Annotated in this window: 100 protein-coding genes, 1 tRNA gene and 2 pseudogenes (1 of these 103 only partly in view); 56 read left to right on the top strand and 47 right to left on the bottom strand. The window is 72.7% G+C overall.

Annotated elements, in window-relative coordinates; all coding sequences use genetic code 11:
• A protein-coding gene (gene era, locus MTP10_RS16825) for a GTPase Era (RefSeq protein ID WP_310710378.1) crosses the window boundary here: on the top strand, positions 1-431 show its final stretch. The gene continues 478 nt to the left of window position 1, outside the view; the window shows 431 of its 909 coding nt (coding positions 479-909); its start codon lies beyond the left edge, outside the window; it ends in the stop codon at positions 429-431.
• 56 nt (positions 432-487) lie between these two features.
• Here the strand turns inward: era and MTP10_RS16820 are convergent, their stop codons facing one another.
• On the bottom strand, positions 488-958 hold the full coding sequence (locus MTP10_RS16820) for a hypothetical protein (protein WP_310710377.1): 471 nt from the start codon (positions 956-958) through the stop codon (positions 488-490).
• A gap of 9 nt (positions 959-967) precedes the next feature.
• Entirely contained in the window at positions 968-1,714 is a 747-nt protein-coding gene (locus MTP10_RS16815) for a Mut7-C RNAse domain-containing protein (RefSeq protein ID WP_397334470.1), read from the bottom strand.
• A 41-nt stretch (positions 1,715-1,755) separates the two neighbouring features.
• On the opposite strand from MTP10_RS16815, the gene MTP10_RS16810 reads away from it, so the two are divergent.
• On the top strand, positions 1,756-2,655 hold the full coding sequence (locus tag MTP10_RS16810; protein ID WP_310710542.1) for a TAXI family TRAP transporter solute-binding subunit: 900 nt from the start codon (positions 1,756-1,758) through the stop codon (positions 2,653-2,655).
• Positions 2,656-2,661: 6 nt separating this feature from the next.
• Here MTP10_RS16810 and MTP10_RS16805 read toward each other — a convergent pair whose 3' ends face one another.
• The 4 genes from MTP10_RS16805 to MTP10_RS16790 form a co-directional block, all read right to left on the bottom strand.
• Entirely contained in the window at positions 2,662-3,999 is a 1,338-nt protein-coding gene (locus MTP10_RS16805; protein ID WP_310710375.1) for a HAMP domain-containing sensor histidine kinase, read from the bottom strand.
• Positions 3,996-4,661 (bottom strand): response regulator transcription factor, encoded by a 666-nt coding sequence (locus tag MTP10_RS16800; protein WP_310710374.1) that lies wholly within the window; start codon positions 4,659-4,661, stop codon positions 3,996-3,998. Before MTP10_RS16800 ends, MTP10_RS16805 begins: the two co-directional genes overlap by 4 nt.
• A gap of 9 nt (positions 4,662-4,670) precedes the next feature.
• A complete protein-coding gene (locus MTP10_RS16795) occupies positions 4,671-5,996 on the bottom strand; it encodes an MFS transporter (RefSeq protein ID WP_310710373.1) in 1,326 nt (441 codons plus the stop codon).
• A 155-nt stretch (positions 5,997-6,151) separates the two neighbouring features.
• Entirely contained in the window at positions 6,152-6,397 is a 246-nt protein-coding gene (locus MTP10_RS16790; protein WP_310710372.1) for a DUF2630 family protein, read from the bottom strand.
• A gap of 38 nt (positions 6,398-6,435) precedes the next feature.
• On the opposite strand from MTP10_RS16790, the gene ddaH (MTP10_RS16785) reads away from it, so the two are divergent.
• Positions 6,436-7,179, top strand: coding sequence for a dimethylargininase (ddaH, locus tag MTP10_RS16785; protein ID WP_310710371.1), 744 nt, complete (start codon positions 6,436-6,438; stop codon positions 7,177-7,179).
• A gap of 202 nt (positions 7,180-7,381) precedes the next feature.
• Positions 7,382-9,088 carry a 2-isopropylmalate synthase gene (gene leuA, locus MTP10_RS16780; protein ID WP_397334469.1) on the top strand — a complete coding sequence of 569 codons (1,707 nt, stop codon included), beginning with the start codon at positions 7,382-7,384 and terminating at the stop codon, positions 9,086-9,088.
• 192 nt (positions 9,089-9,280) lie between these two features.
• Here leuA and MTP10_RS16775 read toward each other — a convergent pair whose 3' ends face one another.
• The 7 genes from MTP10_RS16775 to MTP10_RS16745 all read right to left on the bottom strand — a co-directional run bounded on the left by MTP10_RS16775 (position 9,281) and on the right by MTP10_RS16745 (position 15,504).
• Positions 9,281-10,264 carry a DUF664 domain-containing protein gene (locus MTP10_RS16775; RefSeq protein ID WP_310710370.1) on the bottom strand — a complete coding sequence of 328 codons (984 nt, stop codon included), beginning with the start codon at positions 10,262-10,264 and terminating at the stop codon, positions 9,281-9,283.
• A 166-nt stretch (positions 10,265-10,430) separates the two neighbouring features.
• The gene (locus tag MTP10_RS16770; protein ID WP_310710369.1) at positions 10,431-11,015 is read right to left on the bottom strand and encodes a hypothetical protein; all 585 of its coding nucleotides are present in this window, start codon (positions 11,013-11,015) and stop codon (positions 10,431-10,433) included.
• Complete coding sequence (locus MTP10_RS16765) at positions 11,012-13,114, bottom strand: hypothetical protein (protein ID WP_310710368.1); 2,103 nt, start codon at positions 13,112-13,114, stop codon at positions 11,012-11,014. The genes MTP10_RS16770 and MTP10_RS16765 overlap by 4 nt, the downstream gene beginning before the upstream one ends.
• On the bottom strand, positions 13,111-13,353 hold the full coding sequence (locus tag MTP10_RS16760; protein WP_310710367.1) for a hypothetical protein: 243 nt from the start codon (positions 13,351-13,353) through the stop codon (positions 13,111-13,113). The genes MTP10_RS16765 and MTP10_RS16760 overlap by 4 nt, the downstream gene beginning before the upstream one ends.
• A gap of 337 nt (positions 13,354-13,690) precedes the next feature.
• Complete coding sequence (locus MTP10_RS16755; protein WP_310710366.1) at positions 13,691-14,170, bottom strand: DUF3995 domain-containing protein; 480 nt, start codon at positions 14,168-14,170, stop codon at positions 13,691-13,693.
• Between the two features lie 55 nt (positions 14,171-14,225).
• The gene (locus MTP10_RS16750; RefSeq protein WP_310710365.1) at positions 14,226-14,678 is read right to left on the bottom strand and encodes a hypothetical protein; all 453 of its coding nucleotides are present in this window, start codon (positions 14,676-14,678) and stop codon (positions 14,226-14,228) included.
• Positions 14,679-14,799: 121 nt separating this feature from the next.
• A complete protein-coding gene (locus MTP10_RS16745; protein ID WP_310710364.1) occupies positions 14,800-15,504 on the bottom strand; it encodes a TetR/AcrR family transcriptional regulator in 705 nt (234 codons plus the stop codon).
• Between the two features lie 113 nt (positions 15,505-15,617).
• Between MTP10_RS16745 and MTP10_RS16740 the strand changes: the two genes are divergently transcribed.
• Both MTP10_RS16740 and MTP10_RS16735 read left to right on the top strand, forming a co-directional pair.
• On the top strand, positions 15,618-15,971 hold the full coding sequence (locus MTP10_RS16740; protein ID WP_310710363.1) for a YrdB family protein: 354 nt from the start codon (positions 15,618-15,620) through the stop codon (positions 15,969-15,971).
• A gap of 45 nt (positions 15,972-16,016) precedes the next feature.
• A complete protein-coding gene (locus MTP10_RS16735; RefSeq protein WP_310710362.1) occupies positions 16,017-16,955 on the top strand; it encodes a Gfo/Idh/MocA family oxidoreductase in 939 nt (312 codons plus the stop codon).
• Between the two features lie 948 nt (positions 16,956-17,903).
• Here MTP10_RS16735 and MTP10_RS16730 read toward each other — a convergent pair.
• Positions 17,904-19,208: a Glu/Leu/Phe/Val dehydrogenase gene (locus MTP10_RS16730; RefSeq protein WP_310710361.1), complete on the bottom strand. Its 1,305-nt coding sequence runs from the start codon at positions 19,206-19,208 to the stop codon at positions 17,904-17,906.
• A gap of 243 nt (positions 19,209-19,451) precedes the next feature.
• Between MTP10_RS16730 and MTP10_RS16725 the strand changes: the two genes are divergently transcribed.
• A complete protein-coding gene (locus MTP10_RS16725; RefSeq protein WP_310710360.1) occupies positions 19,452-21,005 on the top strand; it encodes an alkaline phosphatase D family protein in 1,554 nt (517 codons plus the stop codon).
• Positions 21,006-21,110: 105 nt separating this feature from the next.
• On the opposite strand, the gene rocD is transcribed toward MTP10_RS16725, so the two are convergent.
• The 3 genes from rocD to MTP10_RS16710 all read right to left on the bottom strand — a co-directional run bounded on the left by rocD (position 21,111) and on the right by MTP10_RS16710 (position 23,787).
• Positions 21,111-22,319, bottom strand: coding sequence for an ornithine--oxo-acid transaminase (rocD, locus tag MTP10_RS16720; RefSeq protein WP_310710359.1), 1,209 nt, complete (start codon positions 22,317-22,319; stop codon positions 21,111-21,113).
• A 1-nt stretch (position 22,320) separates the two neighbouring features.
• Positions 22,321-23,118, bottom strand: a complete 798-nt coding sequence (gene ddaH, locus MTP10_RS16715; protein WP_310710358.1) for a dimethylargininase — start codon at positions 23,116-23,118, stop codon at positions 22,321-22,323.
• 159 nt (positions 23,119-23,277) lie between these two features.
• Positions 23,278-23,787 (bottom strand): Lrp/AsnC family transcriptional regulator, encoded by a 510-nt coding sequence (locus tag MTP10_RS16710; protein ID WP_310710356.1) that lies wholly within the window; start codon positions 23,785-23,787, stop codon positions 23,278-23,280.
• A 142-nt stretch (positions 23,788-23,929) separates the two neighbouring features.
• On the opposite strand from MTP10_RS16710, the gene MTP10_RS16705 reads away from it, so the two are divergent.
• Positions 23,930-26,284 (top strand): GH1 family beta-glucosidase, encoded by a 2,355-nt coding sequence (locus tag MTP10_RS16705; RefSeq protein WP_310710354.1) that lies wholly within the window; start codon positions 23,930-23,932, stop codon positions 26,282-26,284.
• A gap of 21 nt (positions 26,285-26,305) precedes the next feature.
• Here MTP10_RS16705 and MTP10_RS16700 read toward each other — a convergent pair whose 3' ends face one another.
• The 3 genes from MTP10_RS16700 to MTP10_RS16690 all read right to left on the bottom strand — a co-directional run bounded on the left by MTP10_RS16700 (position 26,306) and on the right by MTP10_RS16690 (position 30,145).
• Entirely contained in the window at positions 26,306-27,715 is a 1,410-nt protein-coding gene (locus MTP10_RS16700) for a glycoside hydrolase family 16 protein (protein WP_310710352.1), read from the bottom strand.
• Between the two features lie 205 nt (positions 27,716-27,920).
• Positions 27,921-28,640, bottom strand: a complete 720-nt coding sequence (locus MTP10_RS16695) for a DUF5941 domain-containing protein (protein WP_310710350.1) — start codon at positions 28,638-28,640, stop codon at positions 27,921-27,923.
• Entirely contained in the window at positions 28,637-30,145 is a 1,509-nt protein-coding gene (locus tag MTP10_RS16690) for a CDP-alcohol phosphatidyltransferase family protein (protein WP_310710348.1), read from the bottom strand. Before MTP10_RS16690 ends, MTP10_RS16695 begins: the two co-directional genes overlap by 4 nt.
• Positions 30,146-30,287: 142 nt before the next feature.
• Here MTP10_RS16690 and recO point away from each other — a divergent pair, with 142 nt between their 5' ends.
• From recO to tsaA, 3 genes are all read left to right on the top strand, one after another.
• A complete protein-coding gene (gene recO, locus MTP10_RS16685; RefSeq protein WP_310710346.1) occupies positions 30,288-31,022 on the top strand; it encodes a DNA repair protein RecO in 735 nt (244 codons plus the stop codon).
• Positions 31,019-31,792: an isoprenyl transferase gene (locus MTP10_RS16680; protein ID WP_310710344.1), complete on the top strand. Its 774-nt coding sequence runs from the start codon at positions 31,019-31,021 to the stop codon at positions 31,790-31,792. Before recO ends, MTP10_RS16680 begins: the two co-directional genes overlap by 4 nt.
• Positions 31,793-31,853: 61 nt before the next feature.
• A complete protein-coding gene (tsaA, locus tag MTP10_RS16675) occupies positions 31,854-32,270 on the top strand; it encodes a tRNA (N6-threonylcarbamoyladenosine(37)-N6)-methyltransferase TrmO (RefSeq protein WP_310710341.1) in 417 nt (138 codons plus the stop codon).
• Positions 32,271-32,363: 93 nt separating this feature from the next.
• On the opposite strand, the gene MTP10_RS16670 is transcribed toward tsaA, so the two are convergent.
• Positions 32,364-32,912, bottom strand: a complete 549-nt coding sequence (locus MTP10_RS16670; protein WP_310710339.1) for a CGNR zinc finger domain-containing protein — start codon at positions 32,910-32,912, stop codon at positions 32,364-32,366.
• A gap of 72 nt (positions 32,913-32,984) precedes the next feature.
• Here MTP10_RS16670 and MTP10_RS16665 point away from each other — a divergent pair, with 72 nt between their 5' ends.
• A complete protein-coding gene (locus MTP10_RS16665; RefSeq protein WP_310710337.1) occupies positions 32,985-33,902 on the top strand; it encodes a DMT family transporter in 918 nt (305 codons plus the stop codon).
• On the opposite strand, the gene MTP10_RS16660 is transcribed toward MTP10_RS16665, so the two are convergent.
• The 4 genes from MTP10_RS16660 to MTP10_RS16645 are packed head-to-tail and all read right to left on the bottom strand — an operon-like array spanning position 33,842 to position 36,874.
• The gene (locus tag MTP10_RS16660; protein ID WP_310710335.1) at positions 33,842-34,231 is read right to left on the bottom strand and encodes a transcriptional repressor; all 390 of its coding nucleotides are present in this window, start codon (positions 34,229-34,231) and stop codon (positions 33,842-33,844) included. The genes MTP10_RS16665 and MTP10_RS16660 overlap by 61 nt on opposite strands.
• On the bottom strand, positions 34,228-35,097 hold the full coding sequence (locus MTP10_RS16655) for a metal ABC transporter permease (protein WP_310710333.1): 870 nt from the start codon (positions 35,095-35,097) through the stop codon (positions 34,228-34,230). Before MTP10_RS16655 ends, MTP10_RS16660 begins: the two co-directional genes overlap by 4 nt.
• Complete coding sequence (locus tag MTP10_RS16650) at positions 35,094-35,942, bottom strand: metal ABC transporter ATP-binding protein (RefSeq protein ID WP_397334468.1); 849 nt, start codon at positions 35,940-35,942, stop codon at positions 35,094-35,096. The genes MTP10_RS16655 and MTP10_RS16650 overlap by 4 nt, the downstream gene beginning before the upstream one ends.
• A 2-nt stretch (positions 35,943-35,944) precedes the next feature.
• Positions 35,945-36,874: a metal ABC transporter substrate-binding protein gene (locus tag MTP10_RS16645; RefSeq protein WP_310710331.1), complete on the bottom strand. Its 930-nt coding sequence runs from the start codon at positions 36,872-36,874 to the stop codon at positions 35,945-35,947.
• Between the two features lie 145 nt (positions 36,875-37,019).
• Here MTP10_RS16645 and MTP10_RS16640 point away from each other — a divergent pair.
• A pseudogene (locus MTP10_RS16640) lies at positions 37,020-37,200 on the top strand (aldehyde dehydrogenase); the annotation flags it as partial.
• Between the two features lie 46 nt (positions 37,201-37,246).
• Here the strand turns inward: MTP10_RS16640 and MTP10_RS16635 are convergent.
• A complete protein-coding gene (locus MTP10_RS16635; protein WP_310710328.1) occupies positions 37,247-37,651 on the bottom strand; it encodes a DUF6703 family protein in 405 nt (134 codons plus the stop codon).
• Between the two features lie 62 nt (positions 37,652-37,713).
• Between MTP10_RS16635 and MTP10_RS16630 the strand changes: the two genes are divergently transcribed.
• The 3 genes from MTP10_RS16630 (at position 37,714) to ppdK (ending at position 42,671) form a co-directional block, all read left to right on the top strand.
• A complete protein-coding gene (locus MTP10_RS16630; protein WP_310710326.1) occupies positions 37,714-38,001 on the top strand; it encodes an antibiotic biosynthesis monooxygenase in 288 nt (95 codons plus the stop codon).
• Between the two features lie 93 nt (positions 38,002-38,094).
• On the top strand, positions 38,095-39,480 hold the full coding sequence (locus tag MTP10_RS16625; RefSeq protein WP_310710324.1) for a glycine--tRNA ligase: 1,386 nt from the start codon (positions 38,095-38,097) through the stop codon (positions 39,478-39,480).
• Positions 39,481-40,013: 533 nt separating this feature from the next.
• Entirely contained in the window at positions 40,014-42,671 is a 2,658-nt protein-coding gene (gene ppdK / locus MTP10_RS16620; RefSeq protein WP_310710322.1) for a pyruvate, phosphate dikinase, read from the top strand.
• Positions 42,672-42,707: 36 nt separating this feature from the next.
• On the opposite strand, the gene MTP10_RS16615 is transcribed toward ppdK, so the two are convergent.
• Entirely contained in the window at positions 42,708-44,222 is a 1,515-nt protein-coding gene (locus tag MTP10_RS16615; RefSeq protein ID WP_310710321.1) for a M48 family metallopeptidase, read from the bottom strand.
• 81 nt (positions 44,223-44,303) lie between these two features.
• Here MTP10_RS16615 and MTP10_RS16610 point away from each other — a divergent pair, with 81 nt between their 5' ends.
• Entirely contained in the window at positions 44,304-45,524 is a 1,221-nt protein-coding gene (locus tag MTP10_RS16610) for a deoxyguanosinetriphosphate triphosphohydrolase (RefSeq protein ID WP_310710319.1), read from the top strand.
• A 47-nt stretch (positions 45,525-45,571) separates the two neighbouring features.
• Complete coding sequence (locus tag MTP10_RS16605) at positions 45,572-46,741, top strand: FAD-dependent oxidoreductase (RefSeq protein ID WP_310710317.1); 1,170 nt, start codon at positions 45,572-45,574, stop codon at positions 46,739-46,741.
• A gap of 54 nt (positions 46,742-46,795) precedes the next feature.
• Here the strand turns inward: MTP10_RS16605 and MTP10_RS16600 are convergent, their stop codons facing one another.
• Positions 46,796-47,659: a M23 family metallopeptidase gene (locus MTP10_RS16600; protein ID WP_310710539.1), complete on the bottom strand. Its 864-nt coding sequence runs from the start codon at positions 47,657-47,659 to the stop codon at positions 46,796-46,798.
• A gap of 197 nt (positions 47,660-47,856) precedes the next feature.
• Here MTP10_RS16600 and dnaG point away from each other — a divergent pair, with 197 nt between their 5' ends.
• Both dnaG and rpoD read left to right on the top strand, forming a co-directional pair.
• Complete coding sequence (gene dnaG, locus MTP10_RS16595; RefSeq protein WP_310710316.1) at positions 47,857-50,676, top strand: DNA primase; 2,820 nt, start codon at positions 47,857-47,859, stop codon at positions 50,674-50,676.
• A 359-nt stretch (positions 50,677-51,035) separates the two neighbouring features.
• A complete protein-coding gene (rpoD, locus tag MTP10_RS16590) occupies positions 51,036-52,139 on the top strand; it encodes an RNA polymerase sigma factor RpoD (RefSeq protein ID WP_397204616.1) in 1,104 nt (367 codons plus the stop codon).
• Between the two features lie 62 nt (positions 52,140-52,201).
• Here rpoD and MTP10_RS16585 read toward each other — a convergent pair whose 3' ends face one another.
• Genes MTP10_RS16585 through MTP10_RS16555 form a run of 7 tightly spaced genes read right to left on the bottom strand, consistent with a single transcriptional unit; the run spans position 52,202 to position 60,624 of the window.
• Positions 52,202-53,044, bottom strand: a complete 843-nt coding sequence (locus MTP10_RS16585) for a glutamate ABC transporter substrate-binding protein (RefSeq protein ID WP_310710314.1) — start codon at positions 53,042-53,044, stop codon at positions 52,202-52,204.
• Positions 53,041-54,474 carry a hypothetical protein gene (locus tag MTP10_RS16580; protein ID WP_310710312.1) on the bottom strand — a complete coding sequence of 478 codons (1,434 nt, stop codon included), beginning with the start codon at positions 54,472-54,474 and terminating at the stop codon, positions 53,041-53,043. Before MTP10_RS16580 ends, MTP10_RS16585 begins: the two co-directional genes overlap by 4 nt.
• A complete protein-coding gene (locus tag MTP10_RS16575) occupies positions 54,471-55,118 on the bottom strand; it encodes an FHA domain-containing protein (protein ID WP_310710310.1) in 648 nt (215 codons plus the stop codon). The genes MTP10_RS16580 and MTP10_RS16575 overlap by 4 nt, the downstream gene beginning before the upstream one ends.
• Entirely contained in the window at positions 55,118-56,410 is a 1,293-nt protein-coding gene (locus tag MTP10_RS16570) for a VWA domain-containing protein (RefSeq protein WP_310710309.1), read from the bottom strand. Before MTP10_RS16570 ends, MTP10_RS16575 begins: the two co-directional genes overlap by 1 nt.
• Positions 56,403-57,248: a protein phosphatase 2C domain-containing protein gene (locus tag MTP10_RS16565; RefSeq protein ID WP_310710307.1), complete on the bottom strand. Its 846-nt coding sequence runs from the start codon at positions 57,246-57,248 to the stop codon at positions 56,403-56,405. The genes MTP10_RS16570 and MTP10_RS16565 overlap by 8 nt, the downstream gene beginning before the upstream one ends.
• On the bottom strand, positions 57,239-59,422 hold the full coding sequence (locus MTP10_RS16560; RefSeq protein WP_310710305.1) for a tetratricopeptide repeat protein: 2,184 nt from the start codon (positions 59,420-59,422) through the stop codon (positions 57,239-57,241). The genes MTP10_RS16565 and MTP10_RS16560 overlap by 10 nt, the downstream gene beginning before the upstream one ends.
• Positions 59,419-60,624, bottom strand: coding sequence for a hypothetical protein (locus MTP10_RS16555; protein WP_310710303.1), 1,206 nt, complete (start codon positions 60,622-60,624; stop codon positions 59,419-59,421). The genes MTP10_RS16560 and MTP10_RS16555 overlap by 4 nt, the downstream gene beginning before the upstream one ends.
• 177 nt (positions 60,625-60,801) lie before the next feature.
• On the opposite strand from MTP10_RS16555, the gene MTP10_RS16550 reads away from it, so the two are divergent.
• From MTP10_RS16550 to MTP10_RS16540, 3 genes are read left to right on the top strand one after another with little or no spacing between them, the layout of a single operon-like run.
• On the top strand, positions 60,802-60,960 hold the full coding sequence (locus tag MTP10_RS16550; protein WP_310710302.1) for a hypothetical protein: 159 nt from the start codon (positions 60,802-60,804) through the stop codon (positions 60,958-60,960).
• A 32-nt stretch (positions 60,961-60,992) separates the two neighbouring features.
• Positions 60,993-62,267, top strand: a complete 1,275-nt coding sequence (locus MTP10_RS16545) for an MGH1-like glycoside hydrolase domain-containing protein (RefSeq protein WP_310710300.1) — start codon at positions 60,993-60,995, stop codon at positions 62,265-62,267.
• Entirely contained in the window at positions 62,264-62,737 is a 474-nt protein-coding gene (locus MTP10_RS16540; RefSeq protein ID WP_310710298.1) for a hypothetical protein, read from the top strand. Before MTP10_RS16545 ends, MTP10_RS16540 begins: the two co-directional genes overlap by 4 nt.
• Before the next feature lie 110 nt (positions 62,738-62,847).
• Here the strand turns inward: MTP10_RS16540 and MTP10_RS16535 are convergent, their stop codons facing one another.
• Complete coding sequence (locus MTP10_RS16535) at positions 62,848-63,150, bottom strand: YtxH domain-containing protein (RefSeq protein ID WP_397334467.1); 303 nt, start codon at positions 63,148-63,150, stop codon at positions 62,848-62,850.
• Between the two features lie 138 nt (positions 63,151-63,288).
• Here MTP10_RS16535 and MTP10_RS16530 point away from each other — a divergent pair.
• Positions 63,289-63,360: transfer RNA gene (locus MTP10_RS16530), tRNA-Asn, on the top strand.
• Between the two features lie 161 nt (positions 63,361-63,521).
• On the opposite strand, the gene MTP10_RS16525 is transcribed toward MTP10_RS16530, so the two are convergent.
• Positions 63,522-63,710 (bottom strand): hypothetical protein, encoded by a 189-nt coding sequence (locus MTP10_RS16525; RefSeq protein ID WP_310710295.1) that lies wholly within the window; start codon positions 63,708-63,710, stop codon positions 63,522-63,524.
• 84 nt (positions 63,711-63,794) lie between these two features.
• On the opposite strand from MTP10_RS16525, the gene MTP10_RS16520 reads away from it, so the two are divergent.
• From MTP10_RS16520 to MTP10_RS16505, 4 genes are all read left to right on the top strand, one after another.
• Positions 63,795-65,054: a sensor histidine kinase gene (locus MTP10_RS16520; protein ID WP_310710293.1), complete on the top strand. Its 1,260-nt coding sequence runs from the start codon at positions 63,795-63,797 to the stop codon at positions 65,052-65,054.
• Positions 65,039-65,734 (top strand): response regulator transcription factor, encoded by a 696-nt coding sequence (locus MTP10_RS16515; protein ID WP_310710292.1) that lies wholly within the window; start codon positions 65,039-65,041, stop codon positions 65,732-65,734. Before MTP10_RS16520 ends, MTP10_RS16515 begins: the two co-directional genes overlap by 16 nt.
• Positions 65,735-65,955: 221 nt before the next feature.
• Positions 65,956-67,089, top strand: a complete 1,134-nt coding sequence (locus MTP10_RS16510; protein ID WP_310710290.1) for a nitric oxide synthase oxygenase — start codon at positions 65,956-65,958, stop codon at positions 67,087-67,089.
• Between the two features lie 59 nt (positions 67,090-67,148).
• A complete protein-coding gene (locus MTP10_RS16505) occupies positions 67,149-67,922 on the top strand; it encodes an enoyl-CoA hydratase-related protein (protein WP_310710288.1) in 774 nt (257 codons plus the stop codon).
• 10 nt (positions 67,923-67,932) lie between these two features.
• On the opposite strand, the gene galK is transcribed toward MTP10_RS16505, so the two are convergent.
• Positions 67,933-69,057 (bottom strand): galactokinase, encoded by a 1,125-nt coding sequence (gene galK, locus MTP10_RS16500; protein ID WP_310710286.1) that lies wholly within the window; start codon positions 69,055-69,057, stop codon positions 67,933-67,935.
• Positions 69,058-69,101: 44 nt separating this feature from the next.
• Between galK and MTP10_RS16495 the strand changes: the two genes are divergently transcribed.
• Complete coding sequence (locus tag MTP10_RS16495; protein ID WP_310710284.1) at positions 69,102-69,908, top strand: pyridoxal-phosphate dependent enzyme; 807 nt, start codon at positions 69,102-69,104, stop codon at positions 69,906-69,908.
• 7 nt (positions 69,909-69,915) lie between these two features.
• Here MTP10_RS16495 and MTP10_RS16490 read toward each other — a convergent pair whose 3' ends face one another.
• The 3 genes from MTP10_RS16490 to MTP10_RS16480 form a co-directional block, all read right to left on the bottom strand.
• Positions 69,916-70,587 carry a DUF6766 family protein gene (locus MTP10_RS16490; protein WP_310710282.1) on the bottom strand — a complete coding sequence of 224 codons (672 nt, stop codon included), beginning with the start codon at positions 70,585-70,587 and terminating at the stop codon, positions 69,916-69,918.
• Between the two features lie 102 nt (positions 70,588-70,689).
• The gene (locus tag MTP10_RS16485) at positions 70,690-71,067 is read right to left on the bottom strand and encodes a hypothetical protein (protein ID WP_310710280.1); all 378 of its coding nucleotides are present in this window, start codon (positions 71,065-71,067) and stop codon (positions 70,690-70,692) included.
• A gap of 82 nt (positions 71,068-71,149) precedes the next feature.
• A complete protein-coding gene (locus MTP10_RS16480; protein WP_310710278.1) occupies positions 71,150-71,695 on the bottom strand; it encodes a hypothetical protein in 546 nt (181 codons plus the stop codon).
• Positions 71,696-71,874: 179 nt separating this feature from the next.
• Between MTP10_RS16480 and MTP10_RS16475 the strand changes: the two genes are divergently transcribed.
• The 7 genes from MTP10_RS16475 to MTP10_RS16445 all read left to right on the top strand — a co-directional run bounded on the left by MTP10_RS16475 (position 71,875) and on the right by MTP10_RS16445 (position 84,015).
• Positions 71,875-76,893 carry a tetratricopeptide repeat protein gene (locus tag MTP10_RS16475; protein ID WP_310710275.1) on the top strand — a complete coding sequence of 1,673 codons (5,019 nt, stop codon included), beginning with the start codon at positions 71,875-71,877 and terminating at the stop codon, positions 76,891-76,893.
• A 61-nt stretch (positions 76,894-76,954) separates the two neighbouring features.
• Complete coding sequence (locus tag MTP10_RS16470) at positions 76,955-77,821, top strand: helix-turn-helix domain-containing protein (RefSeq protein ID WP_310710272.1); 867 nt, start codon at positions 76,955-76,957, stop codon at positions 77,819-77,821.
• Positions 77,818-80,340 carry a PEP/pyruvate-binding domain-containing protein gene (locus MTP10_RS16465; RefSeq protein ID WP_310710270.1) on the top strand — a complete coding sequence of 841 codons (2,523 nt, stop codon included), beginning with the start codon at positions 77,818-77,820 and terminating at the stop codon, positions 80,338-80,340. The genes MTP10_RS16470 and MTP10_RS16465 overlap by 4 nt, the downstream gene beginning before the upstream one ends.
• A 78-nt stretch (positions 80,341-80,418) precedes the next feature.
• Positions 80,419-81,306, top strand: coding sequence for an N-acetylmuramoyl-L-alanine amidase (locus MTP10_RS16460; RefSeq protein ID WP_310710268.1), 888 nt, complete (start codon positions 80,419-80,421; stop codon positions 81,304-81,306).
• A gap of 215 nt (positions 81,307-81,521) precedes the next feature.
• Positions 81,522-81,728 carry a cold-shock protein gene (locus tag MTP10_RS16455; RefSeq protein WP_310710267.1) on the top strand — a complete coding sequence of 69 codons (207 nt, stop codon included), beginning with the start codon at positions 81,522-81,524 and terminating at the stop codon, positions 81,726-81,728.
• A 331-nt stretch (positions 81,729-82,059) separates the two neighbouring features.
• Entirely contained in the window at positions 82,060-83,487 is a 1,428-nt protein-coding gene (locus MTP10_RS16450; RefSeq protein WP_310710265.1) for a DEAD/DEAH box helicase, read from the top strand.
• Between the two features lie 57 nt (positions 83,488-83,544).
• Positions 83,545-84,015 (top strand): PPOX class F420-dependent oxidoreductase, encoded by a 471-nt coding sequence (locus tag MTP10_RS16445; RefSeq protein ID WP_310710264.1) that lies wholly within the window; start codon positions 83,545-83,547, stop codon positions 84,013-84,015.
• A gap of 86 nt (positions 84,016-84,101) precedes the next feature.
• Here the strand turns inward: MTP10_RS16445 and kstD are convergent, their stop codons facing one another.
• Positions 84,102-85,892: a 3-oxosteroid 1-dehydrogenase gene (gene kstD / locus MTP10_RS16440; RefSeq protein ID WP_310710262.1), complete on the bottom strand. Its 1,791-nt coding sequence runs from the start codon at positions 85,890-85,892 to the stop codon at positions 84,102-84,104.
• Between the two features lie 261 nt (positions 85,893-86,153).
• Here kstD and MTP10_RS16435 point away from each other — a divergent pair, with 261 nt between their 5' ends.
• On the top strand, positions 86,154-86,783 hold the full coding sequence (locus MTP10_RS16435) for a nucleoside monophosphate kinase (RefSeq protein WP_310710260.1): 630 nt from the start codon (positions 86,154-86,156) through the stop codon (positions 86,781-86,783).
• A 58-nt stretch (positions 86,784-86,841) separates the two neighbouring features.
• Here the strand turns inward: MTP10_RS16435 and MTP10_RS16430 are convergent, their stop codons facing one another.
• The gene (locus tag MTP10_RS16430; RefSeq protein ID WP_310710259.1) at positions 86,842-87,108 is read right to left on the bottom strand and encodes a DUF1876 domain-containing protein; all 267 of its coding nucleotides are present in this window, start codon (positions 87,106-87,108) and stop codon (positions 86,842-86,844) included.
• A 247-nt stretch (positions 87,109-87,355) separates the two neighbouring features.
• Here MTP10_RS16430 and MTP10_RS16425 point away from each other — a divergent pair, with 247 nt between their 5' ends.
• From MTP10_RS16425 to MTP10_RS16415, 3 genes are all read left to right on the top strand, one after another.
• Positions 87,356-88,198, top strand: a complete 843-nt coding sequence (locus MTP10_RS16425; RefSeq protein WP_310710257.1) for a universal stress protein — start codon at positions 87,356-87,358, stop codon at positions 88,196-88,198.
• Between the two features lie 110 nt (positions 88,199-88,308).
• Positions 88,309-88,548: a hypothetical protein gene (locus MTP10_RS16420; RefSeq protein WP_310710254.1), complete on the top strand. Its 240-nt coding sequence runs from the start codon at positions 88,309-88,311 to the stop codon at positions 88,546-88,548.
• 2 nt (positions 88,549-88,550) lie between these two features.
• The gene (locus MTP10_RS16415) at positions 88,551-89,054 is read left to right on the top strand and encodes a Clp protease N-terminal domain-containing protein (protein ID WP_310710252.1); all 504 of its coding nucleotides are present in this window, start codon (positions 88,551-88,553) and stop codon (positions 89,052-89,054) included.
• Positions 89,055-89,196: 142 nt separating this feature from the next.
• On the opposite strand, the gene MTP10_RS16410 is transcribed toward MTP10_RS16415, so the two are convergent.
• Positions 89,197-89,847 carry a TetR/AcrR family transcriptional regulator gene (locus MTP10_RS16410; RefSeq protein ID WP_310710250.1) on the bottom strand — a complete coding sequence of 217 codons (651 nt, stop codon included), beginning with the start codon at positions 89,845-89,847 and terminating at the stop codon, positions 89,197-89,199.
• Positions 89,848-89,940: 93 nt separating this feature from the next.
• Between MTP10_RS16410 and MTP10_RS16405 the strand changes: the two genes are divergently transcribed.
• From MTP10_RS16405 to MTP10_RS16395, 3 genes are all read left to right on the top strand, one after another.
• Positions 89,941-91,161 (top strand): alpha/beta fold hydrolase, encoded by a 1,221-nt coding sequence (locus MTP10_RS16405; protein WP_310710248.1) that lies wholly within the window; start codon positions 89,941-89,943, stop codon positions 91,159-91,161.
• 14 nt (positions 91,162-91,175) lie between these two features.
• On the top strand, positions 91,176-91,748 hold the full coding sequence (locus tag MTP10_RS16400; RefSeq protein WP_310710246.1) for a TIGR03086 family metal-binding protein: 573 nt from the start codon (positions 91,176-91,178) through the stop codon (positions 91,746-91,748).
• 248 nt (positions 91,749-91,996) lie between these two features.
• On the top strand, positions 91,997-92,725 hold the full coding sequence (locus MTP10_RS16395) for an SDR family oxidoreductase (protein WP_310710244.1): 729 nt from the start codon (positions 91,997-91,999) through the stop codon (positions 92,723-92,725).
• Positions 92,726-92,960: 235 nt separating this feature from the next.
• On the opposite strand, the gene MTP10_RS16390 is transcribed toward MTP10_RS16395, so the two are convergent.
• Positions 92,961-93,584 (bottom strand): CBS domain-containing protein, encoded by a 624-nt coding sequence (locus MTP10_RS16390; protein WP_310710242.1) that lies wholly within the window; start codon positions 93,582-93,584, stop codon positions 92,961-92,963.
• Between the two features lie 348 nt (positions 93,585-93,932).
• On the opposite strand from MTP10_RS16390, the gene MTP10_RS16385 reads away from it, so the two are divergent.
• From MTP10_RS16385 to MTP10_RS16375, 3 genes are all read left to right on the top strand, one after another.
• Entirely contained in the window at positions 93,933-94,460 is a 528-nt protein-coding gene (locus MTP10_RS16385) for a DoxX family membrane protein (protein ID WP_310710240.1), read from the top strand.
• Between the two features lie 180 nt (positions 94,461-94,640).
• Positions 94,641-95,858, top strand: coding sequence for an MFS transporter (locus MTP10_RS16380; RefSeq protein WP_310710237.1), 1,218 nt, complete (start codon positions 94,641-94,643; stop codon positions 95,856-95,858).
• A gap of 135 nt (positions 95,859-95,993) precedes the next feature.
• Positions 95,994-99,086: a CARDB domain-containing protein gene (locus MTP10_RS16375; protein ID WP_310710236.1), complete on the top strand. Its 3,093-nt coding sequence runs from the start codon at positions 95,994-95,996 to the stop codon at positions 99,084-99,086.
• Positions 99,087-99,159: 73 nt separating this feature from the next.
• Here the strand turns inward: MTP10_RS16375 and MTP10_RS16370 are convergent, their stop codons facing one another.
• Positions 99,160-100,434 carry a helix-turn-helix transcriptional regulator gene (locus MTP10_RS16370; RefSeq protein WP_310710234.1) on the bottom strand — a complete coding sequence of 425 codons (1,275 nt, stop codon included), beginning with the start codon at positions 100,432-100,434 and terminating at the stop codon, positions 99,160-99,162.
• Positions 100,435-100,639: 205 nt separating this feature from the next.
• Here MTP10_RS16370 and MTP10_RS41975 point away from each other — a divergent pair.
• The 4 genes and pseudogenes from MTP10_RS41975 to MTP10_RS16355 form a co-directional block, all read left to right on the top strand.
• Positions 100,640-101,869, top strand: a pseudogene (locus MTP10_RS41975) (aminotransferase class V-fold PLP-dependent enzyme); the annotation flags it as partial.
• Positions 101,846-102,688 (top strand): class I SAM-dependent methyltransferase, encoded by an 843-nt coding sequence (locus tag MTP10_RS41970; protein ID WP_397334471.1) that lies wholly within the window; start codon positions 101,846-101,848, stop codon positions 102,686-102,688. The pseudogene MTP10_RS41975 and the gene MTP10_RS41970, both read left to right, overlap by 24 nt.
• A 224-nt stretch (positions 102,689-102,912) precedes the next feature.
• A complete protein-coding gene (locus tag MTP10_RS16360) occupies positions 102,913-103,647 on the top strand; it encodes a GntR family transcriptional regulator (protein ID WP_310710230.1) in 735 nt (244 codons plus the stop codon).
• Between the two features lie 105 nt (positions 103,648-103,752).
• Positions 103,753-104,739, top strand: coding sequence for a halocarboxylic acid dehydrogenase DehI family protein (locus tag MTP10_RS16355; RefSeq protein WP_310710228.1), 987 nt, complete (start codon positions 103,753-103,755; stop codon positions 104,737-104,739).
• Between the two features lie 124 nt (positions 104,740-104,863).
• Here the strand turns inward: MTP10_RS16355 and MTP10_RS16350 are convergent, their stop codons facing one another.
• Positions 104,864-105,280: a peptidase inhibitor family I36 protein gene (locus MTP10_RS16350; protein WP_310710227.1), complete on the bottom strand. Its 417-nt coding sequence runs from the start codon at positions 105,278-105,280 to the stop codon at positions 104,864-104,866.
• 476 nt (positions 105,281-105,756) lie between these two features.
• Here MTP10_RS16350 and MTP10_RS16345 point away from each other — a divergent pair, with 476 nt between their 5' ends.
• The 6 genes from MTP10_RS16345 to MTP10_RS16320 all read left to right on the top strand — a co-directional run bounded on the left by MTP10_RS16345 (position 105,757) and on the right by MTP10_RS16320 (position 112,203).
• Complete coding sequence (locus MTP10_RS16345; RefSeq protein WP_310710224.1) at positions 105,757-106,779, top strand: LacI family DNA-binding transcriptional regulator; 1,023 nt, start codon at positions 105,757-105,759, stop codon at positions 106,777-106,779.
• A gap of 204 nt (positions 106,780-106,983) precedes the next feature.
• On the top strand, positions 106,984-107,979 hold the full coding sequence (locus MTP10_RS16340; RefSeq protein ID WP_310710222.1) for a sugar ABC transporter permease: 996 nt from the start codon (positions 106,984-106,986) through the stop codon (positions 107,977-107,979).
• A complete protein-coding gene (locus MTP10_RS16335) occupies positions 107,972-108,829 on the top strand; it encodes a carbohydrate ABC transporter permease (protein ID WP_310710220.1) in 858 nt (285 codons plus the stop codon). Before MTP10_RS16340 ends, MTP10_RS16335 begins: the two co-directional genes overlap by 8 nt.
• 19 nt (positions 108,830-108,848) lie before the next feature.
• Positions 108,849-110,159, top strand: coding sequence for an extracellular solute-binding protein (locus MTP10_RS16330; RefSeq protein ID WP_310710218.1), 1,311 nt, complete (start codon positions 108,849-108,851; stop codon positions 110,157-110,159).
• 26 nt (positions 110,160-110,185) lie between these two features.
• Entirely contained in the window at positions 110,186-111,286 is a 1,101-nt protein-coding gene (locus MTP10_RS16325; RefSeq protein WP_310710215.1) for a Gfo/Idh/MocA family oxidoreductase, read from the top strand.
• A complete protein-coding gene (locus MTP10_RS16320; protein WP_310710214.1) occupies positions 111,283-112,203 on the top strand; it encodes a PmoA family protein in 921 nt (306 codons plus the stop codon). Before MTP10_RS16325 ends, MTP10_RS16320 begins: the two co-directional genes overlap by 4 nt.
• Positions 112,204-112,335: the final 132 nt, after the last annotated feature.

Below are 112,335 nucleotides of genomic sequence, written 5' to 3'. Positions count from 1 at the left end.
GCGACCAGCTCGACGTGCTGGGCGACGTGCTGATCCAGCACCTGCCCGAGTCCCCGCCGTTGTACGAGGGCGGGCAGCTCACCGACGAGCCGGAGCAGGTGCTGGTGGGCGAGCTGATCAGGGAGGCGGCGCTGGAGGGCGTCCGTGACGAGCTGCCGCACTCGATCGCGGTGGTGGTCGACGAGATGCTGCCGCGCGAGGGGCGCGACGACCTGCTCGACATCTACGCGCACATGTTCGTCGAACGGCCGTCGCAGAAGGCCATCGTCATCGGGCACAAGGGCGAGCGGCTGCGCGACGTGGGCACGCGGGCCCGCAAGCAGATCGAGGCCCTGCTGGGCACCCGCGTCTACCTCGACCTGCGCATCAGCGTCGCCAAGGACTGGCAGCGCGACCCCAAGCAGCTGCGCCGCCTCGGCTTCTTCGACTGACCGCCTCCGCCGACCGGCCGCTCCCGCCGGCTGATCGCTTCCGCCGGCCGGCCGCTTCAGCGGCGGCGGAACACCGTCAGGACGGCGAACAGGATCAGCGCCAGTGAGCTGGCCAGCGCCGCGAACCAGCCGTACCTGATGACCGGGCTCACCGACAGCAGCCCGCCCAGGTCGAGCGAGACCCGGTCCGCGACGCCGCCCGGGTCGGCCACGAACATCACCAGCAGCACGGTCGCGAACGCCCCCGGCAGCGCGGCCAGCGCGGCCACCCACGGGCGGCGGCCCAGCAGCCCCGCCACCCCGAGCGCCAGCGCCGTCAGCCCGGCCAGCAGCGTGTAGACGCCCACGGCGGCGTCGATGCCGCGAACGTCGCTGGTGAGACCGCCGCCGATGACGTCGCTCCTGGCCTCGATGCCCGCCCACGGCAGGACGGCGCAGATGACGAGCAGCGCCGCGGCGACGCTGACGGCCAGCGCGTAACCGCGCCTCCCGCGCCCGGCGGGGCCTTGCTGAAGGTGGTCGGCCACACGGTCACCTTAGGACGGCCGCGCCGCCCCGGCCAGAGCACGCGCGCGGGACTCCTCGGCCGTGCGGACGATCTCCTCCAGGTGATCGCTGTGCGCGCCGTGCCAGTACACCTGGCCGCACACCCGGCACTGCCCGTCCGCGTCGTAGCTGCGCCGCGTCCCCGCCTCCAGCCGGGCGGCGACCGCGCCCTTGTCGGCGGCCGTGAGCTCGCCGTTGCAGGCGGTGCAGCGCGTCCACGGCCGCAGCGGCGGGGCGAAGCGCTCCATCAGGTCGCGGAGCTGATCCTGCGGCCGGGAGCCGTGCACGTACGCGCCGAGCCACAGGGCACGGCGGCGTAGCAGGCCGCGGTCCTGGGTGAGCAGGACCCGCCGCTCCTCGTTGGCCTGCACCACCAGCGCGGGGTCGTCCATGTCGTTGTGGTAGGCGGCGTCGATGCCGAGCAGCCGCAGCCGCCGTGCCAGCGTGCCGAGGTGGACGTCCAGCAGGAAGCGCGGCTCGCGGGGGAGCTGCTGGGGCCGGGGCACCGGGCCGACCTCGACGACGTCCCCGGCCGCGAGCTGGCGGGAGGGCCCGACCCCGTACCCGCCGATGGTCATGGGGCCGACCTCGGTCAGGGGGATGCCGGCCGATTCGACGTGGTGCCCGAGGGTGGAGGTGCCGTCGGGCGTCACCCGTTGCCACTCCTGGCGGCGGCTCACGGGCAGGAACATCCTCAGCTCCGGGGCGATCCGGAGAAGTGCGTCCCGTTGGGTCATATCTCTCATTCTGCGTGATTCGGTAGCGTGAGCTCGTGCCCATGTCCCGCCGCGTCTTCCTCGCGCTCACCGCGCTGGCGGCCACCGGCTGCTCGCCGGCCGAGGACGCGGAGCACGCGATCCGGCTGGCCACCGGGCTGGCGGGCGGGCCGTACGAGGTGCTGGGGGACAGGTTCGCCGCCGAGCTGCGGCGCGACGGCGTCGCGGTCCAGGTGATCAAGACCGCGGCCAGCGTGCAGAACCTGATGATGCTCACCGACGGCCGCGCCGACGTCGGCTTCTCGCTCGCCGACAGCGCCGACGACGCGGTACGGGTACGCCACCAGCCCGTCGCGGCGCTGGCCAGGATGTACATGAACTACGTCCACCTGGTCGTCCGCCGCGACTCCTCGATCCTCGAACCGAAGGACCTGGCCGGGCGGGTCGTGTCCATCGGCGCCGAGGGGTCCGGCACCGCGGTGACCGCCGCGCGGGTGCTGTCGGCCGCCGGCCTGCCGAGCGGCGGCGCGCTGCGGCTCGGCCTGGACGCCTCCATCCTGGCGTTGCGGGAGCGGGACGTCGACGCCTTCTTCTGGTCGGGCGGCGTGCCCACCCCGGCGCTCGCCGCGACGGAGGGCATCAGGCTCGTCCCGCTGGAGTCGCTGGTCCCGGTGCTGCGCCGCACGTACGGGCCGGTCTACGAGCCGGCGGACGTCCCGGCCGGCGTGTACGCGGGGACGGTGCCGGTGCCCACCGTCGGCACCCCGAGCTACCTGATGTGCCGGCGCGACCTCGGCGAGGACGCCGCCTTCACCGTCACGGAGACCCTCTTCCGCGCCCGCGACCGGCTCCAGGCCCCGTCGGCCCCCGGCGGCCGGCTCGACAAGAGGTACGCCATCGGGACCGGCATCGTCCCCCTCCACCCGGGCGCCGCCCGCTACTACCGCTCCGTGTACGGCTGAGGAGGCCTACGCCTTCGCGTACGGCTCGGGCAGGCGGATCTCGACCACCAGCCCGTGCGGGTCGGCGGGCAGCAGCGACAGCGTCGCCCCGCACATCTTGGCCAGCTCGGCGGCGATGGCCAGCCCGAGCCCGCTGCCCGGCACGTTGGCGTGGCCCCCCGACCGCCAGAAGCGGCCCAGCGCGTCGGCCCGCTCCTCCTCGGACAGCCCCGGCCCGTCGTCGGCGACCCGCAGCACCCCGTCCCGCAGCGTGACCGTCACCGTGCCGCCCGCCGGCACGAACTTCTGGGCGTTGTCCAGCGCGATGTCCGCGATCCGGGCCACCGCCTCCGGCACGACCGACATCTCCGGCACGTCCATGTCCAAGGTGAGGCCCTGCGCCGCGTACACCTCGCGCCACACCCCGAGCCGGGCCGGCAGCTCGGCCTCCCTGTCGTCGGGGACCGCCCCCGCCTCCACCCGGGCCAGCGCCAGCAGGTCCTCGACCAGCACGGCCAGCCGGTCGAGCTCGGCCATGGCCTCCTCGAACTCGGCCGATCCGTCGTCGGTCAGATGCGGCTCCAGGTTCTCCAGCCGCAGGCCCAGCACGGTGAGCGGGGTGCGCAGCTCGTGGGAGGCGTCGGCGACGAACGCCCGCTGCCGCTCCATCGCCCCCGACAGCGCGTCGGCCATGGCGTTGAACCGCTCCTCCAGCCGCCGCAGCTCCGTCGGGCCGCCGCCCGGGTGGGCGCGGGCGTCGAGGTGGCCCTCGGCGATGGCCCGCGTCGTTCGGTCCAGCTCGGTGACCGGCCGCAGGACCCAGCGGGCCAGCCGGCGCGCCGCCAGCACCCCGTAGCCGAGCGCGATCAGCGACCCGAGCGCCAGCGCGCCCCACACCAGCCCGACGTCCTGCCGGGCCTGGTCGGTGCGGGCCTGGAGCAGCACCGCGCCCGAGAGCTGGGCGTCGCGGCCCGCCGGCTCGGCCAGCAGCACGGTGGCCGGGCCGAACGGGCCGACCGTCGGCAGGTCCTCGGTGGTGCGGCCGGACAGCGCGAGGCGGGTGGGCTCGGTGTCGTCGGCCTCGAACCGGCCGGCCGTGACGAGGACGCGGCCGGCCCGGTCGCGCACCCGCACCGCCGCGCCGTACAGCTCGGCGTAGCGCACCACCTCGGAGGTCAGGCCCGTGTGGTCGCCGTCGCGGGCGGCCTGGTCGGCCAGCTCCGCGAAGCGGGTGGCGTCGGCGCGCCGGTCCAGCAGCAGGCGGTTGGTGCGGTGGGAGGCGTAGGAGAGGGCCAGGGGCACGGCCAGCGCCGTGATGAGGAAGGCGATCAGCGTGGTGAACGTGATCACCAGGCGGGAGTTCACGCCGGGGAGCCCAGGCGGTAGCCGGTGCCGCGCAGCGTCTCCACCAGGCCGGGCCGGCCCGTCTTCGAGCGCAGCCCCGCGACGTGGACGTCGAGCGAGCGCGACGCCGACAGCAGCGGGTCGCCCCACACCTCGTCGAGGATCTCCTCGCGGCTGCGCACCACGCCCGGCTCGCGGGCCAGCAACGCCAGCACGTCGAACTCGCGCCGCGTCAGCGTCACCGCCGCCCCCGCCACGGTGACCTGCCGGGCGACGAGGTCGATGCGGACGTCGCCGACGCTGACCACCTGCCCCCGGTCCGGCATCGGCCGCGTCCCGCGCCGCACCACGGCCTCCATCCTGGCCATCAGCTCCACCGTGCGGAACGGCTTGACCAGGTAGTCGTCGGCCCCCGAGCGCAGACCGCGCAGCACCTCGCGCTCCTCGGTCCGCGCGGTCACCACGATCACCGGCACCGCCGACACGCGGCGCAGGCGGCGCAGCACGTCGAGGCCGTCCATGTCGGGCAGGCCGAGGTCCAGCAGGACGAAGTCGACGCCCCCCGCCAGGCGGAGGGCGTCGACGGCCAGCCCCGCCCGCGCGACCTGGTGGCCGTGGCGGGCGAGGGCCGTGGTGAGGGCTGAGGCGAGCCGATCGTCGTCCTCGACCAGGAGAACTCGCATGTCGCCAGACTAGAGGCGAACGGGGAGCGATTCCGCTTCGCCCGGCTTCTGCTCGGCCCGGCTCAGGGCCGCGTCGCGGGTTTCGCGCATGGTCAGGTAGACGGCCAGGGACACCGCGGCGCAACCGGAGACGTACCAGTAGAAGCCGGACTCGATGCCCGCGTCCTTGAACCACAGCGCCACGTACTCGGCGGTGCCGCCGAACAGGGCGTTGGCGATCGCGTACGGCAGGGCCACGCCGAGCGCCCGGATGTTCGTCGGGAACAGCTCCGCCTTGACCACCGCGTTGATGGAGGTGTAGCCGGTGATGATGATCAGACCGATCAGCGACAGGACGAACCCGCCCAGGAAGCCGTCCACGCTGCCCAGCGCGGTCATCAGCGGCACGGTGCCGAGCAGCGAGCCGATGCCGAACGTGATCAGCAGCGGCCGGCGGCCGATCCGGTCCGACAGCGACCCGGCGAGCGGCTGCAGGAGCATGAAGACGAACAGCGCGCAGAAGCTGATCAGGGTGGCGGTCTGCTTGGGCAGGCCCGCGGTGTTGGCCAGGTACTTCGTCAGGTAGGTCGTGTAGGTGTAGTACGCGACCGTGCCGCCCATGGTGAGGGCGATGACGAGCAGGGCCTCCTTCTTGTGCGCCATCAGCGCCTTGATGGTGCCGCGCTGCTGGTCGCCGCCCGCGACCTCGCGCTCCTCCTCGTCGTACGCCTCGGTCTCCAGGAGGCTGCGCCGCAGGTAGAACACCACCGCCGCGCCGAGCGCGCCGACGACGAACGGGATGCGCCAGCCGTACGACTTCAGCACCTCCTCCGACATGGTGTTCTGCAGGATGATCTGCAGGCCCAGGCCGACGAGCTGACCGGCCGTCATCGAGACGTACTGGAAGCTGGAGGCCAGGCCGCGACGGCCGGGAGGGGTGGCCTCGGTGAGGTAGGTGGCGCTGGCGGCGTACTCGCCGCCGACCGACAGACCCTGCAGGAGGCGGGCCACCAGCAGGACGACGGCGCCGAAGTAGCCGACGGCCTCGTACGTCGGTGCGATGGCGATCAGCAGCGCGCTGGCCGACATCAGCGTGACCGTGAGCGTGAGCGCGGCCTTGCGGCCCTTCCGGTCGGCGTAGCGACCGAGCAGCCAGCCGCCGACCGGCCGCATGAAGAAGCCCACGGCGAAGATGCCGGCCGTGTTCAGCAGCTTGGCGGTCGTGTCCCCTTCGGGGAAGAAGGAGGCGGCGAAGTAGATCGCGAAGCTGCTGTAGACGAACCAGTCGTACCACTCGACCAGATTGCCTACGGAGCCGCCGACGACCGCCTTCCACGGCACTTTGGGTGTGCTCACTGACGTACCTCCTGGGGGAGAAGTTCCAGGCCAGAGCCTCTCCGCAGAAGGTTGTTCGGAACAAGGGGAGGGGGCTGATATCTAACGCGCGCTTAACATCGAGGCAACGCGCGGGTGGCACGCTGCCCCCTCACACCTGCTCCTGCGGGCGGTCCCTACTGGCGGTAGTTCTCGACCTCGGAGGCGGGGCGGGCGGCGGCGGAGTCCGGGTCCTCGCCGACGCCGCGGCGGGCACGGCGCTGCCTGAGCAGGTCCCAGCACCGGTCGAGGGCGACCTCCAGCTCCTTCACGCGCTCGTTCTCCTCCTCGGAGGTGACCTCGCCCGCCGACAATCTGCCGCGCAGCTCGTGCTCCTCGGTCACGAGGTCGTTGATCCGGCTCAGAATCTCGTTGTCACGCATGCCCGAGACTCTACTGATTACGTGATAGAAAGCGCCCTATGTCTGGTATCGCGCTGGTAAGAAAGCCCGGGCCGCGGATCGCCGACGGCCTCGTCACCCACATCGAGCGCGAACCCGTCGACCCCGAGCGCGCCCTCGTCCAGCACGAGGCGTACGTGGCCGCCCTGGCCGCGGCCGGCTGGCGCCCCGTCCACGTCGAGCCGGCCGACGACCTTCCCGACGCGCCGTTCGTCGAGGACGCCGTCGTGGTCTCGGGACGGCTAGCCGTACTGACGCGACCCGGCGCCTCCGAGCGACGGCCCGAGGTGCCGTCGGTGGAGAAGGCGGTGCGGGCGCTCGGCCTCAGCGCCGTGCGCGTCACCCGTCCCGGCACGCTGGACGGCGGCGACGTCCTCCAGGTGGGCGCCACCGTGTACGTCGGCAGGTCGGCCCGGACCAACGACGAGGGCATCGCCCAGCTGACCGCGCTGCTGCCCGAGCGCCGGATCGAGCCCGTGGGCCTCGACGGCGTGCTGCACCTCAAGTCGGCCGTCACCGCGCTGCCCGACGGCACCCTGATCGGCGACCCCGCCCGCGTCGACCTGCCCGGCCTGCTCGAACCCGAGGAGGAGTCCGGCGCGCACGTGGTGCTGCTCGGCGGCGACCGCGTCCTCATGGCCGCCTCCGCCCCCCGCACCGCCGCCAGGCTGGCCGGGCGCGGGCTCGACGTGACCACCGTGGACATCTCCGAGTTCGAGAAGCTGGAGGGCTGCGTCACCTGCCTGTCCGTCCTCGTCCCCTGACCGTTTCCGCTGGCAGTTCGTCTGATATCTCAGCATCCGAGATCCTGGACGGCGCACGGCGAGACGTCTGGTAGCGTGCAGGACATGCTGCGCGGACTCCTTCTTAGCCGCCGCGGCGGGGGCCTCTGAGGCCGGCTCCCTCGCCGCGGGGCGAGTCATGCGCGTCGGCCGTTCGCATCGACCGACGAGGAGACCCGACATCATGACAGCTCAGCAGCCCAGCCCCATGCCGTTCCATCGCTACCAGCCCTTCCAGCCGGTACGCCTGACCGACCGCACGTGGCCCGACCAGGTGATCACCAAGGCGCCCCGCTGGTGCGCGGTCGACCTGCGCGACGGCAACCAGGCGCTCATCGACCCGATGGACTCCCACCGCAAGCTGCAGATGTTCGACCTGCTGGTACGCCTGGGCTTCAAGGAGATCGAGGTCGGCTTCCCGGCCGCCAGCCAGACCGACTTCGACTTCGTCCGGCAGATCATCGACGAGGGCCGCGTCCCCGACGACGTCGTCATCCAGGTGCTGACCCAGGCCCGGCCGGAGCTCATCGAGCGCACCTTCGAGGCGATCGAGGGCGCGAAGCAGGCCATCGTCCACCTCTACAACTCCACCTCCACCCTGCAACGCCGGGTCGTCTTCGGCCAGGACAGGGACGGCATCACGGCCATCGCCGTCGAGGGCGCCAAGCTGGTCAAGAAGCTCGCCGACGCCACCGACGTGGACGTGTACTTCCAGTACTCTCCCGAGTCCTTCACCGGCACCGAGCTGGAGTACGCGGTCGAGGTGTGCGACGCCGTCAACGACGTGTGGCAGCCCACCCCCGACCGCAAGGTCATCGTCAACCTGCCCGCCACCGTCGAGATGGCCACCCCCAACATCTACGCCGACCAGATCGAGTGGATGCACCGCAACCTCAGGCACCGCGACTCGATCGTGCTGTCGCTGCACCCGCACAACGACCGGGGCAGCGCCGTGGCCGCCGCCGAGCTGGGCTACATGGCGGGCGCCGACCGCATCGAGGGCTGCCTGTTCGGCAACGGCGAGCGCACCGGCAACGTATGCCTGGTCACGCTGGGCATGAACCTGTTCTCCCAGGGCATCGACCCCGAGCTCGACTTCAGCGACATCGACGAGATCCGCCGCGTCACCGAGTACTGCAACCAGCTGCCCGTGCACCCGCGCCACCCGTGGGGCGGCGAGCTGGTCTACACCGCCTTCTCCGGCTCCCACCAGGACGCCATCAAGAAGGGCTTCGAGCACCTGGAGAAGGACGCCCAGAAGGCGGGAGTGCCCGTCGAGGAGTTCACCTGGGCCGTGCCGTACCTCCCGATCGACCCCAAGGACATCGGCCGCACCTACGAGGCCGTCATCCGGGTCAACAGCCAGTCCGGCAAGGGCGGCGTCGCCTACATCATGAAGGCCGACCACCAGCTCGACCTGCCGCGGCGGCTGCAGATCGAGTTCTCCAAGGTCGTGCAGGCGCGCACCGACAGCGAGGGCGGCGAGATCAGCCCGGCCGCCATGTACGAGATCTTCCAGGACGAGTACCTCCCCACCCCCGCCCACCGCTGGGGCCGGCTCGGCCTCATGGCCCACCGCCACGAGTCGGTGGCCGACGACGTGGACCGCATCAGCGCCGACGTACGGGTGGACGGGGAGATCCGCGAGGTCGCGGGCACCGGCAACGGCCCCATCTCGGCCTTCATCGACGCGATCGCCAAGGTCGGCGTCCAGGTGCGGGTCCTCGACTACGTGGAGCACGCGCTGAGCGCCGGCTCCGACGCCAAGGCCGCCTCGTACGTGGAGTGCGACGTCGACGGCCAGGTGCTGTGGGGCGTCGGCATCGACGCCAGCACCACGACGGCCTCCCTCAAGGCGGTCATCTCCGCGGTCAACCGCGCCACCCGCTGACCGCCGCTCCCCAGGCCCCGGATCCCGCACGACCTGCGGTGATCCGGTAACCGGCACACGCCCACAAGGCCGCGTACCGCCCCCACTCGACCGCGTTCCCCGACCAGGGGGAGACGCGGTCGAGTCGTGTCCGGCCCTGTGTCGTCCGGTGCCGTGTCGTCCGGTGCGGTGCCGTCCGGTGCGGTGCCGTCCTCACACGCCGATCGTGCCGTCGATCCGCTCACGGAGCAGGTCGGCATGGCCGTTGTGCCGGGCGTACTCCTCGATCAGGTGGATGAGCACCCAGCGCAGCGACACCCTCCCGCGCCACGCGTCATCGCCCTCGACGTCGAGATCGGGCGCGTCGGCGACGAACCCGTCGGCGAACGCCACCTCGGCGCGCCACGCCTCCCACGCCGCCGCGACGACCGCCGGATCGGGCACCGCCCCGTCGAAGTCCCCATCAGGATCCGCCGGCGACGAGAACAGCGGCTGCACGTCCTGGCCCCCCAGCACGCGCCGGAACCAGCGGCGCTCCACGTCGGCGAGGTGCCGGACCAGCCCCAGCAGCGAGAGCGTGGAAGGCTGCACCGACCGGAGGGACAGCTCCGCGTCCAGGCCCGAGCACTTCATCTCCAGCGTCGCGCGCTGAGCCCGCAGGACGTCCATGAGCATCCACCGCTCGTCACCTGTGGCGGGAGTGCTGAACCGGCGGTCATCGGCCGTCGGGAACAGCCCGCCCCTTCTCCGCCTGCCGCCCGCAGCCTCATGCCGCTCAGGGGCCGGCCCATGGAGGGGCAGCCGTTTGGTCAGTGCCGTGACACGGTTGCGCGGACCGAACACCGCGACGGCGACCTGGTCGATCTTGTCGCCTGGCGTCACGGCCAGCGCTGCGAGATAGTCGTCGTAGTCACGCGCCCGCCGGGCCACCTCATTGAAGCCCACGGTGACCAGGTCCTCGCCGGCGCGCGCCTTCGCGTACAGCTCACGCAACTGCTCCGGTGTGGCACTCAGCACGGGCACCGGATGAGGATTCAGCCCGGCGTGCAGGCCGCCCGAGGCATCCTTGGCATCGGCCGCCGGCGCGACGGGCAACCGCCCGCCCATGCTCAGCCCCAGCACAGCCGCGGCGTTCACCGCCGAGGCGGCAGGCAGATCGGCACGGACGACCAGAACCAGCTTCGTGGGCAGGGCCATGAGGACGCACTCCAACGCTCGTCAATGCGGACATCGGAGAAGGTAGCCATGGTCGCGCCCGTAGCGTGGCGCAGGCGAACGGTTGGCCGGAATGGAGGGCGTTCCGGGGCTCCGGCTGAACGCCGGCAGCACGATCGGCGAGGGTCTTCGATCAGTTGATCGGTGCCTAGCGGCCGGGGGTGCAGTGGTGAAGGACGCCGTAGCGTTTCTGGGCGATGCGCATGAGCTCCGTCATGTCCTTGATCGCGTCCCTTCCCTTGGCGACCTGGGGGAGAAGGATGTCGATTAGCCGATCTTCGCCGCCGCAGCGGAACTTCGCGCTCACCTGGTAAGGCGGGTCGCCGACTGGTGGATCAGGCAGGTATGCGGCCATGCCGTCGCCGAGCTCGGCGGGGAGCGCGACTCCACCATGACCGGTGTAGACCTTGCGTCTGTCCTCTATGAGCAGATCCAGGTGGTCGCGAGGCATCCCGCGGCCCTCCTGCATCCACCACACCTCCAGAGACCGGGGGACCGTGTCGGGAGCCCGGCAGTCACCGTTTCTCTCATTGCCGTCGGTCTTCTCGGCTAGGGAGCCGGTCACGCCACTGACGAGACGAAACGCCTGTTCGGGGATGAGAGCGCAGACATACGGCGCGGATTCCACCACCGGCTGGAGAGGCGAAGCCGGCGTGGAGGCGATGTCGCTTTTGGGGCTACAAGCTGCGACAAGCAACCCGAGAGCCCCTAGAGCCACAAGAAGACGTCTCATTCGTCACCTCCGGAGGAGGGGTCAAGACCGAGATAGGCATGGACGTCGTCGTTTGCGCCGAAGGTGGTTCTGAAGTCATTGAGCAACTCGCTGCTTCCGCTTGCTCTGCGGGCCCATTTGAGGAACTTGCTGTAGTCCTCAGGCGTCATTTCGGTGAAGGGCTTGAGCGTCGCCGGGCTTCCGGCGGCGAATGGCTGCCCTCCCAGGTCCAGTCGGTCGAGCATGCCTTTGTTCAGCATCGCTGTGGCCAGTAGCTGCTCCGCCAGCCGCTCTACCGCCTCCTGGTCATTCGCGAGCGTCTGATACGTCTCATCCAGACCCTTCCCATGCTCGGACATCCGCTGCGCCACCTGCTCGGCCAGTTGGTCGTACGCGGCCCCCGCCAGCTTGTCGTACCCCGAGCTGACCAGGTCGCCGAACGCCCCGGTCGCCAGCTCGCCCACCCGCCTTGCCCCCGGCACCGGGAGCAACCCGATCGCGTCGCCCACCATGGACTTGAGCGCCTCGTCGGCCTTCTTGTCGTCCAGCCCCTGGGCGATGAGCACCTGGCGGCGGATCTCCACAATGTGGCCGAAGGGGCGTGCCTCCTCCACAGTCCGGTCCGTGAGGAACTGCTTGATGTCCGTGCCGGGCGGGAGCGTGGCGCCGAGGGCCGCGCGCATGTGCTCGGTCTGGGCTCTCACCAGAGCCTCGAAGGCGTCGTCGTCGGAAGTTGCCAGGGCCAGCGCGTACGACATGTCCTTGGCCGCCACCTCGCCGAAGGTGGCGTGGTTCAGGAGGAGCCGCGACAGCTCATCGACGTTGGCCGCGAGTGCGAGGCCCAAGGGCCGGCGCAGGGGAGCGTAACGGTCGAACAGGTCCCTGTCCCTGATCTCCAGGTTGCCGCTGTCGTCCTTGCCGAAGGCGCCGCGGACCTCGTCGGAGAGGGTCTTGGTCATCTGGGCGGCCAGCATTTTGGAGGTCTCGTCCCGGCCGGTCGTCGCGGTCACCAGCATGTCGTTGAACGGCTGGTAGTCGCCCAGGTAGCGCGAAGCCTCCCATCTTGTCGTCAGCAGGTAGTGCAGCGCGGACTCCTTCGATCCGGCCGGCGTGTGGTTCAGCAGCGCCTGGGACGCTTCCCGGCTCGACTTCGCCGCGTGGAACAGGTCGTCCACCACCGATGACCGGCCCCCCGCGCCGGGAGCGCCGACTTGCGGTCCGGGTCTCAGCGCGGTGCCGAGGCCGAGTGCAGCCGCCAGGTCGATGATGGGCGTCTGGATGCCCCAGAGGGCTTGGCCCACCTTCCACTCGTCCTTGCGCCGCTCGTACTCGTACGCGATCACGTCCCGCCCGACGACCTCCATGAACTCCTTCGAGAACGGCGTCCGCCCGTCGTGGGCCGCCCAGACGAGCGCCAGGGCCTGGTATCCGGAATAGGCCGCGCCGTTGCCGACCCTATGGTCGGCCCGGCCCTCCTTCACCAGGTCCGTGAGGAAGGTTTCGCCCAGGTACGCGGGACTCTTGGGGTCGGTTCCCCTGGCCAGGGCCGTGGCGAGCATGCGCAGGACCTTCGCGCCCTCCGCCGAGAGCCGCGCCGCGCCCTCGGGATCATCGTGCACCTTGGCCTCGCGTACCCGGCCGGCGAGCGAGCCGGGCAGCCGCGTCGCGCCTGCTGCGCCGAGCGCGCCCAGGAATGCCTTGACGAACTCCGCGTCCCCGGTCCGGGAGGCGTACCTCTCCAGCCCGGGCAGCGCCGCCTCGTCCCCGTCGGCCGCCTTGAGCGCGGCGCGGGCCGCCAGCGTGCCGTCCAGCAGCCCCTGGGCGGCCTCCAGGGCGTCGGGCATCTCCAGGAAGCTCCCGGCCGGCGTGCTCCGGCCGAACGTGACCTTCTGCCGCTGCAGCTCGCGGACCAGTTGCTGCCGCCGCCGCAGGTCCGCGGCCTGCGCGGTGACCCGTTCGGCGAGCTGCCGCAGCCGCGCCGCCGGAGCTGTGTCGAGGCCCGCGCTCTGCAGCTCGCCGTGCAGGGCCGCCGCCAGCTCCTCCAGCCGTCCGGCCGCCTCGGTGTGCCTGCCCGCCATCGTGTCGAACTCCGGCTGCTTGACCCCGGTGAACTCGGTCATCGCCGGTCCGGAAGCGAGGCCAGCTTCTCGTCGGCGCTGTGCACGGCCTGGGTGAGCGCGGCCCGCAGCTCTCGCTGGTCGGCGTGGATCTGGGCGTCGAACCTGGCTCCCGTCGGCCCCACCCACGCGTCGTTCTCCATCAGGCGGCAGGACGGGTCGAGCGCCCACCAGTGCTCGTCCGACAACCGCTGGATCCGCTCCGCCACGGCCCGCATCGCCTCGCGATCGAGATCAGCCACGATGATCCCCTCGTACGGCTCGCTGCTCAAGAACCAGATCAGGAGGCGGCGTCCCCCGGTTTTCACACCGTAATCAACATCACGTCAACGGAACAAGCTCAACGTCGCTGAAAGGCATAGCTCGTTCGATTTTTGTTCGGGATTGGGTGGTTTTGCCCGACTGGGGTGGCTCCGTAGGCGCTCCTGCTGCAGGTCGGTCACCGACCGCGCGCAAGCCGTGCACCGCATGTCCCGCTTTATCGCCCGTGGCCTCGCCATCCTGGGCCGCACTGGCTCTTTTGCTCACGACGGGAAACTTCGACTCAGTTCTATTTTCGCGCGCGCGTTGGGGATTCTGCTATTTCCTGTGCTTCTTCGTGGTCTGGTCCTGGCGTGCCGGCGGCGAGTCTCGGCGGCTCAGCCGCCATCCGGTCGTCGCCCAGCACATCCCCCAGAGCAGGAAGAACGGCGACCACAGCAGCAGATCCCAGCGCGCCAAGGTGCGAGCCAGCGCGGCGTGCTCGACCGGCGGCGGGCGGACACCGGTCAGCAACAGTGCGTCGCCGACGAAGCCGAACCCCACCCCTCCGATCGACCGGGCGATCATGAAGATCCCCAGCGTCCAGGTGACCATGAGCAGGAGCCGGCGCGGGACTCTCGCACCCCAGGGCCGCACGGTGGCCAGCGCGACGATGACACCGACCACCGCGGCACCGGCCAACACCCAGTGGCTCGCCACGAACAGGGGATCACGTGCGAGCAGCCGTTCGCGCAGGTGTGGAGGCAGCGGGTCCTTGTCGGCCAGCGCATCGGCCCCCAGCGCCTGGGCGAGCTTCATCGATCCGTACGCCGCGGCGCACGCCGCAGCCCCGTACGCGCCCGCCCTCGCTTGGTCAGCCCGCGACACGTCTGGTCGCCACGGTGTACGACTTGGCCATCTCCAGGACCAGCCCGATCACGACGACCCCGAGGACTCCGTGGTACCACTGCCAGCCCACACCGATGCCCACGAACCCGTCCAGGATCATGATCCCCGCGCCGCCACCGACGGCCAGCAGCATCCCGGCCAGCACGAGCAGCATCAGTGGTCTCGGCACCCTGCGCCCCAGCGCCGTGACCGTGGCGATGGCGACGCACGCACCGAGCACCCCGGTCGCGGCCGCGAGCCACTGCCCGGCGGCCGCGTCCAGGAAGTAGCTCTCGGTCTCGGCGGCAGACACGGGCGGGCCGCCCGGGAACCCGAGCCGGGCCTGCAGGGCGAAGGCGGCCTTTCCCACGGCGTACCCGAGGAACAGCACCGCCATCGCGTACGCCGGCCAGCGTCGTGGATGATCAGAATGGGCCATGGCAACGACGGTAGAGGCCGCTGACCAGGGCGTCATTCCCCCTTGCGGGGGATGAGCCTCCCCCGCGAGGGGGGACGGCGCCTTCGCCAGCCGACAAGCTCGTCGGGTGGCCATGCCATGATCAACTCGGCTGAGTGAGCCCGATCATGGCACCCAGCACGCGGACCGAGTGGTCGAACACCGGCCCGTTGTCCTGGAAGGCGCCCTCCAGTTGGCCGAACACCTCGAAGTTCACCCAGCCGTACAGGGACGTCCACGCGGACAGGGCACGGAGCAGCACGTCGCCGGGAACATCAGGCATGAACTCGCCGAGGCTCGCCTCCGCCTCGCCCACCAGCGCCGGATCGGTCTCGAGGGGGGCGGCCGGCGCCAGCGCCCCGGCCCGCTGGGCGTCGGAGAGGATCCGGCCGAAGACCACCAGGTCGCGCACCCGGGGCCCGATCGTGTCCTGCGGCGCCTGGTAGCCCGGCACCGGCGAGCCGTACAGCAGCGCGTACTCGTGCGGGTGCGCGAGTGCCCAGTCGCGCACGGCGTGGCACACGGCCGCCCACCTGGCCGGGAAGCGGTCCGGCGGCGTGGCGGCGTCGGCGCGCTCGACGGCCTCGCCGAGCGCGTTGTAGCCGTCGATGATCAACGTGGTCAGCAGGTCGTCGCGGCTCGGGAAGTAGCGGTAGATGGCCGAGGACACCATGCCCATCTCCCGCGCCACGGCGCGCAGGGACAGGCCGCCGGCTCCCTCGGTGGCGAGCTGCCTGCGGGCGATGTCCACGATCTCCCGGGTCAGCTCGGCACGGACACGTTCTCTCGCGGTGCGGCTGGCGGTCATGCCCACGACGCTACCAGAGCGCCGGAAGGAAAGGAGAGCACCGCTCTTGACGATGGGTGCTCTTTTGAGAGAGCATTGCTCTCGTAAGCGAACGGCAGTCACTGGAGGTTCACATGCTCGCCATCGCCAAGGGCGCCAACCTGGCCCTGATGTTCGTCCTGGAGCTGGGCGTGCTGGCCTCCGCGGCCTACTGGGGGTTCACGGTGAGCCCGAACTGGGCGGTCAAGCTGCTCGCCGGTCTGGGGGCCCCGGCGCTGTTCATCGCCGCGTGGGCGATGTTCGGGGCGAACGGCGGGGCCAACGCCGTGGTGCCGCTCACCGGAGCCGCCCGTGCCCTCCAGGAGATCGTCTGGTTCGGCGGCGGCGCGCTCGCGCTCTACGCGGCCGGCCTGGCCACCCCGGCCGTCCTCTTCGCCGCTGCCTTCGTCGTCAACGCGGTCCTCCGCATCGTCTGGAAGCAGGTCTGACCATGGGTGCGCGTCACTCCAGGCACCGCGGGCTACGCTCTCCGGATGAAGACAGCAGTGATCGGCCTGGGTGACATCGCCGAGAAGGCGTACCTGCCCGTGCTCGCCGCCCAGCCCGGCCTCGACCTGCACCTGTGCACCCGCGACCGGCGGACCCTGGACCGGCTCGGCGACGCCCACCGCGTCGCGGCGAGGTTCACGTCCGTCGGGGAGGTGATCGAGGCGGGGGTCGAGGCCGCGTTCGTCCACGCCGCCACGGCCGCGCACCGCGAGCTGGTCGAGCCGCTGCTCAAGGCGGGGGTGCACGTCTTCGTGGACAAGCCGCTCGCCGACAACCTGCCCGACTGCGAGCACCTCGTACGCCTGGCCCACGCCGAGCGCCGCTCCCTCATGGTCGGCTTCAACCGCAGGTACGCCCCCGGCTACGTCGACCTCGCGGCGCTGCCCCGCGACCTCGTCCTCATGCAGAAGAACCGCGCCGACCGGCCGGAGGACCCCCGCCGGATGGTCTTCGACGACTTCATCCACGTCGTCGACACGCTCCGCTTCCTCGCGCCCGGCGAGGTCACCGGCACCAGGATCCGCACCCGCGTCACCGGCGGCCTGGCCGAGCACGTCGTGCTGGAGCTGACCGGCGACGGGTTCACCGCGATCGGCTCCATGTGCCGGGTGAGCGGCGCCGCCGAGGAGAGCTGCGAGGTCATGGGCGGCGGCGTCAAGCGGCGGGTGGTCAACCTCGGCGACGTGGTCGACTACGCGGCGGGGGAGACGCTCGTGCGCCGGCCCGACTGGGTGCCGGTCGCCCGGCAGCGCGGCATCGAGCAGGCCTGCCTGGAGTTCCTCGACGCCGTGCACGCCGGCCGCCTGCTCACGGCCGACGACGCGCTGGTCAGCCACGCGATCTGCGAGGACATCGTGCGGCAGGCCCAGACGGGGAACACGTCCGCGTCGAACGGAACAGGCTCGAAGGGCGCGACCGGCTGAGAGGTGCGCTCGGTCGGCCGGGCGTTCGCGGGCCGGCGCTCGCTCATCCACCGGTCGGACTCGCTCAGCATCCGCCCGAACTGCCGGCCGCCGAGCCGGGTCAGCACGGTGAAGCCGCTGCGGTCGCTCAGCGGGCTGGAGGACGAGACGACGCCCGCCACCGCCCCGTCGTACAGGGCGGGGCCGCCGCTGCCGCCGTCCGGGGCGTGGCAGTTGCGGGTGACCAGCACCCCCGGCCCCCGGGCGATGCCCTCGGAGGCGTCGCCCAGGCAGTGGTACAGCTCCATGCCCGGGTACCTCCTGCCCGCCGGGTAGCCGAGCAGCTCCAGGCCGCGCAGCGAGGTGCCGGGTCGCGTGCGCAGCGTCCGCAGCCCCGGCCCGGTGACGTCCTCCAGGGAGCGTCCGCGCCGGGCGACCCCGACCAGGCCCACGTCGTACGGGAGCTGGGCCTCGGTGTCCGGCCCGTCGCGCCACCGGTCCGGCACCCACGTCCGCACGGCCCGCCACACCCCGAGCGGCGGCCGGCCGTCCGCGAATCCCGGCAGGAACGACACCTCCCGCATCCTCCTGCCCCGGTCGTACAGGCAGTGGGCGGCGGTGAGCACCAGGCTCCGGCTGCGCGACCTGATCACCGCGCCCCCGCACAGCACGGTCCGGCCCGTGACCGGGTCACGGGCCAGCACCACGCCGGCCAGTCTCCGCTCCCCGGTGTAGGGCGCGGGGACGGGCGCGTACCCCAGCCGGTCGCCGCCCGGTGTCATGACGTCGTGGTGCGGCACGGACCGCGACGCGGACATCTGGGGCGCCGACGGATGGAGGAGGGCGAGGGGCAGGGTGAGGGACAGCACCGACCTGAGCACGTACCCCACCCTAGATCCCCGATGATCAGTGCCCTGACCTGCGACACCACGGTTTACCCAACCTAGGTGCGGCCCCGGGCGCGGTCGCTCAGGGGTACAGGCCGCGCATCCGGTGCGCCTCGGCGACCCGGCCGACGCCGATGACGTGCGCCGCCTGCCTCAGGGTCAGGCCGCGCTCGCCGGCCAGCGACCGGACCTCGCCGAACGCGCTCTCCATGAGGTCGCGCAGTTTCACGTCGACCTCCCCGGCGCTCCAGGAGTACGCCTGCATGTTCTGCACCCACTCCAGGTACGACACGATCACCCCGCCCGCGTTGGCCAGGATGTCGGGGACGACCGTGGTGCCGCCGGCGGCGAGGATCTCGTCGGCCTCGGGCGTGGTGGGGCCGTTGGCGCCCTCCACGACCAGGCGGGCGCGGATCCGGGGCGCGTTGGCGGCGGTGATGACGTTCTCCAGCGCGGCGGGCACGAGCACGTCGACGTCCAGCTCCAGCAGGTCGTCATGGCCGAGCGCGTCGGCGTGGGGGTAGCCGAGCACCCCGCCCGCCTCGGCGGCGTGGGCGCGCAGCGCGGCCACGTCGAGCCCGCCGGGCGCGTGGACGGCGCCCGAGGCGTCGGACACGGCGACGACCACGCAGCCCGCGTCGGCCAGGTACTGCGCCGCCAGGGCGCCCACCTTGCCGAAGCCCTGCACGGCGACGGTGACGCCGTCGGGCGAGCGGCCGAGCGCGGCCAGGGCCGCGATCTGCACGCCGCGCGAGGTGGCGCCGGCCCGGCCGAGCGAGCCGCCCAGCGTCGTCGGCTTGCCGGTGACGACCCCCGGCACCGAGTAGCCGGTGTTGACGCTGTAGGTGTCCATGATCCAGGCCATGGTCTGCTCGTCGGTGCCGACGTCGGGGGCCGGGATGTCCTTCTCCGGGCCGATCATCGGCAGGATCTCGTTGACGTAGCGGCGGGTCAGCCGCTCCAGCTCACGCGGCGTGAGGGCCTTGGGGTCCACGGAGACGCCGCCCTTGGCGCCGCCGTACGGGATGCCCACGAGGGCGCACTTCCACGTCATCCACATCGCCAGGGCGGTCACCTCGTGGATGTCGGTGGCCGGGTGGAAGCGGATGCCGCCCTTGGCGGGACCGCGCGAGATGTTGTGCTGCACCCGGAAGCCCTGGACGACGTCCATGCGGCCGTCCTCACGCCGCAGGGGGACGGAGACGGTCAGGGAGCGGCGGGGCGTGGCGAGCATCGTGCGCAGGCCGTGGTCGAGCCCGAGGTGCTCGGCCGCCTGGTGCAGCTGCTGGAGAGCGGAGTCGAGGGCCTGGCGGCCCGGGGTGGTGAGGTCGGCGCTGAGGGCCGGGTTCGTGAGCGCCGGCGTCATTGACGGCACCATGACGGTCATGGAAGGAGTGCCTCCTGGTGAGTACCCCCGAGTCTGAGGTAAGCGCCGTTGCCTGCCTCTTTGGGGGTAGGTGTCGCGATCATCCTAAGGCTGCGTGTTTCGTCACGACTGGGTTTTTTTGATAGTCGTGGAGAAACGGTGCTGCTTTCATCGATCCAACCCGTTGATCAACACGCCGGCCAGGTGCCACTCTGGCAGGCTTGGGTACGGGAGTGTGCCGAACTGTCGAATCGGGGGGTTGCGATGCCCGCACTGGTGATCGGGCCGATGCTGCGCTACGTCGATGCGTCGAGCGCCTCCATCTGGGTGGAGACCGGAGAGCCGTGCACGGTCGCCGTGATCGCGGCCGGCCGCTCGTACGAGTCGCGGACGTTCACGGTGCACGGCCACCATTACGCGATCGTGGACCTGACCGACTTAGCGGCGGACGTCGACGGGTACGCGGTGGAGCTGGACGGCGAGCGGGTGTGGCCCCTGGAGGGCCGGCCGCCGAGCCGCATCCGGCTGCTGCCGCCCCAGGGGCCGCGCCGGATGACGTTCGGCTCCTGCCGCACGAACGTGCCGCACGACACCGCCCACGTGCTGACCCACGGCGAGGACGTGCTGCGCGCCTACGGCGGCCGCCTCATGGAGGCGGGCGACGAGGAGTGGCCCGACCTGCTGCTGCTGATCGGCGACCAGGTCTACGCCGACAGCCCGTCGCCCGGCATGCTGGAGTTCATCCACGCCCGCAGGGACACCGAGCCCAAGAACGAGATCGCCGACTTCGAGGAGTACGCCGAGCTCTACCGCCGCGCGTGGACCGACCCCGAGATCGCCTGGCTGTTCTCCACCGTGCCGACCGCGATGATCTTCGACGACCACGACCTGCGCGACGACTGGAACACCTCGCAGCCCTGGCGCGAGCAGATGGCCGCGACGAGCTGGTGGCGGCGCCGGGTGATCTCCGGGCTCGGCGCCTACTGGATCTACCAGCACCTCGGCAACCTGTCGCCGGCCGAGCGCGAGGCCGATCCGCTGCTGCGCTCCCTGCGCGAGGGCGGCACGGACGGGGGCGGCCTGCTCGACGACTTCGCCGAGAAGGCGGACGCCGACCCGGCGAGCACCCGCTGGAGCTACGCCCGCGACCTCGGCCACACCCGCCTGATCATGATCGACACCAGGTGCGCCCGCCAGCTCACCCCCGGCGACCGCAGGATGCTCGACCCGGGGGAGTGGCAATGGCTGGTCGATGAGGTCTCCCAGCCCGCCCAGCGGCTGGTCATCGGCTCCTCGATCCCGTTCCTGCTGCCCGAGGGCGTCCACTCGGTGCAGAACTGGAACGAGGCCCTGTGCGACGGCGCGTGGGGCTCGTGGGTGCGGAAGTTGTCGGAGAAGTTCCGGCAGGCCGTGGACCTGGAGCACTGGGCCGCGTTCCGCCGCTCGTTCGACGACCTGGCCCGGCTGCTGGTCCGCGTGGGCAAGCCGGTGCTCATCCTGTCGGGCGACGTCCACTACTCCTACGTGGCCAAGGCGAGCGCCGGCGACATCCACCAGGTCGTCTGCTCGCCGATCCGCAACCCGCTCAGCCCGCTGCTGCGCTGGGCCAACGTGTTCACCCAGTTCGGCATCGCGACGCTGGTCGGCGGGCTGCTCGCCCGGTCGGCGCGCATCCCGCGCCCGCCGTTCCGCTGGCGGGTGACCGAGGGGCCGTGGTTCCAGAACGCGCTGGCCACCCTCACCTTCCCCGACCAGGCCACCTGGTACGAATCCTCCGGCAACACGATCAAGGAGATCGCCTCCGTGGACCTGAGGTGATCAGGCGTGGACGTGCGGCCCCGCCGCAGGCGAGGGTTCGCGGCGGCGCCGCACGTCCGGTCCCGATGCGCTCGGCGCACGGAGGCGCTCAGCGCAAGGACGCGCTCAGCGGAAGGAGGAGATGGCGTCGACGAGCTGGTCGACCGCCCAGAGGAGGTCCTCCTCCGAGATGACGATCGGCGGCGCGAGCCGGATCGTCGAGCCGTGCGTGTCCTTGGCCAGCACGCCGCGCGCCATCAGCGCCTCCGACACCTGCCGGCCGGTCGCCAGCGACGGGTCGATGTCGATGCCCGCCCACAGGCCGCGTCCGCGTACGGTCACCACGCCGTCGCCGACGAGCTCGCCCAGCCGCGCGTGCAGCACCTCGCCGAGCCGGGCGGCCCGGTCCTGGAACTCCCCGGTGCGCAGGATCTCGATCACGGCGCTGCCCACGGCGCAGGCCAGCGGGTTGCCGCCGAACGTGGACCCGTGCTGTCCCGGCTTGATGACGCCGAGCACGTCCTCGTTCGCGGCGATGGCCGACACCGGGACGACGCCGCCGCCGAGCGCCTTGCCCAGCACGTACATGTCCGGCACGACGCCCTCGTGGTCGCAGGCGAACGTGCGGCCGGTGCGCCCGAGCCCCGACTGGATCTCGTCGGCGATCATCAGGACGTTCTCGGCCGTGCACAGCTCGCGCAGCTGCGTCAGGTAGCCGTCCGGCGGCACCAGCACCCCGGCCTCGCCCTGGATCGGCTCGACCAGCACGGCGACCGTGTCGGCGTCGATCGCCTCACGGACGGCCTCGACCGAGCCGTACTTGACGATCTTGAAGCCGGGCGTGTACGGGCCGAAGCCGTCGCGCGCGTCGGGATCGGTGGAGAAGCTGACGATCGTGGTGGTGCGGCCGTGGAAGTTGTCCTCCATCACGATGATGGTGGCCCGGTCCGGCTGCACGCCCTTGACCTCGTAGCCCCACTTGCGGGCCACCTTGATCGCGGTCTCGACGGCCTCGGCGCCGGTGTTCATCGGCAGGATCATGTCCTTGCCGGTGAGATCGCCGAGCCCGGCGCAGAACTCCGCGAACTGGTCGTGGTAGAACGCCCGGCTGGTCAGCGTGAGGCGCGCGAGCTGCCGCTGCGCCGCCGCGACGATCTTCTCGTTGCCGTGGCCGAAGTTGAGCGACGAGTAGCCGGACAGGCAGTCGAGGTAGCGCCTGCCGTCGACGTCGGTGACCCAGGCCCCGTGGGCCTCGCGGATCACCACGGGCAGCGGGTGGTAGTTGTGCGCGCTCCGGCGCTCGATCACGCCGATCAGCTCTGAGCTGGTCGTCATCTCAGTTGTTCCCCCTGATCTCCAGTGTGCAGCACTTCGGGCCCCCGCCCGCCTTGCGCAGCTCCGACAGGTCGACGGGGATCGGCTCGTATCCCCGCCGCTTCAGCTCCAGCTGAAGGTCGGAAGCCTCGTAGTTGATCACCACGTGGGTGCCGTCGCTGACCGCGTTGAGCCCGAGCACCTCGGCGTCGGCCCCGTTCGCGAGCACCGCGTCCGGGAACAGCCGGGCCAGCACCCGCCTGCTGCCCTCGGAGAAGGCGTCCGGGTAGTAGCAGACGTTGTGGCCGTCGAGCGGGAACAGCGCCGTGTCGAGGTGGTAGAAGCGGGGGTCCACCAGCGTGAGCGACACCACCGGCCGGCCCAGGAACTCCTGCGCCTCCAGGTGCGCGGCGACGTTCGTGCGGAAGCCGGTGCCGGCCAGCACGACCTCGTCCAGGGTCAGGAAGTCGCCCTCACCCTCGTTGACGTGCTCCGGCTCCAGTACAGGATACCCGCGCTCGGCGAACCAGCGCAGGTACGCCGGTCCCTCCGGGCCGCGCTGGGGGAAGGCGAAGCGGGCGCCGTACGCCCGGCCGTCCACGACCAGCGCGCCGTTGGCCGCGAACACCATGTCCGGCAGGCCCTCGACCGGGTCGATGAGGCTGACCTGGTGCCCGAGGCTCTCGTACACGGACTTGAGTCCCTCCCACTGCCGGATCGCGACGTCGCGGTCGGCGCCGGCCTCGGGATGCATCCACGGGTTGATGGCGTACTCCACCGTGAAGTGCTCGGGGCGGCACATGAGGAAGTGCTTGGGCATGCAGGTCTCCGTAGAGGTCGGGCAAGGCTGCGGGATTCCGCGTGAGGGGGACGAAGACACTCTAAGAATGTATGTTTATGCAGGCCAAGCAATGTGAATGGCGTGTTCGCGCGGGTCTGTTGCGAGTATGGGCCGACGGCACGCGATCCGTTGCGCGGGCTAGCGGACGGCCGCTTCAGGGGGCGTCGGGAGCGCCGCCGCACCCCCCGGGACGTCGGGCAGTGCGGCCCCCGGAGGCACGTCCACCAGCCGCGACAGCACGATCGAGCTCTTGGTCCGCACCACGAACGCCTCCGCCGCGATGCGCTCGATCACCCGCTCCACATGACGCACGTCCGTGGCGCGGATGTGCAGCAGCGCGTCGGCCTCTCCGGTGATCGTCGCCGCCGCGACCACCTCGGGGAACTTCGCGACCGCGAGCGCGATGTCGGACGGCTTGGTCTTGCCCTGGCAGAACAGCTCGACGTACGCCTCGGTGGTCCAGCCGAGCGCGCGCGGCGCCACCCTGGCGCTGAACCCGGTGATCACGCCGGTCTCGCGCAGCCGGTCCACCCGGCGCTTGACGGCCGACGCGCTCAGCCCGACGAGGTGCCCGATCTCCGCGTAGGTCTGGCGGGCGTCCTCCACGAGGGCCGCGACGATGGCACGATCCAGCCGGTCCAGTTCCACGCGCCCTGTATACCGCCTCGCCCCGCCGCGGCGCGACGCGACCGTTCCCGGCGCGCCGCACGACATGACCGACATGCGGCAGACTAGGCGCCGCGCGCCGCCACGCGGCGGCGCCCGTACGTCGCCGGAGGGTCGTCCATCGATGAGCACAGCGCGCTTCCCCGAGGGGTTCGTGTGGGGAGTGTCCACGTCCGCCTACCAGATCGAGGGGGCGACCGGCGAGGACGGGCGCGGCCCGTCGATCTGGGACGTCTTCCCCGGCGGGCGCAACGGCGATCCGGCCTGCGACCACTACCGGCGCTACGCCGACGACGTACGGCTGATGAAGGACCTCGGCATGGCCGCCTACCGGTTCTCGGTGAGCTGGCCGCGGGTCATGCCCGACGGCAAGGGCCGCCTCAACGGACCCGGCCTGGACTTCTACGACCGGCTGGTGGACGAGCTGCTGGCCGCGGGCATCGCGCCGTACGCCACCCTCTACCACTGGGACCTGCCGCAGGCCCTGGAGGACGAGGGCGGCTGGACCTCCCGCGACACCGCCCACCGCTTCGCCGACTACACGCGGGCCGTCCACGACCGTCTCGGCGACCGGGTCGGCACCTGGTTCACGCTCAACGAGCCGTGGGTGGCGGCGTTCCTCGGCTACGGCTCGGGCGTCCACGCGCCCGGCAGGCGCTCGGCAGCCGAGGCGTTCGTCGGCGCGCACCACATGCTGCTCGCCCACGGACTGGCCCTGGAGGCGCTGCGCTCGGCGGGCGCGCAGCGGGCCGGCATCGTGCTCAACCTCTCGCCCGTGCTCACTCCCGGCCAGCTCGGCGACCTGTCGTCGCAGCCGTCCGAGGAGGACGCGGAGGCGGTGCAGCGGATCGACGCGCTGCACAACCGGCAGTTCCTGGACCCCGTGCTGCGCGGTAGCTACCCCGCCGACCTGCTGCCGGTCGTCGAGCGGACCGCCGGGCTCGGGCACATCCGCGACGGCGACCTCGACCTGATCGGCCGGCCGATCGACCTGCTGGGAGTCAACTACTACACGCCGACCGCCGTGCAGGCCCAGCCCGGCGCGGCCGGCGACGCCTCCTTCCCGGGCAGCGAGGGCGTCCTGTTCTGCAGCGTGCCCACCGCCGTGACCGCCATGGGCTGGCCCATCGTGCCGAGCGGGCTGACGCTGCTGCTGGGCCGCCTCTCGCGGGAGTACCCCGGGACCGAGCTGATGATCACCGAGAACGGCGCCGACTTCGTCGACGTGCTGACCCCCGAGGGCATCCACGACATCGAGCGGACGAGCTTCATCGAGGAGCACCTGCGCGCCCTGCGCGTCTCCCTGGACGAGGGGGCCAGGGTGAGCGGCTACCTCGTGTGGTCGCTGCTCGACTGCGTCGAGTGGGCCGACGGCTACCGGCGCAAGTTCGGCCTCGTCCACGTCGACCTGGAGACCCAGCGGCGGCGGCTGAAGGACAGCGCCCTGTGGTACCGCGACGTCATCGCCCGCAACGGCCTGCCGGACAGCCGGCCGCGGCGGCCCACGCTGGAGACCGTCGCCGCCCGCGCCGGCGTCTCCCGCGCCACGGTCTCGCGGGTGGTCAACGGCGAGGCGTCGGTCAGCGCCGAGGCGCGCGACGCGGTGCTGCGCGCCGTCCGCGAGCTCGGGTACGTCCCCAACGCCGCCGCGCGCAGTCTCGTGACCCGCAGGACCGACGCGGTGGCGCTGGTCCTGTCCGAGCCGCGGCAGGGCGGCGACGCGCTCATCGCCGCGATCGTCAGGTACGTCACGGGCATGCTCGAAGGGGCCGGCAAGCAGATCACGCTCATGCTGGCCGACACGGCCGAGAGCCGGCGCCGCGTGCTCCAGCACGTGGAGGCGCGGCAGGCCGACGGGGTCGTGCTGCTGCCGCCGGACGACCACGGCCCGCTGGCCGAGCAACTGGCCCGCACCGGCGTGCCGGTCGTGCTGCTCGGCAGGCCCGCCGTCGCCTCGCTCGTGCCGCACGTGGACGTGGACAACGCGGGCGGCGCCGGCGCGGCAACCGCCCACCTGCTGGAGCGGGGCCGCCGCCGCATCGGCATGATCTGCGGGCCGACGGATCTCGTGGCCGTGCAGGACCGGCTGGCCGGGCACCGCGACGTGCTGCACGAGGCGGGGCTGCGGCCCCTGCTCGCCCTGGCCGGGCCCGACCGCGAGTCCGGCGCGGAGTCGGCCCGGCGGCTCCTGGCCGACCACCCGGAGCTGGACGCCGTCCTCGCCACCTCCGACGACCTGGCGATCGGCGCGCTGCGGGCGGCCCGGGAGGCGGGCCGGCGGGTGCCGGACGACCTGGCGATCGTGGGCTTCGGCGACATCGACGCCGCCTCCTGCACGACCCCGGCCCTGACCACGGTCCGCGTGCCGGCCAGGGACCAGGCGCTGGCGCTGGCACGGCTCATGCTGTCCCGCCTGGACGGGCGGCACGCGGGGCCCGTGGTGCTGCCGGCCCGCCTGGTCGTGCGCGACTCGACCTGACGGGCCGTCGGGTCATGGCGGTCAGGAGGTCGAGAACGTCAGCCAGTTGAGGTTGACGAAGTCGGCCGGCTGGCCGCTGGCGAAGGTCAGGTAGACCGTGTGCCTGCCCGTCACCGGCGAGATGTTGGCCGGCACCGTGCGCCAGCTCTGCCAGCCCCCGGTGGAGGCCACCGCGAAGTCGCCCACCGGGGCGGCCGTCAGGCTGTCCAGGCGCACCTGCACGAGCCCGCTGACCCCCGCGGCCGCCCCCGAGGCGACGCGTACCCTGACCTGCCGGGCCGCCTCGGAGCCGAAGTCGACGTCGTCGAAGCGCAGCCAGTCGCCGTTGGAGACGCCGCCGACGTTCTCGCCGCCGCCGGTGTCGGTCGTGGACTCGACCATGGTGCCCGACTGGGCCTGGTAGCGCTCGGCCTGGATCGTGGAGCGGGCGTCCACGCCGCCGGGCGGCACGGTCGGGGTGCCCGTCGGCGTGGGGCCGGAGCCGCCGCTCTGCCACACGGCCACGTAGTCGACCAGCATGGACCGGCCGGGCACGGTCGCGGCGGTCGGCGTGGGGCCGGCCAGCGCGTCGGGGAAGGCGCCGCCCATGGCCACGTTGAGCAGCAGAAAGTAGCCGGCGTGCCCGGTCATCGAGCTCCAGGTGCCGGCGTCGAGCCGGGCCTGGCTCACGCTGTGGAACTGCTGCCCGTCCACGTACCAGCGGAGCTCGTTGGGGCTGGCGGAGCGGTCCCACTCGAAGCGGTAGGTGTGGAAGGCCGACTGGCAGGTCGAGCCGGGGCAGGCCCGGCTCGCGCCGAGGCCCGTCGTCTCGTTGCACGGCCCGCCCGGGTTGACGCCGCAGTGCAGGACGCCCCAGACGGAGTTGACGCCGTTGACGTTCTCCATGATGTCGAACTCGCCTGTGCCCGGCCAGTTCCAGTAGTTCCCCCGGTACGGCGAGCCGAGCGCCCAGAACGCCGGCCAGTAGCCGAGGGCGGCGTCGCCGGTGACGTTCGGCATCTGGATGCGGCCCTCGATGCGCAGCACGCGGCCGTCCGCGGGCTTGAAGTCGGCGCGCCTGGTCTCGATGCGGGCGGAGGTCCACTCGCCGGAGGAGCTGCGCTGCGGAGTGATCCGCAGATTGCCCGAGCCGTCGAGGCTCAGGTTGGCCGCGTTGCCGGTGTAGTTCTGGATCTCGCCGGTGCCCCAGTTGCCGGGGCCGCCCGGGTAGGCGTGGCCGGTGTCGACGATCCAGTTTGACGAGGACGGGGCCGACCCGGCGGCGCCGCCGAAGTCGTCCGACCAGACGAGCGACCAGCCGGAGGGGGTGGGCGGGACGGCGGCGGAGGCGACGGCGGCGTGGACGAGCAGGCCGGCGAGCGTGACGAGGGCCGCGGACGCGGCGGCCAGGCGACGCCGGTGGCGCCGGTCGGACAGGAGGCGCGTTGTCATGGTTGCTCCTGGGGATGCGGGGGGGCGCGGAGCGAGTACCGAACTGAGAGAGCGCTCTCTTAGGAGGAGAGAAACACGCCATGACTCTCGTGTCAACAATCCCTGGACAGACGGAGAGCGCTCTCGCCCCTGACGGGGCCCGGAACGCGAACGAGCCGGGGCGCGGCTTCCGCACGCGCCCCGGCTCGCCGGGAGTGGGTCGGGGCTAGGCCTTCTCGGCCTCGCCGGTGGCCGCCTCCAGGGCGTCCTCGGGCGATGCCTCCAGGTCCTGCTCGGCCTCGGCGCCCGCCTGGGCGGACGCCTTGTCCAGGCGCACCCAGCTCGTCACGCTCTCCACCGCGAACAGCACGAACAGGTAGGCCGTCAGGAGGGCCAGCACCAGCGTCGCCCAGCCGAGCGCCGCGCCGACGCCGATGAGGAGCAGCCGCACCTCCCAGCCGAGGCCCGCGTAGAACACCCAGGCGGGCGGCCAGATGCTCTGCCGCGTGCGGTAGACGGTGTCGTAGGTGTGGTAGCCGACCACGTACACCAGCACGAACAGCAGCCACTTGGGCGCGTCGGCCGCCAGGCCCACCGCGATGATGGTGAGGAACTCGGCGCCGCGCAGCAGCGGCGGCGTGAGCCAGTCGAGGCGGCCCAGGTGGTTGCGCGGCGCGGTCGGCAGCACGAGCACCACGACGACCAGCACGGGCAGCAGCAGGATCGGCCCGGACGTCAGCAGGCCGGTCGCGGCGATGACGGCGACCGCCACCAGCGCCGCCAGCGTGGCGGGGACCGGGGGCAGGCCCTTGCCGAGGCGGCCGGACAGGGCGTGGACGAGGGGCCCGTCGTCGCGGTAGGCGAGCAGGCGGGCGGTCTGGATGCGGCGGCGTTCCTCGTCGGGGTCCGGCGTGGGGGTGGCGGCGGCCTGCGGATAGGTGATCATGCGAGCGACCTCATGAGGCGTCCGGTGAGGGTGTAGACGGCGGCGACGGTGCCCCAGATCACCAGCGTGAGGAAGGTGATGCGGGCGTCGAAGAGGGCGGCGGTGATCGCGATGGCCGCGAACCGCTCGCCGATGGGGAAGACGATCATCTTACGCGCCCAGTGGACGGCGCGGTACCGCCCGGCCTTGGACCACATCTTCAACACGCCCCGGATGCCCGTGCTGCGCTCGATCCGGCGGCGCTCCAGCGCCTTGCGCAGGTCGCGGTCGTCGGGCGCGGTCAGCGGCAGCGTGGGCAGCTGGGCCGGCGGCTTGCGGCGGTTGGCGACGCCGTAGGAGAAGTCGAGCAGGTGGCGCACCGACTGCAGGCCGAGCGCCGCCAGGGCGAGGATCCAGATCTCCTCGCCGTTGCCCGACACGACCCAGCCGACCGCCAGGCCGGCGAAGACGACGTACTCCTTGAACCGGTCGAACGTCGCGTCGAGCCACGCGCCGAGCACGCCGAACTTGCGGGCGTAGCGGGCGACCTGCCCGTCGACGCAGTCGAAGACGAACGCGAAGTAGATGAGCACGCCGCCCAGCACCATCCACGGCCGGTCGCCGGTGGCGAAGCAGGCCGCCGCGAGCACGCCCAGCGTGATGGAGATGAGCGTCACCTGATTGGGCGTCAGCCCGCGCCGGGCCGCCCAGCGGGCGATGAAGCGGGAGTAGGTGGAGACGAAGTACGTGGTGAAGAAGCCGTCGGCACCCTTGACCGCGTTGTTCAGCCGGGCCCGGTCCTCGTCGAAGCCGGACATGTCGGCGACGGCCTCGGCCGCCTCCTCCTGGGTGGTCACGCGGCGGTAGAACAGGTCGCGCCGGCCGCGGACGCCGACCGACACGCCCTTGCGCACCAGGCCGAAGACCAGGAGCTGCACCAGGTCGTCGTCCTCGCCGAACAGGTGGGCCATGCCGGCCATCTCGCGGCACGCCTCGGCCAGGACGGGCGCGTTGCGGGTGCTCACGTGCAGCGGGCCGAGCATCACCGTGTTGGGCCGGGTCACCGCGTGGTGGGCGGTGCCGACGGAGACCACCCTCGACTTGCCGACGCGGGAGCGCACGGGCAGCCCCTCGAAGCGGCGCAGGCTGATCTCCGGCTCCGCCTCGTCGATCGGGACGGTCTCCTCCGCCGCCTCGTCGGTCGTCTCCGGCCGGGGCTCCTTGGCGATGAGGGCCAGCGCGCCGCGCTTGGTCTTGGTGATCTGGTAGATGAGCTCGTCGTGGATCAAAGAGTCGGCGGGGAGGATGAGGAGGCTCTCCGTCGCGGACTCCGCGACGTCGGCCAGCGCGCGCAGGGCGGCGGCGACGTCGCCGGACTCGATGGTCGCCGGCCGCGGATCCAGGGACAGGATCTGGCTGCGCAGTCGCTCTGCCACGGTCGGGGCGCCGGGCAGGGCCGCGAGCCTCAGGCCGGTAGGAGCGGTGTCGGGGCCGGGCGAAGAGCCCAGCAGGACCACGCGGGTCATGACTCCCTTTCGAGGCAAGTTGCGGGGGGATGAACGTGAGATATTGCGGGGGACAGGCGTCTGAGTCTAATGAGAGTCGCGCAGAGTCGCGTCATCGACGCGGTCCCGTAACAGATAGAGCGTGCGGCCATAAGATGGGCGAGTGACCCTCTACCGTGACGAAGGCGTGGTTCTGCGTACGCAGAAGCTCGGCGAGGCCGACCGCATCGTCACCATCCTGGCCAAGCGCACGGGCAAGGTGCGCGCCGTCGCCAAGGGCGTGCGGCGCACCACCTCGCGCTTCGGCGCCCGGCTGGAGCCGTTCACGCACGTCGACCTGCAGCTCCACACGGGCCGCACGCTCGACGTCGTCACGCAGGCCGAGACGATCAGGCCGTACGGCGAGCCGCTGGCCGCCGACTACCCGCGCTACACCGCGGGCACGGCGATGCTGGAGACCGCCGACCGGCTGACCCACGGCGAGAAGGAGCCGGCGTTGCGCCAGTTCCTGCTGCTGGTGGGCGGGCTGCGCACGCTGGCGGAGGGCGGCCACGAGCCGCGCCTCGTGCTCGACGCCTACTTCCTGCGCTCCCTGGCCGTCGCCGGCTACGCGCCCGCGCTGGACGCGTGCGCCAAGTGCCAGGCCACCGCGGTCAGGGCGTTCGCCATCGTGTCCGGCGGCGTGGTGTGCGGCGCCTGCCGGCCCGCGGGCGCGGCCGTCCCGGCGGGTGAGACGATCGGGCTCATGACGGCGCTGCTGCGCGGCGACTGGACGAAGGCGGACGCGTCGGAGCAGCGCCACCGCAGCGAGTGCAGCGGCCTGGTCGCCGCGTACCTGCAATGGCACCTCGAACACGGAATACGCTCTCTGCGACACGTCGAAAGGGAGCCAGTGTGAACGTCCGACCCCCGTCCCCGCACCCGTCCGGTGCCACGCCGCCACCCATCCCCCGCGACCTGGTGCCGAGACACGTGGCCATCGTCATGGACGGCAACGGACGCTGGGCCAAGGCGCGCGGGCTGCCCCGCACCGAGGGCCACAAGGCCGGGGAGGCGTCGCTGTTCGACGTCATCGAGGGGGCGCTGGAGCTGGGCGTGCCCTACCTGAGCGCGTACGCCTTCTCCACCGAGAACTGGAAGCGCTCGCCCGACGAGGTGCGCTTCCTCATGGGCTTCAACCGCGATGTGATCCGCCGCCGCCGCGACGAGCTGCACGCCATGGGCGTGCGGGTGCGCTGGGCGGGCCGGCCGGGGCGGCTGTGGAAGAGCGTGATCTCCGAGCTCCAGACGGCCGAGGAGATGACCGAGCGCAACAGGAAGCTGACGCTGCAGTTCTGCGTCAACTACGGCGGGCAGGCCGAGATCGTGCAGGCGGCCGTCAAGCTGGCCGGCGACATCGCGGCGGGCCGGGTCAAGCCGTCCAAGGTGGACGAGAAGGTCTTCGCCCGCTACCTCGACGAGCCGGAGATCCCGGCGGTGGACCTGTTCGTCCGCTCGTCGGGGGAGCAGCGCTTCTCCAACTTCCTGCTGTGGCAGTCGGCCTACGCCGAGATGGTGTTCCTCGACCGGCTCTGGCCCGACTTCGACCGACGCGACCTGTGGGAGGCGTGCGAGGTGTACGCCAAGCGCGACAGGCGCTACGGCGGGGCCGTCCCGAACCAGGTCTGAGCGAGCCAGGCGAGGGAAGGCGGCGGGAGTGAGCGACCGGGCCGCCTCACGGAGTGAGGCCATGAGCATGGACACGTACATGGTGGAGCCGATCGGCTGGGTCGAGTCGCCTCTGACCGACCGGGACCAGGCGCCGAAGCAGGGGGACGAGGGCTCACCCGAGGCGTGGCTGGTGTTCGAGGAGCGGGTGCGCGAGGGGCTGGGCGATCTGCGCCCGGGCGACGAGGTCATCGTGCTGACCTGGCTGGACCGGGCCCGCCGCGACGTCCTGTCCGTCCATCCGCGCGGTGACGCGGGCCGGCCGCGGCAGGGCGTCTTCAGCACCCGCTCGCCGGACCGGCCGAACCCCGTGGGGCTGCACCGGGTGGGCGTCCTCGCCGTCGAGGGGACGCGGCTGCGGGTGCGCGACCTGGAGGCGCTGGACGGCACGCCCGTCCTGGACGTCAAGCCGGTGCTCGACCGCGACACCGAGCGCTAGCCGCTCTGCCCACCCCGGCGCCGGATCGGTCAGAGGCCGGATCGGTCAGGCGCCGGATCGGTCAGGCGCCGGATCGGTCAGGCGCCGGATCGGTCAGGCGCGGCGGCGGGCGCGGTAGGCGGCGACGTGCATGCGGTTGCCGCAGGTGCGGCTGTCGCAGTAGACGCGCGAGCGGTTGCGCGACTCGTCGACGAAGACCCGGTCGCAGTCGGGCGCCGAGCAGGTGCGCAGCCGCTCCCACTCGCCCTCGACGAGCAGGTGGGCCAGCGCCACCCCGCAGTCGGCGGCCAGGTGCTCCGACAGCGTCGCGTCGGGCGCGAAGTAGTGGACGTGCAGCGCGTGGCCGTCGTGCTCGGTCAGCCGGGGCGTGATCCGCGTCTCGGACAGCAGCGCGTTGAGCTGGCGCACGGCGGAGGGCTGGTCGGGCGCCGTGAACACCCGGTGGAACGCCTCCCGCACCAGCCGCACCTGCCCGAGGTCGCGCGCCGTGAGCGTGGTGATGCCGCTGACCTGCCGTGCCTCGACGAACGCCTGGAGCGTGGGCAGGTCGGCAAGCCGGTCGTCGCCGCCGGTCGAGGGCGAGGTGTTGACCAGCTCGACGACCGTGGCCAGCGAGTAGACCATGTCATGGCCAAACGGCATGTTGACTCCTGTCTGGCGCCCATTCTAGCGTGGACGCAGCGTATCTCCAGTGAACGCGATCGGGGGCATCACGTGGGGTCACATCGCCGGATCGTGCTGGTCGCGATCGCCGGAGCGTTGATCATCTCCACCTCCGCCCCCCTCGTCCGGCTGGCCGACGTCGCCCCCGCCACCTCGGCGTTCTTCCGGTGCGCGTACGCCGTCCCGCCCATGGTGGTCCTGGCCTGGCTGGAACGCCGCAGGCTCGGCCCGCTCCCGCGCAGGGCGGTCGCCGTCGCGTGGGCCGCCGGCCTGCTGTTCGCCCTGGACCTGCTCTTCTGGCACCACGCCATCGCCTACGTGGGCGCCGGGCTGGCCACCGTGCTCGGCAACCTCCAGGCGTTCATCGTCGCGTTCGCCGCCTGGGCGCTCTTCCGCGAGCGGCCCTCGGGGCGGCTGATGGTCGCCTGCCCCGTGGTGTTCGCCGGGGTGGCGCTCATCTCGGGCGTCTTCGACAGCGCCGCCTACGGCTCCGACCCGGTGATGGGCGTGCTCGCCGGCGCGGCCACCTCGGTCTCGTACGCCGGGTTCCTGCTGCTGATGAAGGGCGCCTCCCAGCGGGCCGCCGGGCCGCTCGCGCACGCCACCGCCCTGGCCGCGGTCGTGATCGCGGCTCTGAGCCCCGTCTTCGGCGGCGCCGACCTCACCCCGTCCTGGCCCGCGCACGGCTGGCTGCTGGTGCTCGCGCTCGGGCCCCAGGTGCTCGGCTGGTCGCTCATCACGTACACGCTGCCGAAGCAGCCGGCCGCGCTCACGGCGCTGCTGCTGCTCGTGCAGCCCCTGACCACCGTGGCGCTGTCGGCGGCCACGCTCGGCGAGCGGCCGTCGCCCCTCCAGCTCGCCGGCTGCGCGGTGATCGTCCTCGGCGTCCTGTACGGCTCGCGCGGCGCTCAGCCGGCCCGGACGGAGGACGAGCAGGACGCGCAGGTGCCGAAGACCTCGACCGTGTGAGTGATCTCGGTGAAGCCGTGCTCGCTGCCGACCGTCTCGGCCCAGCGCTCCACGGCCGGGCCCGCGACCTCGACGGTGTGGCCGCACCGGCGGCAGACCAGGTGGTGATGATGGTCGCCGCTGGCGCACGCGCGGTAGACCGACTCGCCGTCGTCGGTGCGCAGCACGTCGACGTCGCCGCCGTCGGCCAGCGCCTGGAGGGCGCGGTAGACCGTGGTCAGACCGATCTTGGCGCCGTGCTGGCGCATCTCGGCGTAGACGTCCTGCGCGCTGCGGAACCCCTCGCTCCGGCGAAGGGTGTCGCGCACGGCATCGCGTCTCGTGCTCATACAGCCTCCCTGACAGGCGTGGGATCCTCTTGTACGCCCGGCTCCCGGACACGGCCCCGGCGTACGAATCTACCGACACCGAGGGCCAGGACGAAGCCGCCGAGCGCGACAAGGACGATCGCGGCGCCGGGCGGCACCCGGCTCGACAGTGAGGAGGCCAGCAGGCCGCCCACCGCGGCCACCACGCCGATCACCATGGCCAGCGCCATCGTCGAGCGGAAGCCCCTGGTGAGCTGCTGGCTGGTGGCCACCGGGATCACCATCAGCGCGCTGACGAGCAGCAGGCCCACCACGCGCATGGCGATGACCACCGTGAGCGCGGCCGTGACCGCGATCAGCAGGCTGAGGAAGCGCACCGGCAGGCCGTTCGCCCGGGCCATCTCCTCGTCCTGGCACAGCACAAACAGCTCCCTGCCGAAGATCGCCACCACCGCGATCACCGCCACGGCCAGCGCGCCGATGATCCAGATGTCCTGGGGCGTGACGCTGGCGATGGCGCCGAACAGGTAGGAGGTCAGCTTGGCGTTGCTGCCGCCCGGAGCGATGCCCATGAGCATGACGCCGCCCGCGATGCCGCCGTAGAACAGCAGCGCCAGCGCGACGTCGCCGCTCGTCCGGCCGCGCGCCCGGACCAGCTCGATCGCCACGGCGCCCGCGACGGACACGACGACGGCGGTCAGCACCGGCTCGGCGCCGGTCAGGAACCCGAGCGCCACGCCGGTCAGCGCCACGTGCCCGATGCCGTCGCCGAGCAGCGACAGGCGCCGCTGCACGATGAACGTGCCGACGGCGGGTGCGCACAGCCCCACCAGCAGCGCCGCGATCAGCGCCAGCCGGAAGAAGTCCGTCTGCAGCAGCTCGATCATGCCTCTCCCTGCCAGCTCGTCAGCGGCCCGGCGCACGCGCCGCGCCCGAGGACCTCGGCCGCGCCGCGCTCGTCCGGCGCGTGCGGATGCACGTGCTCGTGGCCGGGCCGGGCGCACTCGCCCTCCGGCCGGGGTGGCGCGCCGTCGTGGACGACGAGGCCGTCGCGCACCACGACGCCCCGGGTGATCAGCGGCTCCAGCGGGCCCAGCTCGTGCGCGACCAGCACGATCGTCCGGCCCTGCAGCGCCAGCGAGGCGAGCGTGTCGGCCAGCAGGCGCTGCGTCTCGGCGTCCACGCCGGCCGTGGGCTCGTCCATGACGTACGTGTCCGGTTCGCCGGCCAGCGCGCGGGCGATCAGCACCCGCTGCTGCTGGCCGCCGGACAGCTCCTGCACCGGGTCGCCGGCCCGCGACGACAGGCCCACGGCCTCCAGCGCGTCCGTCACCGCGGCCCGGTCCGCCGGGCTCGTACGGCGCAGCCGGCGCTGCCGCGCGATCCGGCCCGAGGCGACCACCTCGCGGACCGTGGCGGGCACGCCGCCGCCCACCTGGAGCCGCTGGGGCACGTAGCCGATGCGCCACCAGTCGCGGAACCGCGCGGGCTGCCGGCCGTACAGGAGGGTCTGGCCGCCGGAGAGCGGGATCAGGCCGAGTAGGGCCCGCACCAGCGTCGACTTGCCGGAGCCGTTGGTGCCCATGACCGCGACCACCTCGCCGGGGCGGACCGTGAGATCGACGCCGCGCAGGATGGGCCGCCGGTCGAGGGTGACCCGCCCGCCGGTCATCGAGAAGGCGGTCTCGTCCGCGGCGTCCGAGGTACGGGCGCTCTGCGTGATCTGGCTCATGGTCATGCTCCACATCCCAGTGCCGTGCGCAGGGTGGTGAGGTTGCCCCGCATCGCGGACAGGTAGTCGCCTGACGGCTTGCTCTCCAGCGGGTCGAGCACGGCGGTCCTCGCGCCCACCTCGTCGGCCAACACCTGCGCGACCTTGGGGTTGGCCAGCGACTCGGTGAAGATCGTGGTCACCTTCTCGTCCTTGGCCAGCTTGGCGACCTCGGCCAGGCGGGCGGGGGAGGGCTCGGCCTCGGGATCGAGCGTGATGCCGACCTGCTTGAGGTGGTAGCGGTCGGAGAGGTAGCCGAACGCCTCGTGGGCGGTCACCAGGCTACGGGTTCGGCAGGTCGTCAGGCCCTGGGCGAACTCCTTGTCCAGCGTTCCGAGCGAGGCGGCCGTCGCGGCGGCGCGGTCCTTGTAGCCCTGGGCGTGCGCAGGGTCGGCCGCCGCGAGCCGCTCGCCGAGCTTCACGGCGACCGTGGCCAGGCGCGAGGGGTCGAGCCAGAGGTGCGGGTCGTAGGAGACCTCGTGGTCGTGTCCCTCCTCGCCGGCCTCCGCGCCGTGGTCCCCGGCGGGGAGCGTGGTGACCGCGGTGGCCGCGTCGAAAGCGCGCTCCGGGTCCACGGCGTCGTCCACGGCGGGCTGCACACCCTTGATGTAGACGGTCAGCGTGGCCTCGCCCAGCTCCGCCATCTGGTGGGCGCCCAGCTCCAGGTCGTGCGGCTCGACGCCGGGGGCGGTCAGCACGCTCACGGCGGCGTCGGGGCCGCCCACCTGCTGGCTGAGCCACTGGAGGGGGTAGAAGGCCGCGACCACGGCCGGCTTGCCGCCGCCCGCCGCGGAGCCGGTCTCCGCCGAGCCGGCTCCGCACGCGGTGGCGGTGAGGAGGGCGGCTCCGGCCAGCAGACCGACAGCGTACGACCGGGACAATCCTGACATCATGCGAGCCAGTATGCGCCAAAATGAAAATGGTTGTCAAAATCCCCCCCCGCGAGGGAGCGCCGTCGCCTGGACTGAGGAGCGTAGGGAGCGGAGCGACTGGAGTGACGAGGGAAAGCGGCGGGTGTGAGCGACCGAGCCGCCTTCGCGGAGCGTCAAGGTGGGGCACAACCGGCCGCGCTCGCGGGGCGACCGGGAGGAGCCGTTCGGCGGGCTCGGGGCGGCATGGCGCGGTGCGTTCGTCGGCGGCGAGCTGCCGGTGCGGACCGCCACCATCGGACGGCGAACGCCTGCCGGGCAACTTCCCGCACTACACGCGGCTGCCGTAGAGACGCGACACCTGCCGCCGCCCTCGCAGCCGTTCCCGGGACCTCGTCAGAACGCGCCGAAGCGGGTCGCCGCCAGGAGCACGAGGAAGGTCAGCGTGGCGACCCGCAGCAGCTTCCCGCCCACCCCCAGCGACGGCCACGACAGGTACGCCAGCCAGCCGACGAAGGCGATCACCGGCACGACGGCCACGCCGCCCAGCGGATTGGCCACCGCGAACCCGGCCAGCAGCAGGATCACCAGCGCGGCGGGCGCCACCCATCGGGGGACCTGCGTGAACAGGTACGTCATCGGGACCGCGCTGCGCGCCTCGACCGCCTGGCGCAGACCGGTCGCGCCCGGCGTGAAGAACCGCTCGCCCGGCGGCAACGGCCGTCTCACCTTGCCCGTCATGCCGCCCGCCCCCTTGCCCGCGCCTGCGCCCTTGCCGTGCCCTCTGCCGTTGGTGGCCACGGGCCGAGCCTAGCGCCGCGGGAACGGCACGGGCCCGGGAGATCCTCTGACATCCTGGGTGCGTGCTCGCCGTCATCCGTTACACCGTTCCCGAGTCCCAGTCCCAGGACTTCATCAAGCAGGGCCACGCCATCCTCGACACCCTCGCCGGCCAGCCCGGCTACGTGCGGGGCAGGCTGGCCCGCTCCGTCGACGAGCCCAACCTGTGGGCCCTGGTCAGCGAGTGGGAGGGGGCCGGTTTCTACCGCCGTGCCCTGTCGGCCGCCAGAATGGTGATGTATCCACTGATGATCCTCATGGTTCACGAACCGAGCGCGTTCGAGGACGTTTACCTACAAGACCGGGCGTAGCAACTACTCCCGCGCGAGGGGCCCGCCACGTCCCCTAAGCTGGGAGCTCATCCATCCCCTCGCCGACCTCCAGCCGGAAAGAGACCCAACCACATGGCACGCCGTACAGACGTCATGGACACCATCGTCAGCCTCGCCAAGCGCCGCGGGCTCGTCTACCCGTCGAGCGAGATCTACGGCGGTCTGCGTGCGTCGTGGGACTACGGACCCCTGGGCGTCGAGCTCAAGAACAACGTCAAGCGCCAGTGGTGGCAGTCGATGGTCCAGGCGCGCGACGACGTGGTCGGCCTCGACTCCTGCGTCATCCTGGCCCGCGAGGTCTGGCAGGCCAGCGGTCACGTCGAGACCTTCACCGACCCGCTCACCGAGTGCCAGTCCTGCCACAAGCGCTTCCGCGCCGACCACCTCCTCGAGGCGTACGAGGAGAAGAACGGCCGCGCCCCCGAGCACGGCCTGGCCGACATCACCTGCCCCAACTGCGGCAACAAGGGCGCCTTCACCGACCCGCGGCAGTTCAGCGGTCTGCTGAAGACCTACCTCGGCCCGGTCGAGGACGAGTCCGGCCTGGCCTACCTGCGCCCCGAGACCGCGCAGGGCATCTTCATCAACTACCTCAACGTCCAGCAGTCGGCGCGCAGGAAGATCCCGTTCGGCATCGGCCAGATCGGCAAGTCGTTCCGCAACGAGATCACCCCGGGCAACTTCATCTTCCGCACCCGCGAGTTCGAGCAGATGGAGATGGAGTTCTTCGTCAAGCCCGGCACCGACGAGGAGTGGCACCAGTACTGGATCGACGAGCGCTTCCGCTGGTACTCCGACCTGGGCATCAACAAGGACAACCTCCGGCTCTTCGAGCACCCGAAGGAGAAGCTGTCCCACTACGCCAAGCGCACCGTCGACGTCGAGTACCGCTTCAACTTCGCCGGCTCGGAGTGGGGCGAGCTGGAGGGCATCGCCAACCGCACCGACTTCGACCTGACCGCCCACTCCAAGGCGTCCGGCGTCGACCTCAGCTTCTTCGAGCAGGACACCGGTGAGCGCTACGTCCCGTACGTGATCGAGCCGGCCGCCGGCGTCGACCGGGCGACCCTCACCTTCCTGCTCGACGCCTACACCGAGGACGAGGCGCCCAACGCCAAGGGCGTCATGGAGAAGCGCACGGTCATGCGCCTCGACCACCGGCTCGCCCCGGTCAAGGTCGCGGTGCTGCCGCTGTCGCGCAACGCCGACCTGTCGCCCAAGGCCCGTGACCTGGCCGCCCAGCTCCGCCGCCGGTGGAACGTCGAGTTCGACGACGCGGGCGCGATCGGCCGCCGCTACCGCCGCCAGGACGAGATCGGCACGCCGTTCTGCATCACCGTCGACTTCGACACCCTGGAGGACCAGGCGGTGACGATCCGGGAGCGCGACACGATGGCCCAGGAGCGCATCAGCCTCGACCAGGTCCAGTCCTACCTGCGCCAGCACCTCAACGACTGACGCGCACGGCAGCACGACGACACGACAGCACGACCGTACGACGACACACCGTACGACGACACGACACGACGGCCGGGCGGCTCCCCACGAGCCCCCGGCCGTTGCCGTCCCGAGCCACGGCAGGAGCCCGCGCCCGGCCCGCCGAAGGGCCCGCGCCCGGCCCGCCGAAGGGCCGATGTTCACTGACGGGCCCGTGACGTTCATCCGTGCGCTCGGCGGCCGCGGCGCCTCGACACGGTGAGCGCGCGCGCCGGCGCGTGGACCCTCCCGGCGGCCCGCTCGTGGAACAGCGTGAGGAGCGCGGCCATGAGCCTTCCCGCAGAGGATCACCTGATTCTGCACAGGCCCCCGGTCTTTCCCAAGAATTGGTGTAAACCACTGGTATAAACCAATTTCCCGATCAACGGAATATTAATTGGATTAGACCGGTGACACCCCTCCCATCAGGGGAAACGATGACTTAACCGATGAGTGCGGTTTCTTCATCATTCTCGCCGGTAGAGTCCCCGGCAGAGGCGTTGATTGGAGCTGTGGTGGCCAAGTACGTTTACGACTTCACCGAGGGCAACAGAAATCTCAAGGACCTTCTCGGCGGCAAGGGAGCGAACCTCGCCGAGATGACGAATCTGGGGCTGCCCGTGCCTCCCGGATTCACGATCACCACGGAGGCATGCCGGTACTACCTCGCCGAGGGCAAGGTGCCCGACGGCCTCGAGGAGGAGGTCGAGCGGCACCTGGACGAGCTGGAGCAGGCCATGGGCAGGAAGCTCGGCCAGACCGACGACCCGCTGCTCGTCAGCGTCCGCTCCGGCGCCAAGTTCTCCATGCCCGGCATGATGGAGACCGTCCTCAACATCGGCCTCAACGACGAGTCCGTCCACGGCCTGGCGAAGCAGGCCGGCGGCAACGAACGCTTCGCCTGGGACTCCTACCGGCGGCTCATCCAGATGTTCGGCAAGACCGTGCTCGGCATCGACGGCGCGCACTTCGAGGGGGCTCTCGACCGGCTCAAGGGCGACCGGGAGGACACCGACCTCGACGCGGGCGAGTTGCAGGGCCTCGTCGAGACGTTCAAGGGCATCGTCCACGAGCAGGCGGGCCGCGAGTTCCCCGCCGACCCCCGCGAGCAGATGCGCCTGGCCGTCATGGCCGTCTTCGACTCCTGGAACGCCCCCCGCGCCATCCTGTACCGCCGCCAGGAGCGCATCCCCGCCGACCTCGGCACCGCGGTCAACATCGTGGCCATGGTCTTCGGCAACTGCGGCAACGACTCCGGCACCGGCGTCGCCTTCACCCGCGACCCCGGCTCCGGCCAGCAGGGCGTCTACGGCGACTACCTGCAGAACGCGCAGGGCGAGGACGTCGTCGCCGGCATCCGCAACACGATCCCGCTGCAGGACCTGGAGCGCTTCGACAAGCGCTGTTACGACGAGCTGCTGGAGATCATGGCCACGCTCGAGAACCACTACCGGGACCTGTGCGACATCGAGTTCACCATCGAGCGCGGCAAGCTGTGGATGCTGCAGACCCGGGTCGGCAAGCGCACCGCCGCCGCCGCGTTCTGCATCGCCACCCAGCTCGTGGACCAGGGCCTGATCTCGATCGACGAGGCCGTCACCCGCGTCACCGGTGACCAGCTCGCCAAGCTCATGTTCCCGCGCTTCGACGCCGACGCCGCCAAGTCGCGCATCGCCAAGGGCATGAACGCCTCGCCCGGCGCGGCCGTCGGCAAGGCCGTCTTCTCCTCCGAGCGCGCCGTCGAGCTGGCCGGGCAGGGCGAGCACGTCATCCTCGTACGCCGCGAGACCAACCCCGACGACCTGTCCGGCATGATCGCCGCCCGGGGCATCCTCACCAGCCGCGGCGGCAAGACCTCGCACGCGGCCGTCGTCGCCCGCGGCATGGGCAAGACCTGCGTCTGCGGGGCCGAGGAGCTGGAGGTGTCGATCGAGGAGCGGCGGTTCGCCGCGCCCGGCGGCGTAACCGTCTCGGAGGGCGACGTCATCTCCATCGACGGCACGACCGGCGAGGTGTTCGCAGGGGAGGTGCCGGTGGTGGACTCACCGGTGGTCGAGTACTTCGAGGGCAAGGAGGCCGTACGCGAGGACGACTCGCTGGTGCGGGCCGTGGACCGGATCATGCGGCACGCCGACGAGAAGCGCCGACTCGGCGTGCGGGCCAACGCCGACACCCCCGAGGACGCGGCCAGGGCCCGCCGGTTCGGCGCCCAGGGCATCGGCCTGTGCCGCACCGAGCACATGTTCCTCGGCGAGCGGCGCCGGCTGGTCGAGGACCTCGTGCTCGCCTCCGGCGAGGAGGAGCGGCAGGCGGCGCTCGACGCGCTGGAGCCGTTGCAGCGCGCCGACTTCGCCGGGATCTTCCGGGCCATGGACGGCCTGCCGGTCACGATCCGCCTCATCGACCCGCCGCTGCACGAGTTCCTGCCCGACCTCACCGACCTGTCGGTCCGCGTGGCGCTCGCCGACGCGGGCGCGGGCGAGGCGTCGGACAAGGACCGCGCGCTGCTGACCGCGGTCAGGAGGCTGCACGAGCAGAACCCCATGCTGGGCCTGCGCGGCGTACGGCTCGGCCTGGTGATCCCCGGCCTGTTCGCCATGCAGGTACGGGCCATCGCCCAGGCCGCCAAGGAGGTGCCCGGAGCCCGGCCGGAGATCATGATCCCGCTCGTGGCCGCCGTGCAGGAGCTGGAGGCGGTCCGCGAGGAGGCGGCCGGCATCCTGGCCGAGGCCGGGGTGGACGCCCTCATCGGCACGATGATCGAGACGCCGCGGGCGGCGCTGACGGCCGGCCAGGTGGCCGAGGCCGCGCAGTTCTTCTCCTTCGGCACCAACGACCTGACGCAGATGACGTGGGGCTTCTCCCGCGACGACGTGGAGGCGGCGTTCTTCTCGCGCTACCTGGAGCTCGGCATGTTCGGCGTCTCCCCGTTCGAGACGCTCGACCGCGACGGGGTCGGCCGCCTGGTGCGGCTCGCCGCCGACGAGGGCCGCGCGGCCCGGCCGGGGCTCAAGCTCGGCATCTGCGGCGAGCACGGCGGCGACCCCGACTCGGTGCACTTCTGCCACGAGGCCGGGCTCGACTACGTGTCCTGCTCGCCGTTCCGCATCCCGGTCGCCCGCCTGGAGGCCGGGCGGGCCGCGCTCAGCCAGAACGACTCCGACACCCGCTGACGCGGGGCGGCCCGGGCAGAACCGCGCCCGGGCCGGTCAGGCGGGCAGGCCCGGCGCCGGCGCGGGCCGGTCCTCGTCGGGGACCGGCACGTAGTCGTGGCGCACCCCGTGGTCGCCCAGCCACTTGCGCAGCCCGGCCACGGCCGGCGGGTTGGCGGCCACCTGGGCCGCGTACTCGGCCAGCGCCACCTCCTCGCCGTCGTCGTACAGCAGCCGCGCCGGGCCCGACCAGGACAGCGTCCACCGGGCCTGGCCGTGCTCGATGAGCACGCCTTCCAGCGCCTGTCCGAGCACCCCGGCGAGCATCGTGGGGGAGGGGCTCCAGCCCAGCTCCGCCAGCCGCACCGCCAGCTCCTCCTGCCGGCCCCGGGCGATGGCCTCGAAGGCCGCGTCCAGGTACGGCCGGCCCGCCCCCACCACGCGCTGGCCCGCCACGGCCAGGTCGTGCAGCGCCTCGGCGTTGCGGGCGGCGAACATGCCGCGCTCCACGACCTCCTCCCACGAGGCCGGCCGCAGCGTCGTCAGCGCCTCCGGGGTCCACATCGACTGCTCCACGGCGTGCGCCGCCACGCCCGCGTCGCGCAGCAGCGTGAGCGCCGGCCGGGGGTCGGGCACGTGCGGCGGCTCGGGCAGCCGCTCGATCGCGGCCAGCCGATCCGCCAGGCTCGGGTGCGAGTCGTACGGCGAGGTCTCCTCCGGCCGCCCGGCGAGCCCGGCGACCTCCGCCTGCCGCGCCGGGTCGTTCATGAGCGCGTGGAAGCCGTTGAAGACGGACGCCGGGCGCAGGCCGCCCGCGCCCGTCAGCGACAGGTAGGTCTGCGCGTAGACGTCCCAGGCGGCGGCCGTGCCGTGGATCTTGCGCAGCGCCTCGGACATGGCCGGCCGGCCGCCGATCGCCACGGCCATCTCGTCGGCCTCCAGCTCCTGCCGCCGGGAGACGCCCTGCGAGATCCTCAGGTAGAGCTTCGCGTACGCGGTGAACAGCCGCTGGATCAGCGGGTGGCCGTTCAGCCCCTGCACGGTGGCGATGAGCGACACCCTGCCGCGGTAGATAGGCGCGCCGAGGCGGGTGTGGGCGCCGCTGTAGTGGCCCAGCTCGTGCCCGAGCACGGCCCGCATCTCGTCGACGGTCAGCGTCTGCAGCAGCGGCAGGCCGATGAACATGCGCCGCCTGACCGCCCTCAGGCCGAGGAAGCGGGTGTCCTCGGACACGGCCGCGTTCACCTCGGGCACCAGGCGGATCTCAGCGGGCGGGGCGGTGCGCACCCGCTGGGCCAGGTCCTCGACCGTCTGCCAGAGCACCGGCTCCTGCTCGCGGGTCACCGAGACGCCCGGCTCCTCGCCGCCCTTCAGCCGGCTGACCATGATGAGGGCGCGGACGAGCGCCCCGGCGGCCAGGGTCAGGACGATCGCCGCCTTCAACGTGTTGACGTGGAAGTCGACGATGAGCATCACGTCGAGGAGCACGGCAGCCCCGACGATCAGGCCGACCAGCACGTAGAACCCTGCGAGCAGGGTGAAGGCCAGCACGGCACGGAACGCAGTGGTCATGGGGGAGGGCTCCCGGGGAAGGGGGTTCTCGCGAAACTTGACACTAGCGGAGTCCGGAAAGTGGATAAAATCACTGCACTTATGACCCGCTACGACGACCACGACCAGGCACGCTGGGTGCCCGAGCCGCCCGGCAACCCCGAGCGTGGCTCGTTCGAGCGTGACCGGGCCAGGGTCCTGCACAGCTCCGCGCTGCGCCGCCTGGCCGCGAAGACCCAGGTGGTGGGGCCGTTCGAGGTCGTCGGCGCCGGTCAGCACATCCCGCGCACCCGCCTGACCCACTCGCTGGAGTGCGGGCAGGTCGGCAGGGAGATGGGCGCCGTCCTCGGCGTCGACCCCGACCTGGTGGAGACCGCCTGCCTGGCCCACGACCTCGGGCACCCGCCGTTCGGCCACAACGGCGAGGTCGCGCTCAACGAGCTGGCCGCCGGCTGCGGCGGCTTCGAGGGCAACGCACAGAGCCTGCGGCTGCTCACCCGTCTCGAAGCCAAGGTCCTCACCGAGGACGGCCGCAGCGCCGGTCTCAACCTCACCAGGGCCGCCCTGGACGCCGCCACCAAGTACCCGTGGCCCCGTGAGGTGTCGCCGAAGTTCGGCGTCTACGACGACGACATGCCCGTGTTCGAGTGGATCAGGGACGGCGCGCCGCCCGGCCGGGTCAGCTTCGAGGCGCAGATCATGGACTGGGCCGACGACGTCGCCTACTCCGTCCACGACCTGGAGGACGCGCTGCACTCCGGTCACGTCACCCCCGAGGCGCTGCGCTCGCCCGAGGAGCGCCGGCAGGTGTGCGAGCTGGCCCGCGCCTGGTACGCCCCCGACGCCGACTGCGCCGAGCTGGAGGAGGCGTTCGGCCGCCTGATCGCCGACCCGCTCTGGCCGCGCGGCTTCGCCGCCACCTTCGCCGACCTGGCCGGGCTCAAGGCCCTCACGAGCGGCCTCATCGGCAGGTTCTGCCGCTCCGCGCAGACCGCCACCAAGGAGGCGTACGGCATGCGCCACCGGGTGGACCTCATCGTGCCCCGCTCCACCCAACTGGAGTGCGCCGTGCTCAAGGGCGTCACCGCCCACTACGTGATGACCACCGAGGACCACCACGCCAACCAGGCCAGGCAGCGCGAGCTCATCGCCGAGCTGGCCGTGCTCATCACGCTCGGCGCGCCGAACACCCTGGAGCCCGCCTTCCGGGCCTCCTTCCTCGCCGCGTCCGGCGACGCGGCCCGCACCCGCGTGGTGATCGACCAGATCGCCTCGCTCACCGACACCGCCGCCGTCGCCTGGCACCGGCGCCTGTCCGGCTGACCGCGTTTCCCTTCCAGGATCACGGCCGGGGGGCGGATACTGCGGCCATGGCCACCTATCTGATCGTCGGCGCCGGCCTCGCGGGGGCGAAGGCCGCGCAGACGTTGCGCGAGGAGGGCTTCGACGGCGACATCGTCCTCGTCGGAGCCGAGAACGAGCGCCCCTACGAGCGCCCGCCCCTGTCCAAGGACTACCTGCAGGGCAAGAGCGAGCGAGAGAAGATCTACGTCCATCCCCAGGACTGGTACGCCGGCAACGGGGTCGAGCTCCTGCTCGGCACCCCGGTCACCCGGATCGAGCCCGCCGACCACGCCGTCACGCTCGCCGGCGGCTCCCGCAGGCCGTACGACAAGCTGCTGCTGGCGACCGGGGCGACGCCGAAGCGGCTGCCCGGCCCCGCGGTCTACCTGCGCACCGCCGGGGACAGCGACGCGCTCAAGCGGCGCCTCGCCGAGATCGGCGGCGGCTCCGGCCGGGTCGTCGTCGTGGGCGCCGGCTGGATCGGCCTGGAGACCGCCGCCGCGGCCCGCCTGGCCGGCTGCGAGGTCACCGTGGTGGAGCCGGAGCCCACGCCGCTGCACCGCGTGCTCGGGCCCGAGCTGGGCGAGGTGTTCGCCGGGCTGCACCGCCGCAACGGCGTCGACCTGCGCCTCGGCACGGGCGCCGCGGAGATCACCGAGGAGGGCGTGCGCCTCACCACCGGCGAGCGGCTGGCCGCCGATCTCGTGGTGGCGGGCATCGGCGTCGCCCCCGAGGTGGGGCTCGCCCGCGAGGCCGGGCTGGAGGTCGGCCGCGGCGTCCTCACCGACGCCTCGCTGCGCACCTCCCACCCCGACGTGTACGCCGCCGGGGACGTCGCGGAGCCGTTCAACCCCCTGTACGGCCGGCGCCTGCACGTGGAGCACTGGGCCAACGCGCTCAACGGCGGCCCCGCCGCCGCCCGCGCCATGCTCGGCCAGGAGGTCGTCTACGACCGCGTGCCGTACTTCTTCACCGACCAGTTCGACCTCGGCATGGAGTTCTCCGGCGACACCACGGGCTACGACGAGGTCGTCCACAGCGGGTCCGTGGACGACCTGGAGTTCGTCGCGTACTGGCTGCGCGAGGGGCGCGTGGTGGCCGGCATGAACGTCAACGTCTGGGACGTCGTGGGCGGCATCCAGGACCGCATCCGCTCCGGCGACGTCGTCGACCCCAAGGAGCTCACCTCGGGCTGACGGCCGCCGCCGGAGAACGGCCCGAGCCGGATGACGCTCGGGCCGGTGGACGGCTCAGGTCGGGTTGACCGTGATCGTGATCACCGGGTCCGGCGTCGCCCGCGGCTCCCGCTTCTTGCGCGGCTCCTTCTTGGAGGCGCACTGCACCTGGCACCGGGGCGTCTCGCCGAGCCGGGCCCGCGTGGCGAGCGTCTCCTCGCGCGGCGACAGCGTCCTGTTGCCGGACAGCCACGCGTCGAGGTACCGCCACGGGTTCACCATGCCCCGGCGCACCCACCAGGACGACGGGCCGGTCTTCCACGAGATCGCGAAGTACAGGTTCGGCCCGGTGGCGCGGGCGTTGCCCGTCGTGCCGACCCGGCCCAGCGCCTGCCCGGCCGCCACCCGCACCCCGGGCCGGATCCCGGCGGTGACCGAGTCCAGGTGGCCGCCCAGGTAGCGGACGCCGTCGTCGCCGACGACCGTGACGAACCTGCCCTCGCGGTCGGCGCCCCGGTCGGTGGCCGCGCTCCAGCGGTTCGCGGTGTTCACCTCGTCCACGACGCCGTTCACGGGGGAGACGAACGTGCAGCCCTTGCCCGTCCAGATCGTCGTCTTCGGCAGCACGAGGAGCTGCCGCTGGTAGCTGACCTGGCAGCCGGTCACCGGGAAGGCGTAGGTGTAGTCGGACAGCCGGGGCGGCGGCACCTTGGTGGGCGACTTGCCCGAGGGCGGCTCGACGGACGCCTGCCGCGAGGCGCCCGGGTCGGGGATGGTCGCGGTGACGAGGGGTGTCGCCCCGGTCGCCGCCGGCGGCGACACGGTCTCGGGCGACTGGGCGCTGACCCCTTCCACCCCGGTCGTCGTCTGGGCGCAGGCGCCGCTCAGCAGCAGGGCGGCCGCCACGGCCACCCATCGTCCCAGATGCCCCGATCGCATGATCTCCACCCGCGTCACCGTATCCAGCCCGAGCTTTACCTTTGTAGCCGACGTGGACAACAGGGTGGACACGTTTTCCGCTTTCCGGGCCCTGAAGTGACAACACCCTTCCCATCACCTCAAACCGGACACTCCAGCGGGTCCGTCCGCGGCCACCGGGTGGGGGTCTGTCCGCCGGCCGCAATAGACTCACCGGCGTGGCTGGCCGCATCCGTGACGTCGACATCGCGCTCGTACGCGAGCGATCCCCCATCGCCGACGTGATCGGCGAGCACATCCAGTTGCGCAACGCCGGCGGCGGCAACCTCAAGGGCCTCTGCCCCTTCCACGACGAGAAGTCCCCGTCCTTCAACGTCACCCCCGAGCGCGGCATGTACTTCTGCCTCGCCGCCGAGACGCGGGTCCTGACGTGGGACGGCGTGCGCCCCATCGCGGAGCTCGCCGGAGCTGTGCACCGCGTGCTCGCCGCCGACGGCACCTGGGTGGACGCCCCGTTCAGGTCCTTCGGCGTGCAACCGCTCATGCGGCTCGTGCTCAGCAGGAACGGCCAGAAGAAGGAGATCTTCGCCACTCCCGAGCACCGCTGGTTCGTCAGGTCGGGCCGCAGGCAGGACAAGCGTGCCGAGGTCGTCACCAAGGACCTGAGGTCCGGACAGCGTCTCGTCTCGGTCTTCCCCGCGACGCGCACCAAGCGCACGACACCGTCGCCGTTCGGCATCGCACACGGGATCACGTTCGGCGACGGCACACGGGCCGCCACCGGGAGCAGGGCCACCCTCGACAGCGTCAAGGACGCGCCGCTGCTGAGATGGTTCCCCCACAGCCTCGTGACCGAGGGCGGACCGGCGCGCCGGCCGCAGTTGCTCGTCCACCACCTGCCCCGGTTCTTCAAGGAGCCGCCCACGCTTGAGGAGTCGGTCTCCTACCTGTACGGCTGGCTCGCCGGTTACGTGGCGGCCGACGGTCACGTGGCCAAGGACGGCACCGTCATGCTCCACTGCGCGAGCCGTGAGACGCTGGAGTACGTTCGCGCGGTCTGCACCCGGCTCGGCATCGGCACCTACGGCGTGACCGAGCAGATCCGCACCGGCTTCCCGGGCAGGCGGCCCAGCTCGGTCTTCCGGATCCACTTCGTGAACGAGGACCTGACGGACGACTTCTTCCTGCTCGACGAGCACCGGGCGCGGTTCGCGGGCGCGTCCAAGGCGTTCGCGCGACGCGGCTGGGTGGTGGAGTCCGTCGAGGAGACCGGCCGTGTCGAGGAGGTCTTCTGCGCCACGGTCGAGCAGGGCCACGCGTTCGTCCTGGAGGACAACATCCTCACCGGCAACTGTTTCGGCTGCTCCGAGGGCGGGGACGTGATCACGTTCGTGGAGCGGATCGAGCACCTGTCGTTCGGGGAGGCGGTCGAGCGGCTGGCGCAGCGGGCCGGGATCCAGCTCCAGTACGAGCAGGGCGGGTACATGCCGCGGCGCGACCACGGCGAGCGGGCTCGGCTCATCGAGGCGCACCGCGCCGCCGCCGAGTTCTACGTCTCCAAGCTCATGAGCCCCGACGCGGCGCCCGGCCGGCGGTTCCTGTCGGAGCGCGGGTTCGAGCGGGCCGACGCCGAGCTGTTCGGGGTGGGCTACGCGCCCGCCGAGTGGGAGGCGCTGGCCCGCCACCTCATGGGGCGCGGGTTCACCGCCGAGGAGCTGGTCAAGGGCGGGCTGGCCAAGGAGGGCCGCCGGGGGCCGATCGACCGGTTCCGGGGGCGGCTGGTCTGGCCGATCCGCGACGCGACGGGTGACGTGATCGGGTTCGGCGCGCGCAAGCTGCTCGACTCCGACGACGGGCCGAAGTACCTCAACACGCCCGACTCGCCGCTGTACAAGAAGAGCCAGGTGCTCTACGGCATCGACCTGGCCAAGCGGGAGATCTCCAAGCGGTCCCAGGCGGTGATCGTCGAGGGCTACACCGACGTGATGGCCTGCCACCTGGCCGGGGTGCCGACGGCCGTGGCCACCTGCGGCACCTCGTTCGGCGAGGAGCACATCAAGATGCTGCGACGCTTCCTGCTCGACCAGGCCGAGTTCAGGGGCGAGGTCATCTTCACCTTCGACGGCGACGCCGCCGGCCAGAAGGCGGCCCTGCGGGCGTTCGCCGATGAGCAGAAGTTCGTCACGCAGACGTACGTGGCCGTGCAGGGCGACGGGCTCGACCCGTGTGACCTGCGCGTCAAGCAGGGCGACGCGGCCGTCCGCGACCTGATCGCCGGCCGTGAGCCGCTGTTCCAGTTCGCCATCCGCAGCACGATCAGCCGGTACGACCTGCGCAGCAACGAGGGCAAGATCGCGGCGCTCGACGCGGCGGCGCCCATCGTGGCCGGCATCAAGGACCCGGGCCTGCGCAAGCGCTACGCCATCGACCTCGACCGGTGGCTGGGGTTCATGGACGAGCGGTTCGTCATGCAGCGCATCGCCGAGGTGGGCAACGCCCAGTCGGGCCGGGGGCCCCATGGCGGTCGTGGTGGCGGCGGCCCGCGCGCGCCCCGGCCCGCGCCGGTGGACCCGCACACCCGGGGGGAGGCCGAGCTGCTCAAGCTGGCCGTGCAGCGGCCGGCGCTGCTCGGGCCGCGCTTCGACGCGCTCGACCCGCAGGCGTTCACCGTGGCCGACCACGTGACGCTGTGCCAGGTGATCGCGGCGGCGGGCGGCACGGCGGCGGCCGGTCACGGCGGGCGGGAGTGGGTGGACCGGCTGCTGGAGCACGCGCCGGACGAGGTGGCGCGGGTGCTGGTGACGCGGTTCGCGGTGGAGGCGATCCAGGCCGACTCGCACGTCGAGGAGCGCTACGGCGCGGCCATGCTGGCGGCCATCGAGGCCATCGCGGTCGACCGGGCCATCGCGCAGGTCAAGTCCCGCATCCAGCGGCTCAATCCGGTGGAGGAGCAGCAGGAGTACAACAGGCTGTTCGGTGAGCTGGTGGCATTGGAGCAGCAGCGGCGGGTGCTGAGGGAACGCGCGGCCGGAAGCTGAGTCCCCGCCCAAGAGGGACATTGCCGAGCTGTTGTACAGGAAAAATACTCGCGTCAGTCAGGTGGTCGTGCGCCGCGTCCGGCCGGGCCTCGCCTCCGGACCCGTCCGGGGACGTTCGGGCAGGCCGCGGCGGGAGCACCCACCCGATGGCCCGGCGGCCGCCCCGTTACCCGGTCGCGTAATTGACTTTTCTTTCCTGATCAAACTCCTGTCAAACCTTTAATAGATCTCGGTTTGGTAAGGGGAGACTCCTTACCTTCTGTGCCAAAAATGGGTCTGCCATTTTATGGAAGCAATACTGCAGACTGTCTCCCGTGGGTGCATCGGTGCTGCCAAGTGGGCCGCCATCGGTAGATCAGGTGGCGGATCTCGTCGCGAAAGGAAGAGAGCGCGGAAGCGTAACCGTCGATGACGTCGCAGCCGCGCTTGACCGATCCGAGTTGCCGTCCGACGCGCTGGAACGCGTCGTGCGGATGCTCGCCGAGAACGGTGTGGAGGTCCTTGAGCCCCAGGGTGACGAGGAGCCCTCCCGCCCCGATGAGGAAGACGTCGGCAAGCGCGCGCCGACCAGCGATCTGGTCCGCATCTATCTGCGGGAGATCGGCCGGGTGCCGCTGCTGACGGCTGAGGAGGAGGTGGAGCTCGCCAAGTCGATCGAGGCCGGTCTGTTCGCCGAGGACAAGCTCGGCAACGGGGCCTCACGCCTGGCCTTCCCGGAGTTCAGGGAGCTCGTGTGGCAGGGCACGAGGGCCAAGCAGCGCCTCATCGAGGCCAACCTCAGGCTCGTGGTGTCGATCGCCAAGCGGTACGTGGGGCGGGGGATGCTGTTCCTGGACCTGATCCAGGAGGGCAATCTCGGCCTGATCCGCGCGGTGGAGAAGTTCGACTACACCAAGGGCTACAAGTTCTCCACCTACGCCACGTGGTGGATCCGGCAGGCGATCACGAGGGCGATCGCCGACCAGGCACGCACGATCCGGATCCCCGTCCACATGGTGGAGACGATCAACAAGCTCGTCCGGGTGCAGCGCCAGCTCCACCAGGACCTCGGCCGCGAGCCCGTGCCCGAGGAGATCGCCAAGGAGATGGACCTCCCGGTGGACCGGGTGGTGGAGATCCAGCGCATCGCGCAGGAGCCGGTGTCGCTCCAGTCGCCGATCGGCGAGGAGGACTCCGACCTCGGCGACTTCATCGAGGACGCGGACGCGGTGGTGCCGATGGAGGCGGCCGCCTTCATCATGCTGCAGGACCAGCTCGACGACATCCTGGCGACGTTGTCGGACCGTGAGCAGCGCATCATCCAGCTCCGCTTCGGCCTGGCCGACGGGCATCCGCGCACGCTGGAGGAGGTGGGGAGGGAGTTCGGCGTCACCCGGGAGCGCATCCGGCAGATCGAGTCGAAGACCCTGGCCAAGCTCCGCCACCCGACACGGGCGCAGATGCTGCGGGACTACCTGGACTGACCGTTCCAGGCGTACGAGGGGCCCGGGGGTTCACCCCCGGGCCCCTCGTACGCGGGCCGGGTCTACGAGCAGCCCTCGAACTGGGGGACCGCCGGCGTGGACAGGTCGAGGCCGGCCCGCCCGAACCAGTCGTGCAGCAGCCGCGAGGCCGTCCCGTCCTGGTACATGGTGGTGATGGCCCGGTTGACCGCCTCGCAGCCCTCGACGTCGCTCTTGCGCATGCCCACGCCGGTCCGCTGCTCGTTGAACTGGGCGTTGGCCAGCCGCAGGCCGGAGCCGTCCTTGATGGCCAGACCGGCCAGGATGATGTCGTTGGTGGTGATGGCGTCCACGCGGTTCTGCTTGAGCGCCGCCAGGCACGCCGCGTAGTCGGGGAACGGCACGACCTGCGCCGCGACCTTGCGCTCCTCCACCACCCGCTGGGCGGCGTTCGAGCCCTTGACCTCGCAGATGCGCCGCCCCTTGAGGTCGCGGACGTTGCGGATGCCGCCGTCGTCGCCCCGGACCAGGATGTCCTGGTAGGAGATGTGGTACGGCCCGGCGAACAGCACCTTCTGCTTGCGGTCCATGCTGATCGTGTACGTGGCCAGCACGAGGTCGGCCTTGCCGGAGGTGATCGCCTTCTCGCGGTCGGCGGCGAGCACGGGCTCGAAGTCCACGCGCTTGCCGAGCTTGCCGGCGATGTAGCGGGCCACGTCGATGTCGAAGCCCTCGAACGTGCCGTCGGGCTTGCGGTAGCCGACGGAGGGCAGGTCGGGGCGCACCCCGATGACGATCGTGTCCGCGTCGAGGACCGACGTGTGCTCGGCCGCCGCGCAGCCGCCGGCGAGCAGGCCGGTCGCGGCCAGCAGGACGGCCGCCAGCCCGGCCCTGAGCACGGCCGGGCGCGGGAAGATCCGCTTCATCGGTACTCCTTCAGCCGGGGCCAGACGCCCGCCAGCACCAGCAGCGCGATGCCTCCGATCGCGAACGGGGCGAGCCTCCACAGGTCGTCCAGTGCCTGCTCGCCGTCGCCGATCTTCCGGTCGAAGGCCAGCTCGTGACCGCGTGACAGCGTCACCAGCGCGTCGTCGTAGGCGTCGAACGCCTGCCGGACCGGGCCGAGCCGGGCGGCGACGGCCGCGTCGGCCCGTCCTGAGGCGGCGAGGGACCGGAAGCCGGTGTCGGCCCGCTGGAACGCCTGGTAGGCGGCCAGCGCCCGCTCGCCGTCGGGGCCGTCGAGGCGGTTGCCCATGAGGCCGAGGTAGCCGCCGCCGGTGCCGGCCACCTTGGCGTGGTAGGCGTCGAGGTTGCCGGCCGGCAGGTAGAACACGGTCATGGCCTTGTCGAGGTAGGTGTGCTCGTAGGTGTCGGCCCGGACCTTGTCCAGCACGTAGCGGCTCTGGTCGCCCTGCATGCTGTTGCTGATCGCGCGGGCCCTGGCGACGTTGAGCACCGGGTCGAACCCCTGGCTCTTGGCGGCCCGCAGGTCCCGCTCGTCCTGGGCGAGCACGCTCGCCCCGGCCACCAGCGCGAGGGCCGTCACCAGGGTGGCGGCCAGCAGCGCGAGCCCGAACACCCGTCGGAAGCGCCGCGCCAGGTACACCTGGAGCCACACCAGGCAGGCCAGCGCCACCAGCCCGGTCACGATCACCACGCCGCGCAGCGCCGGCACGGTGACGCTCTTCTCGTCGTACGTGCGGCGCACGATCGTGCCGCTCTCCAGGGTCAGGTTGTACGCCTGGGGGAGCAGGACGAGCCGCATCAGGTCGGTGGCCTGCCGGTAGACCGCGACCACCTTGTCCGACGGGGCCCCGGCCGGGTGGCGGGCCTGGGAGTCGAGCAGCAGCGCCTGGCCGACCAGCCGCTCGTAGCGGCCGAGCCCGTCGAGCACCGACTGGACGGTCTTCCGCTCGGCCGGGTCGTCGCCGGACAGCTCGAACGCCTTCATCAGCGCGTCGTTGGCCTCGGAGCGGCGCTGGTCGTAGCGGGCGAGCGCCTGCTGACGCTCCTTGCCGTACTCCTGGCCCATGAGCAGCGCGTCGGCGATCTGCGCGTCCATGTCGCTGAGCCCGAAGTACAGGCCGGCGGTGGCGAGGACCTGGGGGCCGGCGTCGCGCCCGATGACGCGCAGCCCGTCGCGGGCGGCGGCGCTGCCGATCGCCAGCGACCCGAACATCAGCGCCAGGGCGGCGACGGTGACGCCGGTGATGACCCGGATCCGGCGGGGCACGCTGCGGCGCGTCGCCGGCCGGCCCGGCGACGGGACGGCCGGGACCTGGGCGGGGGTGACGGGGGCGGGCGGGGCGGACGGCGGCGGTAAGGGTGACGGTGGCGGCGCCTGGACGGTGGTCACGGCGTTCCCTCCCTGATGGTGATGACCGTCCACGCGCCCACGTGGATGCGGTCGCCCGCCCCCACGGGGACGGGCACGTTGACGGCGACGGGCTTGCCGTTGATCCGCGTGCCGTTGGCGGAGCCGGGGTCGACGAGCATCCACGACCCGTCCTGCTGCGCGAGCAGCACGGCGTGCAGGTGGGAGACCCCCGGGTCCTCGGGCGGCCCGGTCAGGTCGATCTCGGGCCTGGCGGGGCGGGTCCTGCTGCCGCGCCCGATGCGGACCTGGTCGCCGGCGAGCGGGAAGGAACGCTCCGGGCAGTACGGCGGGAAGGCGACGGCGTGGGCGTCCGGCCCGCCCTGGGCGACGACCTCCTCGTAGTAGGCGAGGTCGGCGCCCGTGACCGCCTCCCAGCGGGCCCCGACGACCTGGACGCGGGGCGGCGCGCTGCCGGAGTAGTCGTGGCCGCACACCTCGCAGTACTGGCCGGCGCGCGGCGTCCGGCACACCGGGCACTCCTCCACCGGTCCCTGCGCGGGCGCGGCCGGGTGGGCCGCGGGCGCGGGGATGCCGGCGGCGCCGGGGGAGACGGCCATCTGGGCCCCGCAGATGTCGCAGTAGTCGTCGGCGCCCGAAGCGTGACCCTGCGGGCAGGTGGCCATCAGGAGCCCTCCCCGCCCTGCCGCAGCCTGCTCGTGCGGACCGAGCCGGTGTCGAGCTCGATCTCGTCGGCCTTGTCCACGTTGCGGCGCAGCCGGGCGGTGCCGTCGTGCGGGTTCACCTCGACGACCTTGTCGAGCAGCCGCGCCGTGTCGGCGCGGCCCGACTCGGACGCGATCTGCCGGGCCTTGGCCAGGCGGGCCGTCGCGACGTCCACGTCGCCCGCGGCCCGCGCGCTCAGCCCCTCCTGGATCAGCTCGTGCAGCTCCGCCTGGCCGGTGTAGTGGGCGACCTTCCCGTTGATGCGGGTGGACTGGGCCAGGTCGTCGGTCCACTGGGCGAGCACGTTGCCGCTGGCCAGCACCTCCTGGGTGTCGGGGCGCAGCAGCTTGACCCAGCCCGCGCGGATCTCGGTGCCGATCTGGCCGGGCGGCACCTCGACGCACAGGTGGTACTCGCGCTCCTCCGCGCCCCAGGCGCCGGTGGGGTAGTCACCGGTCAGCGGGTTGACGTCGGTGCGCTTGCCGGTCAGGTCGAGCAGCGTGGGGGAGACCTGCTTGACGAACTTGAGCGTCGCGGTCTGCGGCACCCACACCCGGAACGCCAGCTCGGCCACGGTCTTGCTCATCGACTCCTGGGTGATCCGGCCGAAGAAGGCCGACAGGTCGCCCTGGTTCCTGACGAAGTCGAACGTGCCGAGCAGCGCGTCGGCCACCTTGCGCAGCTCGGCCGGCACCCAGTCGGAGCCCACGCCCAGGCTGTCGCACACGAACGCGCCCGAGCAGGCCGACAGGGCGCGGGCGAAGGCGTCGCTCGTCTCGTTGTTCTGCCCGTCGGTCATCAGCAGGGCGTGCCTGATCGCGTCGGGGTGCTGCATCAGCAGGTCGCGGGCCAGCAGCAGCCACTCGCCGATGGAGGTGCCGCCGTTGGCCGACAGCTTGCCGATGGCGGCCTGCGCCTCGGCCCGGGTGGCGCGCGTGGCCCGCACCAGCGTGCGGCCGCGCGGGTAGACCACGCGGGCCGAGTCGGTGCCGGCGACCACCGCGAAGTTCACGCCGTCGCGTAGCGACTGGACGGCGGTGGCGGCCGCCTGCCGCGCCTCGCGGATCTTGCCCCCGCTCATGGAGCCGGACGTGTCCACGATGATCACTTCCGCGGCCTCGGCCGGCACGGACGTCGTCGTCGTGACCGAGCCGGTGGAGGAGACGGTGAGGATGGCGTGGACCTCACGCCCGTCGAGCGGCAGGTACTTGTTCTGGTCGATCTGGAGCGTGAAGGCGGGCTGGTCACCCATGCTGTCCTCCTACGGGGATCAGGACGATGGTCACGTTGTCGTGGCCTCCGGAGCTCAGCGCGTGGCGCAGCAGCTCGCGGGCCAGGTCGAGGGGTGCGGCGGCGCCGGGGAAGGCGTAGCCGCCGAGGTAGCGCCACAGGCCGTCGCTGCAGATCAGCAGCAGCCCGGGGCCGGGCGGTTCGAGGACGCGGGTGCTCGCCTTCCAGTCACCGGCGTCGGCCCCGAGCCACGCGGTGATCTCGCCCGTGGAGATCGCGTGGTCGTCGGTCAGCCGTACTCCGGCCACCGGCCCGGCGGAGTCGTACGGGAGCCAGTAGGCGCGCGTGTCGCCCGCCCAGGCGAGCGTCGCCCGGCCGCCGGACACGACCGCGGAGACGTACGTGCAGGCCGGGGCGTCGTCGACGGAGGACGCCAGCTTGGCCACCGCCCGGCCCGCCAGCTCGAACGCCTCCGCCGAGCTCACCCCGCGCGCCAGGGCCGTGGCCGCCGTCTCCACCGCCAGCGCCGACGCCTCGTCGGCGCGCGGTGAGCTGCCCACGCCGTCGCACACCACCGCCACGGTGACGTCGCCGGCCTCCAGCAGCGCCATCGCGTCCTCGTTGCGCGCGCGGCGCAGCCCCTTGTGGGTCACCGCCGCCGCGCCGCCGGGGAGCGTGAGCTCCGCCTCGTCCCTGCCGGTCGGCTGGCGCAGCCCGCACCGCTCGCAGTAGCCCTCGGCGTCGACCGCCTGCGCCCCGCACGCGGCGCAGGCGGGGGCGTCGAGCGCGTGGCCGCACGCCTCGCAGAAGGAGTGGTCGGCCTGCACGGCGGCCTCGCAGACGGGGCACTTCACAGCCACGTCCGGGGGCGTACGGCGTTGGCGCGGTCGATGAGGTCGTGCCGTTCCTGCCGGGTGTCGGCCGCGACGGCCAGTCTGCGGAAGATGCCCTCCAGCCGTTGGCGCAGGCCCCGCTCGGTGAACGGCGCGCCCGCCACGGTGAGCTCGCCCGGACCGCCGCTCGCCCCCGCCCCTGTCGCGGCGGCCGGTGGCGCGCCCGAGGCGTGCAGCCACGCCAGGGCGGCCTGCAGCAGCTCGGCGGCCATCGACTCGCGGCGGCGCGGGTCGAGGTCGGTCAGGTCGTCCAGCCGGTCGGCCGCCGCCGCCAGCTCCTCGGGGCGCAGCGTCTCGGGCTGGTCGGCGCGGGCGACCGACGCCACCAGGGCGAGCTGTGCGGCCACCCGATGGGAGGAGGTGGCCGGCACCTCGTCCAGCACCCGCACCCGGCCGGCCCGGGCCAGCCCGAAGGCCGCGCTCACGTACGCGCGGTCGGTCCGCCACACGCTGTCGTACCAGGGGGCGGCGTCCTGGCCCGAGCACTCCACGGCGAAGGCGACGGCGAGCTTGGGCGCGCACTCGCCCGGCAGCGCCGAGAAGCACGCGTCGAAGAGTGGCACGGCCCGCTCGGCCCGCCCGAGCGCGAGCTCCAGCACCCCGCGGTACCAGGTGACCCGCCAGTCGCCGGGCAGCGCCCGCTCGGCGTCGTCGAGGGCCTGGGCGGCCCCCTCGGAGCCCTGCTCGGCGAGCAGCCGGGCCCGGGTGAGCCAGGTCTCCGGGGTCTGCTGCATCGCGGCGACCTGCGTCACGAGCTGGGCCGGGTCGCGCCCCACCAGGCCGGCCAGCGCGCCGGCCGCCGGGTCCTCGGGGTCGGCGAGCGGCACGGGCAGCGCCGTCGCCGCCGCGCGCGGGTCGAGCGGGTCGAACACCCGGGCGGCGTCCGCCGACAGCATCGCGCCGGCCGCCACCCGCTCAGGGCCGAACAGCGCGGAGGGCGCCGGGTACGGGCGGCCGTCCGCGATGGCGCTGACCTCGCGCAGCACGCCGACGAGCTGGGCCTCCATCTCCTCGGCGCTCTGGAACCGGGCGGCCGGGTCGGGGGCGGTGGCCCGGCGCAGCAGCCGGATGAACGACTCGGTGCCGAAGCTGCCGGGCAGCGGCGTCTCGACGCCGTTCCTGGCCGGGCTGAACGACGGGATGGCCATCACCGCCAGCGTCCGCCCCACCGTGTAGAGGTCGGAGGCCACCGACGCGGGCCGCGTGTCCAGCTCGGGCGCGTGGTAGCCGAGCGTGGCCCACGACGAGCCCGCCGGCGAGCCGGCGCGCTGGACCGCGCCCAGGTCGATGAGCCGGAGCCGCTTGCCGACCCGGATCACGTTGGCCGGCTTCAGGTCGCAGTAGACCAGGCCCTGCTCGTGCAGGTATGCGAACGCGCGCAGGATCTCCCGGCCGTACATGAGGGTCTCGCGCAGCGGCTGCGGGCCCTGGCGGCGCAGCTCGTGCAGCGACTGGCCGCCCACGTACTCCATCACGATGTAGCCGAGGCCGGCCGACCGCTGGAAGTTGAAGATCTTGACGATGTTGGGGTGGTCGACCGTGGTGAGGAAGCGCCGCTCGGCCTCGGCCGCCGCAAGCGCCTCGGCGTCGGCGGTGTTGAGCAGGCCCTTGAGCACCACCCAGCGGCCGTCGAGGTTCTCGTCGGCGGCCAGGTAGACCCAGCCGAGGCCGCCGTGGGCCAGGCAGCCCAGCACCCGGTACTGCCCGCCGACGAGGTCGCCCTTGCCCAGCTTCGGGGTGAACGAGAACTCGTGGCGGCAGTGCGGGCAGAACCCGGAGGTCAGTCCCGGCCGGCCGTCGCGGGAGCGGCCGATCGGCTTGCCGCAGCTCGGGTTGGAGCAGAAACGCTTGTCCTCCGGCACCTCCGGGTCGGCCATGACGGCCGCGGCCGGGTCCCGGTAGGGGACCGACGGGAGGTCGGCCAGCTCGGGCAGCGCGCCCCCGCGGGAGCGGCCGGTGCTGACCGGGCCCGTGAGCGGCCTGCTGGGAGCCGGTGCACCGAGGTCGGCCGGGCCGCCGGCGGGTGCGGAAGAACCCGCTAAGGGAGTGGCGGGCGCCCCGGTGGTTTCGGGGTGGCCGCACAGGTCGCAGTAACCGTCTTCGATCGTGCCCGTGCAACCGGGCTGCCGGCATCCGCTCATCGGCCACCTCCGTGGATAGCGCGCTGGTACAGGTCGACGGCCTCGGCCGCCCTCGTCAGGTCGCAGGGCGCGGTCCACAGCAGCAGCCGCGCCCGCTCGTGGAGCCGGGTCGCCTCCGGGTCCTCGGCCGTGCCCCGGCGCACCGCCATGGCCTGGCAGGCGCCGAGCCGGCCGCGCAGCTCGTCGCGCCGGCCGACCAGGCCGTACATCGCCGCCGCCGTGGCCCGAGCCTGCTCCGCGGCCTGCCGCGCCGCCTGCTCCAGGGCGGTGAGCCGGCGGGCCCGGACGAGCCAGTCGTCGGCGGAGGCGTCGAGCGCGGCCAGCTCGTCCCTCAGGGCGTCCACCCTGCTCGTCGGCGCGGCCCGCGGCGGCAGGGCGATCTTCACGACCACCGCGCCGTGGGCCAGCCTGGCCTCGCTCTCCGCGGCCCGGACCCGGTCGAGCGCGGCGGCCAGGTCTTCACGCCGCCGGCCGTACTCCCGTCTGGCCCGCAGCGCCTCCTCCAGGTCGGCCCGGTGGCCGGCGAGGAGGCGGTCGATCCGGTCGAGGTCGTGGGGGGCCGGCGGGGAGCCCAGGGGGTCCTCCAGGACGGCCGCCCGCATCCGCCCCAGCTCCTCCGCCACGCCCGCCGGTGCCGTGTCAGCCCGTGCCGTGTCCGCCTGGACGGCTCCCTCCGGCGCGTCCAGCTCGCGGCGGAGCGTGGTCACCTCGCGTAACAGCGCGCCGGCCGCGTCCAGCCGGGGCAGCGCCGCCGACCAGACGGCGTCGATGTCCGCCAGCGCGTCGGTGACCTCCTGGAAGGAGGCGTCCATGCGGGTGACAGCCTCGTCGAGGGTGAGCCGCTCGTCCACCTCGGGCAGCAGCGACCGCTGCTCGACGGGCTTGACCGCGGCCTTCAGCACCACCGAGCGGCCGGCCAGCAACTCCGTCAGCGCGGCGAGCTGGTCGGAGCCGAGCCGCCCGCGCGAGGCCCTGATCTGCTCCGCGTCGCGCAGCACGCCCCGGTAGGCGTCGTACAGCGTCCACAGCGCCGTCAGCGCGGCCTGGCCGGCCATCCAGCGGCGCTGGGTGAGGCCGCGCAGCGGGGCGCCCTTGAGCACCTGGTAGGTGGTGTGTGATTCGAGATCGAGCAGGTGCCCGGAGATGCGGTCGCGTTCGTCCGCCCGGGCGCGCAGCGCGTACTCGGCGCCTTCCCTGCTCATGGGTGGTCCCAGGCCCATCATGCTCCCCGTGAAGAGGGTCCCCGATGCCCCGCTTTTACCGGCTCAACGGCAGGCGCGGTGGGTTGGTTCCGGCGGGTGGGGGAGGTCCCTGACATGACCCTGATTGAACCCTGTCTCGCCTGCAATCCGCTTAAAGGATCTTTTATTGTCAAAGGCATGGGACGCATTCTTCTGATCGCCGCGGCCGTGCTCGCCGCGCTGGTGCTCATCGGCCCGCTGCTGGGCCTCGCCTTCACCCTGCTCAAGTGGGGCCTCATCATCGGCGTCGTCGCCTTCGGCGTAATGCTTGTATCAAAGTGGACGAAGAGGACATAGCTTCCGCGCGCCGCGCGGCGCATAGTGGGTGAATGGATGCGCGGCCAGCGGTCGACGACGCCGCGCTCGGGCGTGAGGCGCTGTCCGTGCTCGACGCGAACTGGACGGGGACCGCCACCGTGCCCGCGCCCGGCCTCTACCCCCACCAATGGAGCTGGGACTCCGCGTTCGTGGCGATCGGCCTGGCCCGCCACCGCCCCGAACGGTCCCGCGCCGAGCTCCTCAACCTCCTCGCCGGGCAGTGGGCCACCGGGATGGTGCCGCACATCGTCTTCCACACCCCGGAGGCGTACTTCCCCGGGCCGTCCGTCTGGCGCTCGCACGAGCACGAGTCGGCCCCCCGCGTGCTGACCTCCGGCCTCACCGCGCCGCCGGTGCACGCGCTGGCCGTGTGGTGCGTCTACCGGCACACCGGAGACGCCGGCTTCGTGCGGCGCGCCTACCCGTCGCTGGTCGCGCAGCACGCCTATCTGGCCGCCACCCGCGACCTCGGCGGCGCCGGGCTCGCCGCGATCGTCCACCCCTGGGAGTCCGGGATGGACGACAGCCCGGCCTGGGACCCGCCGCTCGCCGCCCTCCCCGAGATCCGGTACGGGTACCGCAACGTCGACCTCGACGAGCGGCACCCCGACAGCGACCACGACCGCTACGTCTGGCTCGCCCTGCGCTACCGCAACGCCGGCTACCGGCCCGAGTACCTGCGCGACGAGCACCCGTTCGCCATCGAGTGCCCGATGTTCAACGGCATCTGGCTCGCCTCGTGCCAGGCGCTGGCCGAGCTGGCCCCGCTGGCCCGAGCCGACCCCGCCCCGCACGCCGAGCAGGCCGAACGCATCCGGCGCGCCCTGCTCGACCGCCTCTGGGACGGCTGCTTCTACGCCCGCGACCTGCGTGCCGGCCGGCTCATCCCGATCTGCACGGTCGGCGGGTTCGGGCCGCTGCTCGACCCCGGGCTGCCCGGCGAGCACGTCGCCGCGCTCGTCGACGTGCTCCAGTCGGCCCGGTTCATGGGGGCGACCGGCTACCCGGTGCCGAGCTGCGAGATCCGCGCGTCCCAGTTCGACCGCACCCGCTACTGGCGCGGCCCCTCCTGGGTGAACACCAACTGGCTGCTGCGCCGCGCCGCCTCCCTGCACGGCCTCGGGCCGCTGCGCGACCAGCTCACCAGCGGCACGCTGCGCCTGGTCCGGCAGGCCGGCTTCCGGGAGTGCTTCGACCCGTTCGACGGCAGCGGGCGCGGCTGCCGCGACTTCTCGTGGAGCGCCGCGCTGACCCTCGACCTGCTCGCCGATAACGTGGAGCCATGAGCCTGCTGCACCGCCTGCCCTCCGACGTCCGCAAGTCCCTGGCGACCGTGCCGGGGGAGCGGGTGCTCACCTTCGCCGGATCCGACGGCGGCTACGTGGTCGCGACCGACCTCGCGCTGTTCCTGTCCGACGGGACGCGGGTGCCGTACGAGACGGTCGACAAGGCGGCGTGGAACGAGGAGGGGCTGCGCGTCCTCACCACCGACGGCCGGTGGCACCAGGAGCGCATCAGCGAGCCGCGGCTGCTGCCGGAGACCGTCCGGGAGCGGGTCAACTCCACGATCATCGTCAACAAGCACGTCTCGCTGCCGGGGCGGGGCGGCGTGCGGCTGGTCGCCCGGCGCAGGCCGGGGGGCGACATGCTCGGCTGGACGCTGGTCTTCGACGACGGCCTCGACCCCACCGACCCCGGGCTGCGGGCCCAGGCGGAGCAGGCCCTGGAGGGGGTACGACGGAGCATGGGCGTCTGAAGCCCAGGACCTGTCCTTGTGGAGGCGGGCGTGTGCGGGCGGCTTGGGAGATGCCGCCGCACACGCCCGCAGATCTTCCGGGGGCCGGCCTCGGGTGGCCGCCGGACCGGTCAGTAGGGGATGCCGGTCTCGTTGGGTTTCTTCTCGCCCATGCCGCTCTGGTCCGGCCAGCCGGTTCCCGTGTCGTGGTCGTGGCCGCCCAGGAACGGGATCTTGTCCTGGAGCGTGCCACCGACCCGCTCACGGGCCACACCGGCCACCTTCGACACCTGCGCGCCCACGACTCCCGCGGCCTCCTGGACCCTCGGGTCGTCGCTCAGGCGCTGGGCCATCTTCTTGATCTGCTCGTACCGTTCACGACCTGCCCGGCTGCCGAGCACGTACCCGACGGCCATACCGACGGCGAATGTCATTCGATATCGCATTTCGCACCTCCGCTGTCTCCGGGCCTACCCCGATGACGATGCGACACGCACTCCGGGAGTGCGCTAATGTAGTCCTGCGCCGAACGGAAGGGGTCAAAGAGCCCCCCGATCAGCGCCGAAGCACGATCCCGCGTAGCTCAACGGCAGAGCAGCCGGCTGTTAACCGGCAGGTTATAGGTTCGAGTCCTATCGCGGGAGCTTTTGAGAGACGCATAGCTCAGGCCCCTTCCTGGTTCCAGGAAGGGGCCTGAGTCGTTCCGGGACCGGCGCGCGGGCCGGCGTGGCCTGTGAGCGGTCATCTTCCGGGCACGGGTCCACGGCCGGGGCCGGCGTACGGCGGTGACGGGGAAGGGTGCGGGTCAGCGGGTTCTCGTGTCCCGGTCGGCGCCGACGACCCCGTACAAGGCCCAGCCGAGGCCCAGGAGGACCCCGCCGACCCCCGCGACCACCCCCACCTGCTCGGAGCCGAGCAGGGCGAGAACCGCGATCAGGGCGGCGAAGGCGAGCGACAGGCCGAGCATGACCCTGTTGTAGACGCGCTTGTTCATGCATCACACGATCACCGTTCCGGAGCCCGTGGGGTATCCACCGATCGGTGGACATGTCTCGTCAATCGGGGAAAACTGCGCTTCATGGGTGGCGGGGGGCGCGCGAGCGCGCGGGCGGAGGACGTCTGGCTGCGCTCGTACCCGTACTGGGACGCCTACTACGCGGTCGTGCTCGCGGTGACCGTCGTCGTGGTGGCCGCGCAGGCCGATGGCACGGCCAAGGGACCGGCCGGGCAGGCGGGGCCGTTCGTGGCGATCGGGCTGCTGCTCGTACTGGCGCTCGCGTACGCGCTCGCCGGGCGCAGGGCGGTGCGCGACCGGCGGCGGCACGTCCGCGAGGCCCGCTGGTACGCCGCCGCGATGCTGGTGCTGTTCACCGCGGCCGGCCTGGCCGAGTCCGCCTCCGCGATCGCCCTGTCGGCGCTGCTGCCCATGGCGTTCATGTCCCTGCCGACGGCGTGGGCCGTGGGGGTCGTGGTGGGGCTGTTCGCGGCCCCGGCGGCCTGGCTGCTGCCGAGCGCCGGGGCCGATCCGTGGGGGGCCGTCATGACGCTCGGGGTCGGGCTGCCCGCCGGCGCCCTGCTCGGCACGTCCATCGGCCGGCTGTCCGCGCAGAACCGCAAGCGTGCCCGGCTCATCGAGGAGCTGGACCGCACCCGGGACGAGCTGGCCAGAATGAGCCAGGAGGCCGGGGTGCTGGCCGAGCGTGAGCGGCTGGCCGGCGACATCCACGACACGCTGGCCCAGGGGTTCGCGGGGATCATCATGCTGCTCCAGGCAGCCGAGGCGGTCACGGGCCCCGATCGGCACCTGGAGCTGGCCGTGCGGACCGCCAAGGAGAGCCTGGCCGAGACGCGGGCGCTCATCGCGGCGCTCGCGCCGCCCGCGCTGAGCGGCGCGTCGGTGGAGGAGGCGCTGCGGCGGCTGGCCGCGGGCTTCGGGCTGCCGGTGGAGGTGGTCGTCGGCGGCGCGCCTGTGCCGATGTCCCCCGCGGCCGAGGTCGTCGTGTTACGCGTCGCCCAGGAGGCGTTGGCGAACGTCCGCAAGCACGCCCGCGCCCGTTCCGTCCGTCTCGCGCTGGAGTACGGAGAGGGCCGCGTACGGCTGACGGTGAGCGACGACGGGTGCGGCCTCGACCCGGCGCGCCCGACCGCCCGGCCCGGCCCCGAGAACGGACACGCGGAGGGACCCCAGGACGCGGGGAGGGCCGGGGTGCTGGGCGGGGGGTTCGGGGTGCCGGGGATGCGCCGCCGGGTGGCCGGGATCGGCGGCACGCTGACCGTGGACGGCGCGCCGGGGCAGGGCACCACGGTCACCATGGAGGTGCCGTGCTCACCGTCCTGATCGTCGACGATCATCCCGTCGTACGGGAGGGGTTGCGCGGCATGCTCGCCGCCGAGCCCGGCATCGAGGTGGCCGGGGAGGCCGGGTCCGGCGACGAGGCGGTGGCCGTGGCGCCCCGCCTGCGGCCGGACGTCGTCCTCATGGACCTGCGCATGCCGGCCGGCGACGGGGTGAGCGCCATCCGGCGGCTGGGCCCGGAGTTCCGGGTCATCGTGCTGACGACGTACGAGGGTGACGCCGACGTCGGGCGGGCGCTGGCCGCGGGCGCCGCCGGCTACCTGCTGAAGGACGTGTCGCGGGCGGAGCTGGCCGCCGCCGTGCGTGCCGTGGCCGGTGGCGGGACGGCCCTGGCACCCTCGGTCGCGGCCCGCCTGGCGGGCGCCCCGGCGGGCAACACCCCGGCGGGCGATCCGGCGGCGACCGGTCACTTCGCGGCGGGGGCTCCGGCGGTCTCCGAGGGCGCCGGGCTGTCCGCGCGCGAGCGGGAGGTGCTGGAACTGGTCGCGCGGGGCCTGACGAACGCCGAGATCGGCCGCCGCCTGTTCATCGGCGAGGCCACGGTCAAGACCTACCTGTTGCGGGTCTTCCGCAAGCTCGGCGTGGGCGACCGGACCTCGGCCGTCCTCGTGGCCATGGAGCTGGGCCTGGTCCGCGGCATCGGCCGTTCGACTCCCACCTGATGAAGGTTCACTGTTTGTAGCGTTAAGGTCACACCTTCTTGCATTTGCGGTGACAAGAAGGGAGTGAGCCGCCAGGATGGGGTGGCCGTGCCCCCGGTTCGCGGGACACGGCAGCCGCGGACAGGCCGTGTGGGCGGTGTGGAGAGGGCACCGCCGGCAGGAGTGTGCCGCCGACCCGGAATCGGTGGGGTGCTCCGTGAGCGAAAAGTGCTGGTTTCTGCGTGCGTACCTGGATCCGGTCTCTCCGTCCCTTCGACTCCATCGCCGTGCAGACGCTCATCGAGCGGACGATCGACGTCCGCGAGGCCGAGCGCTTCATCAAGATGTTCCACGCCGAGAACCCCGCCGCGGGATCTCCCCAGGCCCGCCTGCGTGAGGTGGCCGCGGACATCGCCCGTCACGGCACCTACGCCCACACCTTCGCGGAGCTGGAGTTCGGCGCCAGGGTGGCCTGGCGCAACAGCAACCGGTGCATCGGCCGCCTCTACTGGCGCTCCCTCAGGCTCCGCGACCGGCGGCAGGTCACCAGCGCCGAGGGGGTGGCGATCGAGTGCGTCGAGCACCTGCGCGAGGCGGCCAACGGCGGCCGCGTCCGGCCCACCATCACGGTCTTCGCCCCCGACGTCCCCGGCCGTCCCGGGCCCCGGGTGCTGAACGAGCAGCTCATCCGCTACGCGGGGTACCGCGACGCCGACGGGCGGGTGGTCGGCGACCCGCGTAACGCCGGCTTCACCGACATGGTGACGGCGTCGGGCTGGCGCGGGGCGGGCGGCCGGTTCGACGTGCTGCCCCTGGTGGTGCAGGCCGGGCGCGGCAAGCCGCTGGTGTGCAGCCTGCCGGGTGACGCGGTCCTGGAGGTGCCGATCGTCCACCCGCACTACCGGTGGTTCGAGGAGCTGGGGCTGCGCTGGCACGCCGTGCCGGCCATCTCCGACCTGTGCCTGGAGATCGGCGGCATCTGCTACCCGTGCGCCCCGTTCAACGGCTGGTACATGGGCGCGGAGATCGGCGCCCGCAACCTGGCCGACGCCGACCGTTACGACCAGCTCCCGGTGGTGGCCGGGCGGCTGGGGCTGGACACCTCCACCGAGCGGTCCCTGTGGCGCGACCACGCGCTGGTGGAGCTGAACGTGGCGGTGCTCCATTCGTTCGAGCGGGAGGGGGTGACGATGACCGACCACCACACCGAGTCGCGGCGCTTCCTCACGCACCTGGAGCGGGAGGAGAAGGCGGGGCGGGTCTGCCCGGCGGACTGGTCGTGGATCGTCCCGCCGATCTCGGGCGGGGCGACGCCGGTGTTCCACCGCTACTACGACAACTCGTCCCTCACCCCGGCGTTCGTACGGCATAAATGACGCGCCGCGAGTGAGCGGCGGCCTTGCTCGCGCCTGCTAGAACATGATTCGGTTGGCGCATGGACGAACTCGTGCTCTCCTCCGTCGACCAGGGCGTTCTGACCCTCACCTTCAACCGTCCCGACCGGCTCAACGCGTGGACGGCCGCGATGGGGAGGCGCTACTTCGACCTGCTGGAGGAGGCCGCGAAGGATCCGGCCGTGCGCGCCGTCGTGGTCACCGGCGCGGGCAAGGGGTTCTGCGCGGGCGCCGACTTCCGGGCGCTCGGCCAGATCCAGGACGGCAGCTACGACGAGAAGCCGGACCCGCGGCCCAACACCTTCCCGGTGACCATCGGCAAGCCGGTGGTCGCGGCGGTCAACGGGGCCTGCGCCGGGCTCGGGATGGTCCACGCGCTCGTCTGCGACCTCGTCTTCACCGCCGACGACGCCAAGTGGACCACCGCCTTCGCGCGCCGCGGCCTGATCGCGGAGTACGGCCTGGCGTGGGTGCTGCCCCGGCTCATGGGGCAGCAGCGGGCCATGGACGTCCTGCTCTCGGGGCGCGTCTTCACCGGCCGCGAGGCGTACGAGATGGGGCTGGTCAACCGATCGGTCCCGGCGGACAGGCTGCTCGCCGAGGCGCAGGAGTACGCCGGGGAGCTGGCGGCGCACTGCTCGCCGGCGTCGATGGCGGTGATCAAGCGGCAGGTCTGGCATGACTGGGAGGTCACACTGGCCGAGTCGGCCGAAGCGGCGACCGCCGAGATGGTCGCCTCGTTCGGCCGGCCCGACTTCGCGGAGGGCGTCGCGTCCTTCCTCGAACGCCGCCCTCCGAACTTCCCCTCCCTGTAGGAGGCGAGCGCTAGGCGCGGCGGCGGGCGCCCGGGCTCGGGACTGCGGGCAGGAAGCGCGGCGCCCGCCAGCCCCGCTCCGCGTACGCGGCCGAGACGCTCTCCCGCACGCCGTCGAGGCGCTCCTCCGCCACCAGGGCGATCGCCGAGCCGCCGAACCCGCCGCCGGTCATCCGCGCCCCGCGGGCCCCGCCCCGGAGGGCTGCCTCGACCGCGACGTCCAGCTCCGGCGACGACACCTCGTACTGGTCGCGCAGCGACAGGTGCGAGGCGTTGAGCAGCGCGCCGATCTCGGTGACGGCGCCCGCCCGCAGCAGGCCGACCAGGGCCTCGACCCGGTGGTTCTCCGTGACGACGTGCATGGTGCGCTGGCGCTCGGCGCCCTGCAACTGCTCCAGCGCGCCGGCGAGGTCGGTGACGTCCCGCAGTGCCTGGACGCCGAGCTTGCGGGCCGCGGACTCGCACTCGGCGCGGCGCTTGGCGTACTCGCCGCCCGCGTGCTCGTGGTGGACCTGCGTGTCGATGATGAGGATGCGCAGCCCGTGGGAGGCCAGGTCGAGCGGGATGGACCGGGAGCCGAGCGAGCGGCAGTCGAGGAACAGCGCCTGGCCCTCCTCGCACAGCGCCGAGGCGGCCTGGTCCATGATGCCGCACGGCATGCCGACGAAGTCGTTCTCGGCCCGCTGCGACAGCAGGGCCAGCTCCATGGGGGTCATGCCGAGGCCGTGCAGGTCGTTGAGCGCGGAGGCGACCGCCACCTCCAGGGCGGCGCTGGAGCTGAGCCCGGCCCCCTGCGGCACGTCGCCGTCGATCGCGATGTCGGCGCCCGGGACCGGCTCACCGAGCCGTTCGGACAGCATGGCGAGCACGCCGACGACGTAGCGGGTCCAGCCGCGCGCGTCCTCGTGCCGCTCGATCGTGACGGGCTCGCCGCCCGACTGGAGGGACAGCAGCCGGATCGTCCCGTCGCCGCGCGGTGTGACGGCGGCCGTGACGCCCCACGGCACGGCGAAGGGCAGCACGAAGCCGTCGTTGTAGTCGGTGTGCTCACCGATCAGGTTGACCCGGCCGGGCGCGTGCCAGACCGTCCGGGGCTCCGCGCCGAACGCCGCACTGAAAGCTTCAACAACGCGCATAATCGAACACTCCTCAACAAAGGCCCGGTCGTAGACTAGCGCGCGTGGAGGAGCTGCTGGATCCCGGCCTCGGCTCGGTCCGGGTCTGGCTGAAACGCGACGACAACAAGGCCCGCAAGCTGAGGTACAACCTCGGCCATCCGCGCGTGCTCACCTTCGGCGGCGCCTACTCCAACCACCTCAGGGCGGTGGCCGCGGCGGGCCTGCGGCACGGGTTCGAGACGATCGGCGTCGTCCGGGGCGAGGAGCGGCTGCCGCTCAACCCGTCGCTGGCGTACGCGGCCGACCGCGGCATGACGCTCACGTACCTGGACCGCGCCGCGTACCGGCTCAAGCACACCCCCGAGGTGGAGGCGGCGCTGCGTGAGCGGTGGGGCGAGGTGCTGATCCTGCCCGAGGGCGGCAGCAACGCGGCGGCCGTGCGCGGCTGCGCCGAGTTGCCGGCCGAGATCGAGGCCGAGACGCGCGGCGGCTACGACGTCGTCTGCTGCCCCGTCGGCACGGGTGGCACGCTGGCGGGCATCGCGGCGGGGCTGCCCACCGGCCGGCGGGCGCTCGGGTTCGCGGTGCTGAAGGGCGCCGGGTTCCTGGCGGGCGAGGTGGCCCGGCTCCAGCGCGAGGCGTACGGGCGGGTGTGGGAGAACTGGTCGATCGACCTCGACCACCACTTCGGCGGGTACGCGCGCACGACGCCCGAGCTGCGCGCCTTCGCCGCCCGGCACGGGGTCGAGGAGGTGTACGTGGCCAAGATGCTCCACGGCGTCGTGGACCTCGCCCGTCGGGGCGGACTCGCGCCCGGCACCCAGGTCGTGGCGGTCGTGACCGGCGAGCCCTTCCCGCCGCGCTCCTAGGACCGGGTCAGCCCTCCACACTCGTCGCCGTGTGCGCCGCGCCGACCGGCTTGGACTCGGGGGAGCCGCGCTGGCGCAGGTAGATGGAGAGCACCACCATCGACAGCACGGCCAGCAGCTCGGACTGCCAGTTCTGCAGCGACCGGTCCCAGAACTCGGAGGAGGTCACGTACCACCCCCAGTTGACCGGATCGCGCAGGTCGCCGATCCGCTCCGAGTTGTAGGCCGCCAGCCCCGCCACCGACTGCGCCAGCCACGACAGCACGAAGATGGTCCCCATCACCAGGCCGAGCGAGTTGCTGTACAGCCAGAGCCGCGCGCCCCCGGCCTTGGCCCAGGCCGGGGAGTCCTCCTTGGCGTGCGCGCCGACGAGCTGCTCCTCGTCCGACTCGGCGCCCTCCTCGCCCGGCTTCTTGGACTCCGGCGAGCCCTTCTGCACCAGCCAGACGGTCAGCACGATGAACAGCAGGAACTGCAGGTACTCCGACTGCCAGTTCTCCGCCACGTCCACCGCGAACGACGACGACGTCGTGTATGCCCAGACCGACACGGGCTGCAGGCCGTTGACCAGCTGCTGCTCGTTGAAGTGCGTCGCCCCGGCCCAGGCCTGCCCCACCAGCGTCAGCAGGAACAGCACCAGGAACGTCACCGACAGCGTGCTGTCCTTGATCCGCCTCATGCGTCCCCCCTCGGCGCGCTCACAGCCGCGCCAGTCCCAGCGCGAAGAAATAGATCAGCCCGGCCGCGATCAGGATGAGCGTCAGCGTGAACATGACCCGCATCAGTCCTCCACCTCGCAGTCGTAGGGGAGGTCGTGCCGCGGCTCGCACCCGGCCGCCGTGACCCGCCAGCCGTCGGTGAACTGGTGCAGGAACACCGTGTCGCCCTGCAGTCGCACGAGGGCGTCGGCGCCCCACACCTCGACCCCGGTGACCCGGCCGCCCGGGCCGAGCTTCAGCGCGGCCAGCGCCTGGGCGCAGGTCTCGTCCGGGTCGGGCAGCTTCTCGGCGGTCGTGCGGGTGAGCATGGCGCAGGCCGCCTCGTCCTGCTTGGCCGCCACGGCGGCGTGAAAACGCTCCGCCGCGCGCGCGGGCGACGTCGTGTCGACGGCACAGCCCGCGGCGAGCGCCAGCGCGAGCACCGCGAACGCAAGTCTCATGCGCCTCTGTTACCCCGGCATGAACCGGTCATGCCACGGCCATGTCCCGCTGTGACCGAGTGACTCCGCTGAGCCCGGGACCTCAGGGGAGCTGGTCCATGATGGGGGTGATCAGCGCGTTCAGCTCCCGTACGAGCACCACCAGGGCCCGCTCGGCGGCCCGTTCGACCTGGTCGTGCGGCCCTTCCGGCTCGGGCGGCAGATCGCCGAGCGGCACCGGCGTCTCCACCAGCAGCGTGGTCCGCAGGAACGGGTGGTGGGCCAGGTCCTTCTCGGTCGGGTCGAGGTACTGGCCGAACGTCTCCTGCCAGCCCGCCCAGCCGCGGTCGCGCCACCAGGTGCGCGAGCGGGTCAGCTCCGCGGGGAGCGGCGAGACCAGCGTCACCCGCGCGTTGAGGCTGCCGTCCCAGGTGTTGCGGCGGCAGTCCGCCGACAGGACGCGCCGGTCCCACCGCACGTAGCCCGGGTTGAGGGCCGGCGGCGTGGCCAGCCGCCACGCCGCGCAGGCGAACCTGACCGGCGCGATGTCGCCCCACTCGAACTGCTCCAGGTTCTTGCGCACGTGTACGGCATAGCGCCCGTCACGGTCTCTGTCGTAATCCTGGTCGATCCAGAACGCTCTGCCCATGGGCCCTACGCTACGGCGATCCGGCCCCGGCCGTCCGGCGGCGCGAACGCCGGGTGGAAGAGTATCCCCCGCCGCGCGCCCGTCTTTGAACCGCCGGAGGGCGGGCAGGGCCAAAACGCCTGTGACGTACGTGACACCTGGGTAGTTTTTTCACATTATTGGGTGACTCAGGAGTCGATATGACGTCAGAACAGCACGCCGCGGCCATGAAGCGCTGGGAAGAGGGGGATCTCGGCGGCGCCGCCGTTCTGTTCAGGGAGATAGCGGCCACCGGCGATCCCGAGGCGTCCCACCTGCTGGCGTGCCTGCTGGAGGAGCAGGGCGACCTCGACGGCGCCGAGGCCGCCCACCGCTCGGTCATCCTGTCGGGTGACCCCGTGTTTGGGCAGCGCTCGGCCATCTCCATGGGGATGATGCTGGTCGCCGCCCGCGAGTGGCCGGCGGCGTACCGGGTGCTGACCATCGCCGCCGACGGCGCCGACTTCGAGGTCGCCGCGCTCGCCGACACGGCCCTCGTGCTCGTGCTCACCGAGCTGGGCGACGTCTCGGGCGCGGAGGAGGCGCTGGAGCGGGCCCGCCGCTGCGACAGCCCCGCGGTGGCGGAGCTCGCCGCCCGGCTGGAGCTGCCCGTGTTCGAGTGGGCCGACCCCCGGACGGCCTGGGAGCTGTACGAGGAGGCGGAGGGCGAGGAGGACTACCGCGAGCTGCTGACCTGCGGCGATCCCGAGGTGGTGTCGCTGTCGGCGTTCCGGCTGTACCGGATCCACGCCGAGGAGGGCGACTTCGCGGCGGCCCGGGAGGCGTGCGAGCACGCCATCGCCGTGGGGCACCCCGGCCACCTCACCATGGCGTACAAGCTGCTCGGGGCGGTCCTGGTCGACCTCGGGGAGTACGCCGAGTCGGTGGAGGCGTACGCCAGGGCGGCCGAGGACCCCCGGCCCGAGGTGCGGCTGCCCGCCCTCATCGAGCAGGCCAAGGTCTTCGCGCAGCTCGGCGACATGGCCGCCACGCGGGCGATCTTCGAGCGGGTGATCGCCAGCGGGCAGCGGGAGCACGCCCTGGAGGCGCGGGCCTGCCTGGCGCAGCTCCACACCGAGGCGGGCGAGGTGGAGGAGGCGCTGGCGGCGCTGCGGGCGGTGTTCGCCGCCGGGGAGTCGCCGTGGGCGTCGGTCAGCGCCACGCTGCTCGGCATGCTGCTGGAGCAGCACCCGGAGCGCCGGGAGGCCATCGTCGAGCTGGCCGGGGAGATCGCCGGGCATCCGGACCCGGACGCCGCGTTCAAGGCGGGGCTGCTCCTCGACCACGACGCCCGGCAGCGGCCGCTCGCCGACCCCGTCGAGGAGCGGGCGTTGCGCGACGTGGACGACGCCCTGCTGCTCCTCCAGGACGGCCGTCTGGCGGAGGCCCGCCGGATGCTGCGCCGCGCCGCCGACTCGGGGGCGCGCACCCAGGCCGTGCGCGCCATGGTGGCCCTCGCCCAGCTGGAGCTGGCCGAGGGCGACCGGGACCAGGCCGACGAGCTGCTGTCGTACGTGGCCGAGGGCGAGGACGTGGTGGGCGGGTTCACCGCCGCGTTCATGCTGCACCTGCTGTGCTCGTCGGGGAACGCGCTCCACCCGGTGCTGCGGGCCGTCCTCGACCACCAGCGGCTCGGGCGGGAGGAGGGGCTCATCGGCTACCGGGCGGCCATGGAGGACGCCGACCCGGCGGTGGCGGCGATCGCCACCGCGGTGTTCGCGCAGGTGCTCGTCACCACCGGGTACGACGTGTCCGAGGCGGGCACGCTGTTCCGCTCCGCCGCCGGCTCCGGCGACCCGCTGGCGCTGTCGTACGCGGCGCTGGTCTTCCGGGAGGTCCTGGAGAGCCGGGGCGAGGCCGCGGAGGCGATCGAGCTGCTGCGGCGAGCCCGCGCGGAGGGGCATCCGGCGCTCGCCCCCTGGGTGGGGTACGCGCTGGGAGGGCTGCTCGACGGCCACGAACGCCACCTGGGCGAGGCGCGGGCGGCGTACGGGGCGGCGATGGAGACCAGGCACCGGGGGCTGCGGGCGGAGGCGGCGGGGGCGTTGCTGGGCGTGTACGAGGTGCAGGGGGACCTGCTGGCGGCGGGACGGCTGCACGAGCGCATGATCGCGGAGAGCCGACCGGGACAGGCGGCGCGGCACGCGCTGCTGCTGGGGCTCACGCGGGTCCGGCTCGACGACCTGACCGGCGCGCGAGCCGCCTTCGACCTGGTGGAGGGGGACGAGCAGGCGGTGCTCGGGCGCTACGCGCGGTGCCTGCTGGACGGCGACCTCGACGCCGCCGGGGAAGCGCTCGCCGCCCTCGCCGGCGGCTCCGGGGACGGCGGATGGCCGCTGGCCACCCTGCTCGGGCTGGAGTGCGCCCACGCCTGGCGCCGTGCCGGTGCGGTGTCCCGCGCCGACGCGGTCCTCTCGCTCCTGGTGGAGGGGGGTCATCGGGAGTACCGGTGGCAGGCGGCCTGCCACCTGGGCGCGCTCCGGGACGACGCCGGTGACCATCGCGGCGCCCTGGCCGCCTGGGAACGCGCGCTCGCCGACGGCCAGGGGTCGCCGGTCGTCGCGCTGACCGGCATGGGACACGCCCTGCACCGGCTCGGCGACCTGGAGGCGGCGGCCGGGGTCCTGTCACGGGCGCTGGAGGGGGCGGGCACGGGTGGCGCCGGCCGTGACGTCGATGGCGAGGGCGCCGTTCCCGCCGGGGAGGCGGCGATGCGGCTGGCGCAGGTGCTGGCGGCGCTCGGGCGCGCCGGCGAGGCCCGTGAGCTGCTGGAGGAGCTGGACCGGGAGGCGGCGCCGCTCTACCTGGCCGGGTTCCTGCGCGACGGGGGAGACGTCGCGGCGGCCCTCGCCGTGGCGGAGGAGGCGGCGGGCGTCGTGCCCGGGGAGCTGGCCGGGCAGGCGGCACGGGTGCTGGGCTCCGCGCGGGCGGCGGCGGGCGACGCCGAGGGAGCACGGGCGGCGTTCGACCGGGCCGTGGAGCTCGAACCGGACCTGCTGGGGGAGATCCTGCTGGAGCGGGGTCACGCGCTGGCCGGGGCGGGCGACGAGGCGGGCGCCCGCGCCGCCTACCGGCGCGCGGAGGAGCAGGGCGCGGGCCCGCTCCCGCTCGTGGCCCGTCTGCGGCTCGGCACGGCCACCCCTGAGGAACGACCCGCGGCCCTGGCGGCCGACGGCGACGTGGAAGGGGCACTGGCGGCCCTGGCGAGGCTCCGCGCGGACACGGCGTCCGACCCGGTGCTCGCAAGGGCGGATGACCTGGTGCTGGAGGTGGCGCGCGGGCTGGGTGGCGAGGCCGGGGAGGCGCTCTGCCGGTACGTCGCCGAGCACGGCGACCCGGTGCGGGCCGCCCGGGCCCGGATCGGACTGGGCGCGATCCTCTCCGGCGAGGGTCACCACTGCCGCGCCGAGCTGTGCCTGCTGCCCGTCACGGGGTCCGGCGACCCGGAGCTCGCCGAGACGGCCTGGCGCGGGATCGCCGCCGCCCGGCGCGGGCGCGGCGACCTGCCCGGCGCCGCCGACGCGCTGCGGCACGCGATGCCCGCCACCGCGACCACGCTCGCCGGCGTGCTGGAGGACCTCGGCGACGCGGAGGGGACCCGCCGGGCGCTGGCCGCCGGGGCCAGGGCGGGCGACCTCGAATCGCTGCGCCGGTTGGTGGTCCACCTGTTCTGGCAGGAGGACTACGAGGCCGCCGTGGCCGAGGCCGAGCGGGCGGTGGGCACGGGCGACCCCGAGACCGTCGCGCTGGGCTACTGGGTATGGGGCGACTCCTGCCAGGCCGTGGGCGACCTGCGGGGCGCGGAGATCAGGTACCGCCAGGGAATCGACACCGGGTTCGCGGGCCTGACGGACAGCATCCGGACCGACCTCGCCGCCGTGCTGCACGCGATGGGCGACCCGGCCGCCGCCGTGCGCGAGGCCCGGCTGGCCGTCGCGTCGGGGGACCCGGACGCGATGGCGCGGGGCGGCCTGCGGCTCGGTGCCTGGCTGCGCGAGGAGGGCGATCTGTCCGGCGCCGCCGAGGCGTTCGCCGCCGCGGCGGGTACGCCGACCGCGCTGGCGCGTACCGCGCTGGACGAGCTGGAGGCGATGGCCCGCCGGGCGCACGGGGCCGGGGACCACGCGCAGGCCGTACGGGTGCTGGCGCTGATGGGGGAGGGCGGGGCGGCGCCCGCGCGTGAGCTGGGCGCGAGCTGCGAGGACGCCGAAGCGGTCCGCTCCTACTACGAGCTGACCGGCTCCGGCCCGCTCGCCGAGCTGGACGTCGCCGAGCGGCTCGCCGGGCTGGGGCGGACCGCCGAGGCACGGGCGGTGTTCGAGCGGCTGAACGAGCACGAGGACCCCGACGTGCGGTTCGTGGCCGGAGGCAGGCTGCTCACGCTGCTCGACGCCGAGGGCGACTCCGACGCCTTCTACAGCCTGGCCGAACGCCAGGCGGGCGACGCCGAGAGTCCCGTGCCGGGCGTGTTCGGCAGCCTGCTCGGCATGCTCCAGGAGCGCCAGGGCGACACGGAGGCGGCCCTGCGCACGCTGCGCGCGGCGGCCGGGACCGGCGAGGCCACGGCCCTCAGCGTGCTGGGCCAGGCCCTGGTCGCCGCGGGCGAGGTGGACGAGGGGCGCGAGGTCTACCGGCGCGTCCTGGACGCGGGCGACCCCGGCCTGGCGGCCCGCGCGATGATCGCCATCGGACGGACGTACCACGACGAGGACGAGGCCGAGGCCCGCGCGTGGTACCTCAGGGCCCTCGACGCCGAGAACGGCCTCACGGGCGGTCCCGCGGGGGGCTTTACGGACGGGCATGCCGACGGGCGCACGGCGGCGTTGGCGGCCATGTACCTGGGGGCGCTGGCCAAGCGGGCGCGTGACTTCCCCGAGGCGCTGGGCTGGTACCAGAGGGTGATCGACGCCGGTGACACGGAGTCCGGCATGGCGGCGGCCCACCTGGGCGAGCTGTGCTACTGGCTGGGCGACCGCGACGGCGCGCTGCGCTACTACGAGCTGACCCTGACCCTCACGGACCGGCCCGACCTGGTCGCGGAGGCGGCATTCCGGCTGGGCGAGATCCAGCACGCCCACGGGGACGTCGGCATGGCCCGCCGCATGCTGGAGCTGGCCGTGGCGACCGAGGACCCCGCCTTCGCGCGGCAGGCGGCCGAACTCCTGGCGAAGATCGGGTGATCTTGCGATGAATTGATTGACCGGATAGTCTCATTCAGTCATGAAACTGAGGTGAGGCGAGATGGCCAGGACGGGAAGGCCGCCACAGGACCCGGCGAGCCGGTTGGAGCGGGCGCACCGGATTCTCGACGCCGCCGCTGAGCTGGTCCTGCGGTGGGGCTACGACAAGACGACGATCGACGACGTGGCCCGGCACGCGGGTGTCGCCAAGGGCACGATCTACCTGCACTGGAAGACCCGCGAGGCGCTCTTCTCCGCGTTGCTGCGCAGGGACCGCGTCGCCATGCTGGAGGAGGTGACCGCCGCCGCGCCCGCGACGCTGCGCGGGCTGCTGCGCGAGATCGCCGCCGGCCTGCTGCGCCGGCCGCTGATGACGGCGTTGCTGACGCACGACTCCGAGGTGCTCGGCAAGCTCGTCCGGCAGAAGCGGCTCGGCGCGGTGGACGGGGTGGGCGCGTCCGGGACCGGCGGTGGCGCGGGCCGGGTGATGCTGGGGCAGATGGCCGCGTTCGAGGACTATCTGGCGGTGCTCGACCGGCACGGCGCCCTGCGGCCCGGGCGCACGCCGCAGGAGCAGGTCGCCGTGCTGAGCGCCGTCCTCCACGGGTTCCTCCTGACGCGGGACATGCTGCCGCCGGAGTCCGCGCCCGCGGGCGAGCGGCTCCCGGACCTGATCGCGGAGACGGTGGACCTGGCCCTGGGCTCCGGGATGCCGCAGGGGGAGGAGGGGGCGCGCGCCATCCGGCAGGCCACCCTCCGCTACCTCGGCAGCATGCGCGAGATCGCGCTGAGCAAGCTGGCGGCGTCCCTGGGCGTCGCCGCCGAAGCCCTGACGGCTCCGGCGGGAGCCACGGGAGCTCATGCGGGAGTCACGGCGGGAGCCACGGGAGCGGACGCTCTGGTGGGCGGAGAGGAGACCCGGGCATGAAGCTCGTGCTGCCGTTCGACGACGAGGGCGCCGACCTGGAGACCGTGGGCGGCAAGGGCGCCTCCCTGGCCCGGCTGAGCCGCGCGGGGCTGCCCGTGCCCGGCGGGTTCCACATCACCACGGCGGCCTACCGGGAGTTCACGGCCGGGTTCCGCGACCTGATCGCCGAGGCCGCCGCCCGGCACGACGCCGCCCGCATCGCCGAGCTGTTCGCCGGGCGGGAGCTGCCGGCCGGCCTGGCCGCGGAGATCCGTGCCGCCTACGACGCGCTGGGCACGGACTCCTCCGGGACAGGCGCGCGGGGCGGCGGGAAGGTCGTCGCCGTGCGGTCGTCCGCCACCGCCGAGGATCTGCCGGACATGTCGTTCGCCGGCCAGCAGGACACCTACCTCGGCGTCGAGCGCGACGGGCTGCTGGACGCGGTCAGGCGCTGCTGGGCCTCGCTGTGGAACGAGCGGGCCATCGCCTACCGGGAGCACAACGGCGTGCCGCACGACGACGTGGCGCTGGCCGTGGTCGTGCAGGAGCTGGTCGACGCCGACGCGGCGGGCGTCATGTTCACCGCCGACCCTGTCACCGGGGCCCGGGGCACGACCGTCGTCAACGCCTCCTGGGGGCTCGGCGAGGCCGTCGTGGGCGGCCAGGTCACCCCGGACACGATCGCGGTGTCGGACGGCGCCGTGACCGGGACCCGGATCGGGGACAAGGCCGTGATGACCGTGCGCGCCCCCGGCGGCACCCGGGAGGAGCCCGTCCCGGCCGAGCTGCGCCGCCGTCCGGTGCTGGACGACGGGCAGGCCGTACGGCTGGCGGAGCTGGGCGCCCGCATCCAGGACCTGTACGGCACGCCGATGGACGTGGAGTGGGCCCGCAGCGGCGGGGCGTTCCTCATCCTCCAGGCGCGCCCCGTCACCGGCCTCGCCCCCGAGGTCGAGGAGTGGAACGACAGCCTCAAGGCCGACCACCTGTGGACCGCCGGCAACCTCGGCGAGGCCATCCCCGACGTGATGACGCCCGCCACCTGGTCGTTCGTGCGCCTGTTCATCCACGAGGCGATGCACGCCTCGACGCTGCCCGGCTTCGACCTGGTCGGCAACATCGGCGGCCGCTTCTACATGAATCTCAGCGTGACCTTCTCCATCGCCCGCGCCCTCGGCATGCAGGGCCGGCTCGGCGCCGTCGAGCAGGTCTTCGGCAAGCTGCCGCCCGGCCTCGACGTGCCGCTGCTGACGGCCTCGCGCTGGGAGATCGTCAAGGGCACGTTGCCCATGGCGCTGACCCTGCGCCGCCGCGTGCGCGAGAACCTCAAGGGCATGCGCCCGTTCCTCGCCACCTCCCAGCGGCGCTGCGAGGAGCTGCGCGCCCGGATCGCCGCCACCGCGACCGGCCCCGGGCTGGCCGCGCTCTGGGACGACGAGATCGGGCCGCACCTCGTCACCGCCTGCCGCATGCTGGAGGCGGCCGGCCGCCAGGGCGGGGCCACACTCGTCTGGACCCGCGACCGGCTGCGCAAGCTGGTCGGCGAGGCCGACGCCGACGCCCTGCTGACCGGCGCGGGCGCCGACGGCGAGCTGGCCAGCCTCGGCCCCGTGACCGGCCTGGCCCGGCTCGCCGCCGGCGAGATCGACCGCGACACCTACGCCCGGACGTACGGGCATCGCGGGCCGCACGAGTTCGAGGTGTCGATGCCGCGGCCCGGCGAGGACCCGGCCTGGATCGACACGGCGCTCGCCGGTCTGCGCGACGTCACCGCCGGCACGGAGGCGCTGCTGGAGCGCCAGCGGGAGGCCCGCGACGCCGCCTGGGAGCGCTTCGCCCGCCGCTACCCGCGCCGGGTGGCGGGCATGCGGAAGCGGGTACGCCGCTGGAACGCGGTGGTGCGCGACCGCGAGGCCACCCGCTCCGAGGTCGTGCGGGCGTTCTGGGTGCTGCGCGCGTTCGTGGTGCGCGCCGGCGAGCTGACCGGGCGCGGCGACGACCTGTTCTTCCTCTACCTGGAGGAGATCCTGGCCGTGCTGCGCGGCTCGGACGCGCCGCTCGCCCGTGTCCCGGTACGGCGGGCGACCTACGAGCGGTACGCCGCGCTGCCGCCGTACCCGGCGCTGATCGTCGGCCGGTTCGACCCGGTGCGCTGGGCGGCGGACCCGGACCGGCGAGCCGACCTCTACGACGCGCGTGGCCCGGCCGCACCCGCCGGCGACACCGTGACCGGCTTCCCGGGCGCGCCGGGCGTGGTGGAGGGCGTGGTGCGGGTGCTGTCCGGCCCCGAGGAGGGCGAGCGGCTCCAGCGGGGGGAGATCCTCGTGACGACGCTGACGAACGTGGGGTGGACGCCCATGTTCCCGCGCGCGGCGGCCGTCGTGACCGACATGGGGGCGCCGCTGTCGCACGCCTCGATCGTGGCCAGGGAGCTGGGCATCCCGGCCGTGGTGGGCACCGGCAACGCCACCATGAGGCTGCGCGACGGCGACCGCGTCCGGGTGGACGGGGAGCGGGGCACGGTCGAATTGCTGCCGTGAGCGGGCGCGACGGGGATCTTCCGAATCCGGGGGGAAACCAGACCGGCGCGGGCGGCCCCGGCCGGTACGGTACGAGGCATGCGCGCCGTCGGCAAGGCACCGGCGATCGCCGCCGCGCTGCTCGCACTGGCCACGGCGTGCGGCGGCGGCGCCGTCCCGCCCGTCCGCGAGGCCACCAGGGCCACCACTGGCACCACAGGCACCACCGCCCCCACGCCCCCGGTCGGCCCGTCCTCGTCACCGCTCCCTTCGCGGACCGGCACGTCCGGCGCCTCCGCCCAGGCGCAGGGCGGGCGGAGCGGCAAGCCGCTGGCCGGGAAGGTCGTCGTGATCGACCCCGGCCACAACGGCGGCAACGCCGCGCATCCCACCCAGATCAACCGGCAGGTCGACGTCATCACCGGGCGCAAGCCGTGCAACACCACCGGCACCAGCACCGACGCCGGGTACCCCGAGCACGCCTTCACCTGGGACGTGGCCCGCAGGCTCCGCCCGCTGCTCCAGGCCGAGGGCGCCACGGTCGTGCTCACCCGGCCGGACGACAGGGGCGTCGGCCCGTGCGTCACCCGGCGGGCCGTCATAGGCAACGAGGCCCGGGCCGACGCCGTCCTGTCCATCCACGGCGACGGGGCGGCGCCGTCCGGCCACGGCTTCCACGTGATCCTGCCCGGCCTGGTCGCCGGCCACAACGACGCCGTGATCCGGCCGTCGCGGCGCCTGGGGCTCGACGTCCGCGACGACTTCCACCGCGGCACCGGCCTGCCGTTCGCCACGTACACCGCCAGGAACGGCTTGTCGGTCCGCACCGACCTCGGCGGCCTCAACCTGTCGACCAGGCCCGCCGTGTTCATCGAGTGCGGCAACATGCGCAACCGCGGCGACGCCGCCAAGATGTCGGCCCCGGCCTTCCGGCAGCGCATGGCCACCGCCCTCGCCGCCGGCATCACGCGTTATCTCCACGGATGACGGACGCGTCCCGGGGCGTGCACAGCACGGCCGGCTGTGTGCTAGGTTAGATCCAGTTGCAGTTGTGGTACCCATAAGAACTTGTGTGCACCTGACGGTATGTAACCTCAGGTGCATTTTTGTTTTCCGGTCTTCTCCGGGTGTGGTCCTATCGCGGCGACGCGGAATCCGCGCGATGCGGGTTTCGGCTTTGCACCTATCAAGAGGAGATCAACATGGCTAACGGAACCGTGAAGTGGTTCAACTCCGAAAAGGGCTTCGGCTTCATCGAGCAGGACGGCGGCGGCGCTGACGTCTTCGCCCACTACTCCAACATCGTCTCCCAGGGCGGCTACCGCGAGTTGCACGAGGGCCAGAAGGTGGCCTTCGACGTCACGCAGGGCCAGAAGGGCCCGCAGGCGGAGAACATCGTTCCCGCCTGACACTGAGGCACCACGCAGCTGGGGCCCGCGCCGTAGGGTGTGGGCCCCAGCTCGTTGCTCTTGTGGTACCCGATGCGTCGTGACGGCCTCATGGACCGCACACCGGATGGACCACTGATGGCTCCGGGCCGGGCACAAGCCCGCTCCAGCCCCTTTTGACCGGCATCTCAGCCGCCGTTCTTGTCGGCGAATGCCGACCGTTTCGACGTCCGGGTCCAGGCTGTTCTCCGCCGGCTCGGCTCGTCTTTTCTTCGGCTCGTGCTCGCCATTCTCTGTGCCGCTCGTCGCGCTGGGAATCACTTGACACGTGCCGTATCGAGGAAGGTTCTGCATGAACCATGCAACTCGCACGCACGACAGTTACTCCCCCTCCCGCACGGGCGGCTCTGCCAACCGGCGCGGCCGATTCGGCTCGTCGGCTTCGGGCCGTTCAGGCGCCTCCGGCCGTTCCGGTGGTTACGGGCGGCGTCCCGCCGCGCTGAAGGGGGAATTCGCGCTGCCGGTCACCGTCACCCCGGCCCTGCCCGCAGCCGCGACATTCGCTGAACTGAACATGCCGTCCGCGCTGATGAAGACGCTCACCGGCCTGGGCATGAACGAGCCGTTCCCGATCCAGGCGGCCACGTTGCCGAACTCCCTGGCCGGCCGGGATGTCCTGGGGCGGGGGCGCACCGGGTCGGGCAAGACACTCGCCTTCGGCCTGGCCCTGCTCGTCCGCACCGCCGGACAGCGTGCCCAGTCGCGGCAGCCGCTGGCCATGATCCTCGTTCCCACGCGGGAGCTGGCCCAGCAGGTCACCGACGCGCTCACCCCGTACGCCCGGTCACTGAACCTGCGGCTGGCCACCGTCGTCGGCGGCATGTCGATCGGCCGGCAGGCCAGTGCGCTGCGCAGCGGCGCCGAGGTCGTCGTCGCGACGCCGGGACGGCTCAGGGATCTCATCGAGCGCGGCGACTGCCGCCTGGACCAGGTCGGCATCACCGTGCTGGACGAGGCCGACCAGATGGCCGACATGGGCTTCATGCCGCAGATCACCCACCTGCTCGACCAGGTGCGCCCAGGTGGCCAGCGGATGCTGTTCTCCGCCACTCTGGACCGCAACGTCGACCTGCTGGTCCGCCGCTACCTGAGCGACCCGGTGGTCCATTCGGTCGACCCCTCGGCGGGCGCGGTCACCACGATGGAGCACCACGTCCTGCACATCCAGGGCGCCGACAAGCATGCCACCACTGTGGAGATCGCTGCGCGCGACGGCAGGGTGATCATGTTCCTGGACACCAAGCACGCCGTGGATCGGCTCACCGACAGCCTGCTGAGCAGCGGCGTACGCGCCGCCGCGCTGCACGGGGGCAAGTCCCAGCCCCAGCGCACCCGCACCCTCGAGCAGTTCAAGACCGGCCACGTCACGGTGCTGGTGGCGACCAACGTCGCGGCCCGCGGCATCCACGTCGACAACCTCGACCTCGTCGTCAACGTCGACCCGCCGAGCGACCACAAGGACTACCTGCACCGCGGCGGCCGCACCGCCCGCGCGGGCGAGTCCGGCAGCGTCGTCACCCTCGTCCTGCCCAACCAGCGCCGTGACATGACCCGCCTGATGGCCGACGCCGGTATCGTCCCGCAGACCAGCCAGGTCCATTCGGGCGAGGCCGAACTGAGGCGTATCACGGGCGCCCAGACCCCCTCGGGGATCCCTGTGACCATCGCCGCACCGGTCGCCAATCGCCGGCCGGGACGGAACACCCGACGGTTCAGGTAAGGGTCGCGCCGATAGCCTGGGCCTCGCCCCGGACACGTGACTAGGGAGAGGCACCGGATGGCTCCGAACATCGCGACCGCGCGCCGCGTCGACCTGCCCGAACTGCTGGAGTTCCTGCGCCCCAGGCACCACGGGCTGCTGGCGACCACCCGCGCCGACGGGCGGCCCCAGCTCTCGCCGGTGACGTGCGGCGTGGACGGCGAGGGCAGGATCGTCGTCTCGACCTACCCCGACCGGGCCAAGGCCCGCAACGCCCGCCGCGACGAGCGGACGTCGATCTGCGTGCTGTCCGACGACTGGAACGGCCCGTACGTCCAGGTGGACGGGCGGGCCGAGGTGCTCGACCTGCCGGAGTCCCTGGAGGCGCTGGTCGAGTACTACCGGTGCATCGCGGGCGAGCACCCCGACTGGGACGAGTACCGGACGGCGATGGAGCGGCAGGGCAAGTCGCTCATCCGGCTGCACATCGACCGCTGGGGGCCCATCGCCACGGGCGGGTTCCCGGCGCGCCTGGCCGCCGGCGACTGACCAGCCCCGGAGCCGGCCGCCACCCGCTGGAGGGGGCGGGCGGCGGCCGGGGCTTTGCGGGGATGCGCCCGGGGGAGGCGGCTCGCTCAGGCGGAGGCGATGTCGTTCGCCGCCACGTAGCCGAAGGTCATGGCCGGGCCCAGCGTCGAGCCGGCCCCGGCGTAGCTGTGACCCATGACGGCGCCGCTGGCGTTGCCCGCCGCGTACAGGCCGGCGATGACGGACCCGTCGGCCCGCAGCACGCGCGCCCGCGCGTCCGTGCGCATGCCGCCCTTGGTGCCCAGGTCGCCAGGGACGATCTTGAACGCGTAGAACGGCGGCAGCCACAGCGCCGCGAGGCAGGGGTTCGGCTTGACGTACGGGTCGGCGTAGTAGCGGTCGTAGACGCTGTCGCCGCGGTGGAAGTCGGTGTCCTTGCCCGTGGCCGCGAACCCGTTGAACCGGGTGACGGTCGCGCGCAGCGCCGCCTGCGGGACGCCGATCTTCTGGGCGAGCTGCTCGACCGTCGCCGCCCTGAACACGGCCCCGCTGTCGTACCAGGAGTCGGGGAACGGCAGTAGCGGCGCGATGTCCTTGAACAGGTACTTGTTGCGGTAGTTCTGGTCCACGATCAGCCAGGCCGGGATGTGCGGCGCCGACGGGGTGTCGCGGTCGTACATGATGTGCACGACGTCGCTGTACGGCGCTCCCTCGTTGACGAAGCGCTCGCCCTTGCCGTTGACCAGGATGCAGCCGGGCAGGGTCCGCTCGGCCAGGCAGAAGTACGGCTCGCCGGGCAGCGGGATGGCCGGGCCCCACCAGGCGTCCTCCATGAGGTCCAGGGCGGCGCCGGCACGCTCGCCGGCCTCGATGCCGTCGCCGGTGTTCTCCCGGGCGCCGACCGTCCAGGAGGTGCCGATGGGCTGCCGCTGGTACTCCGCGCGCATGGCGGCGCTGTGCTCGAACCCGCCGGAGCCGACGATCACGCCGCGGCGCGCCTTGACCAGCGTCTGGGTGCCCTCGCGGTCGACGAGCACGCCGGTGGCGCGGCCGTTCTCGATGCGCAGGTCCGTGAGCGGGGTGTTGAGCCAGACCGGAACGCCGGCCGCGAGCAGACCGGCGCGCAGCCCGCCGGCCAGGGCCTGGCCCATGGTGAGGGGCTTCTCGCCGCGCAGCGCGGCCGCGGTGCCGCGGGCCAGGCAGGCGGCGCTGACCTCCAGGCCCTTGGGGTTGACGGCGGCCAGCGTCAGCCACTTGTAGTCGGCGCTGAAGACGACCAGGCCGGCCGGGGTCGGGATGTAGGAGGGGTTGAGGCGGGCCAGCTCGGCGCCGAGGATGCGGCCGTCGAGCTGGTCGGGCTCGATGGATCGGCCGTTCGGCATGCCGCCGGGGTACTCGGGATAGTAGTCGGAGTAGCCCTCCATGAAGCGGAAACGCAGCGGGCTGTTGCGCATGACGAACGAGATCATGGCCGGGCCGTTGGCGAGATACGCCTGCTGCCGGGCCGCGGGCACCGTGTCGCCCACGACGCGGGCGAGGTAGGCGGCGGCCTTGGCCGGGGTGTCGGGCACGCCGGCGGCCAGGATCACCTCGTTGTTGGGGATCCAGATGCCGGCGCCGGAGCGGGCGGCGGATCCGCCGAAGGTCGGCGCCTTCTCCACGACGACCACGCTCAGGCCGCGCTTGGCGGCGGTCAGCGCGGCGGTCATGCCGGACGCGCCGGATCCCACGACCACGACGTCGTACTCCGCCTGCGCGTAGGCGGGGGAGGGGCGGCCGAGGGTGGCGCCGGCGACGAGGGCGCCGCCGGTCAGGGCGGCGCCACGCAGCAGGGCGCGCCGGGTGGGCCCGGAGGGCGGGGCCGTGGGGACAGTCTCGGACGTGCTGAGCTCAGGCATGCAGGATCCGATCCCTTCGACGTGCGTGCGCCGCGACGGCCGAGCTCGCCGGCGGCGGCCGGAGGAACAACCGCGATGGCACCTCGCGCCGGTGCGAACGCGACGAACGGGCTGGGGATGTGGCCCCCGTCACAGCATGAAGCATGCGCTTGGTTGGTTCGCCTGTCAACGTTCCTCTGTCCACACGACGCGCCGTCCGCCCCCTGCGACCCGCCCGTGGCCCGCGGCGACCGACAATGGGACATGCGCAAATATGTGATCATGGGCGTTCAGGGGAGTGGCAAGGGCACCCAGAGCAAGCTCCTCGCGGACGACCTCGACCTCACCCATATCAACGTCGGCGAGATCTTCCGGTGGCACGTCAAGCAGCACACCAAGATCGGCGCCCAGGTCCGCCGTATCGTCGCCGCGGGCGAGCTGGTCGGCGACGACCTGGTCGAGGACGTCGTCCGCGAACGCCTTCAGCAGCACGACTGGAACTACGGGTTCGTCGTGGACGGTTTCCCGCGCAACCGGCGGCAGGCCGAGTTCTTCCTGGAGAGCTACGACATCGACGGCGTGATCCACCTCGACCTGCCCGACGAGGAGGTGCGGCGGCGCGTGCTGGCCCGGCGCCTCTGCTCACGCTGCGGCATGGACTACAACCTCATCGCCCACCGCCCCGAGACCGAGGACCGGTGCGACGTGTGCGGCGGCGAGCTGGTCGCCCGCGAGGACGACACGCCGGAGGCACTGGCCCGGCGGCTGCGCGACTACCACGACAAGACGGACCCGGTGCTGGAGCTGTTCCGCGGCAAGGAGTACGTCACGAGCGTGGACGCCCGCAGCGACAAGGCCACCATCCAGCGCACCATCCGCGAGCGCCTCGGCCTGCCGTCCTACCAGCCGTGACGGGCCGGTCATGGCGGGCCGGTCATGATGGGCAGGCCGTGACGGGACGGGCCGGTGCTCACCGGACCTGGGCCGGGCCTCCCAGGTCGGCGACGTCCCGGGCGGCGTCTCCCAGGAGCTTGTCGGCCAGGTCCATCAGGGCGCGGCCGGCGGCCAGCTCGTCGCCGATCTCCGGGACCGGACGGTCGGCCGGGTTGCGCCGGGCGACGCCCACGCTCTCGTGCCACCTCGTGCCGCGCGCCGACAGGACGGCCCGCGCGAGCGTCTGCTCGTCGCCCTCGTCCTCGCTGATGTAGATCTGCACGGTCCACTGCTTGGCGTTCATCGCCGTCTCCTCGCCTCGCCTCGCGCTCCGTGCCCGTCACGTCGCGCTCTCGTCGCGCCGGGCACCCCTCCCTGGGAGGCGTGCCCCGCGCGACGCCGCCGAATCGCCCCAGCTCGACGGGGCGCCCCCGGTGGGGCGAGCTCGGCGGGGCGGCCTCCGGCTGCCGTTCGGCCTCACCGGTCGGGACCAACGGCCCTGCCGTCCGGCGGCCCATTCGGGTGCGATGGAAGTGGACAGGGAGGCAACCATGATCATCGTAGGTGTCGACGGCTCGCCGCACGCGCGCGCGGCCGTCGAGTGGGCGGTGGACGACGCCCTGCGCATGCACCAGCCGCTGCGCGTCGTGCACGCCGTGGACCGCTCGCCGTACCAGATCGCGAAGTTCCCCGCCGCCCAGTGGCCCGACGCGCTCGTCCGGGGCGGGGAGCAGGCGCTGGCCGAGGCGCTCGCGGTGGCGCGCGAGCGCCAGCCGTCCGTCGAGACGAGCACGCGGCTCATCGAAGGGCCGCCCGCGATCGTGCTGCGCGACGAGGCGGCCGACGCCGCCGAGGTCGTCGTCGGCAACAGGGGGCTCGGCGGGTTCGCGGGCGCGCTGCTGGGATCGGTCAGCGTCCACGTCGCCGGCCAGGTCCGCTGCCCCGTCGTCGTCGTACGCGGCGAGACCGACCGGCGGCACGACCGGATCGCGGTCGGCGTGGACGACTCGCCCGAGTGCGAGCCCGCCCTGGCGTACGCGTTCGAGCAGGCCAGGCTGCGCGGCTGCGCCATCCGCGCCGTCTACGCCTGGTACATGCCCGTCTACGCGTTCGCGCCGTGCCCGAACGACATGGACGCGATCCGCGAGGCCGCGAACCAGATCATCACCGACCGTCTCGAACGGTTCAAGAAGGAGTACCCGCAGGTCACGGTCGAGGAGGACGTCCAGGCGGCGCACCCGGTGGACGCGCTGCGCCAGGCGTCGACCGAGAGCGACCTGCTTGTGGTCGGCTCGCACGGGCACGGCGCGCTGGCCTCCACGCTCGTCGGCTCTGTCAGCCGCGGCGTCCTGCACCACGCGGACTGCCCCGTGGCTGTCGTGCGCGCCCGCTGAGGGGCCGTGGCAGTCGGCGGCGTCAGCCACGGCCGGGCCCGTCTCCTTGTGGACATCCTCTTAGCAACCGCAGTTGACTAATTCGGATCTAGTCAACTACGGTTGCTTGCATGGCCGCACCCGAGCTCCCCGACATCTCCGCCCCGCAGGATCCCGCCGACGCGCTGGCGGCCGTGGCCGCGTTGCGGCGGCTGGCCGACCAGATCGAGGACGCCGCCGTCGAGCAGGCCATGCGGGCGGGCTGGGGCTGGCCGCGGGTCGCCGAAGCCCTCGGCGTGACGCGGCAGGCGGTCCACAAGAAGCACGCCAAGCGGCTCATCGCCGCGGGCGTCCGGCTGAGGAGACGCTGACGATGGCCCCCATCGACCACTACATCAACACGATCATCGAGCGCGGAGCCGACGAGGCCCGCGAGGACGGATCGGCGGTTATCGAGGCCCGGCACCTGCTGCTGGGCATGGCGACCTTGCGCGACGCCGACACCCGCGACGCCGTCGTGCACGAGGCGCTGGCCTCCGCGGGGCTCGACCACCGGGCGATCCGGGAGGCGCTGGACAAGGAGTACGAGCACAGCCTGGGCGCGGCCGGCGTGTCACCGGCCACCTTCGGCCACCTGCCCGAGCCCTCCCGCTCTCCCGAGCGCCCGTCGCAGCTCGGGGCGTCGGCGAAGCTGGCGCTGGAGCGCGGTTTCTCGTGCGTCGCACGCAAGAAGGACCTGCGCCCCGGGCACCTGCTGCTGGGCGTCCTGCGGGCCGAGGCCGGCACGGTTCCACGGGCCCTGACCCTGGCGGGCATCGACCGCGAGGGCCTGATGGAGCGCCTTCAGCGGGCGCTCGCCCAGGAGACGCCCGCGTGAGCCCCGTCCCCGGCGCGGGCCCCGTCCCCGGCGCGGGCCCCGTCCCCGGCGCGGGCCCCGTTCCCGATGTGGGCCCCGTTCCCGGCGTGGCGCTCCGGGCCGACGGCCTGCGCATGCGGTACGGCGACGCCGAGGTCTTGGTCTACCCCTCCACCACCGTCCACGACTGGCGCGGCTCGTCTGGAACGGCATGGGGCGCTGTGCGTCGTCCGGCGGGACTGCGCAGCGCGAGCAGGCGCTCGACCAGCGTGTCGACGTAGTCGGGGGTGAGCGGCCCCGCCCCGAACAGGGTGCGGATGTACATCGGGGCCAGGATGTGGTCGAGGATGTCCAGGCCCTCCGGCGGGTCTTCCCCCCGTTCGCGGGCGCGATCGAGCATGCCCTGGATCTGGCGTGCGCGCTCGGCCAGGAACGCGTCCCGCGCCCGCGTGCCGTCCTCTCCGGCCGTGGACAGGGTGATGACCAGGCGCAGCACCGCCAGCCCGTCGGGGCCGGTGATGTCGCGGGTCACACCGGCGGCGTAGGCCCGCAGATCCTGCTCCAGGCTGCCGGTGTCGGGGATGGGCGAGGTGGTGGTGAGCCAGGTGATCGCCACATCCATGAGCAGGTTCTCCAGGGTGCCCCAGCGGCGGTAGACGCTGGTGTCGGCCACGCCCGCACGTTCGGCGACGTCACCGACGGTGAAGGCGCCGTGGCCGCGCTCGGCGATGAGGCCTGTGACCGCCTGGTGCACCGCCGCGCGTACGCGGGCGCTGCGCCCTCCGGGCCGCCGGGCTCGCTGCTGTTCCGCCATGCGCCCATCTTAACGCAGACGCCACTTGCGTTTGCTCTGAATCGTGCCCTACAGTCCTCCTGTCGCAGCTGGCACCTGCTTTAAGGAGCGATCATGAAGCCGCTGTTCTTCCCCGACAACCCCAGCTTCTGGTACGAGACCCTGCGTATCTTGGGGCATATCACCTACGGCGGCGCCGACTTCGGCGAGGTCGCCGTCACCAGCCAGCGGATCACTTCTGGCGACTACGACAGCTGGCACGACGAGTGGCTGGCCACCGCCGACCGGGTGGCCGACGAGGGCAAGGCGGCCCTGAAGGGCGGCCATCGCATCAGCGCCCGGGACGCCTTCCTGCGCGCGTCGAACTACTACCGCGCGGCCGAGTTCTTCCTGCACGGAGACGCCGCCGACCCGCGCATCCGGCACGCCTACGACCTCTCGGTGGCCTCCTTTCGCCAGGCCGCCACGCTGTTCACTCCGGCCGTCGAGCCGGTGGAGATCCCCTACGAAGACACGGTCCTGCCCGGTTACCTGTACCGGGCCGACGATTCCGGCGCCGCTCGGCCGACCGTGGTGATGCACAACGGGTTCGACGGCACGGTGGAGGAGATGCACTTCTTCGGGGCCGCCGCGGCCGTCGAGCGCGGCTACACGGTGCTGGCCTTCGACGGGCCCGGGCAGCCGGGCACCCGCCACAGCCAGGGCTTGATGTTCCGCCCCGACTGGGAGAACGTGGTCGGCCCTGTCATCGACTACGCGCTGACCCGTCCCGAGGTGGATCCGTCCGGCATCGCGCTGCTCGGCGTGAGCATGGGTGGCCAGCTCGCACCCCGCGCGGCCGCCTTCGACCAGCGCGTCGCCGCCCTCATCTGCCTGGACGGGGTCTATGACCTGGGCGAGATAGCCACCTCCGGCGTTCCGCTGCCGCGGCCCGAGGCCGAGCGACGGCTGCGCGCCGAGCATGACCCGGAGCTGGACGCCATGATGGAGGCGGCGATGGCCGCCGGCCCGATGCTGCGCTGGGCCATCGAGCACGGCATGTTCGCCATGGGCGTCGGCACTCCCCGCGCGTTCGGCGCCGCCTACCTGGACTACCATCTGCGCGGCGGCATCGCCGAGAAGATCAGCTGCCCCACCCTGGTCTGCGCCGGAGCCGACGACGGGTTCTTCAAGGGTCAGCCCGACCTGCTGCACGAACACCTGACCTGCCCCAAGACGCTGCTCACCTTCACCGCCGAGCAGGGCGCCGACGCGCACTGCCAGTCCGGTGCCCAGCGGCTGGCTTTCGCCCGCGTCTACGACTGGCTGGACGACGTCCTCGCCAAGAACGCATGACCTCTATGGAGACCATGATGACCCCTGTGATCGACCAGATCGGCCGAGCCCTCGACATGACTGCCGCCATCGTCAAGGGCATCGCGCACGACCGGCTCGACGACCCCACCCTCTGCCCCGGCTGGGACGTACGCGCCGAGCTCAACCACCTGGTCGGCGGCATGCGCATCTTCGCCGCCGAACTCACCGGCACCGACGCCGGCGCCGCCCACGAGGACGACTGGCTCGGCGCCGACCCGCAGGCCGCCTACACCCTCGCGGCCGACCTCGACCGCGTGGCCTGGCATCGACCGGGCGCGCTGGACGGCACCGTGCGGCTGGGGTTCGGCGCTGTCCCCGGTTCGATGGCCGCGCTCATCCACCTCACCGAGGTTCTCGTGCACGGCGCCGACCTGGCACTCGCCACCGGTCAGGAACACCTCATCGACGAAGAGTCCTGCGACGAACTGCTCACGATCATGCGGGGCATGGACTTCGACGCCTTCCGCCGGCCCGGCATGTTCGGACCCGCCCTGCCGGCAGCGGACGAGGCCCCCGCCCACCGGCGGCTTCTGGCCTTTCTCGGTCGCGACGTCGCACACCGCTGACCCACGTGCGACCTCGCGCAAGGCAGGACGCTGGAGGAATCACCCACCGCATGAACCACCCGCTGGGCGGCTCATGCGGGACAGCGATGCCTGAGTTACCGTCATCCAGCGTGGGATGGGGTGGCTGTGAGGTCCGCGCGGAGCTTCGCCCTGGGGGAGAACGAGATCCTCGCTGAGGTGGACGGTGTGCCGGAGACGCTCAGAACAGCGCCATCCCTGACAAGGATCATTTGAGTGAGGAGATCGACATGACGCTTGATGGCCGGCGAGTTCTGGTGATGGGGGGCAGTTCGGGCATTGGCGAGGCGAGCGCCGCGCTGTTCGCCCAGCAGGGAGCCGAGGTCGTGATCACCGGCCGTGGCGAGGGACGCCTGGCCGAGGCCGCCGCGCGGATCGGCGGCAAGGTCGCCTTCCAGCGGGTGGACGGCACCAACGAGGAGGCGGTCAGGGGCTTCTTCGCCCAGGAGGCCACCTATGACCACCTGGTGCTGGCGTTGAGCGGCGGTTCGGGCGCGGGCCCGTTCGCCACCCTGGATCTGGAGCAGTTGCGGGGCGGATTCGAGGGCAAGTTCTGGGTCCACGTACGAATCCTGCAGGCGGCCCTGCCCCGGCTGCGCGAGAACGGCTCGATCACCTTGATCACTGCCAGCTCCGCGCGGGCGGCCGTGCCCGGCACGGCGGGCCTGGCCGCGATCAACGGGGCGCTGGAGGCGATGATCCGCCCGCTGGCCACCGAGCTGGCCCCGATGCGCGTCAACGCCGTCTCCCCGGGCATCATCGACACCCCCTGGTGGGACAAGCTGCCCGCCGAGCAGCGGGAGGCCACGTTCGCCGAGCACGCCGCCGCGCTCCCGGTCGGCCGGGTGGGCCAGGCCGCGGACGTGGCCCAGGCGGTGCTGCTGGCCGCCACCAACGCGTTCATGACCGGCCAGGTGATCGAGGTCAACGGCGGCCTCACCCTTCCTTCCGGTCGCTGACCCGACAGCGGAGGAGGAGCCCGCCGCGGTCAGGACGCGTGAGCGGGCCCACCACCAGGCCCACGAAGCCGCTGCCCGCACCCGCCTGCTGGCTGGAGATCAGCCGGCATCTCACCGGCGTGCCCTTCCCCACCATGCCACTCCAGGCCGCCTGACCCTCAACCACCCGCCGGGCGGCTGAAGTCGGCGCCGCTCCTCGAAACCGCAGGGCAAGTCGGCGGAAGCCGCTTGCCGATCACCTCAGCCACCGGACCCGGACGACGCCGGGCACGGCGCGGGCCAGCATGTCGGTGACGTGCGCGGCGAGCGCGTCGTCCGATCCGGGGTCGGGCACGTCACCGGCCGCCGGGCGCAGCTCGGCGACGCCGTCGCGCACGGTCACCGCCCAGAAGGGGCCGTGCGGGTAGTGGTCACGCAGGGCGGCCACCACCTCCTCGCACAGCTCCTCGTCGGGGCGGGCGAGTACGCCCATGAGGTCGCGGCAGCCGACCATGCCCACCACCTCCTGGCCGGCGAGCACGGGCAGGCTCTTGATCTGCTTGCCCACCAGGAGGTCGATGGCCGTGGTCACGTCCGTCGTCTCCGTCACGGTGATCACCGCGTGCGTCATGACCTGCCACACCTCGCCGGGCGGCGGCGCGGAGGCGGCCGGGGAGGGGTCGGCGGTCGTTCCCGGGCCGGGCTGGAACTCACCGCGCAGCAGGTCCAGCTCGGACACGAGGCCGACCAGCCGGCCCGCGTCGTCGAGGACGGGGGCGGCGGCGATGTCGTGGCCGTGCAGCAGCCGGATGGCCCGGCGGATCGAGGCGGTGCGCCGGACCGTCACGGCGGGGCTCGACATGATGTCCCGCACCAGCATGGATACCCGTCCCTCCCCGCCCGATGCTCTTGGGCCTGGCCGGACGCGGCGGACCTTCGTCGGCGCGGTCCGGGCGGCGGCGGTGGGCGTCACCTCCGGCCGCAGGCTTGATGCCCGTTCCGACCTGGGAAGATTCCCCTTCGTGCGGCACGATTCCGGCCATGGTGCCGACGGGCGCGGCGGCACGGGGCGCTGCGGGCGAGGCGCCGCAGGGCCGAAAGTCCCATCGGGCAGGGCTGGAAGGTCCCGGTGAACGGGTCCTTCCGGCTCTGCTCGCCGGGCGGCGGACGCGGTGTTCTTGAACTGCGCAACCGATCCCCCCGACCCGGTAACGAAAAGGAGGCCGTCATGGCCGCCACCCTCCCCCGCAACGCCGCTGACGCCCCCACAGCCGGGACGGCGCGCCGCCCGGTCGACTACGTCTGGGCCGCCGCCCGGATCTCGATCGGCTGGGTGTTCCTGTGGGCGTTCCTGGACAAGACCTTCGGCTGGGGCTTCGCCACTCCCGCCGCCAAGGCGTGGACCGCGGGCGGCAGCCCGACCACCGGCTTCCTCAAGGGCACCGGCGAGAACGCGCTCGGCGGGCTGTTCTCCGCGCTGGCCGGTCAGGCGTGGGTGGACTGGCTGTTCATGGCCGGGCTGCTCGGCATCGGCCTGGCCCTGGTCCTGGGCGTCGGCACCCGGATCGCGGCCGTCGCCGGCGGCCTGATGCTGGCCCTGATGTGGGCCGCGGAGCTGCCCCTCACCACCAACCCCTTCATGGACGAGCACATCGTGTACGCCATCGTGCTGGCCGGCCTGGCCCTGACCGGCGCCGGCGCCACCCTGGGCCTGGGGGCCCTGCCCATCGTCCGGCGCCACCCCATCCTCAAGTAGCTCCCCGGCAGGCCCGCGTGGACGCCCACCCCGATCCCCGGGGTGGGCGTTCGCGCGTCACCAGGGACGGGGAGGCGGGATTGTGAACCGGGCCAAGATCATGATCGAATATCGTTGATCCCGAGCGCACCTCATCTTCACCGTGTCATGCCCTCCGTCCCCAGCAGGGAAGCCGGTTCGATGTCCATGCCCTTGCTCACCCCGACGCGCCGCGTGGGGCCCGGTTGGATCGTCGCCTACGTCGTCGCCGGGTTCGGCGCGCAGATCGCCTCCCAGTCGCCGAGCACGTTCCTGATGCCGCAGCAGATCGCCGGCATCGACCCCACCGGCAAGATCGGCGGGTTCGCGTGGGTCAGCGCGATGGGAGCCGTGGCGGGCATCATCGCCGGGCCGCTGTTCGGCGCGCTGTCCGACCGCACCCGGGGCCGGCTCGGCCGTCGCCGGCCGTGGATCGTGGGCGGGGCGCTGGCCTGCGCCGCCGCCTTCGTGTTCCTGGCCGCCCAGGACACCGTCACCGGTGTGGCCGTGGGCGCCCTGCTGCTGTCCGTCGGGATGTCCGCCGTGGGCGCCGGCTACAACACGACGGTCCCCGACCAGGTGCCGGTCACCCAGCGCGGCCTGGTCCTGGGCTGGGGCGCGGTGCCGCAGGCCGCCGCGATGGTGTGCGGCGGGCTGATCCTGGCGGCCACCACCGCTCCCGCCTCCGGCTACCTGGTCCTGGCCGGCGTCCTGGTCCTGGTGGTGCCGTTCGTCGTGGTCACCCGCGACCCGCGGCCACCCGCCGGGGAGCGCCGGCCGTTCACGTGGAAGGGCTTCCTCGACGGCTACCGGATCGACCCGCGACGCCGTCCCGACTACGCCTGGGCGCTGGCCACCCGCTTCCTCATGACCCTCGGGTACGGCATCGGCACCCTCTACATCCCGTACTTCCTGGAGGACGTCGTCGGCCGCCCCGACGACCTGCTGACCGTCGTCGCGGTCAACGGCGCGTCGGTCGTCGCGCTCTCGGTGGTCAGCGGCTGGCTGTCCGACCGGCTCGGCCGCCGCCGGATCCTCGTCTTCGCCGGCTCGGGCGTCATGGCGGCGGCGGGCGTCATGCTGGCCCTGTCGCCCACCTGGACCATGACGCTGGTCTGCGCGGTCGTGCTCGGCGTCGGGTACGGGATCTACATCGGCGTGGACGGCGCCCTGATCACGCAGGTGCTGCCGGCGGCCGGCGACCACGGCCGGGACCTGGCCGTGGCGCAGCTCATGGGCAGCCTGCCGTACGTGATCGTGCCGGCCGCCGCATCCGTGATCCTCACCTACCTCGGCGGCTACTCCGGCCTCTACCTGGTCTCGGCGCTCGTCTCCGCGCTGGGAGCGGTCCTCATCTGGCGGGTCAAGTCGGTGCTCTGACCGGTACGGTGCGGGATATCCCGGCACCGCCCTAATTCCCGGCAAAGCCTCATCCGAGGGGAGGGCTACTCAGGCGCCGGAACTCCCCCTTCTGAATCCTTGCCACAGTCACATCAGATGGCAGGGGGAATTGTCATGCATCCTCACTCCGGCGGGACGGTCCGGGCCAGAGCGCTCGCGATCCTCGCCGCGTTGCTGCTGGTCACGGCCGCGCTGGCCGCCGTGGCCGCGCCGGCCAAGGCCGCGACCGACGTCCGGCTGAAGCTCTCCATCACCTGGATCCAGCAGGGAGAGAACCCCGACGACGACGGCGGCGACGGCGACTACTTCCCCGAGATCCGCATCGGCGACGGTCCCCTGCTGCGGAAGCCGTACGTCCAGGACGACGTGTTCGACCCGAGCAACTTCCCCGACCCGTGGGTCTTCACCCAGGACGTGCAGGTGCCCGACGACAGGACCACCGTGCCGGTCCTGGTGCGGCTGTGGGACTACGACGACGGCACCAACTTCGGCGACGACCACATGGACATCAGCCCCCAGAACCAGGACGACGACCTCGACCTGCAGTACGACATCGGCACCGACACCTGGACCGCCCCCGGCGACCTCATCACTCCCGGCCAGGAGCGCATCACCGGTGACGGCGACCCGAACTTCCCCGACACCAACGACGGCGTCGCCCTCACCGTCGGCGTGAAGATCGAGCGGCTGACCCCCCTGCCCGACATCGACGGCGACGGCATCTACGACGTCATCGAGCGGTTCGGCGTGCGCGACAAGGACGGCTCGATGCGGTACGACCTCAAGGCCATGGGCGCGAACCCCTGCCGCAAGACGGTCGTCGTGCAGATCGACTACATGACCGGCGCCGCCGACGGGCACAGCCACGAGCCGAAGGACGCGGCGATCGAGGAGGTCGAGCGGGCCTTCGAGGACGGGCCGGTCGATCCCGTGTCGCCCTGCCCGTACCCCGGCTTCACCACCGCGCAGGGCGTCGACTTCGTGCACGTGGCGGGCAAGCCGATCCCCGAGCAGACCGTCATGGGCCTGGACGCGGCCTACCGAGCCGCCCGCAACGCGAACTTCAGCCCGCTGCTCGCCCCGTACGCCCACTACGCGATCTTCGGCCACCAGCTCACGTCCGGCGGGCTGAGCTCCGGCCGGTGCTGCGAGACGGACCGCGGAGGCAAGGACTTCATCGTCACCCTCGGCGGCTGGCGCACGGTCTGCGTCGCCCCCGGCGACAACGGGACGCTCGACACGACGCCCGCCTCCACCGACGTGAAGATGGGCGAGGACGTGCTCGTCGGCACCGACCGCGCCTGCGACACCGAGGTCAAGCCGGGCACCGACGACCGGCAGATCCTGAAGAAGGGCACCGGGGCCGCCGACGCGGACGTGGGGACCGTACGCGACCAGTCCGGCAGCATCATGCACGAGCTCGGCCACGCCCTCGGCCTCCCGCACGGCGGCACGGACCGCACCAACTTCAAGCCCAACTACCTCAGCGTCATGAACTACGCCTTCGACCCCATCGGCATCCCCACGGGCCCCGAGCCGCTGCCGCGGCGCCTCGACTACTCGCGCCAGTCGCTGGCCGCGCTCGACAGGACCGCGCTCGTGGAGGCGGACGGCATCGCCGACGGCGAGGACTTCACCCGCTGGCGGCTCCCCGGCGGAAACCAGCTGTTCGGTCCCGGAGCCGGCGCGCTGAACTGGAACGACAACGTCGTGGCCGGCACTCCGGTGATCGACCCCGCTCCCGTCGCGGCCGACATCAACTCCGACGACGACGTCTGCGTCCTCGCCGGCACGGACGGCGTCCTCACCACGATGCCCTCCGGCAACGACGAGAACGTCGGCGACGCCATCCTCAACGGCGGCGACGCCTGCAACACGGCCCCCGGGCCCGGCGACACCGGTCGCGCCACCACCCTGACCGGCCACGACGACTGGGGGACCCTCAAGTACCGCGCGGTGGGCTCCAAGGACGCGGGCGCGGCGGCGTCCTCGCCGTCGGGCACCGAGATCGCGTTCCCGGCCGTGCTCGGGGCCGAGCTGGCCCTGCGTGACTTCTACGACCCGGACGTCACCGCGGCCAAGACCGTGGACAAGGCCGAGGCGCTGCCCGGCGACACCCTCACCTACACCGTGCGGGTGCACAACGAGGGCCGGGGGACCGCGGCGGCCGTACGGGTGACCGACACCTTCCCGGACGGCACCACGGCGGAGCGGCGGCGGACGACCCTCGCCCCCGGCGCGGACCACACCGAGACGTTCGCCTACCTCGTGCCCTGCACGGCCGACGACGGCTCGTCCCTGACCAACAGCGCCACCGTCCAGGCCCAGAACCTCGCCGGCGGGCCCGAGACCGACACGTCCGACAACACGAGCACGGCGCGCAGCACCGTCAGGGCGCCCCACCTCACCCTGGCCGCGACCGCGACCCCCACCGCCGGTGCCGGGGAGGCCGCGACCACCACCCTGACCGTTCGCAACACCGGCGGCGCCGCCGCCACCGGCGTCACGCTCACCTACGCCCTGCCCGACGAGGTGTACTACAGCACCGCCCTCGACCAGGGGAGCGGGCCCCGGCCGACGGAGGTCTCCGGGGGCACGCTGACCTGGCGGCTCGGGCCGGTGGAGCCGGGGGCGACGGCGGCCGTGCGGTTCACCACCCGCTCCAGCCTGCTCGTCACCGGCGGCACGGCGCAGACCGGACAGGCCAAGGTCGTGTACGTCAACGCGAACGGCTGCTCGTACGCCCCGGTGACCGCCTCGGCCACCTCGACGGTCACCGAGGTGACGCCGAGCCGCGACCCGCGGCCGTCCACGGTGTGGGCGGTGCTGGCCTCGCTGCGGACGCCCGAGCTGCTGGCCCGAGTGCAGGCCACCGACACCCGCTTCGACGGGGCCGACGGCTCCGTGCCGGACGGGCGGCTCTCGCAGCAGGAGGTGTCGGCCGCGCTGATGCCGCCGCTGCCGCAGCCGCGCGCGCTGCGGGCCGAGCTGCTGGGCACGTACCTCAACCTGGGCAGCCGGCGCGTCAACGCGGCCACGGCGGTGCGCAGCTTCGTCCTGGACCGGCTCGGGCTGCGCACGGTCGGCGCCGCCGCCCGTCACTCCCGGACCGTGCTGACCGGGCCGCCCGGGGCCGACATCACGGCGTACCAGAACGCCACGCTGGGGCTCATCGAGATCAACTCGGGAGCCGCCGAACGCTACTGAGGTCCTGAGGAGGGGCGCCGCGGCTCGCGGCGCCCCTCGCGCTCGCGGGTCTTCGCGGGTCTTCGCAGGCCGGTCAGGCGGTGAGGCGGGTGAGCTCGCGGAGCTCGCCCTGGGTGGTGGCGCAGTCGAGGAGTCGCAGCTCCGCGAGCAGCCGCACCGCCCGCGCGCCGTGCTTCAGCTCCTCCGGGCAGGTCTCCGCGACCTTGCGGAGCAGGGCGGCGGCGGCGCGCGGGTCGCGCTCCCCGGCGTGGGCGGTCGCCAGCGTGAGGAGCTGCCGGACCCGGCGGTCCCGCGTGGACAGGCGGGCCGGGTCGATGCCCTCCGCCAGCCGCAGGGCCTGGCGGTGGCGGCCCACGCGGACCGCGGCCGAAGCGGCGCGCAGGTCCAGCTCCACCAGGAAGTCGTCGCGGTCCTCGCCGAGCCGGCCGGCGAGCCTGCGGGCGCGGTTCAGCAGCTCCTCGGCGCCCAGCAGGTCGTTCTCCGCCGCCGCGGCGAGCGCCGCCGCGAGCAGGCACGCCCCCACGGCCGACCGGCGCTCCGATCCGTCCTCCGTACGGGTCCCGCCCACGCCTGGCGGTCCCGGCGCCTCGGCGGCGAGGTCGGCGGCCGTCAGGGCGACGCGGCGGGCGTCGGCCGGGCGGCCCAGCCGCACCAGGACCTCGGCCGTCTCCGCCCGCGCCAGCGCCGCGGCCGAGGGGTCGCCCGGCGCGGCCGACACCGCCCGGTCCGCCGCCAGCAGGGCCAGCGCGTGCTCCCCGCACCCCCGCAGCACGGTCGCGAACAGCCGGTACACCCGCCCCAGCTCCACCCCCGCCTGGGCCCGGTCCGTCTCAGGTTCGCGGCGGGCCGTGGCGTCCGCCATGACCAGCAGGCCGGGCAGGTCGCGGCGCAGCTCCGTGTAGCGGCGCGGCGACCGCCGCCACACCTCCCAGGCCGCCGTCACGTGCCGGCGCACCCGGTGGACGCCCGCGGCCGCCTCGCCCTCCGCGGGACGGCGGGGGAACAGCAGCGCGAGCCCCATCTCGTCCGCCCCGCCGGAGCCCCCGCCCGCGTGCCCGCCGGGCCCCGCCATGGCGGACCCAGAAACGGCGGACCCCGACCCGGCGGGCCCTGTCACGGCGGGCAGCGCGATGGGACCGCCGACCAGCTCCGACATGTCCACGACCCGCAGGACACCGGCGATGCGCATGAGGGTGGACAGCCGGTCCAGCGGCCGCACCCCCTTCTCGACGAGCCGCAGCCACTCCTCGCTGCACCCCACGAGGTCGGCCAGGACCCGCCGGGACAGACCGCGCGCACGGCGCATGGCCATGATCCGCGCTCCGTCGACCAAGTAATCGCCGGCCATGCGGCCAGGTTAGGCGCCAGATCACGAACGGCCGACGGCCAGAAACGGCGGCCGTTTCCTGCCGCCCGCCGGCACCGCGCCCGCGGCCGGAGCCCGGCTATCGTACGGAGGACATCGTGGGCTCCAGGTGGCGCAACTCCAGTTGGATCCGCGCCCGCCGGCCCGGGCGACACTGCCGCTACACCGCACGGCAGAGGAGGCCACGATGGCGATCGACGTCGAGTCGATTCGGAAGGCATTCCCGTTCTTCGAGACACCGGCTGACGGCTCCCGCCCACTCGTCTACCTCGACAGCGCCGCCACCACGCAGAAACCCGCCGCGGTGCTCGACGCCCTGGCCCACTACTACACGCGCGCCAACGCCAACGTCCACCGCGGCGTCTACCGCCTGGCCGTCGAGGCGACCGAGCTGTACGAGGGGGCCCGCCGCACCGTGGCCGCCTTCGTCGGCGCGTCCCGCCCCGAGGAGATCGTCTTCACCAAGAACGCCACCGAGGCCGTCAACCTCCTGGCGAACTCCCTCATGTGGGCCGGCGAGGGACTTCGCGTCGGCCCCGGCGACGAGATCGTGCTGACCGAGATGGAGCACCACTCCAACCTCATCCCGTGGCGGCTGCTCGCCGAGCGGGCCGGCGCGACCGTGCGCTACCTGGGCATCACCGACGACGGCCGCCTCGACCTGTCCCGCCTGGCCGACGTGGTGACCGAGCGGACGAGGGTGATGGCGGTCGTGCACGCCTCCAACATCCTCGGCACCGTCAACCCGATCGCGCCCATCGCCGCCCGCGCCGCCGAGGTCGGCGCCCTGCTGGTGGTGGACGCGGCGCAGTCGGTGCCGCACCTCCCGGTGGACGTGACCGCGCTGGGCGCGGACTTCGTGGCGTTCTCCGGGCACAAGATGTGCGGGCCGACCGGGATCGGCGTGCTGTGGGGCAGGCACGAGCTGCTGGAGGCGCTGCCGCCGTTCCTCGGCGGCGGTGAGATGATCGAGACGGTCAGCGTCGACGCCATGCGGTACGCCGCGCCGCCGCTCAAGTTCGAGGCGGGCACGCCGCCGGTCGCGCAGGCCGTCGGGCTGGGCGCGGCCTGCGACTTCCTGACCGAGATCGGCATGGACGCGATCGCCGCGCACGACCAGGCCCTGGTCGAGTACGCGCTGGACCGGCTCGGGCGGGTGCCCGGCATCCGGTTCATCGGGCCGGCGGACGGTGTGGACCGGCTGCCGCTGCTGTCGTTCGTGGTGGACGGCGTCCCGCTCCAGCGGTTGCGGACCGACCTGGATGAGGCGGGCATCGCGGTGCGTTCCGGCCACCACTGCGCCCAGCTCGCGTGCAGCCGCTTCGGCATCCCTGCGGCCATCCGGTCGTCGTTCTACCTGTACAACACGTCCGACGAGGTGGACCACCTGGCCGTGACGCTGGAGCGGGCGACCAGGTCGGGCAGGGGCGCGGGGCCGGGGCCGGCGTTCGAGGCGGGCGGTGTGGAGCGGGTCCGGCCGTACCAGGAGGTGCTGGTGCCGGGGATCTTCGGCCCGTGGGCGGAACGGCTGGTCGCCGCGCTGGCGCCCGAGCCCGGGGCGCGGGCGCTCGACGTCGGCACCGGGCCGGGGACGGTGGCGCGCGTGCTCGCGGCGGCCGTGGGTCCAGGGGGCGCGGTCGTCGGCACCGACCCCAGCCCGGCCATGCTCACACTCGCCCGAGAGGACCCCGCGCCGGTCCAGTCAGCCTCGGTCCAGTACGTCGAGTGCGGGGCCGCGCCGCTGCACGTGTCCGACGAGGCGTTCGACGTCGTCACCGCGCAGCAGGTGCTGCAGTTCGTGCCGGACCGGCGGGCGGCCCTGGCGGAAATGCGCAGGGCCGCCCGGCCGGGCGCGCGGATCGCCGTCGTCACCTGGCTGCCTCTGGCGCGCAACCCGCTGTTCCGCGCGCTGCGTGACGCGGTGGCCGCCGTGCTCGGCCCGGAGCAGGCGGAGCTGTTCGAGGAGCCGTGGTCGCTGGCGGGGGAGGAGGTCGCCGCCCTGGTGGAGGAGGTCGGGTTCACCGAGGTCGAGCGGCACGAGTGGACGGTGCCGGTCACCCTGCCGGGCGGGCCGGACGCGCTGTGCTGCCTGTTCGGGTTCTCGGCCGTGGCACCGTACGTCGCCGCCCACCGCGAGGCGTTGCACCGGGCCGTACGCGAGGGCCTGGCGGGGCACACGGACGGCCGCGGCCTGCACGGGGACACCGCGGCGAGCGTCGTCATGGCCCGCGCCTGAGCGGCCCCCCTCCCTGAGCGGCCCCCCTCCCCGAGTGGCCCGGTTGCCTGAGCGGCCCGCCCGTCTCACCGGCCCGCGCGCCGGCGCGCCTGTACGACCGCCGCGCCGGCGCGCTCCGCCGACGGGCCGGCCGGTCACGGGCGCGTTGGCGCGGGTTCCGGCTTCGGCATACAGTCTGTGAGAATCTTCGTGAAGGGCCCGCGGGGCGACGGACCGGAGGACTGATGGCCGAGCGACCTGGGAAGGCACGCGTGGAGGAGCCCGCGGCGCGACGGAGAAGACCGCGCGCCGGCAGCGGCGAGTCCCTCGGCGACCAGGCGTACGAGCACATCCGCGCCGCGATCCTCGAAGGCGTCTACCGCCCCAACCAGCGCCTGCCCGAGGACGAGGTCGCCGCCCGCCTCAACAGCAGCCGCACGCCCGTCCGCGTCGCGCTGATGCGCCTGGCCGACCAGGGGCTCGTGGTCCGCGAACGCCAGGGCTGGGTCGTGCGCGAGCACACGCCCGACGAGATCCGCGAGATCTACGAGGTGCGCTGCGCCCTGGAGTCCATGGCGACCGGCCTGACCGCCGTGCGCGCCTCCGAGGAGCAGCTCGCCCGCATCGCCGCGTTCTACGACGCCCCGGTCGAGGAGTACGAGCGCCGTCCCCGCGCCGAGCTGGGCCGCATGAACCGCGACTTCCACCACGCCATCGTCCAGGCGTCGGGCAACGGGCGGCTGCTCGGCGAGTGGCTGCGCAACCGCGACTTCGGCGTCACGTACAACATGGCCGCCGTCTTCACCGGCGACGAGATCGTCACCTGCGTGGAGGGTCACAAACGCATCATCGCGGCCCTGCTGCGCCGCGATCGCGCGGGCGCCGAGCGCGAGGCGCGCACGCACGTCGAGGACGTCCAGGCGGCGGCGAGCCGCCGCCTCGACGCGCTGCGCATGCCCGCGGGCTTCTACCTGTCCTGAGAGAGCGCCGTCCAAGGGGCGGGCGGCTCACCCGGTCGCCGTGGGGGTGGTCCGTGCTGCGACAGCCTCTTGATGCGTTGGATCCTAATTTGTACTCTACGTTGTATGCAGCCTGGCAGCGACTCCTCCCGCGACCCCCGCACCTTCCCCTCCGTCGGTCCGCGGACGGGGGAGGAGCGGCGCCGGTTCGCCGGCGCCACCCCCGCCAAGGAGCCGGTCATCACGACCGAGCGGGCCGACGCCGCCCGCGGCGCCGCGCTGCTGCCGTCACTGTCCGCCGGGCCGGAGCTGAGCCCCGAGGCCGCCAGGGTGATCGGGGAGGTGCCCGGATACCTCGGCGTCCCGTTCGTCAGCCCCATCTTCCAGGCGCTGGCCAACTACCCCGGCTATCTCGTCCCGGCCTGGGACCGGTTCAAGCCGGTCATCGGCTCGCCGGAGTTCAGGCGGGCGGCGGCCGGGCTCGGCGTGCCGGGCGGGCTGCTCCCCGGCCCCGACCCGGCGCTGCTCACCGCGGACGCCGACCTCGACCGGGTCCGGCGCTACACGGTCACCTTCCACCGGCTGCTGCCCGAGCTGCTGCTGCTCGCCTCCTGCTGGTACCGCGGGGTCACCGTGGGGGCGCCCGCGTCCCTCGCCCTCGACGGCCGGACGCCGGTGGAGGGTCCAGGACCGCGCGGCGTGCCGCCCGAGGCGGTCACCATCGCGCCGGACCCGTCGGAGCCGGAAGAGGACCTCGCCCGCGTCTACCAGGAGATCCGCGCCCTGCACGACCATCCCCGGGTGCTGAGCTACTACCGCGCGCTCGGCACCTGGCCCGGCCTCATGCTCGGTGTGTGGGAGCGGCTCGGGCCGCTCGCCCGTGGCGACGCGTACACCGCGGCGCGCGACCAGGTGCTCGCCAGGGCCGCCGCCACTGCCGCCACGCTGCCCGTGCCGTTGGTCGAGCCCGAGCACGCCGGGGAGGTCGCGGCCGTGCTGGCGCTGTCCCGCCCCCGCCTCATCCCCGCGCTGCTGCTCGACACGGCCGTCGTCCTCGCGCTGCTGGGGGAGGACACCCAGGTGGGGGAGGACGCCTCGGTCGTCACCGCCTGAGCCGCCGGGCCTCGGCTCGCTGCCGGAGGCGCCGGCCGCCGGCCGGCGGGACGCCTCTTCCGGGACTGCGGCCCGGCGGCGCGCGTGCCCCCTCGCGCGCCGCCGGGCCTGGCCTGGAGCCGGGTCAGCCGTGCGAGTCGGTGACCGAGCGGGCGAGCGTCACCTCGCAGCCCGGGCCGTTCGGGCCGCCGACGCGGACGGAGTTGAAGAAGTCACGGAAGGCGCTGTAGAAGTTGCCCTTGCCGCCGGGTGAGGTCACGGCTGAGCAGCCGCCGTAGTTCGCCCCGGAGTACAGGTGGATGTACGAGCTCGTGCGGTTCCAGTCGGACTTGGACCGGCTCGCCATGTTCAGCGCGGCCAGGTCGGGGGTGTCGCTCTTGAGCTCGATGATGTCGCCGGAGCCGTCGAGGCCGGAGAACAGGCAGTAGTAGCCGGCATGGCAGCGGTCGTAGCCGTCCGCCGCCTGGGCCGGGCTGCTGGTCAGGGTGGCCAGCGCGATGGCCGCCACCGGTAATGCCAGCAACTGAAGCTTCTTGCCCACTGTCCCTCCAGGGGTGAAACTTTTCTTCGAGTACGGGTCCGACCATACCTGTTGAGATCTTGCGGGTGAAGGGGTCAGGGCGATCAGACCGAGCAGCCGGCCCGGCACCTGGTACGGGTACCGGCAGGCGTTGCGCTCGGGGAGCGGTGTCGTGGTCGTCGTGTGTGCCGGCGGGCGCCGTAGCGGCGGGTGGCCGGAGTTTCGCCGGGAGAATGGCGAGAGAAACGTCCGCCCGCCGCCCGTGAGCCTTTACCCGAAAGGCGTCCTCCCGCCTCTCCGAGCCTTTATCCGAAAGGCGTCCTCCTGCCCTCCCGAGCCTTTACCGAAAGACGTGACCGTGGAAGCGGGAGCGGCCTTCGCATTCGCCGCGCCGGTCCGCCCACGAGCCGATTCCGATGCCCATGTCCCGTGCCGCCGGGCGTTCCAGTATCGTTCGTCGTCGGCCTGAGGCACGAGGCGGAGGAGAGGGACGGCGCATGCCCCACGCGGCGAGACCCACGGTCACGCTGCACGACGTGGCGGCGGCGGCCGGCGTCTCGGTGGCCACCGCCTCCCGGGTGCTGGGCGGCGGCTCCCGCAAGGTCGCCCCCGAGTACGAGGCGCGCGTCCTCGCGGCTGCCGCGGCCCTGCGCTACACGGTGGACGCCTCCGCGCGGGCGATGCGGCGCGGCAGCGACTCCGTCGCCCTGGTCGCCGACGACCTCACCACCCCGTCCATGGGCATCATCGTGGCCGCCATGGAGCGCCGGGCCAGCATGGCCGGGGCCTTCGTGACGGTCTCCTCGACCCGCGCCACGCCGGAGCGGCAGCTCGACACCGTCCGGCAGCTCCGGGCGCTGCGCCCCCGCGCGCTCGTCCTCACCTCCAGCCGCTTCGAGGCCGGCGCGCTCGGCGGGCGGCTGCTGAAGGAACTGCTCGCCTACGAGCGCGAAGGCGGCCGGATCGTCATCGTCGGCGGCACCGACATGCCGTTCAGCTCCATCGGCTTCGACGACCACGGCGCGGGCCGCGCGGCCGGCGCGTTCGCCGCGCGGTCCGGCCACCGGCGCGTCGCGATATTCGCCGGAAATCACGCGCGCATGAGCATGTCGGCCCGTGTCGCCGGAATTGTCCAAGGGCTCAGGGAAGGCGGCGTCGACGAGCGCGACATTCGCATTGTCGAATGCGAAGTCAGCCGTCAGGGCGGATTCGACGCGGCGGCCCGGCTGGCCGCCTCGGGAATGGCCGGGACGGACGCGGTCCTGGCCGTCAACGACGTCATCGCCATCGGCGCGTTGTCGGCTTTCCGGGCCGCCGGCGTGGCCGTTCCCGAGGACGTGTCGGTGACGGGGGTGGACGACATCCAGCTCGCGAGCGACGTGACGCCACGGCTGACGACCGTGTCGCTGCCGCTCGCCCGGGTCGGCGCGCTGTCGATCCGCCTCGCTCTGGCCAGGACGCCCCGGCTCCGGCGGCTGGTCGTACGCGGGGAGCTCGTTGTCCGGGAGAGCACCCGCTAGCCGGCCGAAGCGCCCGTCCACGCGCCGCACCCGCGTCCCTGCCGGGTGGTATGTCCGGGAGTGCCCGGTTGGGGCCACTCTCCGGAACAACTCTTGACGCTGCTGTAACAGCCGTGCAAACTGCGGAATACGTTTTCCCAACGGCGAAGCGCGCCCGCTCGCCGTGGCAGGAGGTTCCCCCATGATCACGTCGAGGAGGGCCGCATGAGCGCTCTCGGCGAGCTCCAGCGCATGCGCAAAGGCAGCGGCGGCACCCTCTCCGGCGGACGCGGCGGCGCGGGCCGTACCGGCGCGGACGGCACCGGCGGTCGCGACAGGAAGGTCGGCGACAGGAAGGACAACAAGGCCGCCTACCTGTTCCTGGCGCCCTGGTTCGTCGGCCTGCTGGTCGTCACCGCGGGCCCGATCGCCGCGTCCCTGGTGCTCGGGTTCACCGACTACAACCTGATCCAGCCGCCCGTCTTCAACGGCGTGGACAACTTCACCCGCATGCTGGCCGACACCCGCCTGCACAAGGCGCTCGGCGTGACGCTGACCTACGTGCTCGTCTCGGTGCCGCTCCAGCTCGCCTGCGCCCTCGGCCTCGCGCTGCTGCTGGACCGCGGGCTGCGCGGACTGCCCTTCTACCGGTCGGCGTTCTACCTGCCGTCGCTGCTCGGGTCGAGCGTCGCCATCGCCGTCCTGTGGCGGCAGATCTTCGGCGCGGAGGGCCTGTTCAACCAGGTGCTCGGGGTGTTCGGCGTGGAGGGGCGCGGGTGGATCTCCGACCCCGGCACGGCCCTGTCCACGCTCATCGTGCTCAACGTGTGGACGTTCGGGGCGCCGATGGTGATCTTCCTGGCGGGGCTGCGGCAGATCCCCGTGATGTACTACGAGGCCGCCGCCACGGACGGCGCGAGCAGGTGGACCCAGTTCCGGCGGATCACGATCCCGCTGCTGTCACCGATCGTGTTCTTCAACCTCGTGCTCCAGATCATCCACGCGTTCCAGTCGTTCACCCAGGCGTTCGTGGTCTCCGGCGGCAGCGGGGGGCCGTCCAACTCGACGCTCTTCTACACCCTGTACCTCTACCAGCGGGGATTCGGCAACTTCGACATGGGCTACGCGTCGGCGCTCGCCTGGCTGCTCCTGGTGATCATCGCCGGGTTCACCGCGGTCAACTTCTGGGCCGCCAAGTTCTGGGTGGTCTACGATGACTGACCCCCGCCGCCCCCTCCACCTCGGCCACGCCGTGCGCACCGTGCTCAAGCACGCCGGCCTCATCGCGCTCGCGCTGGTCATGCTCTACCCGGTGCTGTGGATGGTCGTCAGCTCGCTGCGGCCCAACAACGAGATCTTCCGCCGCCCCGGCCTGGTCCTCGACAGCCTCCAGACGCAGAACTACACCGAGGGCTGGAACGCGCTGACCGCGCCCTTCGGCCACTACCTGCTCAACTCCGCGATCCTCGTGCTGGCCTGCATCATCGGCAACCTGGTGTCGTGCTCGATGGCGGCCTACGCCTTCGCCCGCCTCGACTTCACCGGCAAGCGCCTGTGGTTCGCGATCATGCTCGGCACCATCATGCTGCCGATCCACGTGATCATCGTCCCGCAGTACATCCTGTTCTCCCAGCTCGACTGGGTGAACACGTTCCTCCCGCTGGTGGTGCCGAAGTTCCTCGCCACCGACGCGTTCTTCGTCTTCCTCATGGTGCAGTTCATCCGCGGCCTGCCGCGCGAGCTGGACGAGGCGGCCCGCATCGACGGCTGCGGCCATCCGCGGATCTTCGTGCGGATCATCCTGCCGCTCATGCTGCCGGCCCTCGCCACCACGGTCATCTTCACCTTCATCTGGACGTGGAACGACTTCTTCAGCCAGCTCATCTACCTGACCGACCCGGAGATGTACACCGTCCCGGTGGCGCTGCGCTCGTTCGTCGACTCGACGGTCGCCACCTCCTGGGGGTCCATGTTCGCGATGAGCGTCGTGTCCCTGGCCCCCGTCTTCCTCGCCTTCCTCGTCGGCCAGCGGTACCTCATCCGGGGCATCGCGACCACCGGCGGCAAGTGACCCCCTCGAAGGAACCCTCATGCGAGACTCACGCATCGGCCGCCCGCTCCGGGCGGCGGCACTGGCCACGGCGGCCGTGCTCATGCTCGGCGCCTGCGGCAGCGGCGGCGGCGCCGCGAGCCAGGAGTTGTCGGACAAGCCCGTCACCCTGCGCTTCACCTGGTGGGGCGCCGACGAGCGGCACAAACGCACCCAGCAGGTCATCGACCTGTTCCAGAAGAAGCACCCGAACATCACGGTCAAGGGCGAGTTCAAGGACTGGAACGGCTACTGGGAGAGCCTGGCCACCACCGTCGCCGCCAACGACGCGCCCGACGTCATCCAGATGGACGAGCTGTACCTGTCGTCGTACGCCGAGCGCGGCGCGCTGCTCGACCTGGGCACGGCCGCCAAGAACCTCAAGACCGCCGACTTCGACAAGTCCGCGCTGGACACCGGCGTCGTCAAGGGCAAGCAGTACGCGCTGCCCGTCGGCCTGTCCGCGTACGCGATGGTGGTCAACACCGGCCTGCTCGACACGTACAAGGTCAAGCTGCCCGACGACGCGAGCTGGTCGTGGGAGGACCTGAGGACGGTCGGCGCCGAGGTGTCGAAGGCCAGCGGCGGCAAGGTCAGCGGCGTCCAGTCCCTCGGCTTCGAGGCGGGCGGCCTGAACGTCTGGGCCCGCCAGGCCGGCGCCGCCCTGTTCGACGCCGACGGCAAGGTGGCGGTCCCGCCGGAGGTGCTGACCTCCTACTGGACCTACATCCGTGACCTGGCCAAGCAGGGCGTCACCCCGCCGCCGTCGGTGACCATCGAGCGGGCCGGCTCCGCGCTGGACCAGTCCGGTACGGCGACCAACACCTCGGCCTTCGCCACCTGGTGGAACACCCAGCTCACCTCGCTGACCGCGGCCAGCGGGTCGAAGCTGAAGCTGCTGGGACTGCCCGGCGAGGCGCAGGCCAAGTCCCCGGCCGCCTACTACAAGTCGTCCATGTACTGGTCGATCTCCTCGCGCAGCAAGCACCCGGCCGAGGCGGCGCTGTTCGTGGACTTCCTCGCCAACGACGAGGAGGCGGCGAACATCCTGCTGACCGACCGCGGCGTGCCCGCCAACAAGCGGATCCGGACGGCCATCACCCCCAAGCTGGCCGAGACCGACAAGGCCGCGGCCGAGTACCTCGACACCCTCAAGGTCGGCACCGCGCCGCGCGTCACCCCGAACGGCGCCAGCAACCTGGAGGCGATCATCAAGCGGCACACCGAGGAAGTGCTGTTCGACCGGATGACGCCCGAGCAGGCGGCCAAGTCGTTCATCACCGAGCTGCAGTCCGAGATCGACGGCGCCTGACGCCCACCCCACACAGGAGCTTCACCTTGTCTCAACGGAACTACCGGTCCGCGATCGTCGGCACCGGTGGGATCGCCACCGCCCACGCCCGCGCCGTCACCGGCTCGGGCGGCCGGGCACACCTCGCCGCCGCGGTCGACGTGGACCTCGAACGGGCTGAGGCGTTCGCCGGGACGTGGGAGATCCCCCGCGTCCACGCGAGCCTGACCGACCTGCTGCGCGAGGAGCAGGTGGACCTCGTCCACCTGTGCACCCCGCCCGAGCTGCACGCGCCGCTGGCGCTGGAGTGCCTGGAGGCGGGGGTGACGGCGCTGGTGGAGAAACCGCCGACGCTGTCGCTCGCCGAGATGGACACGCTCGTGGAGGCGGAGCGCCGCTCGTCCGCGCACGTCGCGACCGTCCTGCAGCACCGCTTCGGGGCGGGCGCCGTACGGCTGCGCCGCCTGGCCGGCGCCGGCGAGCTGGGCCGGCCGTTGCTGGCCACCTGCGCCACCCAGTGGTACCGCGACGAGGCGTACTTCGCGGTGCCCTGGCGCGGCACGTGGGAGAAGGAGGGCGGCGGGCCGACCATGGGGCACGGCATCCACCAGTTCGACCTGCTGCTCTCCGTGCTCGGGCCGTGGAGCGAGGTGACCGCGATCGCCGCCCGCCGGGCTCGCGACGTCGACACCGAGGACGTGTCGATGGCGCTGGTCACCTTCGACAGCGGCGCGGTCGCCACCGTGGTCAACTCGGTGGTGTCGCCGCGGCAGACCTCCGAGCTGCGCTTCGACTACGAGCACGCCACCGTCGAGGTGGAGCACCTGTACGGCTACACCGACGACGACTGGACCGTCACCCCGGCCCCCGGCCACGAGGACGTCGTCGCGCTGTGGAACCGCGAGCACGCCACCGTGCCGAGCGGCCACGAGGGCTGGTTCGCGGCGGTGCTCGACGCCCTCGACCGGGACGAGGCGCCGCCCGTCACGGTCGGCGACGCCCGGCGGACGATGGAGTTCGTCGCCGCCCTGTACGCCTCCGCCTTCACCGGCGAGCGCGTCCGCAGTGGACAGATCACGCCCGATCACCCGTTCGCGCCACGCATGGACGGGACGGGCACACCCTGGGAAAAGGTGAGGAATCCGTGACCCTTCAGGTCGACCACGCTCTCGGCCGGTCGGTCGCCGTCTCGGCGGGCGGCGTCCAGCTTCTCACCTACGTCTACCGGCCCGACACGCCCGTGCTGGAGTCGCCGAAGCCGTACCTGCACCCGATCCGCACGCTCGGCGGCGCGGAGGTGTCACTGTTCCGGCCGCACGACCACGTCTGGCACAAGGGCATCGCCTGGTCGCTGCCGCACGTGGGCGAGCACAACTTCTGGGGCGGCCCGACGTACGTCCACGGGCGGTTCTACGTGCAGCTCGACAACAACGGCAGCGCCACCCACCAGGAGATGACCACCCTGACGGCGCAGGGCGTCCGGGCCGGGATCGGGCACACCCTCGCCTGGACCTCGCAGGCCGGCGACCCGGTGATCGAGGAGCGGCGCGGGCTGGAGGTCTCCGTCCTCGACGACGCCACGTGGGCCCTGGTGTTCGACACGGCCATGACGAACGTGTCGGGCGCGCCGCTGGCCTTCGGCTCCCCGACCACGAAGGGCCGCGAGAACGCCGGCTACGGCGGCCTGTTCTGGCGCGGCCCGAGATCGTTCACCGGAGGCGTCATCCAGTCGCCCGCCGGGGCCGGCGGCGACGAGCTGCGCGGCACCCGCGCCGAGTGGTTCGGCTTCCGCGGCCGGCACGACGGGACCGGCGGCCACTCCACGATCGTCATGGTGGACGACACCGCGAACCCGCGGCATCCGCCGCAGTGGTTCGCGCGCACCGAGGAGTTCGCCTGCCTGTGCCCGGCGCCGTTCTTCAGCGAGGAGCTGGAGCTGCCGGACGGCGAGACGCTGCGCTTCCGGTACGCGGTCGTGGTGGCCGACGGCGACCGGGGCGAGGAGGGCACCGCGCTGCTGGCCGGGCGGGGCCGGGCGGCGCTCGCAGGGGAGGCGCCGGCATGACGTTCCCCGGCGGCACGTCGGTCAGCCGGTTGTCGGTCTACTCCGGCGTCTGCGCGGCCGACGGCCTGGCGGGCGGCACGCCGCACCTGCACACCGCCTCCACCGAGGCGTACGTGGTGATCGGCGGCAGCG

Origin of the sequence: Nonomuraea sp. 3-1Str, assembly GCF_031570565.1 — a bacterium.
GTDB lineage: Bacteria > Actinomycetota > Actinomycetes > Streptosporangiales > Streptosporangiaceae > Nonomuraea.
The sequence above is the reverse complement of the archived record's forward strand: the minus strand, read 5'-3'. Positions and strand labels throughout refer to the sequence as shown.

What these genes read in the sequence shown, in the direction of transcription:
- MTP10_RS16815 (WP_397334470.1), bottom strand. Translation starts at nt 1,714, where the DNA reads ATGACCCAACGGGACGCACTTCTCCGGATCGCCCCGGAGCTGAGGATG.
- MTP10_RS16810 (WP_310710542.1), top strand. Translation starts at nt 1,756, where the DNA reads ATGTCCCGCCGCGTCTTCCTCGCGCTCACCGCGCTGGCGGCCACCGGC.
- MTP10_RS16800 (WP_310710374.1), bottom strand. Translation starts at nt 4,661, where the DNA reads ATGCGAGTTCTCCTGGTCGAGGACGACGATCGGCTCGCCTCAGCCCTC.
- MTP10_RS16790 (WP_310710372.1), bottom strand. Translation starts at nt 6,397, where the DNA reads ATGCGTGACAACGAGATTCTGAGCCGGATCAACGACCTCGTGACCGAG.
- ddaH (WP_310710371.1), top strand. Translation starts at nt 6,436, where the DNA reads ATGTCTGGTATCGCGCTGGTAAGAAAGCCCGGGCCGCGGATCGCCGAC.
- leuA (WP_397334469.1), top strand. Translation starts at nt 7,382, where the DNA reads ATGACAGCTCAGCAGCCCAGCCCCATGCCGTTCCATCGCTACCAGCCC.
- MTP10_RS16775 (WP_310710370.1), bottom strand. Translation starts at nt 10,264, where the DNA reads ATGGCCCTGCCCACGAAGCTGGTTCTGGTCGTCCGTGCCGATCTGCCT.
- MTP10_RS16770 (WP_310710369.1), bottom strand. Translation starts at nt 11,015, where the DNA reads ATGAGACGTCTTCTTGTGGCTCTAGGGGCTCTCGGGTTGCTTGTCGCA.
- MTP10_RS16765 (WP_310710368.1), bottom strand. Translation starts at nt 13,114, where the DNA reads ATGACCGAGTTCACCGGGGTCAAGCAGCCGGAGTTCGACACGATGGCG.
- MTP10_RS16755 (WP_310710366.1), bottom strand. Translation starts at nt 14,170, where the DNA reads ATGAAGCTCGCCCAGGCGCTGGGGGCCGATGCGCTGGCCGACAAGGAC.
- MTP10_RS16750 (WP_310710365.1), bottom strand. Translation starts at nt 14,678, where the DNA reads ATGGCCCATTCTGATCATCCACGACGCTGGCCGGCGTACGCGATGGCG.
- MTP10_RS16745 (WP_310710364.1), bottom strand. Translation starts at nt 15,504, where the DNA reads ATGACCGCCAGCCGCACCGCGAGAGAACGTGTCCGTGCCGAGCTGACC.
- MTP10_RS16740 (WP_310710363.1), top strand. Translation starts at nt 15,618, where the DNA reads ATGCTCGCCATCGCCAAGGGCGCCAACCTGGCCCTGATGTTCGTCCTG.
- MTP10_RS16735 (WP_310710362.1), top strand. Translation starts at nt 16,017, where the DNA reads ATGAAGACAGCAGTGATCGGCCTGGGTGACATCGCCGAGAAGGCGTAC.
- MTP10_RS16730 (WP_310710361.1), bottom strand. Translation starts at nt 19,208, where the DNA reads ATGACCGTCATGGTGCCGTCAATGACGCCGGCGCTCACGAACCCGGCC.
- MTP10_RS16725 (WP_310710360.1), top strand. Translation starts at nt 19,452, where the DNA reads ATGCCCGCACTGGTGATCGGGCCGATGCTGCGCTACGTCGATGCGTCG.
- rocD (WP_310710359.1), bottom strand. Translation starts at nt 22,319, where the DNA reads ATGACGACCAGCTCAGAGCTGATCGGCGTGATCGAGCGCCGGAGCGCG.
- ddaH (WP_310710358.1), bottom strand. Translation starts at nt 23,118, where the DNA reads ATGCCCAAGCACTTCCTCATGTGCCGCCCCGAGCACTTCACGGTGGAG.
- MTP10_RS16705 (WP_310710354.1), top strand. Translation starts at nt 23,930, where the DNA reads ATGAGCACAGCGCGCTTCCCCGAGGGGTTCGTGTGGGGAGTGTCCACG.
- MTP10_RS16700 (WP_310710352.1), bottom strand. Translation starts at nt 27,715, where the DNA reads ATGACAACGCGCCTCCTGTCCGACCGGCGCCACCGGCGTCGCCTGGCC.
- MTP10_RS16695 (WP_310710350.1), bottom strand. Translation starts at nt 28,640, where the DNA reads ATGATCACCTATCCGCAGGCCGCCGCCACCCCCACGCCGGACCCCGAC.
- MTP10_RS16690 (WP_310710348.1), bottom strand. Translation starts at nt 30,145, where the DNA reads ATGACCCGCGTGGTCCTGCTGGGCTCTTCGCCCGGCCCCGACACCGCT.
- tsaA (WP_310710341.1), top strand. Translation starts at nt 31,854, where the DNA reads ATGAGCATGGACACGTACATGGTGGAGCCGATCGGCTGGGTCGAGTCG.
- MTP10_RS16670 (WP_310710339.1), bottom strand. Translation starts at nt 32,912, where the DNA reads ATGCCGTTTGGCCATGACATGGTCTACTCGCTGGCCACGGTCGTCGAG.
- MTP10_RS16660 (WP_310710335.1), bottom strand. Translation starts at nt 34,231, where the DNA reads ATGAGCACGAGACGCGATGCCGTGCGCGACACCCTTCGCCGGAGCGAG.
- MTP10_RS16655 (WP_310710333.1), bottom strand. Translation starts at nt 35,097, where the DNA reads ATGATCGAGCTGCTGCAGACGGACTTCTTCCGGCTGGCGCTGATCGCG.
- MTP10_RS16650 (WP_397334468.1), bottom strand. Translation starts at nt 35,942, where the DNA reads ATGAGCCAGATCACGCAGAGCGCCCGTACCTCGGACGCCGCGGACGAG.
- MTP10_RS16645 (WP_310710331.1), bottom strand. Translation starts at nt 36,874, where the DNA reads ATGATGTCAGGATTGTCCCGGTCGTACGCTGTCGGTCTGCTGGCCGGA.
- MTP10_RS16625 (WP_310710324.1), top strand. Translation starts at nt 38,095, where the DNA reads ATGGCACGCCGTACAGACGTCATGGACACCATCGTCAGCCTCGCCAAG.
- MTP10_RS16615 (WP_310710321.1), bottom strand. Translation starts at nt 44,222, where the DNA reads ATGACCACTGCGTTCCGTGCCGTGCTGGCCTTCACCCTGCTCGCAGGG.
- MTP10_RS16610 (WP_310710319.1), top strand. Translation starts at nt 44,304, where the DNA reads ATGACCCGCTACGACGACCACGACCAGGCACGCTGGGTGCCCGAGCCG.
- MTP10_RS16605 (WP_310710317.1), top strand. Translation starts at nt 45,572, where the DNA reads ATGGCCACCTATCTGATCGTCGGCGCCGGCCTCGCGGGGGCGAAGGCC.
- MTP10_RS16600 (WP_310710539.1), bottom strand. Translation starts at nt 47,659, where the DNA reads ATGCGATCGGGGCATCTGGGACGATGGGTGGCCGTGGCGGCCGCCCTG.
- MTP10_RS16585 (WP_310710314.1), bottom strand. Translation starts at nt 53,044, where the DNA reads ATGAAGCGGATCTTCCCGCGCCCGGCCGTGCTCAGGGCCGGGCTGGCG.
- MTP10_RS16575 (WP_310710310.1), bottom strand. Translation starts at nt 55,118, where the DNA reads ATGGCCACCTGCCCGCAGGGTCACGCTTCGGGCGCCGACGACTACTGC.
- MTP10_RS16570 (WP_310710309.1), bottom strand. Translation starts at nt 56,410, where the DNA reads ATGGGTGACCAGCCCGCCTTCACGCTCCAGATCGACCAGAACAAGTAC.
- MTP10_RS16560 (WP_310710305.1), bottom strand. Translation starts at nt 59,422, where the DNA reads ATGAGCGGATGCCGGCAGCCCGGTTGCACGGGCACGATCGAAGACGGT.
- MTP10_RS16555 (WP_310710303.1), bottom strand. Translation starts at nt 60,624, where the DNA reads ATGAGCAGGGAAGGCGCCGAGTACGCGCTGCGCGCCCGGGCGGACGAA.
- MTP10_RS16550 (WP_310710302.1), top strand. Translation starts at nt 60,802, where the DNA reads ATGGGACGCATTCTTCTGATCGCCGCGGCCGTGCTCGCCGCGCTGGTG.
- MTP10_RS16545 (WP_310710300.1), top strand. Translation starts at nt 60,993, where the DNA reads ATGGATGCGCGGCCAGCGGTCGACGACGCCGCGCTCGGGCGTGAGGCG.
- MTP10_RS16540 (WP_310710298.1), top strand. Translation starts at nt 62,264, where the DNA reads ATGAGCCTGCTGCACCGCCTGCCCTCCGACGTCCGCAAGTCCCTGGCG.
- MTP10_RS16535 (WP_397334467.1), bottom strand. Translation starts at nt 63,150, where the DNA reads ATGACATTCGCCGTCGGTATGGCCGTCGGGTACGTGCTCGGCAGCCGG.
- MTP10_RS16525 (WP_310710295.1), bottom strand. Translation starts at nt 63,710, where the DNA reads ATGAACAAGCGCGTCTACAACAGGGTCATGCTCGGCCTGTCGCTCGCC.
- MTP10_RS16520 (WP_310710293.1), top strand. Translation starts at nt 63,795, where the DNA reads ATGGGTGGCGGGGGGCGCGCGAGCGCGCGGGCGGAGGACGTCTGGCTG.
- MTP10_RS16505 (WP_310710288.1), top strand. Translation starts at nt 67,149, where the DNA reads ATGGACGAACTCGTGCTCTCCTCCGTCGACCAGGGCGTTCTGACCCTC.
- galK (WP_310710286.1), bottom strand. Translation starts at nt 69,057, where the DNA reads ATGCGCGTTGTTGAAGCTTTCAGTGCGGCGTTCGGCGCGGAGCCCCGG.
- MTP10_RS16490 (WP_310710282.1), bottom strand. Translation starts at nt 70,587, where the DNA reads ATGAGGCGGATCAAGGACAGCACGCTGTCGGTGACGTTCCTGGTGCTG.
- MTP10_RS16485 (WP_310710280.1), bottom strand. Translation starts at nt 71,067, where the DNA reads ATGAGACTTGCGTTCGCGGTGCTCGCGCTGGCGCTCGCCGCGGGCTGT.
- MTP10_RS16480 (WP_310710278.1), bottom strand. Translation starts at nt 71,695, where the DNA reads ATGGGCAGAGCGTTCTGGATCGACCAGGATTACGACAGAGACCGTGAC.
- MTP10_RS16475 (WP_310710275.1), top strand. Translation starts at nt 71,875, where the DNA reads ATGACGTCAGAACAGCACGCCGCGGCCATGAAGCGCTGGGAAGAGGGG.
- MTP10_RS16470 (WP_310710272.1), top strand. Translation starts at nt 76,955, where the DNA reads ATGGCCAGGACGGGAAGGCCGCCACAGGACCCGGCGAGCCGGTTGGAG.
- MTP10_RS16465 (WP_310710270.1), top strand. Translation starts at nt 77,818, where the DNA reads ATGAAGCTCGTGCTGCCGTTCGACGACGAGGGCGCCGACCTGGAGACC.
- MTP10_RS16460 (WP_310710268.1), top strand. Translation starts at nt 80,419, where the DNA reads ATGCGCGCCGTCGGCAAGGCACCGGCGATCGCCGCCGCGCTGCTCGCA.
- MTP10_RS16455 (WP_310710267.1), top strand. Translation starts at nt 81,522, where the DNA reads ATGGCTAACGGAACCGTGAAGTGGTTCAACTCCGAAAAGGGCTTCGGC.
- MTP10_RS16450 (WP_310710265.1), top strand. Translation starts at nt 82,060, where the DNA reads ATGAACCATGCAACTCGCACGCACGACAGTTACTCCCCCTCCCGCACG.
- MTP10_RS16445 (WP_310710264.1), top strand. Translation starts at nt 83,545, where the DNA reads ATGGCTCCGAACATCGCGACCGCGCGCCGCGTCGACCTGCCCGAACTG.
- kstD (WP_310710262.1), bottom strand. Translation starts at nt 85,892, where the DNA reads ATGCCTGAGCTCAGCACGTCCGAGACTGTCCCCACGGCCCCGCCCTCC.
- MTP10_RS16435 (WP_310710260.1), top strand. Translation starts at nt 86,154, where the DNA reads ATGGGCGTTCAGGGGAGTGGCAAGGGCACCCAGAGCAAGCTCCTCGCG.
- MTP10_RS16430 (WP_310710259.1), bottom strand. Translation starts at nt 87,108, where the DNA reads ATGAACGCCAAGCAGTGGACCGTGCAGATCTACATCAGCGAGGACGAG.
- MTP10_RS16425 (WP_310710257.1), top strand. Translation starts at nt 87,356, where the DNA reads ATGATCATCGTAGGTGTCGACGGCTCGCCGCACGCGCGCGCGGCCGTC.
- MTP10_RS16420 (WP_310710254.1), top strand. Translation starts at nt 88,309, where the DNA reads ATGGCCGCACCCGAGCTCCCCGACATCTCCGCCCCGCAGGATCCCGCC.
- MTP10_RS16415 (WP_310710252.1), top strand. Translation starts at nt 88,551, where the DNA reads ATGGCCCCCATCGACCACTACATCAACACGATCATCGAGCGCGGAGCC.
- MTP10_RS16410 (WP_310710250.1), bottom strand. Translation starts at nt 89,847, where the DNA reads ATGGCGGAACAGCAGCGAGCCCGGCGGCCCGGAGGGCGCAGCGCCCGC.
- MTP10_RS16405 (WP_310710248.1), top strand. Translation starts at nt 89,941, where the DNA reads ATGAAGCCGCTGTTCTTCCCCGACAACCCCAGCTTCTGGTACGAGACC.
- MTP10_RS16400 (WP_310710246.1), top strand. Translation starts at nt 91,176, where the DNA reads ATGATGACCCCTGTGATCGACCAGATCGGCCGAGCCCTCGACATGACT.
- MTP10_RS16395 (WP_310710244.1), top strand. Translation starts at nt 91,997, where the DNA reads ATGACGCTTGATGGCCGGCGAGTTCTGGTGATGGGGGGCAGTTCGGGC.
- MTP10_RS16390 (WP_310710242.1), bottom strand. Translation starts at nt 93,584, where the DNA reads ATGCTGGTGCGGGACATCATGTCGAGCCCCGCCGTGACGGTCCGGCGC.
- MTP10_RS16385 (WP_310710240.1), top strand. Translation starts at nt 93,933, where the DNA reads ATGGCCGCCACCCTCCCCCGCAACGCCGCTGACGCCCCCACAGCCGGG.
- MTP10_RS16380 (WP_310710237.1), top strand. Translation starts at nt 94,641, where the DNA reads ATGTCCATGCCCTTGCTCACCCCGACGCGCCGCGTGGGGCCCGGTTGG.
- MTP10_RS16375 (WP_310710236.1), top strand. Translation starts at nt 95,994, where the DNA reads ATGCATCCTCACTCCGGCGGGACGGTCCGGGCCAGAGCGCTCGCGATC.
- MTP10_RS16370 (WP_310710234.1), bottom strand. Translation starts at nt 100,434, where the DNA reads ATGGCCGGCGATTACTTGGTCGACGGAGCGCGGATCATGGCCATGCGC.
- MTP10_RS16360 (WP_310710230.1), top strand. Translation starts at nt 102,913, where the DNA reads ATGGCCGAGCGACCTGGGAAGGCACGCGTGGAGGAGCCCGCGGCGCGA.
- MTP10_RS16355 (WP_310710228.1), top strand. Translation starts at nt 103,753, where the DNA reads ATGCAGCCTGGCAGCGACTCCTCCCGCGACCCCCGCACCTTCCCCTCC.
- MTP10_RS16345 (WP_310710224.1), top strand. Translation starts at nt 105,757, where the DNA reads ATGCCCCACGCGGCGAGACCCACGGTCACGCTGCACGACGTGGCGGCG.
- MTP10_RS16340 (WP_310710222.1), top strand. Translation starts at nt 106,984, where the DNA reads ATGAGCGCTCTCGGCGAGCTCCAGCGCATGCGCAAAGGCAGCGGCGGC.
- MTP10_RS16335 (WP_310710220.1), top strand. Translation starts at nt 107,972, where the DNA reads ATGACTGACCCCCGCCGCCCCCTCCACCTCGGCCACGCCGTGCGCACC.
- MTP10_RS16330 (WP_310710218.1), top strand. Translation starts at nt 108,849, where the DNA reads ATGCGAGACTCACGCATCGGCCGCCCGCTCCGGGCGGCGGCACTGGCC.